Origin of the sequence: Streptomyces sp. NPDC050856 (genome assembly GCF_040653855.1) — a bacterium.
In the GTDB taxonomy this organism is placed as follows: Bacteria; Actinomycetota; Actinomycetes; order Streptomycetales; family Streptomycetaceae; genus Streptomyces.
Genome location: NZ_JBFAGV010000017.1, coordinates 1 through 113,180, shown reverse-complemented (window position 1 = coordinate 113,180; position 113,180 = coordinate 1). Strand labels below are relative to the sequence as shown.

General features: G+C 73.2%; 102 protein-coding genes, 3 pseudogenes and 2 riboswitches (1 of these 107 running past the window's edge). Of the genes and pseudogenes, 48 read left to right on the top strand and 57 right to left on the bottom strand.

The genetic code is table 11. From position 1 onward, the window contains the following. The 3 genes in view from AB0H53_RS17730 to AB0H53_RS17720 are tightly spaced (each overlapping or abutting the next) and all read left to right on the top strand, a layout consistent with a single transcriptional unit that may run on beyond the window. Window positions 1–210 carry the final stretch of a MoxR family ATPase gene (locus tag AB0H53_RS17730; protein WP_362113489.1) on the top strand. The gene continues 822 nt to the left of window position 1, outside the view, so 210 of the gene's 1,032 nt are visible here — the last part of the coding sequence; the start codon falls outside the window, past its left edge; its stop codon occupies window positions 208–210. Then, the gene (locus AB0H53_RS17725; RefSeq protein WP_362113486.1) at window positions 210–1,616 is read left to right on the top strand and encodes a DUF58 domain-containing protein; all 1,407 of its coding nucleotides are present in this window, start codon (window positions 210–212) and stop codon (window positions 1,614–1,616) included. The genes AB0H53_RS17730 and AB0H53_RS17725 overlap by 1 nt, the downstream gene beginning before the upstream one ends. Beyond that, the gene (locus tag AB0H53_RS17720; protein WP_362113483.1) at window positions 1,613–4,036 is read left to right on the top strand and encodes a DUF3488 and transglutaminase-like domain-containing protein; all 2,424 of its coding nucleotides are present in this window, start codon (window positions 1,613–1,615) and stop codon (window positions 4,034–4,036) included. Before AB0H53_RS17725 ends, AB0H53_RS17720 begins: the two co-directional genes overlap by 4 nt. 100 nt (window positions 4,037–4,136) lie before the next feature. On the opposite strand, the gene AB0H53_RS17715 is transcribed toward AB0H53_RS17720, so the two are convergent. The 3 genes from AB0H53_RS17715 to AB0H53_RS17705 all read right to left on the bottom strand — a co-directional run bounded on the left by AB0H53_RS17715 (window position 4,137) and on the right by AB0H53_RS17705 (window position 6,198). Beyond that, window positions 4,137–4,535, bottom strand: a complete 399-nt coding sequence (locus AB0H53_RS17715; protein ID WP_362113480.1) for a DUF3040 domain-containing protein — start codon at window positions 4,533–4,535, stop codon at window positions 4,137–4,139. A gap of 266 nt (window positions 4,536–4,801) precedes the next feature. Next, the gene (locus tag AB0H53_RS17710) at window positions 4,802–5,560 is read right to left on the bottom strand and encodes a methyltransferase (RefSeq protein ID WP_362113477.1); all 759 of its coding nucleotides are present in this window, start codon (window positions 5,558–5,560) and stop codon (window positions 4,802–4,804) included. A 65-nt stretch (window positions 5,561–5,625) separates the two neighbouring features. Further along, the gene (locus AB0H53_RS17705; RefSeq protein ID WP_362113474.1) at window positions 5,626–6,198 is read right to left on the bottom strand and encodes an SAV_6107 family HEPN domain-containing protein; all 573 of its coding nucleotides are present in this window, start codon (window positions 6,196–6,198) and stop codon (window positions 5,626–5,628) included. A 759-nt stretch (window positions 6,199–6,957) separates the two neighbouring features. On the opposite strand from AB0H53_RS17705, the gene AB0H53_RS17700 reads away from it, so the two are divergent. The 3 genes from AB0H53_RS17700 to AB0H53_RS17690 are packed head-to-tail and all read left to right on the top strand — an operon-like array spanning window position 6,958 to window position 10,335. Continuing rightward, window positions 6,958–7,647, top strand: a complete 690-nt coding sequence (locus AB0H53_RS17700; protein WP_362113549.1) for an ATP-binding cassette domain-containing protein — start codon at window positions 6,958–6,960, stop codon at window positions 7,645–7,647. Then, window positions 7,619–9,712: a YhgE/Pip domain-containing protein gene (locus tag AB0H53_RS17695; RefSeq protein ID WP_362113471.1), complete on the top strand. Its 2,094-nt coding sequence runs from the start codon at window positions 7,619–7,621 to the stop codon at window positions 9,710–9,712. Before AB0H53_RS17700 ends, AB0H53_RS17695 begins: the two co-directional genes overlap by 29 nt. An 11-nt stretch (window positions 9,713–9,723) precedes the next feature. After that, the gene (locus AB0H53_RS17690) at window positions 9,724–10,335 is read left to right on the top strand and encodes a TetR/AcrR family transcriptional regulator (RefSeq protein WP_362113468.1); all 612 of its coding nucleotides are present in this window, start codon (window positions 9,724–9,726) and stop codon (window positions 10,333–10,335) included. 271 nt (window positions 10,336–10,606) lie between these two features. Here the strand turns inward: AB0H53_RS17690 and AB0H53_RS17685 are convergent, their stop codons facing one another. Next, window positions 10,607–10,735 (bottom strand): hypothetical protein, encoded by a 129-nt coding sequence (locus AB0H53_RS17685; protein WP_362113465.1) that lies wholly within the window; start codon window positions 10,733–10,735, stop codon window positions 10,607–10,609. 13 nt (window positions 10,736–10,748) lie between these two features. Between AB0H53_RS17685 and AB0H53_RS17680 the strand changes: the two genes are divergently transcribed. After that, a complete protein-coding gene (locus AB0H53_RS17680; protein ID WP_362113546.1) occupies window positions 10,749–12,212 on the top strand; it encodes an NAD(P)/FAD-dependent oxidoreductase in 1,464 nt (487 codons plus the stop codon). Window positions 12,213–12,279: 67 nt separating this feature from the next. Here the strand turns inward: AB0H53_RS17680 and AB0H53_RS17675 are convergent, their stop codons facing one another. From AB0H53_RS17675 to AB0H53_RS17655, 5 genes are all read right to left on the bottom strand, one after another. After that, the gene (locus AB0H53_RS17675; protein WP_362113462.1) at window positions 12,280–13,167 is read right to left on the bottom strand and encodes a hypothetical protein; all 888 of its coding nucleotides are present in this window, start codon (window positions 13,165–13,167) and stop codon (window positions 12,280–12,282) included. A gap of 51 nt (window positions 13,168–13,218) precedes the next feature. After that, window positions 13,219–14,136 (bottom strand): methylenetetrahydrofolate reductase [NAD(P)H], encoded by a 918-nt coding sequence (metF, locus tag AB0H53_RS17670; RefSeq protein WP_362113459.1) that lies wholly within the window; start codon window positions 14,134–14,136, stop codon window positions 13,219–13,221. Window positions 14,137–14,255: 119 nt separating this feature from the next. After that, window positions 14,256–14,903 (bottom strand): thiamine phosphate synthase, encoded by a 648-nt coding sequence (thiE, locus tag AB0H53_RS17665; RefSeq protein WP_362113456.1) that lies wholly within the window; start codon window positions 14,901–14,903, stop codon window positions 14,256–14,258. A 178-nt stretch (window positions 14,904–15,081) separates the two neighbouring features. Further along, window positions 15,082–15,447 (bottom strand): Rv2175c family DNA-binding protein, encoded by a 366-nt coding sequence (locus AB0H53_RS17660; protein ID WP_362113453.1) that lies wholly within the window; start codon window positions 15,445–15,447, stop codon window positions 15,082–15,084. A gap of 41 nt (window positions 15,448–15,488) precedes the next feature. Next, window positions 15,489–16,709 (bottom strand): FAD-dependent oxidoreductase, encoded by a 1,221-nt coding sequence (locus AB0H53_RS17655; protein WP_362113450.1) that lies wholly within the window; start codon window positions 16,707–16,709, stop codon window positions 15,489–15,491. A 111-nt stretch (window positions 16,710–16,820) separates the two neighbouring features. Then, window positions 16,821–16,933, top strand: a riboswitch (TPP riboswitch). On the opposite strand from AB0H53_RS17655, the gene thiO reads away from it, so the two are divergent. From thiO to AB0H53_RS17630, 5 genes are all read left to right on the top strand, one after another. Further along, complete coding sequence (gene thiO / locus AB0H53_RS17650) at window positions 16,931–18,136, top strand: glycine oxidase ThiO (protein ID WP_362113447.1); 1,206 nt, start codon at window positions 16,931–16,933, stop codon at window positions 18,134–18,136. Its footprint overlaps the riboswitch before it by 3 nt. Then, window positions 18,133–18,333, top strand: a complete 201-nt coding sequence (gene thiS, locus AB0H53_RS17645) for a sulfur carrier protein ThiS (RefSeq protein ID WP_362113444.1) — start codon at window positions 18,133–18,135, stop codon at window positions 18,331–18,333. Before thiO ends, thiS begins: the two co-directional genes overlap by 4 nt. A gap of 3 nt (window positions 18,334–18,336) precedes the next feature. Continuing rightward, a complete protein-coding gene (locus tag AB0H53_RS17640) occupies window positions 18,337–19,131 on the top strand; it encodes a thiazole synthase (protein ID WP_362113441.1) in 795 nt (264 codons plus the stop codon). A gap of 134 nt (window positions 19,132–19,265) precedes the next feature. Then, the gene (gene pknB / locus AB0H53_RS17635; RefSeq protein WP_362113438.1) at window positions 19,266–21,212 is read left to right on the top strand and encodes a Stk1 family PASTA domain-containing Ser/Thr kinase; all 1,947 of its coding nucleotides are present in this window, start codon (window positions 19,266–19,268) and stop codon (window positions 21,210–21,212) included. A gap of 7 nt (window positions 21,213–21,219) precedes the next feature. Next, window positions 21,220–22,107: a deoxyribonuclease IV gene (locus AB0H53_RS17630; protein WP_362113435.1), complete on the top strand. Its 888-nt coding sequence runs from the start codon at window positions 21,220–21,222 to the stop codon at window positions 22,105–22,107. Here AB0H53_RS17630 and AB0H53_RS17625 read toward each other — a convergent pair. Further along, a complete protein-coding gene (locus AB0H53_RS17625; RefSeq protein WP_362113432.1) occupies window positions 22,074–22,706 on the bottom strand; it encodes a sulfite oxidase-like oxidoreductase in 633 nt (210 codons plus the stop codon). The genes AB0H53_RS17630 and AB0H53_RS17625 overlap by 34 nt on opposite strands. 157 nt (window positions 22,707–22,863) lie before the next feature. Between AB0H53_RS17625 and bfr the strand changes: the two genes are divergently transcribed. Beyond that, window positions 22,864–23,343: a bacterioferritin gene (bfr, locus tag AB0H53_RS17620; RefSeq protein ID WP_362113429.1), complete on the top strand. Its 480-nt coding sequence runs from the start codon at window positions 22,864–22,866 to the stop codon at window positions 23,341–23,343. A 54-nt stretch (window positions 23,344–23,397) separates the two neighbouring features. On the opposite strand, the gene AB0H53_RS17615 is transcribed toward bfr, so the two are convergent. Continuing rightward, window positions 23,398–23,646, bottom strand: a complete 249-nt coding sequence (locus tag AB0H53_RS17615) for a (2Fe-2S)-binding protein (protein ID WP_362113426.1) — start codon at window positions 23,644–23,646, stop codon at window positions 23,398–23,400. 179 nt (window positions 23,647–23,825) lie between these two features. Next, window positions 23,826–25,181 carry a class II 3-deoxy-7-phosphoheptulonate synthase gene (locus AB0H53_RS17610; RefSeq protein WP_362113423.1) on the bottom strand — a complete coding sequence of 452 codons (1,356 nt, stop codon included), beginning with the start codon at window positions 25,179–25,181 and terminating at the stop codon, window positions 23,826–23,828. 50 nt (window positions 25,182–25,231) lie between these two features. On the opposite strand from AB0H53_RS17610, the gene AB0H53_RS17605 reads away from it, so the two are divergent. Together AB0H53_RS17605 and AB0H53_RS17600 are read left to right on the top strand one after the other, a co-directional pair. Next, window positions 25,232–25,321, top strand: a complete 90-nt coding sequence (locus AB0H53_RS17605; RefSeq protein WP_362113420.1) for a trp operon leader peptide — start codon at window positions 25,232–25,234, stop codon at window positions 25,319–25,321. Between the two features lie 97 nt (window positions 25,322–25,418). Then, window positions 25,419–27,305: an anthranilate synthase family protein gene (locus AB0H53_RS17600; RefSeq protein WP_362113417.1), complete on the top strand. Its 1,887-nt coding sequence runs from the start codon at window positions 25,419–25,421 to the stop codon at window positions 27,303–27,305. A 55-nt stretch (window positions 27,306–27,360) separates the two neighbouring features. Here the strand turns inward: AB0H53_RS17600 and AB0H53_RS17595 are convergent. The 4 genes and pseudogenes from AB0H53_RS17595 to AB0H53_RS17580 all read right to left on the bottom strand — a co-directional run. Continuing rightward, window positions 27,361–27,827, bottom strand: a pseudogene (locus AB0H53_RS17595) (6-phosphofructokinase); the annotation flags it as partial. A 174-nt stretch (window positions 27,828–28,001) separates the two neighbouring features. Further along, window positions 28,002–28,676 (bottom strand): response regulator transcription factor, encoded by a 675-nt coding sequence (locus AB0H53_RS17590; RefSeq protein ID WP_362113414.1) that lies wholly within the window; start codon window positions 28,674–28,676, stop codon window positions 28,002–28,004. Next, entirely contained in the window at window positions 28,673–29,881 is a 1,209-nt protein-coding gene (locus tag AB0H53_RS17585) for a DUF5931 domain-containing protein (protein ID WP_362113411.1), read from the bottom strand. Before AB0H53_RS17585 ends, AB0H53_RS17590 begins: the two co-directional genes overlap by 4 nt. Window positions 29,882–29,925: 44 nt before the next feature. Then, window positions 29,926–30,678: a lysophospholipid acyltransferase family protein gene (locus AB0H53_RS17580; protein ID WP_362113544.1), complete on the bottom strand. Its 753-nt coding sequence runs from the start codon at window positions 30,676–30,678 to the stop codon at window positions 29,926–29,928. A gap of 348 nt (window positions 30,679–31,026) precedes the next feature. Between AB0H53_RS17580 and AB0H53_RS17575 the strand changes: the two genes are divergently transcribed. Together AB0H53_RS17575 and AB0H53_RS17570 are read left to right on the top strand one after the other, a co-directional pair. Continuing rightward, window positions 31,027–31,833: an alpha/beta fold hydrolase gene (locus AB0H53_RS17575; protein ID WP_362113408.1), complete on the top strand. Its 807-nt coding sequence runs from the start codon at window positions 31,027–31,029 to the stop codon at window positions 31,831–31,833. Further along, a complete protein-coding gene (locus tag AB0H53_RS17570; protein ID WP_362113405.1) occupies window positions 31,826–32,392 on the top strand; it encodes a hypothetical protein in 567 nt (188 codons plus the stop codon). Before AB0H53_RS17575 ends, AB0H53_RS17570 begins: the two co-directional genes overlap by 8 nt. Window positions 32,393–32,432: 40 nt before the next feature. Here the strand turns inward: AB0H53_RS17570 and AB0H53_RS17565 are convergent, their stop codons facing one another. From AB0H53_RS17565 to AB0H53_RS17540, 6 genes are all read right to left on the bottom strand, one after another. Further along, window positions 32,433–33,194 carry an endonuclease/exonuclease/phosphatase family protein gene (locus AB0H53_RS17565; protein ID WP_362113402.1) on the bottom strand — a complete coding sequence of 254 codons (762 nt, stop codon included), beginning with the start codon at window positions 33,192–33,194 and terminating at the stop codon, window positions 32,433–32,435. 177 nt (window positions 33,195–33,371) lie between these two features. Continuing rightward, window positions 33,372–34,313 carry an ROK family glucokinase gene (locus AB0H53_RS17560; protein WP_362113399.1) on the bottom strand — a complete coding sequence of 314 codons (942 nt, stop codon included), beginning with the start codon at window positions 34,311–34,313 and terminating at the stop codon, window positions 33,372–33,374. A gap of 65 nt (window positions 34,314–34,378) precedes the next feature. Further along, entirely contained in the window at window positions 34,379–34,810 is a 432-nt protein-coding gene (locus tag AB0H53_RS17555) for a DUF5304 domain-containing protein (protein ID WP_362113396.1), read from the bottom strand. 39 nt (window positions 34,811–34,849) lie between these two features. Next, window positions 34,850–36,019: an ArsA-related P-loop ATPase gene (locus AB0H53_RS17550; RefSeq protein ID WP_362113393.1), complete on the bottom strand. Its 1,170-nt coding sequence runs from the start codon at window positions 36,017–36,019 to the stop codon at window positions 34,850–34,852. Window positions 36,020–36,031: 12 nt separating this feature from the next. Beyond that, complete coding sequence (locus AB0H53_RS17545) at window positions 36,032–36,481, bottom strand: SRPBCC family protein (protein WP_362113390.1); 450 nt, start codon at window positions 36,479–36,481, stop codon at window positions 36,032–36,034. Between the two features lie 71 nt (window positions 36,482–36,552). Next, window positions 36,553–37,320, bottom strand: a complete 768-nt coding sequence (locus AB0H53_RS17540) for a metallophosphoesterase (protein ID WP_362113387.1) — start codon at window positions 37,318–37,320, stop codon at window positions 36,553–36,555. 256 nt (window positions 37,321–37,576) lie between these two features. Here AB0H53_RS17540 and AB0H53_RS17535 point away from each other — a divergent pair, with 256 nt between their 5' ends. Then, window positions 37,577–39,373: an AMP-binding protein gene (locus AB0H53_RS17535; RefSeq protein ID WP_362113384.1), complete on the top strand. Its 1,797-nt coding sequence runs from the start codon at window positions 37,577–37,579 to the stop codon at window positions 39,371–39,373. 43 nt (window positions 39,374–39,416) lie between these two features. Here AB0H53_RS17535 and AB0H53_RS17530 read toward each other — a convergent pair whose 3' ends face one another. Beyond that, a complete protein-coding gene (locus tag AB0H53_RS17530; protein WP_362113381.1) occupies window positions 39,417–40,559 on the bottom strand; it encodes a glycosyltransferase family 4 protein in 1,143 nt (380 codons plus the stop codon). 98 nt (window positions 40,560–40,657) lie between these two features. Here AB0H53_RS17530 and AB0H53_RS17525 point away from each other — a divergent pair, with 98 nt between their 5' ends. After that, window positions 40,658–41,899, top strand: coding sequence for a glycosyltransferase family 87 protein (locus AB0H53_RS17525; RefSeq protein ID WP_362113379.1), 1,242 nt, complete (start codon window positions 40,658–40,660; stop codon window positions 41,897–41,899). A gap of 38 nt (window positions 41,900–41,937) precedes the next feature. Here AB0H53_RS17525 and AB0H53_RS17520 read toward each other — a convergent pair whose 3' ends face one another. From AB0H53_RS17520 to AB0H53_RS17500, 5 genes are all read right to left on the bottom strand, one after another. After that, window positions 41,938–43,077: a hypothetical protein gene (locus AB0H53_RS17520; RefSeq protein ID WP_362113377.1), complete on the bottom strand. Its 1,140-nt coding sequence runs from the start codon at window positions 43,075–43,077 to the stop codon at window positions 41,938–41,940. A gap of 16 nt (window positions 43,078–43,093) precedes the next feature. Then, window positions 43,094–44,134: an NlpC/P60 family protein gene (locus tag AB0H53_RS17515; RefSeq protein WP_362113375.1), complete on the bottom strand. Its 1,041-nt coding sequence runs from the start codon at window positions 44,132–44,134 to the stop codon at window positions 43,094–43,096. A 186-nt stretch (window positions 44,135–44,320) separates the two neighbouring features. Continuing rightward, window positions 44,321–45,346: an NlpC/P60 family protein gene (locus AB0H53_RS17510; RefSeq protein WP_362113372.1), complete on the bottom strand. Its 1,026-nt coding sequence runs from the start codon at window positions 45,344–45,346 to the stop codon at window positions 44,321–44,323. Window positions 45,347–45,694: 348 nt separating this feature from the next. Further along, entirely contained in the window at window positions 45,695–47,059 is a 1,365-nt protein-coding gene (locus tag AB0H53_RS17505; RefSeq protein WP_362113369.1) for an NYN domain-containing protein, read from the bottom strand. A 53-nt stretch (window positions 47,060–47,112) separates the two neighbouring features. Next, complete coding sequence (locus AB0H53_RS17500; protein WP_362113367.1) at window positions 47,113–47,355, bottom strand: hypothetical protein; 243 nt, start codon at window positions 47,353–47,355, stop codon at window positions 47,113–47,115. Between the two features lie 125 nt (window positions 47,356–47,480). Here AB0H53_RS17500 and AB0H53_RS17495 point away from each other — a divergent pair, with 125 nt between their 5' ends. The 3 genes and pseudogenes from AB0H53_RS17495 to AB0H53_RS17485 form a co-directional block, all read left to right on the top strand. After that, the gene (locus AB0H53_RS17495) at window positions 47,481–48,179 is read left to right on the top strand and encodes a rhomboid family intramembrane serine protease (protein ID WP_362113364.1); all 699 of its coding nucleotides are present in this window, start codon (window positions 47,481–47,483) and stop codon (window positions 48,177–48,179) included. After that, window positions 48,176–48,457 (top strand): Lrp/AsnC ligand binding domain-containing protein, encoded by a 282-nt coding sequence (locus AB0H53_RS17490; protein ID WP_362113361.1) that lies wholly within the window; start codon window positions 48,176–48,178, stop codon window positions 48,455–48,457. Before AB0H53_RS17495 ends, AB0H53_RS17490 begins: the two co-directional genes overlap by 4 nt. 56 nt (window positions 48,458–48,513) lie before the next feature. Beyond that, window positions 48,514–48,795: pseudogene (locus AB0H53_RS17485) on the top strand (glycerate kinase); the annotation flags it as partial. Here AB0H53_RS17485 and AB0H53_RS17480 read toward each other — a convergent pair. From AB0H53_RS17480 to AB0H53_RS17455, 6 genes are all read right to left on the bottom strand, one after another. Continuing rightward, window positions 48,792–50,183 (bottom strand): aminotransferase class V-fold PLP-dependent enzyme, encoded by a 1,392-nt coding sequence (locus AB0H53_RS17480; RefSeq protein WP_362113358.1) that lies wholly within the window; start codon window positions 50,181–50,183, stop codon window positions 48,792–48,794. The pseudogene AB0H53_RS17485 and the gene AB0H53_RS17480 overlap by 4 nt on opposite strands. Window positions 50,184–50,354: 171 nt before the next feature. Then, a riboswitch (SAM riboswitch) is annotated at window positions 50,355–50,472 on the bottom strand. A 187-nt stretch (window positions 50,473–50,659) separates the two neighbouring features. Beyond that, the gene (trpD, locus tag AB0H53_RS17475; RefSeq protein ID WP_362113355.1) at window positions 50,660–51,724 is read right to left on the bottom strand and encodes an anthranilate phosphoribosyltransferase; all 1,065 of its coding nucleotides are present in this window, start codon (window positions 51,722–51,724) and stop codon (window positions 50,660–50,662) included. A 130-nt stretch (window positions 51,725–51,854) separates the two neighbouring features. Then, window positions 51,855–53,486 (bottom strand): cytochrome bc complex cytochrome b subunit, encoded by a 1,632-nt coding sequence (locus AB0H53_RS17470; RefSeq protein WP_362113352.1) that lies wholly within the window; start codon window positions 53,484–53,486, stop codon window positions 51,855–51,857. Next, window positions 53,483–54,532, bottom strand: coding sequence for a Rieske 2Fe-2S domain-containing protein (locus AB0H53_RS17465; RefSeq protein ID WP_362113349.1), 1,050 nt, complete (start codon window positions 54,530–54,532; stop codon window positions 53,483–53,485). Before AB0H53_RS17465 ends, AB0H53_RS17470 begins: the two co-directional genes overlap by 4 nt. Next, window positions 54,529–55,338: a c-type cytochrome gene (locus AB0H53_RS17460; protein ID WP_362113346.1), complete on the bottom strand. Its 810-nt coding sequence runs from the start codon at window positions 55,336–55,338 to the stop codon at window positions 54,529–54,531. Before AB0H53_RS17460 ends, AB0H53_RS17465 begins: the two co-directional genes overlap by 4 nt. Before the next feature lie 66 nt (window positions 55,339–55,404). Beyond that, window positions 55,405–56,025 carry a heme-copper oxidase subunit III gene (locus AB0H53_RS17455; protein WP_362113343.1) on the bottom strand — a complete coding sequence of 207 codons (621 nt, stop codon included), beginning with the start codon at window positions 56,023–56,025 and terminating at the stop codon, window positions 55,405–55,407. Between the two features lie 177 nt (window positions 56,026–56,202). Between AB0H53_RS17455 and AB0H53_RS17450 the strand changes: the two genes are divergently transcribed. Then, window positions 56,203–56,604: a hypothetical protein gene (locus tag AB0H53_RS17450; RefSeq protein ID WP_362113340.1), complete on the top strand. Its 402-nt coding sequence runs from the start codon at window positions 56,203–56,205 to the stop codon at window positions 56,602–56,604. Window positions 56,605–56,647: 43 nt separating this feature from the next. On the opposite strand, the gene AB0H53_RS17445 is transcribed toward AB0H53_RS17450, so the two are convergent. From AB0H53_RS17445 to AB0H53_RS17430, 4 genes are all read right to left on the bottom strand, one after another. Further along, window positions 56,648–57,901, bottom strand: a complete 1,254-nt coding sequence (locus AB0H53_RS17445) for an Ig-like domain-containing protein (protein ID WP_362113337.1) — start codon at window positions 57,899–57,901, stop codon at window positions 56,648–56,650. 110 nt (window positions 57,902–58,011) lie between these two features. After that, a complete protein-coding gene (locus AB0H53_RS17440; protein ID WP_362113334.1) occupies window positions 58,012–58,410 on the bottom strand; it encodes a cytochrome c oxidase subunit 4 in 399 nt (132 codons plus the stop codon). Further along, window positions 58,407–60,155 (bottom strand): cytochrome c oxidase subunit I, encoded by a 1,749-nt coding sequence (gene ctaD / locus AB0H53_RS17435; protein WP_362113331.1) that lies wholly within the window; start codon window positions 60,153–60,155, stop codon window positions 58,407–58,409. The genes AB0H53_RS17440 and ctaD overlap by 4 nt, the downstream gene beginning before the upstream one ends. Beyond that, window positions 60,152–61,126: a cytochrome c oxidase subunit II gene (locus AB0H53_RS17430; RefSeq protein ID WP_362113328.1), complete on the bottom strand. Its 975-nt coding sequence runs from the start codon at window positions 61,124–61,126 to the stop codon at window positions 60,152–60,154. Before AB0H53_RS17430 ends, ctaD begins: the two co-directional genes overlap by 4 nt. 399 nt (window positions 61,127–61,525) lie before the next feature. Between AB0H53_RS17430 and AB0H53_RS17425 the strand changes: the two genes are divergently transcribed. After that, window positions 61,526–62,914: an aminotransferase class V-fold PLP-dependent enzyme gene (locus AB0H53_RS17425; RefSeq protein WP_362113325.1), complete on the top strand. Its 1,389-nt coding sequence runs from the start codon at window positions 61,526–61,528 to the stop codon at window positions 62,912–62,914. A 57-nt stretch (window positions 62,915–62,971) separates the two neighbouring features. Here AB0H53_RS17425 and AB0H53_RS17420 read toward each other — a convergent pair whose 3' ends face one another. Then, window positions 62,972–63,946 carry a carbohydrate kinase family protein gene (locus tag AB0H53_RS17420; RefSeq protein WP_362113322.1) on the bottom strand — a complete coding sequence of 325 codons (975 nt, stop codon included), beginning with the start codon at window positions 63,944–63,946 and terminating at the stop codon, window positions 62,972–62,974. Between the two features lie 126 nt (window positions 63,947–64,072). Between AB0H53_RS17420 and AB0H53_RS17415 the strand changes: the two genes are divergently transcribed. Both AB0H53_RS17415 and AB0H53_RS17410 read left to right on the top strand, forming a co-directional pair. Next, window positions 64,073–64,279, top strand: coding sequence for a hypothetical protein (locus AB0H53_RS17415; protein ID WP_362113319.1), 207 nt, complete (start codon window positions 64,073–64,075; stop codon window positions 64,277–64,279). A gap of 88 nt (window positions 64,280–64,367) precedes the next feature. Then, window positions 64,368–65,756, top strand: coding sequence for a hypothetical protein (locus AB0H53_RS17410; RefSeq protein WP_362113316.1), 1,389 nt, complete (start codon window positions 64,368–64,370; stop codon window positions 65,754–65,756). Between the two features lie 109 nt (window positions 65,757–65,865). Here AB0H53_RS17410 and erpA read toward each other — a convergent pair whose 3' ends face one another. Beyond that, the gene (gene erpA, locus AB0H53_RS17405; protein WP_064071056.1) at window positions 65,866–66,222 is read right to left on the bottom strand and encodes an iron-sulfur cluster insertion protein ErpA; all 357 of its coding nucleotides are present in this window, start codon (window positions 66,220–66,222) and stop codon (window positions 65,866–65,868) included. Window positions 66,223–66,507: 285 nt separating this feature from the next. On the opposite strand from erpA, the gene nadA reads away from it, so the two are divergent. Continuing rightward, window positions 66,508–67,695 carry a quinolinate synthase NadA gene (gene nadA / locus AB0H53_RS17400; protein ID WP_362113313.1) on the top strand — a complete coding sequence of 396 codons (1,188 nt, stop codon included), beginning with the start codon at window positions 66,508–66,510 and terminating at the stop codon, window positions 67,693–67,695. Window positions 67,696–67,876: 181 nt separating this feature from the next. Here nadA and AB0H53_RS17395 read toward each other — a convergent pair whose 3' ends face one another. From AB0H53_RS17395 to AB0H53_RS17375, 5 genes are all read right to left on the bottom strand, one after another. Then, window positions 67,877–71,002, bottom strand: coding sequence for an efflux RND transporter permease subunit (locus AB0H53_RS17395; RefSeq protein WP_362113310.1), 3,126 nt, complete (start codon window positions 71,000–71,002; stop codon window positions 67,877–67,879). A 130-nt stretch (window positions 71,003–71,132) separates the two neighbouring features. Further along, a complete protein-coding gene (locus tag AB0H53_RS17390) occupies window positions 71,133–71,828 on the bottom strand; it encodes a response regulator transcription factor (RefSeq protein WP_362113307.1) in 696 nt (231 codons plus the stop codon). Next, entirely contained in the window at window positions 71,825–73,093 is a 1,269-nt protein-coding gene (locus tag AB0H53_RS17385) for a sensor histidine kinase (protein ID WP_362113304.1), read from the bottom strand. The genes AB0H53_RS17390 and AB0H53_RS17385 overlap by 4 nt, the downstream gene beginning before the upstream one ends. A 94-nt stretch (window positions 73,094–73,187) precedes the next feature. Beyond that, entirely contained in the window at window positions 73,188–73,466 is a 279-nt protein-coding gene (locus tag AB0H53_RS17380; protein ID WP_362113302.1) for a hypothetical protein, read from the bottom strand. 13 nt (window positions 73,467–73,479) lie between these two features. Next, window positions 73,480–74,274: a PspA/IM30 family protein gene (locus AB0H53_RS17375; protein ID WP_362113299.1), complete on the bottom strand. Its 795-nt coding sequence runs from the start codon at window positions 74,272–74,274 to the stop codon at window positions 73,480–73,482. A gap of 254 nt (window positions 74,275–74,528) precedes the next feature. Between AB0H53_RS17375 and AB0H53_RS17370 the strand changes: the two genes are divergently transcribed. From AB0H53_RS17370 to AB0H53_RS17360, 3 genes are all read left to right on the top strand, one after another. Beyond that, the gene (locus tag AB0H53_RS17370) at window positions 74,529–75,122 is read left to right on the top strand and encodes a DUF3043 domain-containing protein (RefSeq protein ID WP_362113296.1); all 594 of its coding nucleotides are present in this window, start codon (window positions 74,529–74,531) and stop codon (window positions 75,120–75,122) included. 41 nt (window positions 75,123–75,163) lie between these two features. After that, window positions 75,164–75,916 carry a methyltransferase domain-containing protein gene (locus AB0H53_RS17365; protein WP_362113542.1) on the top strand — a complete coding sequence of 251 codons (753 nt, stop codon included), beginning with the start codon at window positions 75,164–75,166 and terminating at the stop codon, window positions 75,914–75,916. Between the two features lie 71 nt (window positions 75,917–75,987). Continuing rightward, entirely contained in the window at window positions 75,988–77,079 is a 1,092-nt protein-coding gene (locus AB0H53_RS17360) for a trypsin-like peptidase domain-containing protein (RefSeq protein WP_362113293.1), read from the top strand. Window positions 77,080–77,897: 818 nt separating this feature from the next. On the opposite strand, the gene AB0H53_RS17355 is transcribed toward AB0H53_RS17360, so the two are convergent. Next, entirely contained in the window at window positions 77,898–78,104 is a 207-nt protein-coding gene (locus AB0H53_RS17355; protein ID WP_362113290.1) for a hypothetical protein, read from the bottom strand. Between the two features lie 98 nt (window positions 78,105–78,202). Between AB0H53_RS17355 and AB0H53_RS17350 the strand changes: the two genes are divergently transcribed. The 3 genes from AB0H53_RS17350 (at window position 78,203) to AB0H53_RS17340 (ending at window position 81,809) form a co-directional block, all read left to right on the top strand. Beyond that, complete coding sequence (locus AB0H53_RS17350; protein ID WP_362113287.1) at window positions 78,203–79,402, top strand: bifunctional adenosylcobinamide kinase/adenosylcobinamide-phosphate guanylyltransferase; 1,200 nt, start codon at window positions 78,203–78,205, stop codon at window positions 79,400–79,402. A gap of 235 nt (window positions 79,403–79,637) precedes the next feature. Beyond that, a complete protein-coding gene (cobT, locus tag AB0H53_RS17345; RefSeq protein WP_362113540.1) occupies window positions 79,638–80,750 on the top strand; it encodes a nicotinate-nucleotide--dimethylbenzimidazole phosphoribosyltransferase in 1,113 nt (370 codons plus the stop codon). A 267-nt stretch (window positions 80,751–81,017) separates the two neighbouring features. Then, window positions 81,018–81,809 (top strand): hypothetical protein, encoded by a 792-nt coding sequence (locus AB0H53_RS17340; protein ID WP_362113284.1) that lies wholly within the window; start codon window positions 81,018–81,020, stop codon window positions 81,807–81,809. Here AB0H53_RS17340 and AB0H53_RS17335 read toward each other — a convergent pair. Beyond that, window positions 81,746–82,504: pseudogene (locus AB0H53_RS17335) on the bottom strand (hypothetical protein); the annotation flags it as partial. The gene AB0H53_RS17340 and the pseudogene AB0H53_RS17335 overlap by 64 nt on opposite strands. A gap of 59 nt (window positions 82,505–82,563) precedes the next feature. On the opposite strand from AB0H53_RS17335, the gene AB0H53_RS17330 reads away from it, so the two are divergent. Further along, window positions 82,564–83,379, top strand: a complete 816-nt coding sequence (locus tag AB0H53_RS17330) for an adenosylcobinamide-GDP ribazoletransferase (protein ID WP_362113281.1) — start codon at window positions 82,564–82,566, stop codon at window positions 83,377–83,379. Here the strand turns inward: AB0H53_RS17330 and AB0H53_RS17325 are convergent. Genes AB0H53_RS17325 through AB0H53_RS17305 form a run of 5 tightly spaced genes read right to left on the bottom strand, consistent with a single transcriptional unit; the run spans window position 83,376 to window position 89,902 of the window. After that, window positions 83,376–84,173, bottom strand: a complete 798-nt coding sequence (locus AB0H53_RS17325; RefSeq protein ID WP_362113278.1) for an endo alpha-1,4 polygalactosaminidase — start codon at window positions 84,171–84,173, stop codon at window positions 83,376–83,378. The two genes, AB0H53_RS17330 and AB0H53_RS17325, sit on opposite strands and share 4 nt — an antisense overlap. Continuing rightward, window positions 84,173–84,835, bottom strand: a complete 663-nt coding sequence (locus AB0H53_RS17320; protein ID WP_362113275.1) for a spherulation-specific family 4 protein — start codon at window positions 84,833–84,835, stop codon at window positions 84,173–84,175. The genes AB0H53_RS17325 and AB0H53_RS17320 overlap by 1 nt, the downstream gene beginning before the upstream one ends. Continuing rightward, window positions 84,832–86,280: a hypothetical protein gene (locus AB0H53_RS17315; protein WP_362113272.1), complete on the bottom strand. Its 1,449-nt coding sequence runs from the start codon at window positions 86,278–86,280 to the stop codon at window positions 84,832–84,834. The genes AB0H53_RS17320 and AB0H53_RS17315 overlap by 4 nt, the downstream gene beginning before the upstream one ends. Further along, window positions 86,280–87,830: a GT4 family glycosyltransferase PelF gene (gene pelF / locus AB0H53_RS17310; protein WP_362113269.1), complete on the bottom strand. Its 1,551-nt coding sequence runs from the start codon at window positions 87,828–87,830 to the stop codon at window positions 86,280–86,282. The genes AB0H53_RS17315 and pelF overlap by 1 nt, the downstream gene beginning before the upstream one ends. 26 nt (window positions 87,831–87,856) lie before the next feature. Then, entirely contained in the window at window positions 87,857–89,902 is a 2,046-nt protein-coding gene (locus AB0H53_RS17305; RefSeq protein ID WP_362113266.1) for a hypothetical protein, read from the bottom strand. A gap of 311 nt (window positions 89,903–90,213) precedes the next feature. On the opposite strand from AB0H53_RS17305, the gene AB0H53_RS17300 reads away from it, so the two are divergent. The 6 genes from AB0H53_RS17300 (at window position 90,214) to AB0H53_RS17275 (ending at window position 100,325) form a co-directional block, all read left to right on the top strand. Continuing rightward, a complete protein-coding gene (locus AB0H53_RS17300; protein ID WP_362113263.1) occupies window positions 90,214–91,740 on the top strand; it encodes a leucyl aminopeptidase in 1,527 nt (508 codons plus the stop codon). Between the two features lie 238 nt (window positions 91,741–91,978). Beyond that, the gene (gene lpdA, locus AB0H53_RS17295; protein WP_362113260.1) at window positions 91,979–93,367 is read left to right on the top strand and encodes a dihydrolipoyl dehydrogenase; all 1,389 of its coding nucleotides are present in this window, start codon (window positions 91,979–91,981) and stop codon (window positions 93,365–93,367) included. Window positions 93,368–93,456: 89 nt separating this feature from the next. Next, the gene (sucB, locus tag AB0H53_RS17290) at window positions 93,457–95,367 is read left to right on the top strand and encodes a 2-oxoglutarate dehydrogenase, E2 component, dihydrolipoamide succinyltransferase (RefSeq protein WP_362113257.1); all 1,911 of its coding nucleotides are present in this window, start codon (window positions 93,457–93,459) and stop codon (window positions 95,365–95,367) included. A gap of 190 nt (window positions 95,368–95,557) precedes the next feature. After that, window positions 95,558–96,181: a GntR family transcriptional regulator gene (locus AB0H53_RS17285; RefSeq protein ID WP_362113254.1), complete on the top strand. Its 624-nt coding sequence runs from the start codon at window positions 95,558–95,560 to the stop codon at window positions 96,179–96,181. Window positions 96,182–96,591: 410 nt separating this feature from the next. Next, window positions 96,592–99,276, top strand: coding sequence for a pyruvate dehydrogenase (acetyl-transferring), homodimeric type (aceE, locus tag AB0H53_RS17280; protein WP_362113251.1), 2,685 nt, complete (start codon window positions 96,592–96,594; stop codon window positions 99,274–99,276). A 59-nt stretch (window positions 99,277–99,335) separates the two neighbouring features. Continuing rightward, a complete protein-coding gene (locus AB0H53_RS17275; protein ID WP_362113248.1) occupies window positions 99,336–100,325 on the top strand; it encodes a WYL domain-containing protein in 990 nt (329 codons plus the stop codon). Here the strand turns inward: AB0H53_RS17275 and AB0H53_RS17270 are convergent. Beyond that, complete coding sequence (locus AB0H53_RS17270) at window positions 100,316–101,248, bottom strand: SDR family oxidoreductase (protein WP_362113245.1); 933 nt, start codon at window positions 101,246–101,248, stop codon at window positions 100,316–100,318. The two genes, AB0H53_RS17275 and AB0H53_RS17270, sit on opposite strands and share 10 nt — an antisense overlap. Before the next feature lie 98 nt (window positions 101,249–101,346). On the opposite strand from AB0H53_RS17270, the gene AB0H53_RS17265 reads away from it, so the two are divergent. Next, window positions 101,347–101,862: a DUF4240 domain-containing protein gene (locus AB0H53_RS17265; protein WP_362113538.1), complete on the top strand. Its 516-nt coding sequence runs from the start codon at window positions 101,347–101,349 to the stop codon at window positions 101,860–101,862. Here AB0H53_RS17265 and AB0H53_RS17260 read toward each other — a convergent pair. Next, window positions 101,859–102,362: a GNAT family N-acetyltransferase gene (locus tag AB0H53_RS17260; protein ID WP_362113242.1), complete on the bottom strand. Its 504-nt coding sequence runs from the start codon at window positions 102,360–102,362 to the stop codon at window positions 101,859–101,861. The genes AB0H53_RS17265 and AB0H53_RS17260 overlap by 4 nt on opposite strands. Window positions 102,363–102,396: 34 nt before the next feature. Here AB0H53_RS17260 and AB0H53_RS17255 point away from each other — a divergent pair, with 34 nt between their 5' ends. Continuing rightward, a complete protein-coding gene (locus AB0H53_RS17255) occupies window positions 102,397–103,305 on the top strand; it encodes a TIGR01777 family oxidoreductase (protein ID WP_362113239.1) in 909 nt (302 codons plus the stop codon). 341 nt (window positions 103,306–103,646) lie between these two features. Then, a complete protein-coding gene (locus AB0H53_RS17250; protein WP_362113236.1) occupies window positions 103,647–104,987 on the top strand; it encodes an NAD(P)/FAD-dependent oxidoreductase in 1,341 nt (446 codons plus the stop codon). Window positions 104,988–105,203: 216 nt separating this feature from the next. Here AB0H53_RS17250 and AB0H53_RS17245 read toward each other — a convergent pair whose 3' ends face one another. Then, entirely contained in the window at window positions 105,204–106,703 is a 1,500-nt protein-coding gene (locus AB0H53_RS17245; RefSeq protein WP_362113233.1) for a regulator, read from the bottom strand. 212 nt (window positions 106,704–106,915) lie between these two features. Between AB0H53_RS17245 and lipB the strand changes: the two genes are divergently transcribed. The 4 genes from lipB to AB0H53_RS17225 all read left to right on the top strand — a co-directional run bounded on the left by lipB (window position 106,916) and on the right by AB0H53_RS17225 (window position 110,048). Continuing rightward, window positions 106,916–107,770 (top strand): lipoyl(octanoyl) transferase LipB, encoded by an 855-nt coding sequence (lipB, locus tag AB0H53_RS17240; protein ID WP_362113230.1) that lies wholly within the window; start codon window positions 106,916–106,918, stop codon window positions 107,768–107,770. 111 nt (window positions 107,771–107,881) lie between these two features. Continuing rightward, on the top strand, window positions 107,882–108,835 hold the full coding sequence (gene lipA / locus AB0H53_RS17235) for a lipoyl synthase (RefSeq protein ID WP_362113227.1): 954 nt from the start codon (window positions 107,882–107,884) through the stop codon (window positions 108,833–108,835). A 225-nt stretch (window positions 108,836–109,060) separates the two neighbouring features. Continuing rightward, on the top strand, window positions 109,061–109,330 hold the full coding sequence (locus AB0H53_RS17230) for a hypothetical protein (RefSeq protein ID WP_362113552.1): 270 nt from the start codon (window positions 109,061–109,063) through the stop codon (window positions 109,328–109,330). 10 nt (window positions 109,331–109,340) lie between these two features. Continuing rightward, on the top strand, window positions 109,341–110,048 hold the full coding sequence (locus AB0H53_RS17225) for a DUF4191 domain-containing protein (protein ID WP_362113224.1): 708 nt from the start codon (window positions 109,341–109,343) through the stop codon (window positions 110,046–110,048). 91 nt (window positions 110,049–110,139) lie between these two features. Here AB0H53_RS17225 and AB0H53_RS17220 read toward each other — a convergent pair whose 3' ends face one another. After that, complete coding sequence (locus tag AB0H53_RS17220; protein WP_362113222.1) at window positions 110,140–110,610, bottom strand: RDD family protein; 471 nt, start codon at window positions 110,608–110,610, stop codon at window positions 110,140–110,142. A gap of 241 nt (window positions 110,611–110,851) precedes the next feature. Here AB0H53_RS17220 and glnA point away from each other — a divergent pair, with 241 nt between their 5' ends. Next, a complete protein-coding gene (glnA, locus tag AB0H53_RS17215; protein WP_362113219.1) occupies window positions 110,852–112,261 on the top strand; it encodes a type I glutamate--ammonia ligase in 1,410 nt (469 codons plus the stop codon). A 92-nt stretch (window positions 112,262–112,353) separates the two neighbouring features. Here glnA and AB0H53_RS17210 read toward each other — a convergent pair whose 3' ends face one another. Further along, window positions 112,354–112,962 (bottom strand): XRE family transcriptional regulator, encoded by a 609-nt coding sequence (locus tag AB0H53_RS17210; protein WP_362113216.1) that lies wholly within the window; start codon window positions 112,960–112,962, stop codon window positions 112,354–112,356. Window positions 112,963–113,180: the final 218 nt, after the last annotated feature.

The following is a 113,180-nucleotide window of genomic DNA, read 5'->3' as shown; positions in this document are numbered from 1 at the left end:
GCGCTGCCCGACGACGTCCAGGCCCTGGCCGTCGCGGTGCTGGCGCACCGGCTGCTGCCGACCGCGCAGGCCCAGCTGAACCGGCGCACCTCGGAGCAGGTCGTACGGGAGATCCTGCAGCGCACGCCCGTGCCGACGGCCGCCCCGCCCGTCGGCCGGCCCCTTCCTCCGCTCTACGGCCAGCAGCAGGCCGGCATCCGGCGGCTGTGATGGCGGCCGGGGGCCCCGCCGCCCCGCCGATCGAGGGCCGGGGCGGGATACGGGCCGCCCTCGGGGGGCTGACCACCCGGGGCCGGTCCTTCCTCGCGGCCGGAGTCGCGGCGGCGGCCTGCGCCTACGTCCTGGGCCAGGGCGACCTGCTGCGGGTCGGACTGCTGCTGGCGGTGCTGCCGCTGGTGTGCGTGGTGGTGCTGTACCGCACCCGTCACCGGGTCGCGGGCAGCAGGCGGCTGACGCCTCGGCGGGTGACCGCCGGGGCCGAGGCGCGCGTCCACCTGCGGATCGAGAACGTCTCGCGGCTGTCCACCGGGCTGCTGATGCTCCAGGACCACGTGCCGTACGTCCTGGGGCCGCGCCCCCGGTTCGTGCTGGACCGGGTGGAGGCGGACGGCGTGCGCGAGGTGTCCTACCGGATCCGCTCGGACCTGCGCGGACGCTATCCGCTGGGCCCGCTCCAACTGCGGCTGACCGACCCGTTCGGCATGTGCGAGCTGACCCGCTCGTTCGGCGCCCGCGACACCCTCACGGTCGTCCCGCGCACCGAGCCGCTGCCGCCGGTGCGGTCGGCGGGCGAGTCCCCGGGGGACGGCGAGGGGCGGCAGCGTTCCCAGGCGCTGGCCGGCGAGGACGATGTCATCCCGCGCGGCTACCGGTACGGCGACGACCTGCGCCGGGTGCACTGGCGCTCCACGGCGCGCCACGGCGAGCTGATGGTGCGGCGCGAGGAGCAGCCGCAGCGCGCCAGGTGCACGGTGCTGCTCGACACCCGGTACTCGGCCTACCGGGGCGGTACGGGCCCCGGCTCGGCCTTCGAGTGGGCGGTGTCGGGCGCGGCCTCGGTACTGACGCACATGCTGGAGCGGGGTTACGCGGTGCGGTTGCTGACGGACACCGGGAGCGTGCTGCCCGGCGAGGGCACCGACGGCTTCACCGGTCCGGCGCAGGACTCAGCGGGCGCGGCGGGACTGATGATGGACGCGCTCGCGGTGGTCGACCATTCCGACGCGACGGGGCTCTCGGCCGCGTACGAGGCGCTGCGGGGTGGCAAGGAAGGGCTGCTGGTGGCCTTCTTCGGCGACCTGGACCGGGAGCAGGCCGCGGTGGCCGCCCGGATGCGGCAGCGCGCCGGCGCCGCCGTCGCCTTCGTGCTGGACGGTGTCCACTGGCCGGCCGACGACGACGTGCCGGCGGCCGGTGCGTACCGGGACGGGGTGCGGTCGCTGCGCGAGGCGGGGTGGACCGTTACGGCCGTGGCGCCGGGGGCCTCGCTCGGTGAGCTGTGGCGATCGGCGGGCCAGGCCGGTACCGGGCCGGGCGCGCCCGACGGCGACCGGCCGGGGTCGCCCGGCGGGGCGGCGGAGTCCGGGATGTCCAGGGTCTCAGGGGGTTGGTCATGAGTGGTCGCGGCAGGCTGGCGCTGTGCGCCTGGGCCGCCACGCTGATGGCGTCCGGCGCGCTGCTGCCGCTGGTCGACCCGGTCACCTGGATCGTGCAGGCGGCACTGCTGCTGGCGGTCCAGAGCGGGGTGGGCGAGCTGGTGCGGCGGGTGGCGCCGGCCAGGCCGCTGACCGTGCTGGCGCAGGCCGCGGTGACCCTGGTGGCCCTGACGGCGGTGTTCGCCGGCGAGCGAGCGGTGGCCGGGCTGCTGCCGGGTCCGGAGGTCTTCCAGCGGTTCGGCGCGCTGCTGACCGCGGGCGCCGAGGACGTGGGGCGGTACGCGATTCCCGCGCCGGCCACCGACGGCATCCGGCTGATGCTGGTCGGCGGCGTACTGCTGATCGGGCTGGTGGTGGACACGCTGGCGGTGACCTTCCGCAGCGCGGCGCCGGCCGGGCTGCCGCTGCTCGCGCTGTACTCGGTGGCCGCGGGGCTGTCCGGCGGAGGAGCGGGCTGGCTGTGGTTCCTGCTGGCCGCCTCGGGCTACCTGCTGCTCCTGCTGGCCGAGGGCCGCGACCGGCTCTCCCGGTGGGGGCGGGTCTTCGGTGGCGCGCCGCCGTCCCGGGGCGCCGGCGTGTCCGGGGCCCCGGGCGGCGCGGCGACGGCCCCGGTGCGGACCGGCCGCCGGATCGGCGCGGTGGCCCTGGGCATCGCCCTGGCGGTACCGGCGGTGCTGCCCTCACTCGGCGGCGGCCTGCTGAACGGCCAGGTCGGCGGCGGCCAGGGCGGCGGCACCATTTCCGCGGTGAACCCCCTGGTGTCGCTCCAGGACAACCTGAACCAGCCCGAGGACCGGGAGGTGCTGCGCTACCGCACGACCGCCCAGGACACCTCCGGCCAGTACCTGCGGCTGGTGGCGCTGGACCAGTTCGACGGCACGTCCTGGAAGTCCTCCGAACGCCGCGTGCAGGACGTGCCGGAGGAGCTGCCGCGTCCGGACGGGCTGCGCGAGGGCGTCAGCGCGAGCCCGGTGACGACGAGGATCTCGGCGGCCGGTTCGTACGAGCAGAAGTACCTCCCGATGCCGTTCCCGGCGACCAAGGTCGAGATCGAGGGCGGCTGGCGGTACGAACCGGCCGGGCGGACCCTCGTCGGGGACAGCGAGCAGACCACCCGGGGCAAGCGGTACACGGTGACCAGCCTCCAGGTGGAGCCGACCGCCGAGCGGCTGGCCGGCTCGCCGGCACCGCCCGGGCCGCTGCTGCGCGAGTACACCAGGGTGCCCGACACGCTGCCCGGCGATGTGCGGGCCACCGCCGTGAAGGTGACCAGGGGCGCCGGGAGCGACTACGAGCGGGCCGTCAAACTCCAGGACTGGTTCTCCGTGGACGGCGGTTTCACCTACGACACGGACGTCTCGTCGGGTACGGGCGCGGCCGCCATCTCGCGGTTCCTGAAGGAGAAGGAGGGCTTCTGCGTCCACTTCTCCTTCTCGATGGCGGCGATGGCCCGGACGCTGGGCATCCCGGCGCGGGTGGCGGTCGGCTTCATGCCCGGCTCGCCGCAGGCCGACGGGATCATGTCGGTCGGCATACGCGACGCCCACGCCTGGCCCGAGCTGTACTTCGAGGGCGTGGGGTGGACCCGGTTCGAGCCGACGCCCACCCGTGGCACGGTGCCGCAGTACGCCCGGGCGCAGGCCCCGTCGAGTGACGCGACCGCTCCGGCACAGCCCGAGGTGAGCGCCCAGCCGGTGCCGTCCGCGGAGCCGTCGGCCGACGACGGCTGCCCGGCGCGGGCCCGGCGGCTGGGCGACTGCGGCACTCCGGCGGCGCTGGACGTGCCGCCGCCCACCGAGCCGGGTACCCCGGCGGGAACGGTCCTGCTGGTCGCCCTGGCCGGGGCGGCCGCCCTGCTGGTGCCCCTGCTGCCGGTGCTGTGGCGCACCCGGGTACGGGCCCGACGGCTGGGTCCGGGCGGGCGTGCGGCCGGGGACGTGGCGGCCCGGACGCTGGCGGTCTGGCGGGAGGTAGTGGACACGGCCTGGGACCACGGTGTGGCGCCGGACGAGTCCCGCTCCCCGCGCGGAACGGCCGAGCGGATCGTCCGGCTGGGCGGGCTCCGGGGGGACTCGGCCGAGGCCGCGCACCGGGTGGCCGGTGCGGTGGAGCAGGTGCTGTACGCGCCGGTGCCGCGCCCGGCCGCCGGGCTGGCCGAGGACGCCGCCCGGGTGCGGGCCGGTCTGCGGGCGGCGTGCGGTCCGGCCGCCCGGGCGCGGGCGGTGCTGGTGCCGCGCTCGGCCGTCCGGGTGCTGTGGGCCGGCGCCGAACGCTGGGCTGCCGTCACGGGCCGGTGGGCGGCGGGCCGGCGCCGGATCGTGGAGCGGTGGGCCGGCGCGGTGCGCCGGCCGTCCCGGCAGCGCGGCCGGCGGGCGGTCTGACCGGACACGGGTGAGGGGTGACCGCTGGGAAGCGGTCACCCCTCACCCGTGTCGGAAGAGTGGGGCGGCCTCACGGCCGGCCGGCTCGTCGCGCCGGCGCTCAGTGGCCCTGTTCGTCGCGGCGGCGCTGCCACCGCTGTTCGATCCGGTCCATCATCGAGCGGCGCTGCCTGGGCCGGCGGCCTCCCGCAGCCGCGCCGGTGACGGCCTGCTGCTGCTCGCCGGGTTTGGGCGCCTTGCGCCATCCGGTGACCGCCAGTACCGCGCAGCCGAGCATGACGAGGAAGCCCACCACGCTGATCCAGATCTGCTGGGCGACCATTCCGGCCATGAGGAGCGCGATACCCACCAGGAAGCCGGCGACCGCCTGGTAGACCCGTCGCCGGGTGTACGTACGCAGCCCGCTTCCCTCAAGCGCTGTCGCGAACTTGGGATCTTCGGCGTACAGCGCTCGCTCCATCTGCTCGAGCATTCGCTGCTCGTGCTCCGAGAGCGGCACGGAGTCCTCCTAGTCGTCGGTCGCGGGGCGACCGGTATGCGGCCCTTTCAAGGATAGGCAGGGAATCGCCCCCGTGAAACCCGCCCCATGTGCCATTTCACCGATCGGGCCGCCATGCCGGTTCGGCCGGTGAGGCGTTGATTCCCCGTCCTCCGATCCGTCATGCCGGATGGTGTCCCTCGATCATACGGGGATCCGCGCGGGATCGGGGGGCCTGTGACGTACTCCGTCTGCCGCTGCGCCGCTGATCAGCCCGGTGGGCCGGGTCAGCCGCGCTTTTCGCCCAGCACGTGCAGCTGGGTGGCGACCGCGTGGAAGGCGGGCAGCTCGGCGGCGGCCGCCTCCAGCCTGAGCAGCGCGTCCAGGGCGCCGGGCTCGGTGTCGACCAGGACACCGGGGACCAGATCGGCGAAGACCCGGACGCCGTGCACCGCGCCGACCTCCACGCCGGCCGCCGCGACGACCTCGGTGAGCTGCTCGGCGGTGAAACGGCGCGGCACCGGGTCGCCCTCGCCCCAGCGGCCGGTGGGGTCGGTCAGCGCGTGACGGGCCTCGGTGAAGTGGCCGGCGAGCGCGCGGGCCAGCACGGCGCCGCCGAGCCCGGCGGCGAGCAGGCTGAGCGCGCCGCCCGGGCGCAGGGCGGCCACGGCGTTGCGCACGCCCTCGGCGGGGTCGTCCACGTACTCCAGCACGCCGTGGCACAGCACCACGTCGTAGCCGCCGCGCTCGACGACGTCGAAGAGACCGTGGACATCGCCCTGGACACCCTGGACCCGGTCGGCGACGCCGGCCTCGGCGGCCCTGCGCTCCAGCGCGAACAGGGCGTTGGGGCTGGGGTCCACCACGGTGACGCGGTGGCCGAGCCGGGCGACGGGTACGGCGAAGTTCCCGGTGCCGCCGCCGGTGTCCAGGACGTCCAGGCTGTCCTTGCCGGTTGCCTTGACCCGACGGTCGAGGGCGTCCTCCAGAACGTCCCACACCACGGCGGTACGGAGGGAGGCGCGGGGGCGCTGCGGGTCCGACACGGCAGTTGACTCCTCGGCGACGGTTGCGATCGCTCCCACCCTATGGCCTCGTGGCCGGTGCCCGGTCACCCGCTGTGCTCACTGCCCACGGGCCTCCCCGTCCGGGGCCGGGGCAGTACGGACCGGAGACCCAGCAGGCGCTCGACCAGGCGCAGGAACGCGGTCACGTCGCGGATGAGGTCGTCGGCGTCGCGGGCGCTGGCCGCGCCGCTTATGCCCGCCTCCGCCCGCGCCCTGCGGGCCGCGCCGGAGGCGAACAGCGCGCTCCACTCCGCCAGCTCGGGCGCCGTCTCGGGCAGGACGTCCCAGGCACTGCGGATCTGCTGGCGCTTACGGGGCGTGTTCTCGGGCCTGCCCCGGGCGGCCAGCACGGCGGCGGCGGTGCGCAGGGCGGCCAGGTGGGCGGTGGCGTACCGCTCGTTGGGAGTCTCCAGGTCGGCGGCCTCGTCCAGCCCGGCGCGGGCCTGGGCGAGCAGGTCGAGCGCGGCGGGCGGCGCGGAGGCGCGGCGCAGGACGGGGTGCACGTCGCTGCCCCGGCCGGCCGGGGCGGGCGCGGCGGCCCGGTCGGCGGCCCGGGGGTCACCCGGGTCGCCCTCGCCGTGACGGCGATGTGCGGCTGCTGTGCGGGAACCGGCCATGACGAACCTCCTGTCGTCGTGTGACGGCACGATGGCCGTCTGTGTCCATCGTGCGGGCCGCCACTGACAATCGGGCCTCACCTGCGCTTTTGCCCCGATCACAGGATCCGAGTAGTTTTTGCACTGACTGGTCAGTCTAAAGAATTGGGGGGTGGGTGGTCCGTGGACAGCCAGGACAGTCCCGACAGTCCGGCACACGCCGAACGGCCCGGGGACGCGGAGCGGGCCGGGGACGGCGAACGGCCCGGTGCCGCGGAGCGAACCCTGGGCGGGGCCCGCGCCGGGGAGGCGCGGAGGTCCGGGAGGACGCGCCGCGCCGGGGGCGCGCCGCGCGCCGAGGACGCCAAGGACGCCAAGGACGCCGAGAACGCCGAGAACGCCGAGCGGCCGGCGGAGGCCGGTCCGCGGGGCGCCGGGCGGCCCGGGGCAGCCGGGCCGGCCGGTGCCACCGAGCGGCCGGGCGACGCCACGCGTGGCGGGGAGACCGGGCCGGGCACCGGCACGACCGCCCCGGACCGGGTCGGGGGCGCGACGGACGGCGATCGGTCCGGAGCGGCCGGGCCTCGCACCGGCGACGGGGGGTCCGGCCCGGAGGCGGGGACCGCCGGGCCCGGCCGCCCACCGACCGCGCCGTCACCGGCCGCGCCGAGCGCGCCCTCACCGAGCGACCCGAGCTCTCCGTCACCGGCCGCGCCGAGCAAGCCGGGCGCGCCGACCGCAACCGTGGACGGGGTGGCGCTCGTCGCCGAGGGCTTCGGGATGAAGGGGCCCCGGGGCTGGACCTTCCGCGGCGTGTCCGTGGACGCCGCGCCGGGGTCGCTGGTCACCATCGAGGGACCCTCCGGCTCCGGCCGTACCTGCCTGCTCCTGGCCCTCTCCGGCCGGATGAAGGCGACCGAGGGGTACGCCGAGGTGGGCGGTCACCGGCTGCCGCGCGGCATGGCCGCCGTACGCCGGATCAGCGGGCTGGGCCCGGTACCCGGCGTCAACGAGCTGGACCCCGCGTTCACCGTCGCCGAGCACCTGCGGGAGCGGGCGCTGCTCCAGCGGCGCTTCGACGGTTCCCCGCTGGCCCTGCTGCGTCCGCGCGCCGAGCGCGCCGCCGCCTCACGGGCCCGGGTCGAGGCCGCGCTGGCCACCGTGGGCCTGGATCTCGCGACCCTGCCCAAGGGCGAGCGGACCTCCGTACGGGACCTGGAGCGGCTGGAGTCGCTGCGCCTGTCCGTCGCGCTGGCGCTGGTCGGCCGGCCCCGGCTGCTCGCCGTCGACGACATGGACATGAAGCTCTCCGACGCCGACCGCACCGCGGCCTGGGCACTGCTGCGGTCGATCGCCGCCGGCGGGACCACCGTGCTGGCCGTGTGCAGCGAGGGCCCGGGCAACACGACCGTCATCCGTACCAACGAGGAGGGGGCGGCCGATGCGCTCGCCGAAACTGGCCGCGCTTGAGCTGAGGCGGTTCGGCAGGGGAAAGCTGCCGCGCGCCGCGCTCGTCGCGATCCTGCTGCTGCCGCTGCTGTACGGCGCGCTCTACCTGTGGTCCTTCTGGGACCCGTACGGACGGCTGGAGAAGCTTCCGGTCGCGCTGGTCAACGAGGACCGGGGCGCCACGGCCGACGGCAGGAGGATCACCGCCGGCGACGACATCACGAAGAACCTGCGCGACAGCAAGATCTTCGAGTGGCACGAGGTGAGCGACGCCGAGGCCCGCCGGGGTGTCGAGGAGGGCACGTACTACCTCTCGCTGACCATGCCCGGGGACTTCAGCGAGCGCATAGCCTCCAGCTCCGGTGACACCCCGGAGACCGGCGCGCTGCGGGTGCGCACCAACGACGCCAACAACTACATCGTGGGGACGATCTCGCGGACGGTGTTCGCCGAGGTGCGGACCGCCGCCTCGACCAAGTCGTCCCGCTCCTTCCTGGACAAGATCTTCATCTCCTTCTCCGACATCCACGACGCCACGGAGAAGGCCGCCCAAGGGGCCGATGAGCTGAAGGACGGCGTGGGCCGGGCGAAGAAGGGCTCCAAGGACCTGGCGGACGGTCTCACCGACGCCAAGGAGGGCAGCGGCAAGCTGGCCGGCGGTCTGAGGAAGCTCGACAAGGGCGCCGCCGATCTGGAGACCGGCTCCCGGCAGGTCGCCAACGGCACCCAGCAGCTGGCCGACCGGGTCAACGGTGCGGTCGGCAAGGTACGCCCGTACCTCAGGGACAACGGCAAGAAGATCGGTGACGCCGCCCGGCTGGTCTCCGACAGCGCGCAGGGCGCGCGCAACAGCCTCAAGCTCATCGTGAAGCACGGGCCCGGCACCCGGGACAAGGCCCACAAGGCCGCCGACTTCCTGGCCGGCGAGTACCAGGAGCGCTGCGAGGACAACCCGCTGCCGGACCCCAAGCTCTGCCCCGGTCTGAAGCAGGCCAGTGTCACCTCCGCCGACGTGGCGCTCGTCGCCGACGACCTGCACAAACTGGCCGAGGACAGCAACGGTGACCTGAAGAAGCTGGACGAGCGGCTGGCCGACCTGAAGAAGCAGGCCGAGACCCTCGCCGAGCGGGCGCCCCGCCTGGACGAGGACGTGGACTACGCCGTCGCCAGGATCAACGAGCTCAACTCCGGCGCGCACAAGGTCGCCGACGGCGCGGACAGGCTGCACACCGGTCTGGGCACGGCCAGGGCCGGTTCCACGGACCTCGACACGGGCGTCGGCAAGCTCAAGAAGGGCGCCGGCGAGCTCGACGGCGGCCTGTTCAAGCTGGCCGACGGCTCCACGGAGCTGGCGTCGGGGCTCAACGAGGGGGTCGGCAGGATTCCCGACTACGACAAGCAGGACCGCGACCGCCGTACCGAGGTGATGGCCGATCCGGTCAAGCTCGCCTCCCAGTCACTGCACAAGGCACCCAACTACGGCACGGGTTTCGCCCCGTACTTCATCCCGCTCTCCCTCTGGGTGGGGGCCATGGTGGCGTACATGTTGATCCAGCCGCTCAACCGCCGGGCGCTCGCCGCCGGCGCGTCCGCCTGGCGGATCGCGCTGGCCGGCTGGCTGCCGGTGGCCGCCATCGGGCTCCTCCAGGTCGGCGCGCTGATGTCCGTCCTGCACTGGGCCCCGGGTCTGGGGCTGGAGATGGCGCGCCCGGCCGGAACGGTGGCCTTCCTCGCCCTGGTGACGTGCTGTTTCGCCGCGATCATCCAGTGGCTGAACGCCCGCTTCGGCGCGGCCGGCCGGATCCTGGTCCTGGCCCTGCTGATGCTCCAGCTGACCTCGGCCGGCGGCACGTACCCCGTCCAGACCAGCCCGGGCTTCTTCAACGCCATCCACCCCTTCCTGCCCATGAGCTACGTCGTGGAGGCGCTGCGCCGCCTCATCACCGGCGGCGGGCTGGGGCCGGTGTGGCAGGCCTGCGCGGTGCTGGCCGCCTTCACGGCGGGCGCGCTGGCGCTGACGGCCGTCTCCGCGCGCCGCAAGCAGGTGTGGACGCTGGATCGCCTGCACCCGGAGCTGAGCCTGTGAGAATCGACGCCATGGACACCCAGAGCAGCAGACGGCGGGCCACCCGCGCCAAGCTGTACGAGGCCGCCGTGACCCTCATCGCCGAGCAGGGCTTCTCGGCGACGACGGTGGACGAGATCGCCGAGCGCGCGGGGGTGGCCAAGGGCACCGTGTACTACAACTTCAAGAGCAAGACCGAGCTCTTCGAGGAGTTGCTGCGGCACGGGGTCGGACTGCTCACCGCCTCCCTGCGCGACGCCGCCGACGAGACCGAGCGGCGGGGCGGGACCAGGGTCGAGGCGCTGGACGCGATGATCAGGGCGGGTCTGCTCTTCATCGACCGCTACCCGGCCTTCACCCAGCTCTACGTGGCCGAGCTCTGGCGCACCAACCGGGCCTGGCAGTCCACTCTCCTGGTGGTGCGCCAGGAGGCGGTCGCCGTCGTGGAGACGGTGCTGCGGGAGGCCGTGGCGAGCGGGGAGCTGAGCGAGGAGATCGACATTCCGCTGTCCGCCGCCGCACTGGTCGGAATGGTGCTGGTGGCGGCGCTGGACTGGCAGGCGTTCCAGCGGGAGCGGTCCATCGACGACGTGCACGCGGCGCTGTCCCGGCTGCTGCACGGGCGGGTGGGCGGACGCTACTGACGGTTCCACCGCCGGGGGGAAGAACCCGGCACGGGCGGCCGGGCCGCCCGGAGCGCCACGAGAAATGCCGGTCCGGCGAGGCTCGATCCCCCCGAGCCTCGTCGGACCGGCGTGCTTCCCCCCGTCCCCGTTCGGCAAGTGCGCGGTGCCGTTCCGCCGCCCCGTGCCGGCGGTGCCGGCGCCGCGCCCTTTCCGTGGTCCCCACTCTTCCGTCCCGGCGGGTGGAAACCCATCCGCACACCTACTCATCCTGGCCACTGAGTACGCATACTCAGGCCTCCGCACCGGTGCCCACGCGCTCGTGCCGGCGGCCCGCCACCGGGCGGCGGCGGGCGGCGGCGGGCAGGGAGGAGGACCGCCCCGCCGAGCTGTCGGCGGAACTGGATAAGGTCGCTGACATGGCACGGATTGCGGTGATCGGCGCCGGGATGGGCGCCATGGCGGCGGCTGCCCGGCTGGCGGTGGCGGGCCACCGGGTGACGGTGTACGAGCGCGCGGCGACGTACGGCGGCGCGCTCGGCCGGTTCGAGCGCGACGGTTTCTCCTTCGACACCGGCCCGGGGCTGCTGCACCTGCCGGCGGTCTACCGGGACCTGTTCGTCAAGACCGGCAGGGAGCCGCTGGAGCGGTGCGTCGAGCTGAGCCAGGTGGACCCGGCCAGCCGGCACGTCTTCGCCGACGGGACGGCCGTGTCCCTGCCGAACGCCTCCCGGGCGGGTGTCGTCGCCGCGCTGGACGGGGCGATCGGCGCGGGCGCCGGTGAGCGGTGGGGCGACTTCCTGGGCCGCGCCCGCGACGCGTGGGACCGCTCGCGCCGGCCACTGCTGGAGGAGCCGCTGCGGCCGGACTGGCGGGTGCTCCGCCGCGATCCCTATCCGGCGGTCAAGCAGCGGCGGATGCTGCGCACCCGCCGGGCAGGCACGGTGTCCGAGATCGGCGCGTGGGAGCTGGGCGACCCCCGGCTGGCCGCCCTGCTGGAGTGGTACGCGCTGTCCTACGGCCTGGATCCGCGGCACGCCCCGGCCGCCGCCGCGCTGCTGCCGTACATGGAGCAGACCTTCGGCAGCTGGTACGTGGCGGGCGGGATGCGGGCCCTGGCCCGGGCCGTCCACGAACGGTGCGTGTCCCGGAGGGTGGAGTTCGTCTTCGGTGCCGAAGTGGTGCGGATCCTCGACGAGGGCGGGCGCGCGGCCGGGGTCGAGCTCGCCGACGGCACGGTGGCCGAGGCGGACCATGTGGTGGCGGGTGCCGCCCCGGAGGGCCTGACCGGGCACGCCCTGCGGGGTGAGGGGGACGTGGCAGCGCAGACGGGTGCGCGGTCGGGTCGCTTCACCGTGCTGCTGGCGCTGCGCGGGGCGCGCCCCGGGGACGCCGCCCACCGCACGGTGGTCCACGCCCCCGACGCCCGGGCCGAGGCGGCGGCCGTGTTCGCCGGCCGCGCCGCCGGGCGGCCCACGGTCACCGTGCTGCGGCCGGACGACCCGGCGACCCGTCCGGACCCCGGGCACGAGGCGGTGACCCTCACCGCGACGGTGGCTGCGACCGGCGACGGGACGACCGGCTGGACGGACGGGCGGCTGCGCGAGCGGTACGCGGACGTGCTGGTCGACGTGGCGCGCGCGGCCGTGCCGGACCTGGAGGAGCGGCTGCTGTGGCGGGAGGTGCGCACGCCCGCCGAGAGCGGCGCGGTGGCCGCCCCGTCACTGGCGGGGGCCGGCGGGCGGTACCTGCACCCGGCCAACACCACCCGGCTGCCGGGGCTGTACGCCGTGGGCGGCTGGGCGCATCCGGGAGGGGGACCGGCGCACGCCGGGATGTCCGGGGCCCTGGTCGCCGGGCTGATCGTGGAGGGCCCGGACTTCCGCGGCTCCCAGTAGCCCGCGCGCCGGGACGGCTCCACCGGCGGGACGGCCCTGCGGACGCGAGGGCTTCGCCGGCGGGGCGTCAGTGGCGGTACTGGTCGCCCGGCCCCGGGTCGTAGCCGTACGGCGCCGGGGGTTCCTGGGGCGGCGGGGGCACCTGCTGCTCGCTGTCGCGCTGCTGCGGCACCCACAGCCCGCCGGGGGGCGTGTCCGTGCCGTACTGGGGGGCGTAGGGGTCGGCGTACGGCTGCCGGCCCTCGTACCCGCCGTAGCCCTGCGGGCCGGGACTGGTCCCGATGTAAGGGTCGGAGTACGCGGCGTACTGCGGGGCCCCGGTGCCGTAGTCGTAGGGGGCGGAGTGGGCGTCCGGCACGTCCCCGCCGGCCGGGGCGTAGCCGCCGAACGTGGTGTCGTAGTTACCGCCGTCGTAGGGGCCGGCGGTGTCGTACGGGGCGCTGTGCCGCTCGGCCCCGCCGTCCCGCTCCGGGGCCGGGAAGCCGGCGGTGGCGGGGTTGTAAACGCCGTACTGCCCGGTCTCGTCGGGCAGCGGCTGCGGTTCGTAGACCGCCGTGACGTCGTCGGCCGGCCGCTCGGGCGAGGACGTGTCACGTCCGGGGCCGGTGTCGCCGTCCTCCATTCCGGAGACCTCCAGCACCGGACCGGGGCCGCCGGCCGGCGGCTTCGCCCCGGACCTGCGGCGGCGGCTGGCCCCTGGCCTGCCGCCGATCGCCCAGCCGGTCGAGAAGCCGCGCCGGAAGGAGAGGGTGACGTAGGTCTGGCCGACCGCGAAGGCCAGCGCGCCCACGATGATCACCAGCACGGAGGGCAGCAGCACGCCGACCACCACGCCCAGGAAGCCCGTGAAGGCCAGCACCCGCCACCGCAGCCGCGCCTTGTACTGCAGCAGCACCTCGCCCAGCAGCCACAGCGCGACGACACCGAACGCGATGTAGAGGACCGTCCAGCCCATGCCCGCCCCTCTCCTACGGCCGCCGCCCCGGGGTTGTGGCGGGTGGGCCGGTCAGGACTGCGCGTGCAGTCCGAGATTCTCGTAGATCTCGAGCGTCGCCGTGGAGTTGTTCAGCGTGATGAAGTGCAGGCCGGGGACACCCTCGGACAGCAGCCGCGCGCAGAACTCCGTCGCGTACTCGATGCCAATGGAGCGTACAGCGGCCGGATCGTCCTGGACCGCGAGGATCCGCTCTTTCAGCCCGGGCGGGAAGTGGGCGTTGCTGAGCTCGGCGAACCGTTCGATCTGCCGGACGCTGGTGACCGGCATGACCTCGGGAATGATCGGCGTCTCGCAGCCTTCGGCCGCCACCCGGTCCCGCAGCCGCAGGTAGTCCTCGGGGAAGAAGAACATCTGGGTGATCGCGTAGTCCGCGCCGGCGCGGCACTTGTCGACGAAGTGCCGGACGTCGGTGTCCCAGTCGGTGGAGCGCGGGTGCATCTCCGGGAAGGCGGCGACGCCGACGCAGAAGTCACCCGACTCCTTGATGAGCCGGACCAGGTCGGCGGCGTACCGGACGCCCTGAGGGTGCGGGACCCACTCGCCCATCGGGTCGCCGGGCGGGTCGCCGCGCACCGCGAGGATGTTCCTGATGTCGGCGTCGGCGTACTGGCCGATCATGTTGCGCAGTTCGGCGACGGTGTGGTTGACCGCGGTCAGGTGCGCCACCGGGGTGAGCGTGGTGTCGGCCGCGATCTGCTGGGTGGCCTTGACCGTGCCGGCGCGCGTGGAGCCGCCCGCTCCGTACGTGACGGACACGAAGCTGGGAGCCACCGCCTCGACCCGGCGCAGCGCGTTCCAGAGGTTGCGCTCGCCCTTCTCGGTCTTGGGCGCCCAGAACTCGAACGAGTACGACGTCCTGCCGGTCGCGAGCAGCTCGCGCACGGTGAGCGCGCGGTCCGTTCTGGTGGAAGCTGTGCCAAGGGCCATACCCGCAGGTTAGCCACGCCGGGGCGGTCACCCAACCGGAGCAGGGCGATTCGCTCGCTTTTGTCGGCTTGTTGTCCACCCCTCGGACAGTCGTGGACAGTACGGGCGCGCGCGGTCCCTCACGGACGCTCGCGGACGCGCCGGCTCAGCTCCGCCGTGGCGGCGGCCGGGTCGTCGGCCTCCGTGATCGCCCGGACGACGACGACCCGGCGGGCGCCGGCGTCCAGCACCTCGTCGAGGTTGCCGGCGTCGATACCGCCGATCGCGAACCAGGGCCGGTCCTGGGCCAGGGACGCGGCGTACCGGACCAGGCCGAGGCCGGGGGCGTACCGCCCCGGCTTGGTGGGCGTGGGCCAGCAGGGCCCGGTGCAGAAGTAGTCGACGCACGGCTCGGCGACCGCCGCGTCCACCTCCGCCTCGGCGTGCGTGGAGCGGCCCACCAGCACCTGGTCACCGAGGATCGCGCGGGCGGCCGGCACCGGCAGGTCCCCCTGGCCGAGGTGCAGCACGTCCGAGCCGATGGCGTGCGCCACGTCGGCCCGGTCGTTGACGGCGAGCAGCTTGCCGTGGCGGCGGCAGGCGTCCGCGAACACCGCGAGGTGCTCCAGCTCCTCGCCCGCCTCCATGCCCTTGTCGCGGAGCTGCACGATGTCCACGCCGGAAGCGAGAACGGCGTCGAGGAACCCGGGCAGGTCCCCCTGCCGCTTGCGGGCGTCCGTGCACAGGTAGAGCCGGGCGTCGGACAGGAGCGGATGTGCGGTGGACATGAGGTGTTCCCCCCGTGGTGCGGCGGCGCGCGGACCGGCCGGGCGGGCGCACCCGCCCCCGGCCCGCGCACCGCCTGGTGTCGGTGTTCCGCCGCACACCGCGGCGGTCGGCGTCCTGCCGCACACCGCGTGGTGGTCGGCGGTCTTCAGTGCGTCGGCGCGCCCGGGCGCCGGGGCCTCAGACGGCGAGCGCCTGGGCGCGGCGCTTCACCTCCGTGCCGCGGTTCTCGCTGAGCGCCTGCACGGGCGTGCCCGGCAGGGTCGGGTCGGGAGTGAAGAGCCACTCCAGCATCTCTTCGTCGGTGAAGCCGTCGTCCCTCAGGAGCGTCAGGGTCCCGGCCAGGCCCTTGACGACCTTGCCGTCCCCGATGAAGGCGGCGGGCACCTGGAGCGTCCTGTTCTCGCCGCGGCGCACGGCGATCAGCTGGCCCTCCTTGACCAGCTGCCGCACACGCGTCACCTCGATACCGAGCATCTCGGCGATGTCGGGGAGGTGCAGCCAGGCGGGGACGAGAGCATCGATCTTTGCGTCAATCTCGGTCACGGGACAAGCGTGCCATCCCGCGCTGACAGCCGGTAGCCGGGCTAGGCCGGCACGGCGCCTTTCAGCGGTACGGCGGGGTCGGCGACGCGCTCCGGGTCCAGCGGCGTGCCCGCCTCGATGAGCTTGCGCCCCTGCGCGAGGTCGCGCGGGCGGCCCACCGCGAGCAGCGCCACCAGGGCGCCCTCGCGCAGCCACGCCACCGACCAGGCGGCCCCGGCCGGGTCGCCGCGCCGGACCAGGGTGTCGGCCGCGGCGTGGTGCCCCGCGTACTGGACGAACCGGCCGAACTGCTCGGACCAGAAGTACGGCACCGGGTCATAGGGCCTCGGGGCCCCGCCCGCGATGCCTGCGGCGACCGTGCGCGGGCCCTGCAGGGCGTTGTCCCAGTGGTGCACCAGCAGCCGCTCGCCGTACCGGGCGGAGGGGAAGGAGGCGCAGTCGCCGACGGCGTACACATCGGGGACCGAGGTGCGCAGGTGCTCGTCGGCGGTGACCGCGCCGTCCGAGCCCAGCTCGATGCCGGACCCCGCCAGCCAGTCGGTGGCGGGCCTGGCTCCGATGCCGACGACCACCGCGTCGGCGGGCAGCAGCCGGCCGTCCTCCAGGGCGACCTCGCCCGGTTCGAGGTGGCCCACCCGCGCGCGGGTGAGGAGCTGGGCACCGCTCTCCTGGTACCACTCGGCCATCGGGGCGGCGACCTCGGCGGGCAGGGCACCGGCCAGCGGCAGGTCGGCGGCCTCCACCACGGTCACCGCGCACCCCGCCTCCCGGGCGGCGGTGGTGAACTCGGCGCCGATCCAGCCGGCGCCGACCACCACGATGTCGTGCCGCTCCGCCAGGACCGGCCGGAGCCGCTCGGCGTCGTCCAGGGTGCGCAGCAGGTGGACCCCGGGCACGCCGTCGGAGCCGGGCAGCGCGACGGGCCGGGCGCCGGTGGCGACGACCAGGACGTCGTAGGGGACGGGCCCGTCCCCGGTGTCCACCTCGTGCTCCTCGGCGCGTACGCCGGTGACCTCGACCCCGAGGCGCAGCTCGACGTCGAGCGACTCGAAGTCGATGTCGAAGGCCGAGCCCTCGGCCGTACCCAGCAGGACCGCCTTGGACAGCGGTGGCCGGTCGTAGGGCTGGTGCGGCTCCGCGCCGATCAGGAGCACCGGGCCGGTGAAGCCCTGTTCCCGGAGGGCCACGGCGGTCTGCACGCCCGCCATGCCCGCCCCGGCGATGACGACGCGCCGCTGCTGCTGGTTCCGCTCCTCGCTCACCCGGCCACCTTACGCAGGTGACGCGATGTCAGGAAGCCGATCGTCCGCCGCGCGCCCCACCCGTGAAGCCTCCCTTACCGCGTGGTGGGGGGTCGGTTAGTCTGGCCACCGCAGAGCACTCGCGGGAGCCCGGACGCACCGGGCTGAGAGGGAGGCTGGCCGGCCTCCGACCGTACGAACCTGATCCGGGTCATGCCGGCGAAGGGAGGGGCTGGACGCCCATGCATCCACGTACAGGATCGGATGTCCTCGTCATCGGGGGCGGGATCATCGGCCTGGTGACGGCCTGGCGGGCGGCGCAGCGCGGGCTGCGGGTCGCCGTCGCCGACCCCGAGCCGGGCGGCGGGGCCGCGCGGGTGGCGGCCGGCATGCTCGCCGCGGTCACCGAGCTCCACTACGGCGAGCAGACGCTGCTCGGGCTCAACCTGTCCTCCGCCCGCCGCTACCCGGACTTCGCCGCCGGGCTCCGGGAGGCCACCGGGCTGGACGTCGGCTACCGGGCGTGCGGCACGCTCGCCGTCGCCCTGGACGCCGACGACCGCGCCCACCTGCGGGAACTCCACGCCCTGCAACAGCGCTCAGGGCTGGACTCACAGTGGCTGACCGGCCGCGAGTGCCGGCGGCTGGAACCCATGCTGGCGCCCGGGGTGCGCGGCGGGCTGCGGGTGGACGGCGATCACCAGGTGGACCCCAGGCGGCTGGCGGCGGCCCTGGTCACGGCCTGTGAGCGGGCCGGTGTGGTCTTCCGGCGCGCCTGGGCGGACCGGCTGTCGGTGGTACGGGACCGGGCCGCGGGGGCGGTGCTCGCGGACGGCACGGCGCTCCACGCCGACCAGGTGGTGCTCGCCGCGGGCAGCCTGAGCGGTCGGCTCGGCGGCGTCCCGGACGGCGCGCTGCCGCCGGTGCGGCCCGTCAAGGGGCAGGTGCTGCGGCTGACGGTGCCGCGCCTCCGCGCGCCCTTCCTGAGCCGTACCGTCCGGGCCGTCGTCCGGGGCAGCCACGTCTACCTGGTGCCGCGTGAGAACGGCGAGCTGGTCGTGGGCGCCACCAGCGAGGAGCTGGGCTGGGACACCACGGTCACCGCCGGCGGGGTGTACGAGCTGCTGCGCGACGCCCATGAGCTGGTGCCCGGCATCACCGAGCTGCCGCTGACCGAGACCCGCGCGGGGCTGCGGCCCGGGTCGCCCGACAACGCGCCGCTGCTGGGGCCGTCCGCGCTGCCCGGGCTGCACCTGGCGACCGGCCATTACCGCAACGGGGTGCTCCTGACGCCCGTCACCGGTGACGTCATGGCCGAACTGCTGGTCACCGGCGAGCTGCCGGAGGAGGCCCGGGCGTTCAGCCCGGCCCGCTTCACCTCCGCCGCCGTCCCTTCCCCCGCCTCCTCCCCCGTTTCTCCCGCTTCCTCTCCCGCAGGAGTGTCATGAACGTCTCCGTGAACGGCGAGACGCGGCAGCTCGCCGCGCCCGTCACCCTGGACGCCCTGGTCGCCACCCTCACCGCCGCGCCGTCCGGTGTCGCCGCCGCCGTCAACGAGACGGTGGTCCCGCGCGGCCAGTGGGCCGGGACGCTGCTCGGTGACGGCGACCGGGTCGAGGTGCTCACCGCGGTCCAGGGGGGCTGAGCCGTGGCCGACGACCGTCTCACCATCGCCGGGACCACCTTCGACTCCCGGCTGATCATGGGTACGGGCGGAGCTCCCAGCCTCGACGTGCTGGAACGCTCGCTCGTCGCCAGCGGCACCGAGCTGACGACCGTGGCGATGCGCCGCCTCGACCCGACCGTCCAAGGCTCGGTGCTGTCCGTGCTGGACCGGCTGGGCGTCCGCGTGCTGCCGAACACGGCCGGCTGCTTCACCGCGGGCGAGGCGGTGCTGACCGCCCGCCTGGCGCGGGAGGCACTGGGTACGGACTGGATCAAGCTGGAGGTCGTCGCCGACGAGCGCACGCTCCTGCCGGACCCGGTCGAACTGCTCGACGCGGCCGAGACCCTGGTCGACGACGGCTTCACCGTGCTGCCGTACACCAACGACGACCCGGTCCTGGCACGGAAGCTGGAGGACGCCGGGTGCGCGGCGGTCATGCCGCTGGGCTCGCCGATCGGGTCCGGACTGGGCATCCGCAACCCGCACAACTTCCAGCTGATCGTGGAGCGGGCGAGCGTGCCGGTGATCCTGGACGCGGGCGCCGGGACGGCGTCCGACGCGGCGCTGGCCATGGAGCTGGGGTGCGCGGCGGTGATGCTGGCCTCGGCGGTCACCCGGGCGCAGGAGCCGGTGCTGATGGCTGAGGCGATGCGGCACGCGGTCGAGGCCGGCCGGCTGGCCCGCCGGGCGGGCCGCATCCCGCGCCGGCACTTCGCCGAGGCGTCGTCCCCGGTGGAGGGACGGGCGGTGCTGGACCCGGAGCGGCCGGCGTTCTGACCGGCGCCCCGGGCCGGGCCGCCGACCGGCCCAGGCCCGGCCCCGGGACCGGGTGTCACAGGTGTGCTGCGGTCCGGAGCCGTGTCAGGTACGCGGCGACAGGGGTGCCGGTGGGGGCTCGTAGACTCGGCCGGGTGGATACGACCCTGCACGACCCGCTGGTCGGCCAGTCGCTCGACGGCCGCTACCGGGTCGACGCGCGCATCGCCGTCGGTGGCATGGCCACGGTCTACCGGGCCCTCGACACCCGGCTGGACCGGGAACTCGCGCTGAAGGTGATGCACCCGGCCCTGGCGGCCGACGCGACGTTCGTGGAGCGGTTCATCCGCGAGGCCAAGTCCGTCGCGCGGCTCTCGCACCCCAACGTGGTCGGCGTCTTCGACCAGGGCACGGACGGGCCGTACGTGTACCTCGCCATGGAGTACGTGGCGGGCTGCACGCTCCGTGACGTGCTGCGCGAGCGCGGCGCGCTCCAGCCGCGCGCCGCGCTGGACATCCTGGAGCCGGTGCTCGCCGCCCTGGGGGCCGCTCACCGGGCCGGGTTCGTGCACCGGGACATGAAGCCGGAGAACGTCCTGATAGGCGACGACGGCTGGGTCAAGGTCGCCGACTTCGGGCTGGTCCGGGCCGTGGGCACGGCCACCAACACGACCGGCTCGGTGCTGGGCACGGTGTCCTACCTGGCGCCCGAGCAGATCGAGCACGGCACCGCCGACACCCGCGCGGACGTGTACGCCTGCGGCGTCGTGCTGTACGAGATGCTCACCGGCGCCAAGCCGCACGCCGGCGACACGCCCGCCCAGGTCCTCTACCAGCACCTCAACGCGGACGTGCCCGCCCCGTCCGCCGCCGCCCCCGGCCTGGCGCCCGAGCTGGACGACCTGGTGGCGAGCGCCACCGCCCGCGACCCCGAGCTGCGCCCGCACGACGCGGTGACCCTCCTCGCGCAGGCCCGTGAGACCCGTGCGGTCCTGGGCGACGAACAGCTGGACCAGGTCCCGCCGCGGGCGCGCGCCGAGCGGCCCGGTGCCGGCCCCGAGGACGTCACCAGTGTCCTCGCGCGGCCCGTGGCCGCGGAGCGCGAGCCGGTCCAGCACACCAGCAGGCTCCCGCTGCCGCCGCCGGGGCCGAGGCCGGATGCCGGTCCGGGGCCGGCCGCTGCCCCCGTCCCGGCGGACCGCCTCCCGCGCCCCGCCCGCCGGCGCGGCCCGCTCGCCGTCCTGGTGGCGGCGCTGCTCGTCCTCGGGCTCGGCGGAGGCGTCTGGTACATCAACTCGGGCCAGTTCACCCGCGTCCCGGCCGTCCTCGGCCAGAGCCAGGAGCAGGCCGAGAAGCGGCTCACCGACGCCGGGCTGGACGTCAGGGGCACCGAGCACGAGTACAGCGGCGCCTACCGGCGCGGCACCGTCATGGCCACCGACCCCGAGCCCGGCGAGCGGATCCGGGGCAACGGCTCGGTGACCCTCACCATCTCCCGGGGCCCGAGGACCGTGAAGGTCCCGGACCTCAAGGGCACCCCGCTCGCCGAGGCCAGGCGCGAACTGACCGGGGCCGGTCTGGCACCCGGCATGATCACCCGGGCGTTCAGCCAGGACGTCGAGCGGGGCGCGGTGATCAGCACGGACCCCGGGCCCGGCACCGAGCGCAGCCCGGAGTCCGCGGTCGCCCTGGTCGTCAGCAAGGGCGCCCCGGTGGACGTCCCGGACGTCACCGGCGCCCGGGTCGGGGACGCCACCCGTACCCTGGAGGGCGCCGGGCTCGCCGTGCGGGTGGCCGCCGAGCGGGTCCACTCCCCCAAGGACGCGGGAACGGTCGTGCTCCAGTCCCCCGCCGGCGGACAGGTCGCGAAGGGCGACACGATCACCCTGACCGTCTCCAAGGGCCCCCGTACGGCCGTCGTCCCCGACGTCACCGGCAAGAAGGCCGACGAGGCCGAGCGCGCCCTGAGGGCGGCGGGCTTCGAGGTGAGGACCCAGAAGACCTTCCCCTTCCTCGGTGACACCGTCGCCGGCCAGTCGGTGGCGGGCGGCGAACGGGCCCCCGAGGGCAGCACCATCACCATCAAGATCAAGGGACTGTAGACACCTCATGCGCAACCCTGTCGGCGGCCATGTCCCCGTGGCCGGCGGCCTCGCCACGACCGGTCTCACCTACGCCCGTGAGATAGGCGCCGAGACCGTCCAGGTCTTCGTCGCCAACCCGCGCGGCTGGGCCACGCCCACCGGGAATCCCGCCCAGGACGAGCGGTTCCGGGCCGAGTGCGCCACCGAGGGCATCGCCGCGTACGTCCACGCCCCGTACCTGATCAACTTCGGCTCCCACACCGAGGCGACCGCCGAGAGGTCCGTGGACTCGCTGCGCCACTCACTGCGCCGGGCCCGGGCCATCGGCGCGCTGGGCGTGGTGGTGCACACCGGATCGGCGACCGGCGGCCGGCCCCGCGCGGAGGCCCTGGCGCAGGTACGGGCGCGGCTGCTGCCGCTGCTGGACGAGCTGACGCACGACGACGACCCGTTCCTGCTGCTGGAGTCGACGGCCGGCCAGGGCTCCTCGCTCTGCTCCCGGACCTGGGACTTCGGCCCGTACTTCGAGGCCCTCGACGCCCACCCCAGGCTCGGCGTGTGCCTGGACACCTGCCATGTCTTCGCGGCCGGGCACGACCTGACCGGGGAGCACGGCATGCGCCGGACGCTGGACTCGCTCGTGGAAACGGTCGGCGAGGGGCGGCTGAAGCTGATCCACGCCAACGACTCCAAGGACGTGGCGGGCGCGCACAAGGACCGGCACGCCAACATCGGCGCCGGTCACATCGGCGAGGAACCGTTCCGGGAGCTGATGCGCCACCCGGCGACCGAGGGCGTGCCCCTGGTCATCGAGACGCCGGGCGGCAAGGAGGGTCACGCGGGGGACGTGGAGCGGCTGAAGAAGCTGCGCGAGCCAGGTCAGAGCTCCGGGCCGTCGCCCGGCTCCTCCTGATAGGAATAGCGCTGCTCGCGCCAGGGGTCACCGAGGTTGTGGTAGCCCCGCTCCTCCCAGAACCCGCGGCGGTCGGCGGTCATGTACTCCACGCCCCGCACCCATTTGGGCCCCTTCCAGGCGTACAGGTGGGGTACGACCAGCCGCACCGGGAAGCCGTGCTCGGCGGTGAGCAGTTCCCCGTCCTTGTGCGTGGCGAAGATCGTCCGGTCCGAGGCGAAGTCGGAGAGCCGCAGGTTGGCGCTGAAGCCGTACTCGGCCCACACCATCACATGGCTGACACCGGCCGCCGGGGGCGCCAGTTCCAGGATCGTCCGGGCCGGGACACCGCCCCATTCGGCGCCCACCATGCTGAACTTCGTGACGCAGTGCAGATCGGCCACCACCGTGGCGAACGGCAGCGCCGAGAACTGCTCGTGGTTCCAGGACGGCTTGCCGCCGTCCGCCGTGGCGCCGAAGACGCGGAACTCCCAGCGGTCCGCCTTGAACTTCGGAACGGGCCCGTAGTGGGTGACCGGCCAGCCGCGCTGGAGTCGCTGTCCCGGCGGAAGCTCGGTCTCCCCCGCCGCCCGGTGTTCCTCGCTCTCCGGCTGACCCATGACTCAATGGTGACAGACCGGGAAGGGTGATGATGACGGGGGGCATTGCCAATCCGGGGCAATTCCTACTAAGCATGCACTTACTGGACGACTCTCCCCCCTGGTGCGAGGATGCGCGCATTCCTCCCTTCTCACACGCGCGGAAGGAGCCTCTGCGATGCAGGGCGACCCCGAGGTCATCGAGTTCCTCAACGAGCAGCTGACCGCCGAATTGACCGCGATCAACCAGTACTTCCTGCACGCGAAGATGCAGGAGAACTTCGGGTGGACGAAGCTGGCGAAGTACACCCGTGCGGAGTCCTTCGACGAGATGAAGCACGCCGAGGTGCTGACCGACCGGATCCTCTTCCTGGACGGCCTGCCGAACTACCAGCGGCTCTTCCACGTCCGGATCGGCCAGACGGTCACCGAGATGTTCCAGGCGGACCGGCAGGTGGAGGTCGAGGCGATCGACCGGCTCAAGCGCGGCATCGACGTGATGCGCAGCAAGGGCGACATCACGTCCGCGAACATCTTCGAGTCGATCCTGGCGGACGAGGAGCACCACATCGACTACCTCGACACCCAGCTGGAGCTGGTCGAGAAGCTCGGCGAGGCGCTCTACATCGCCCAGGTGATCGAGCAGCCGGAGGGCTGAACGAACCGGGCGCGGCGAGCCGTCCGCCCCTCCCCGGGCGGGCCGGCCGGGCCGTCAGGCCGCTTCGCTCAGTTCCGGGCGGACCTCCGCCATCAGGGCGGGTTCGCCCTGGTTCACCAGCTCGCGCCGCGGGCAGTCGCCCCGGCCGAGAATCGCCTGGATACGACGCACGCAGGAGCCGCAGTCCGTGCCGGCCTTGCAGGCCGACGCGATCTGGCGAGGCGTGCAGGCACCGGCGCCCGCGTGTTCCTTGATCTGCTTCTCGGTGACGCCGAAGCATGAGCAGACGTACACGCGGCTCACCTCCCTGCGGGATCGTTCGGCATCGTCGGCGACCCCTCCGGCTTGATCGGTGAGGCTAACCTAACCTTACCCGCGGCTCCCCGTGCGCGAAAGCCCGGTCGGGCCCCGGGAACGGCGATGGGGCGCGGATCACATGGATCCGCGCCCCATCGCCGCGTCAAGGCGGTTCTACGCCGAGATCACTGGGCTCGGTACATCTCCGCGACCAGGAAGGCCAGGTCGAGAGCCTGGCTGCGGTTCAGGCGCGGGTCGCAGGCCGTCTCGTACCGCTGGTGCAGGTCGTCCACGAAGATCTCGTCGCCGCCGCCCACACACTCGGTGACGTCGTCACCGGTCAGCTCCATGTGCAGGCCGCCCGGGTGCGTACCCAGCTCCTTGTGCACCTCGAAGAAGCCCTTGACCTCGTCCAGCACGTCGTCGAAGCGCCGCGTCTTGTGGCCGGAGGCCGCCTCGAAGGTGTTGCCGTGCATGGGGTCGGTCACCCACGCCACCGTCGCACCGGACGCGGTGACCTTCTCGACCAGCTCGGGAAGCTTGTCGCGGACCTTGTCGGCGCCCATGCGGACGATGAAGGTCAGCCGGCCCGGCTCCCGGTCGGGGTCGAGGCGGTCGACGTAGGTCAGCGCCTCGTCCACCGTGGTCGTCGGGCCGAGCTTGATGCCGATCGGGTTGCGGATCTTGGACGCGAACTCGATGTGGGCCCCGTCGAGCTGGCGGGTGCGCTCACCGATCCACACCATGTGGCCCGAGGTGTCGTACAGCTCCCCGGTCCGGGAGTCGATCCTGGTCAGCGCCGACTCGTAGTCGAGCAGCAGCGCCTCGTGCGAGGCGTAGAACTCGACCGTGCGGAACTCGGCCGGGTCGGTGCCGCACGCCTTCATGAAGTTCAGCGCGTCGTCGATCTCGCGGGCCAGCTGCTCGTAGCGCTGGCCGGACGGCGAGGACTTCACGAAGTCCTGGTTCCAGGCGTGCACCTGGCGCAGGTCGGCGTAGCCGCCGGTGGTGAAGGCGCGCACCAGGTTCAGCGTCGAGGCGGACGCCTGGTACATCCGCTTCAGCCGCTGCGGGTCCGGGATGCGGGCCTTCTCGGTGAAGTCGAACCCGTTGACGGAGTCGCCCCGGTAGGTCGGCAGCGTCACCCCGTCCCGGGTCTCGGTCGACTTGGAGCGCGGCTTGGAGTACTGGCCGGCGATCCGCCCCACCTTCACGACGGGGACGGAGGCCGCGTACGTCAGCACGGCGCCCATCTGGAGCAGCGTCTTGAGCTTCGCGCGGATGTGCTCGGCCGACACCGCGTCGAACGACTCGGCGCAGTCGCCGCCCTGGAGCAGGAACGCCTCGCCCCTCGCGACGGCTCCCATCCGGGCGCGCAGCTGATCGCACTCGCCCGCGAAGACGAGCGGCGGATACGACTCGAGGTCCGCGATCACATCGCGCAGAGCCTCGGCATCCGGGTACTCGGGCTGCTGCGCCGCGGGCAGGTCTCGCCAGGTCGCCTTGGCGGCGACGGCTTGGGAATCAGCGTTCACGGTCACGTGCACAACCTTACGGCTTCTTCCCCAGCGCCCATCCGCCCGCTCAGCAGATGAGACGAGCCTCATGCGATAGGGTTCGCCGCATGTTCGCGCAGAGGACCCAGCAGTGGTGGTGGACCGCTCATCCGGCGGCCCACTGATCCAGCGCGCGTACACAGGACCACGCGAAGGCCGCCCGAGGGGCGGCCTTCCTCCGTTTCCGGGGCCGTTCCCTCCCATCCGGAAGGAACGCATCGCATGAACCCCGGCTTCGACCCGACCCGGCTGCTCGACGACTCCGCCCCGCCCTTCGCCCTGCTGCGCAGACGCGCCCCCGGCCGTGACCACGACACCGTCGAGGTCCTGGTCGGTCCCGTCCACGAGGTGGAACGGCTGTCCGACCTGCCCGTCGGGCCGCGGCCCGCGCTGGCCCTGGTGCCGTTCCGGCAGCTGCGCGAGCGGGGCTTCGACGTGCGCGACGACGGCACCCCGCTGTCCGTGCTGGTCGCCGCGGAGGCGTACGAGATGCCGCTCGCCGAGGCCCTGGAACGGCTCCCCGCGCACGGCGTGGCGGTCGAGGGCGGCGCCTTCGACGTGTCCGACGAGGAGTACGCCCGCACCGTTCGCCGGGTGGTCGAGGAGGAGATCGGGCGTGGCGAGGGCGCGAACTTCGTCGTCCGCCGTACGTACCGGGGGCGGATCCCCGGCTTCGGGCGGCCCGAAGCGCTGGCGCTGTTCCGCCGGCTGCTGGCCGGTGAGCGCGGCGCGTACTGGACCTTCGTGGTGCACACCGGGGAACGCACCCTGGTCGGCGCCAGCCCCGAGGCGCACGTGCGGATGTCGGGCGGCACGGTCGTGATGAACCCGATCAGCGGCACCTACCGCTACCCGGCCGGCGGACCGACGGCCGAGGGGCTGCTGGCGTTCCTCGCCGACCGCAAGGAGACCGACGAGCTCTCCATGGTGGTGGACGAGGAGCTGAAGATGATGTGCGCGGTCGGCGACCGGGGCGGGGTGGTGGTCGGGCCGCGGCTGAGGGAGATGGCGCACCTGGCCCACACCGAGTACGAGCTGCGGGGCCGGTCATCGCTGGACGTGCGGGAGGTGCTGCGCGAGACGATGTTCGCGGCGACCGTCACCGGCTCGCCCGTGCGCAACGCCTGCCGGGTCATCGAGCGGCACGAGCCGGACGGGCGCGGCTACTACGCGGGGGCGCTGGCCCTGCTCGGCACCGATCCGAACGGCGCGCAGACGCTGGACTCGCCCATCCTCATCCGCACCGCCGACATCTCCGCCTCCGGTGAGCTGCGCGTCCCGGTCGGGGCGACGCTGGTGCGCCACTCCGATCCGGCGGGCGAGGTGGCGGAGACCCACGCCAAGGCGGCCGGGGTGCTGGCGGCACTGGGTGCGCGCCCGGCCCGGCCGGACGAGGAGGGGCCGCGGCCCCGGCTGGCGGACGACCCCCGGGTGCGGGCGGCCCTGGACGCCCGGCGCGCGGACCTCGCGCCGTTCTGGCTGCGGATGCGGGAGCGGTCCCGCGGGCCGGCCGCCGGGCACGCCCTGGTGGTCGACGGGGAGGACACGTTCACCGCGATGCTCGCGCACCTGCTGCGGTCCTCGGGGCTGGAGGTCACGGTGCGCCCCTTCGACGAGCCGGGCCTGCCCGAGGCGGCGCTGGCGCACCGGGGGCCGGTGGTCCTCGGGCCGGGGCCGGGCGATCCGTCCGACCCGGCCGACCCGAAGATGCGGGCCCTGCGGGCGCTCACCGCCGAGCTGGTCCGCGAGCACCGCCATGGGCTGCTCGGCGTGTGCCTGGGCCATGAGCTGATCGCGGCGGAGCTGGGCCTGGACATCGTCCGCAAGCGGGTCCCCCTCCAGGGCGCACAGGAGCGGATCGATCTGTTCGGCGCACCGGAGACGGTCGGCTTCTACAACAGCTTCACGGCCCGGTGCGACGACACGGCGGCCGCCGCGCTGGCGGCCCGGGGCGTGGAGGTCGGCCGGGACGCGCGGACGGGTGAGGTGCACGCGCTGCGCGGGCCGGGCTTCGCCGGTGTCCAGTTCCACCCGGAATCGGTGCTGACGCTGCGCGGGGTGACGCTGGTCCGGGAGCTGGTGGACGGGCTCGCCGTGAGCCGGAGGTGACACCGGGCGGCGCGGGGCCGGGGCCCCGGGCCCGGCGGGGTCGGCCGAAGAAGACGGTGTGGAGGCGGTCGATGGCCTCGGTGGCGGTGTTCACGGCGGTGTCGAAACCGGGGGTGTGGTCGGTGGCGGACAGGTCGTCGTCGATGGTCTTGGGCACGCCGACGCACGGCACGCCGTACCCGTCGCTCAGGCGGGCGGCGACGCCGAGGGTGTCCTCGCCGCCGATCACGATGGGCGCCGTGACCCCGTGCCCGGCGAGGTTGTCCTTGATCCGGCGGGCGCCGCCGGGCACGGTGAACGGATTGGTGCGCGAGGAGCCGAGGACGGTACCGCCGCGCGGGAGGACGCCGCGTACGGCCGGGATGTCCAGCCGCGCCGTGTCGCCTTCCAGCGGCCCGCGCCAGCCGTCCCGGAAGCCGGTGAACTCGCAGCCGCACTCCCGCACGCCTTGCGGACGATGCCGCGGATGACCGCGCTGAGGCCGGGGCAGTCGCCGCCCGCCGTCAGGACTCCGACCCGCATGGCGGCTCCCCTTCGCCGTCATGGATACCTACCCGGGCCACGCCCGTGGTGACCCGGGTCACTCCGGGACGGTACGGAAGGTGGATCGCGGGCGGGGGACGGCCGGTCGGGGGCCGGGGACGGAGACGGGTCCGCGGGCCCGGCGCCGGCCGCCGGGGATCCGGCGCACGCCGTCTACACGTCGTCCAGACCGCGTTCGATGGCGTACCGGACCAGCTCGACCCGGTTGTGGAGCTGGAGCTTGCCCAGGGTGTTCTGCACGTGGTTCTGCACCGTGCGGTGCGAGATGACCAGGCGCTCGGCGATCTGCTTGTAGCTCAGCCCCTTGGCGACCAGGCGCAGCACCTCGGTCTCGCGCTCGGTCAGCCGGGGCGCGTCGGACTTGTCCGCCCCGGTGGCCGGCGCCGGTTCGCCGGCCAGGCGGCGGTACTCGCCGAGCACCAGGCCCGCCAGGCCCGGGGTGAAGACCGGGTCCCCGACGGCCGTACGGCGCACGGCGTCGATCAGTTCGCCGGTACTGGCCGACTTGAGCAGGTAGCCGGTGGCCCCGGACTTCACCGCCTCCAGGACGTCGGCGTGCTCCCCGCTCGCGGACAGCACCAGCACCCGCAGCCGGGGGTCGGCGCCGACGAGCTCCTTGCACACCTGGACACCCGGCTTGGCGGGCAGGTTCAGGTCCAGGACCAGGACGTCGGGGGAGGCCGCCTGCGCGCGGCGCACGGCCTGCTCACCGTCGCCGGCGGTGGCGACCACGTCGAACCCCGCCTCGGCCAGGTCGCGGGCGACCGCGTCCCGCCACATCGGGTGGTCGTCGACCACCATCACCTTGATCTGTCCGTGCTCACTCATCGCTGTGCCTTCCCCCGTGGAACCGTCAACTCGACCTCTGTGCCCTGGCCCGGCACCGAGACCAGCTCGGCGCTGCCGCCCAGGTCCCGGAGCCTGCCACGGATGGACAGGGCGACACCCATCCGCCCCTCCCCCTCCGCCTGCGCGAGCCGCCCCTCCGGGATGCCCGGCCCGTCGTCCCGTACCGTCACGACCACCTCGTCCGGCCAGTCCTCGACCAGGATCCAGGCCCGGGCGTCCTCTCCGGCGTGTCTGCGGACATTGTCCAGGGCGGCACCGACGGCGGCCGCCAGCTCCCCGGCCACGGCGGGCGGCAGCAGCACCGGGGCGCCCGGTTCGGACAAGGTCACCCGCGACCCGGCGTACGGGGCGAGCAGGGCCCGCACATCGCTGGGGCCGTCGCCGGCCGGTTCGTCGGGCTCCTCCACGATCCGAACGACGGCGCCCTGCGACTCGTCCTCGGAGACGTGCGAGGGGCGGGCCAGGCCGCCCGCGACCAGGGCACGCAGCGCGACCTCCTGCTCGCCGGCCATCCGGCCCAGCTCCGCGGCCTCGCCGCCCAGCGCGGTGCCCTTGCGCTGGACCATGGCCAGCACCTGGAGGACCGAGTCGTGGATGTCGCGGGCCAGCCGCTCGCGCTCTCGCGTGGCCGCCTCGATCTCCAGGGCGCGCGCGAGGGTGCGCTCGGAGGCGCGGGCGACCTCCACGACGTAACCGATCGCTATGGAGGCGACCCACACCAGCAGCACGTTGTGGACGGTGTCCCGGCTGGGGTGGCCGCGCTCGATGATGTTGGCGACGGCGACCAGGGACGAGGCGAACCCGGCCCAGCGCCAGCCGCCCTTGATGGCGTACGCGAGGACCGAGCCGGCCGTCCAGATGGTCGGCAGCGTGGGCCCCTCGATGCTCTGGGCCTGGGCGTCGGCGAGGGGGGTCAGCAGGATGCCGGTGAGGGCGAGGGCCAGGTCGGCGACGAGGAAGCGCCTGGTGCAACTGGCGGCGCCCGCCACCTTGGGGAGCGTGGCGAGCGTCCAGACGCACAGCACGGCGAGGAAGCCGACAGCGACCCAGGGACGCTCGAACTTCTCCCGGGTGAAGACGAACAGCAGCACCGCGTACCCCATGGTGAGGACGCGGTAGCCGGTGAGCGCGCGCCACAGCGGCTGCTCGACGGACATGCGCACGACACGCTCGCGCTCGGTCATGCTCCCCCACCCCCGAACCGGACCCCGCTGCCGGACGACGCCGGCTAGACGCCCGGCTGTTCCCGTCCGGCCTGTCCCCGTCCGGCCTGGTCCGCGGTGGCCTTGGCGGCCTTCTCCACGGCGGCCCGCTGCTCCGCGATCCGGCGCTTCGCGGCGGTCGCGTAGATGTCCACGTACTCCTGGCCGGACAGCTTCATGATCTCGTACATCACCTCGTCGGTGACCGAGCGCAGGATGAACCGGTCGCCGTCCATGCCGTGGTAGCGGCTGAAGTCCAGCGGCTTGCCGATCCGGATCCCCGGGCGCATCAGCTTGGGGACGACCTTGCCGGGCGGCTGGATCTTCTCCGTGTCGATCATCGCGACCGGGATGACCGGCGCCCCGGTGGCCAGCGCCACCCGCGCCAGCCCGCCCGGCTTGCCCCGGTACAGCCGGCCGTCCGGCGAGCGGGTGCCCTCCGGGTAGATGCCGAACAGCTCACCGCGCTCCAGCACCTCGATACCGCTCTTGATCGCCGCCTCGCCCGCGCCCCGGGCACCCGAACGGTCCACCGGCAGCTGTCCGACGCCCTTGAAGAACGCCGCGGTGAGCCTGCCCTTCAGACCCGGCGAGGTGAAGTACTCGGCCTTGGCGATGAAGGTCACCTTGCGGTCCAGGACCGCCGGCAGGAAGAAGGAGTCGGAGAAGGACAGGTGGTTGCTCGCGAGGATCGCCGGCCCCTCGGCGGGAATGTTCTCCAGGCCCTCCACCCAGGGCCTGAAGGCGAGCTTCAGGGACCCGCCGATGGAGAACTTCATTGCGCCGTAGATCAACTCGAATGCCTCCTGTGTTCCGTCCACCTGACCTTAACCCGTGCGGCGGTCGCGTCCGCTCGCGCGGCTCGCGGTGGCGGTCGGGGTGCCGCGCGCGGGCCCTTCCTCCCGCCTTCCCCCGTTCCCCGGCGACTCCCCCGCCGTTTTCCGACAGCTCCCCGGAGGCTCGCCCGGTATTCACCGGGTGCTTCCGGGCCGCTCCCCGGAGGGTGCCGGGGCGCCTGCCGGGCCCCGCCGGCGGGCGGTGACGGCCCTGGTCGGTGTCGGTCCCGTCGCGTACGGTGAACTACACCTTCATCCCGAGCCCCATCGACCCCCGAACAGGAGACCCCGGTGCCGGTCCTCCCTGGAGCCGAGCCGTACCGCCACGAGGGCGGAGAGGTCGGCGTACTGCTCTGTCACGGCTTCACCGGTTCGCCGCAGTCCTTGCGCCCGTGGGCCCGGTACCTGGCCGGGCGCGGCCTGACGGTGTCGCTGCCGCTGCTGCCCGGACACGGCACACGCTGGCAGGACATGCAGGTCACGAGCTGGCAGGACTGGTACGCGGAGGTGGACCGGGAGCTGCGGGGCCTGCGCGAGCGGTGCTCCCGGGTCTTCGTCTTCGGGCTCTCCATGGGCGGGGCGCTCGCCCTGCGCCTGGCCGCCAGGCACGGGGACGCCGTGACGGGCGTCGCCCTGGTGAACCCGGCGAACAAGGTGCACGGGCTCGCGGCCCACGCGCTGCCGGTGCTGCGCCACCTGGTCCCGGCCACCAGGGGCCTGGCGGACGACATCGCCAGGGGCGGGGTGACGGAGCTCGGCTACGACCGGGTGCCGCTGCACGCGGCGTATTCGCTGCGGCAGTTCTTCCGGGTGGTGGACGGTGAGCTGCCTCAGGTCACCCAGCCGTTGCTGCTGATGCGCAGCCCGCAGGACCATGTCGTGCCGCCCGCCGACTCGGCCCGCGTCCTCAGCCGCGTCTCGTCCACGGACGTGCGTGAGGTCCTGCTGGAACAGAGCTACCACGTGGCGACGTTGGACCATGACGCGGAGCGGATCTTCGAGGAGAGTCACGCCTTCATCACCCGGCTCGCTCCGCGCGTCGGCACGATGGGGTCCCCCATGCCGGAGGCCAGGGGAGGGAGCACGACCGGTGGCTGAGCAGCACGACTCCGACAAGCGGGACGAGCAGCCGTTCGACGAGGAGGCGGCCTGGGCGGCGATCGTGGCCGCGTACGGCGAGGAACCGGCCGATCCGCCGGGTGCCAAGCCGTTCAAGTCGGTGGAGGACCTCGCCCTGCTGGAGGACGACGTCAACGACCTGCCGGGCAAGAAGGCCCGCGAACCCGAGCCGGAACCGGACAAGCCGCTGGGTGGCTCGGTGATCTTCGCCCCGGGGCTGGCCCCGCCCGGCCCGCGCGACTACGCGTCGGCCGAGGCCGGGGACGACGACCTCGACGACGGCGACGAGGGGCACTTCGTGCCCCCGGAGCCGCCGCCGCTGCCGGAGGCCGACACCACGGCCAAGTTCGCCTGGCTCGGTGTGGTCGGCGGCCCGGTGCTGATGCTGCTCGCCGTGCTGTTCCAGTGGGACAAGACCTGGTGGCTGACCACCCTGTGCGTCGGCGGGTTCGTCGGCGGCTTCCTGACGCTGGTCGCCCGGATGCGGCACGGCGACGACGAGGAGAACGACGACCCGGGGCGCGGCGCGGTGGTGTGAGCCTCCGGTCGCCCCGCCGGGGTGCCGTGGCGCGGGGGTGTCACCGAGGGGGCACCCGGAGAGCGGCCAGGACCGGCAGGTGGTCCGTGGCCGCCCTCAGGTCCGCGTCCGTGACTCCCGGCAGGCCGTGCGGCACGCCGCAGCCCAGCACCTCGACGCCCTTCGTCGCGAAGACGGCGTCGATGCGGCGGTCGGGGTCGCCCGGGGTGAAGGTGTGCTCGCCGCCCCAGGGCCGTACCGCCCAGCAGTCCTGGAGTTCGCCCGCCAGCCGGCCGAAGGCGGGCCCGCCGGGCCGCTCGTTGATGTCGCCCGCCGCGACGGTGTGCGGCGCACCCAGCGCGGCCAGGGCGGCCACCCGCTCCAGGAGCAGCCCGGCCTGGGCCCGGCGTTCCTCGGCCCGCAGGCCCAGGTGGCAACTGATCAGCCCGAGCCGGACGCTCCCGATGCGTACCACCGCGGTCGCGAGGCCGCGCCGGTGCAGCCCCGGTGTGAGCGGCAGCAGGACGTCCTCGGTGTGCTCGGCCGTCACCCGCAGGGAGCACAGCAGCAGCGGCCCCGACGCGGTGGCACCGCCGGTCAGCACCACCAGGCCGCTCTTCGCGGCGAGCCGGGCGGCGTGCTTGCGCCAGCGGAAGAAGCGGGGCGCCTCCTGCACGAAGACCAGGTCGGGCGCGCAGGCCCGGATGACCCGTGCCAGCGCGTCCTCGTCGTCGCGCATCGACCGGATGTTGTAGCTGAGCACCCGGATCACGGCCGAACCGTCCGGTTCGGTGCGGGAGTTGGGGAGTGCGGTGATCGACATGCGCAGCAAGATACGGGACCGTACCGCCGGGGCCGGGGCCGACACCTGCCCGGCCGGGCCACCGCGGGGGCGACGGCCCGGGTGGGCGCGGCCGGCGCGACAGCGCGGCGGGAACGGCGGTGCCCGCCGCGTCCTGCGGGGGACACGGCGGGCACCGTCGCTGGTACCGGGTGGTGGTCAGCCCTGGCGGGCCAGGTCCGCCGCGCCGACCAGCCCGGCCTCGCCACCGAGCTGGGCGGCGAGCACCTGGGCGTGCGGACGGTACTGACCGCCCACCAGCCAGCGGCGGAACGACTTGCGGATCGGGTCGAGGACCAGTTCGCCCTCGTCGGAGACGCCGCCGCCGACGATGAACGCGGAGGGGTCGAACAGCGAGGCCAGGTCGGCCAGGCCCGCGCCGGCCCAGCGGGCCAGCTCGCGGAAGGAGTCGACGGCCACCGGGCAGCCCTGGCGGGCGGCGTCGCTGATGTGCTTGCCCTCGATGCCGTCCGGGGTGCCGTCGCCGAGGCCCAGCAGGATCGTGGCGTTCTCGGGGGTGGCGTTGGCGCGCTGCTTGGCGTACCGCACCAGGGCGCGGCCGGAGGCGTACTGCTCCCAGCAGCCCTGGCTTCCGCAGCCGCAGAGCAGGCCGTCCGGCACGACCCGGATGTGGCCGAACTCGGCCGCCACGCCGAAGCGGCCCCGGCGCAGCTTGTTGCCGATGATGATGCCGCCGCCGAGACCGGTGCCCAGGGTGATGCAGATGACGTCGTCGTGGCCCTGGCCTGCGCCGAAGCGGTACTCGCCCCAGGCCGCCGCGTTGGCGTCGTTCTCCACGACCACGGGGAGCCCGACGCGCTGCTCGACCTTGTCCTTCAGCGGCTCGTGCCGCCAGTCGATGTTCGGCGCGAACAGGACGGTGGCGCGCTTGTCGTCGACGTAGCCGGCGGCGCCGATGCCGACCGCCTCGATGTCATGACCCTTGCCGGCTTCGGAGACGGCCGCGCAGATCGCGTCGACGATGCCTTCGGCGGTCGACGGGGTGGGCACCTTGTGGGTGTCGAGAATGGTGCCCTCTTCGTCGACCACGCCGGCCGCGATCTTCGTGCCGCCGATGTCGACGCCGATGGTGAGTCCCATGTGTCCCTCAGTTTTCGGTCGAGCCCCGCTACGGCCAACCGTACCCGAGGGCGGGCACGGCCCGGTCAGTCCAGGTCGATGTGCTCGGTCGGCCCCGGCCCCTCGTCGTTCTTCCTCGGCCCGCCGGCCCCGCCGGCCCCGCCCTGGGTCCAGCGGCGCTCGTGGCCCTCGACGGCCGAGCGGTAGGCGGCGAGCAGTTCACTGCCGGCGGCCGCGAGGTGGTCGAAGACCTGCGGGTTGCGTTCGATGACCGGCTCGACGGCGGCCCTGGCCTGGTCGACGAGGCGCTGCACGGTGTCCTGGGCGCCCAGGCCGAGCAGCGGGGCGCGCAGTGAGGCGACCTTGTCGGCCACCGCGTCGACGAGCTTGCGCAGCTCGTCGGCGGCGGCGCCGGGCGGCGGGGCGCCCTGGCCGCGGCGCGCCTTCTCGGCCTCCAGGTCCTCGGCACAGGCCCGCGCCCAGGCGTCGGGGTCGGGACGCTCGGTTGCCTCGCTCATGGCGTACTCCTGCGGAAGGACGGCTCTGTGTTCCCGACGTTACCCGAACGGTGGTAGGCCGTTCAGTGCGCGCGGCCACAGCTCCGGGTCCGGGGTGAAGCGGACGCTCAGCACCCCGTCGGCCAGGGCCGCGCCCGAGACCGTGCAGCGGCGCAGGGCGGACGGCAGGGAGACCACCCGGCGGAAGGGCCGGACGGTGAGCACCAGTTCGTCGCCGCGCCGGACCAGGCCGAGGTCGCCCCTGGCGGCCCCGGGCAGGGGGATGCGCCAGACGAGGACCCCGTCCGGGTCGCGCCGGTCCTCCACGGTCCACGCCGGCGCCGGCCGGGCGGGCGCCGGGGGCACGTCGAGCGGGGCGAGGTCGTCGGCGGTGCGGGGGTCGAGGCCCAGGTGAGGCAGCTCGCGCACGGTGTCGGGGGCGCGCTCCGCCTCGTAGGCGCGGTGCAGCTCCTTGAGGTGGGTCTGCTGCTGGGCGGCCAGGGCGGCCAGCCAGGGGTCGCGGGAGGTGGTGGGCAGCAGCCGGTTGGCCACGGTCAGCTCGGGGGCGCGTCCGTGCAGGGCGAGCCCGGCGCGAGCGGTGCGCAGGGCGTCGGCGGCGGCCGGGCCGGGCTCGGCGACCAGCCGGACGGTGGTCGTCGGCGCGTCGAGGAGGGCCTGAACGGCGGCCAGTTCGCCGTCCCAGCGGGCGGCGGTGGCGTACAGCCACTCGGCGGGCATCGGTACGCCGGCGAGCTGGGCGAGCATGGGACGCAGTGCGCGGGCGGCCTGCCGCTCGGGCGGCAGCAGCCGGCGCAGGTAGCGGCGCAGCTGCTCGGGCAGGGCGAGCAGGGCGATGGCGTCCCGGACCGGCGGCAGGTCGGCCACCACCAGGTCCCAGTCGCCGGCGGCGGCGTCGCGCAGTGCCCGCAGCAGGGCGAACCGGTCACTGCCCGGCAGCTCGGTCAGCTCCTCGTCGGCGAGCGGCTCGGCACCCAGCATGCCCAGGGCGGTGGCGGCGCGCTGCTGGAAGGCGAGGACCTCGGCGCGGAAGTGGGCGCCGGGGTCGACGCGGCGTACGTCGGGGCCGCCCGGGCCGGGGGCGAACCAGTCGACCGGGTCGCCGGTGAGGAACAGCACCCGCTGTCCCCGCCGGGCGGCGCCGAGGGCGGTGGCGGCTGCGGCGGTGGTCCGCCCGGCGCCGCCGGGTCCGGTGACGAGGAGGGTGCGCACGGGGGCCGTTCCTCAGGCCCGGGCACCCGACTCGACGCGCTTCTTCAGGCCGGCCAGCGCGCGGTCGATGATGACCTTCTCCGCCTTGCGCTTGATCATGCCCAGCATCGGGATCTTGACGTCCACGGTGAGCTGGTACGTCACCTCGGTGCGCTCGCCGCCGCCCAGCGGGGCGAGGCGGTAGGAGCCGTCCAGGGCGCGCAGCATCTGCGACTTCACCAGGGTCCAGCTGACCTCGTCGTCACCGGTCCAGGTGTAGGCCAGCGTGTGGTCGTCCTTGATCGCACCGGCGTCCAGCAGCAGGCGGACCTTCCCGGCGCGGCCGGCGCCGTCCTTCTCCAGGACCTCGGCCTCCTTCACCTCGCCGGTCCACTCCGGGTATCGCGCGAAGTCGGCGATCACTCCCATGACGTCGGCCGGTGCCGCCTCGATCACGATGCTCGAGCTGGTGTGTTCCGCCATCGCTGTGGCTCCTCCAGTGCGGTCCCGACGGGGGTGTGCGAACGAGAGGAAGGCTATCGCGTGGGCGGCTGTCACCACTCCAGGACCCATGGCCGCCCGGTCGCCGCGAAGTGCCCCACGTTGACGCACTCGGTGGCCCCCACGCGCATGCGCCGGACCAGCGGCTGGTGGACATGGCCGAACAGGGCGTACCGGGGCCTGGTGCGCCTGATCGCGGCGAGCAGCGCGCGGCTGCCGCGCTCGAAGCGGCGGGCGACCGTGTCGTAGGTGAGCTCCGGCACCTCCGGCGGGATGTGGGAGCAGAGCACGTCGACCTCGCCGAGCGCCTCGACCTTGGCCGCGTACTCCTCGTCGGAGATCTCGTACGGGGTGCGCATCGGGGTGCGCAGGCCGCCGCCCACGAAGCCGAAGACCCGGCCGCCGAGTTCGATCCGCTCGCCGTCCAGCACGGTGGTGCCCGGCCCGGCGTACTCGGGCCACAGGGCGGGCATGTCGACGTTCCCGTACGTGGCGTACGTCGGGGTGGGGAAGGCCGCGAACATCTGCGCGTACTGGCGGCGGACGCCCGACTCGACGGCGGTCCGGCGATCCACCGGCAGGCCGGCCCACAGCTCCCCGGCGAGGGCGCGGGCCTCCTCGAAGCGGCGGGCCGTGCGCAGCTCCACCAGCCGGCCGGCGTTCTCGGCGCCGAACAGGTCGGGGAAGATGCCGCGGCTGTGATCGGCGTAGTCGAGGAACAGCACCAGATCGCCCAGGCATATCAGGGCGTCCGCCCCGTCCCCGGCCCGGGCCAGGCCCTCGGCGTTGCCGTGTACGTCACTGACCACATGGACTCGCATGAGCACCCACCATAGGCGGTGGACCTGCGGTTACTTCCGGGTCCTCGCGGGTGTGGACTACTGTGCGTCAAGCACCGTCAATCACGTGTGACGCAGGGAACATCTGGCCAGGGCCCCTATCGGGAACCGAGTACTGGTGGGTAACGTCCGGGCAGTCCAGTCGTGCTCACCCCCACCGAGCACCTGCCCGACCTTGGACCGCAACCGGTGCATCACACAGAGCCGTGGCGCCGGCGCCCGATGAGGAGCAGCAGTTTTGCGCGAGTTCAGCCTTCCGGCCCTGTACGAGGTCCCCACGGACGGCAACCTGACGGATCTCATCCGCCGCAATGCCGCTCAGCACCCAGATGTGGCGGTCATGGGCCGCAAGGTGGCCGGCGCCTGGACCGATGTCACCGCCTCGCAGTTCCTCACCGAGGTCCGCTCCGCCGCCAAGGGTCTGATCGCCCTCGGCGTACGGCCCGGGGACCGGGTGGGGCTGATGTCGCGCACCCGCTACGAGTGGGTGCAGATGGACTTCGCCATCTGGAGCGCGGGCGCGGTGACCGTGCCGGTGTACGAGACCAGCTCCGCCGAGCAGGTGCAGTGGATACTCGGCGACTCCGGCGCGGTCGCGGTGGTCGTGGAGGGCGACACGCACGCCGCCGCGGTCGAGTCGGTCCGCGACGCCCTGCCGCTGCTGCGGCACGTCTGGCAGATCGACAAGGGCGGGGTCGGCGAGCTGGCCGAGGCGGGCCGGGACGTCTCCGAGGAGACCGTCGACGAGCGCAGCGCCACCGCCAAGGCCGACGACATCGCCACCATCGTCTACACCTCGGGCACCACGGGCCGCCCCAAGGGCTGTGTGCTGACCCACCGCAACTTCTTCGCGGAGTGCGGCAACGTGGTGGAGCGCCTCAAACCGCTGTTCCGCACCGGCGAGTGCTCCGTGCTGCTCTTCCTGCCCACCGCGCACGTCTTCGGCCGGCTGGTCGAGGTGGCGTCGGTGCTGGCGCCGATCCGGCTCGGCTGCGTGCCGGACATCAAGAACCTCACCGACGAGCTGGCCTCCTTCCGGCCGACGCTGATCCTGGGGGTGCCGCGCGTCTTCGAGAAGGTCTACAACTCGGCGCGCGCCAAGGCCCAGGCGGACGGCAAGGGCAAGATCTTCGACAGGGCCGCGCACACGGCGATCGCCTACAGCCGCGCCCTGGGCACCCCCGAGGGCGCCTCGCTCGGGCTGCGGTTGAAGCACTTCGTCTTCGACAAGCTGGTCTACGGCAAGCTGCGGGCGGTGCTGGGCGGGCGCGGCGAGTTCGCGATCTCGGGCGGCGCGCCGCTGGGCGAGCGGCTGGGCCACTTCTTCCGCGGCATCGGCTTCACCGTGCTGGAGGGCTACGGCCTGACCGAGTCGTGCGCCGCGACCGCGTTCAACCCGTGGGACCGGCAGAAGATCGGCACGGTCGGCCAGCCGCTGCCCGGCTCGGTGGTGCGGATCGCCGACGACGGCGAGGTGCTGCTGCACGGCGAGCACGTCTTCACCGGCTACTGGAACAACGAGACGGCGACAGCCGAGGCGCTGGCCGACGGCTGGTTCCACACCGGTGACATCGGCACCCTTGACGAGGACGGCTACCTGGCCATCACCGGCCGCAAGAAGGAGATCCTGGTCACCGCGGGTGGCAAGAACGTCGCCCCGGCGGTGATCGAGGACCGGATCCGCGGGCACGCCCTGGTCGCCGAGTGCATGGTGGTCGGCGACGGCCGTCCCTTCGTGGGCGCGCTGGTCACCATCGACGAGGAGTTCCTGGGCCGCTGGGCGGCCGAGCACGGCAAGCCGGCCGGGGCGACGGCGGCGGCGCTGCGCGACGACCCGGACCTGCTGGCGGAGGTGCAGCGGGCCGTCGACGACGGCAACGCCGCGGTCTCCAAGGCCGAGTCGGTGCGCAAGTTCCGGATCCTCGCCTCCCAGTTCACCGAGGAGGCCGGGCACATCACGCCGTCGCTGAAGCTGAAGCGGAACGTGGTGGCCAAGGACTTCGCCGACGAGATCGAGGCGATCTACCGCGGGTAGGGAGCGACCGGGGCGGAACGTGACGTTCCGCCCCTCCTCGCCTTCACAGCAGCGCCTGCAAGCGGTCCGCGAGCAGGTCCCAGCGCCACTTCTCCTCCACCCACGCCCGGCCCCGCTCGCCCATCCGCTGCCGCAGCCCCGGGTCCCGCAGCAGCGTGACGATCCGCTCGGCGGACTCGGCCGGCGCGTCCCCGCGGACCACCCAGCCCGTCTCGCCGTCCAGCACGGCGTCCGGGGCACCCCCGGAGTCGCCCGCCACCACCGGCAGACCGGTCGCCGACGCCTCCAGGTACACGATGCCGAGGCCCTCGACGTCCAGACCGCCCCGCCGGGTGCGGCACGGCATCGCGAAGACATCACCCGCGCCGTAGTGGGCCGGCAGCTCGGCCCAGGGCACCGCCCCGGTGAACCGTACGGATCCGGCCACCCCGGTCGCGTCCGCGAGCCGGCGCAGGTCCGTCTCGTACGGACCGCCCCCGACGATCAGCAGTACCGCGTCCGGCACCCGGGCCAGGATCGCGGGCATCGCCCTGATCAGGGTGTCCTGTCCCTTGCGCGGCACCAGGCGGGAGACGCACACCACCACCGGCCGGTCCGCGAGCCCCAGCCGCCGGCGGACCCCGTCGCCGCCCGAGCCGGGGTGGAAGGTCTTCTCGTCCACCCCCGGCGGGAGCTGCACCATGCGCGCCGCGGCACCGGGCGTCAGCGCGCCGGCGATCCGCGAGCGCGTGTACTCGCCCAGGTACGTGATGGTGTCGGTGTCCTCGCCGATCCGGCGCAGCAGCGCGCGGGCGCCCGGCAGCTGCGCCCAGCCCGCCTCGTGCCCGTGCGTCGTCGCGACCAGCCGCCGGGCCCCGGCCCTGCGCAGCGCCGGGGCCATCAGCCCCAGCGGGGCGGCCGCGCCGAACCACACCGACGCACAGCCGTGCTCGCGCAGCAGTCCGGCCGCGCGGGCGGTCACTCGGGGCGTGGGGAGCAGCATTGTCGTCCGGTCGCGGACAACCCGGAAGGGCTGTTCCGCGTCAAACAGTGCGGTCGCCTCGGCGCCCTCACGGCCGCGCTTCCAGGTGGAGGCGTAGACCACCACCTGTTCCGGATCGAGTCTGAGCGCAATGTTGTGCAGAAACGCCTGAATACCGCCGGGTCTGGGCGGAAAGTCGTTGGTTACGATCAAGGTCTTGTGCATCGTCACCGACAGTACCGAACGGCCCTGCACCACCGCTCACGCACGGTCCCGCCCGGCACCACCGCCCCCGATCACCCACACACCCGGACGAGGTAGGCATGAAGGGCCCCAGCGGCACCCGGCTCCCGATCGCCATATGGATCCTGACCAGGACCGCACTGCTGCTCTGCGTCTTCAAGGTGTTCCGCCTGCCCGGGCCGGACGTCACCACCGACATCTCGGTGATCTACCAGGGCTGGTACGACGTGCTGAGAACCGGCACCTACCCGCTGGACGACGTCACCTGGCAGTACCCGCCGGCCGCCGCGCTCGCCATCCTCTCCCCCCTCCTGCTGCCGTTCCTCGACTACGCCTCCGCGTTCTACCTGCTGGCCTTCGTCTGTGACGCGCTCGTCTTCGGCCTGCTGCTGTACGCCGGACGGCGCCCCGGCAAGACGCTCTCCGGCTCCTGGGTGTGGATCGCGGGCGTCCCCCTCCTCGGCCCGACCGCGTACGCCCGCTACGACCTGATGGTCACCGCCGTCGCCGTCGCCGCGCTGCTGGCCGGGGTGCGCCACCCCCGGCTGCTCGGGGCGCTGGCCGGCTTCGGGGCGATGCTGAAGGTGTGGCCGGTCCTGCTGCTCGCCGGCACCCGGCGCGGACGCGCCACCCTCCGCTCGTGGACCACCGCGGCGGGCTCGGGCGCGGCGGTGCTCCTGCTCTGCGCGGCCGCCGCACCCGGCGCCCTGGCCTTCCTCACCTTCCAGCGCGACCGCGGCACCGAGGTCGAGTCGCTGGGCTCCCTCGTCTTCCACGTCGCCCGCCACTTCGGCTGGGACGGACAGGTGCTCCTCAACTACGGATCCGTCGAGTTCCTCGGCCCGTACGTCCCGATGGTCAGCGCCGCCGCCCTCACCCTCACCGTCGCCGCCTTCGGCTGGCTCCTGCTGTGGCGGATACGGGCCCGCGAGTTCCGGACCACCACCCTGTGCGACGCGGCCTTCGTCGCCGTACTGCTGTTCACCACCACCAGCCGGGTCATCAGCCCCCAGTACATGCTGTGGCTGGTCGGCCTGGCCGCCGTCTGCCTGGTGTTCCGGGACAGCCCGATGCGGCGGCCGGCCTGGCTGGTCGTCGCCGCGACCGGCGTGACCCTGCTGGAGTTCCCCATCTGGTTCTCGCACGTGGTGGACAGCGACCCCCTGGGCCTGCTGCTGCTGACCGTACGCAACGGCCTGCTCGTCGCGGCCACGATCACCGCCGGCCGCCGGCTGTGGCACCGGACGGTCACCGAACCACGCCTGCGCGAACACGCCAGGGTCCCGGCCCAGGGCGGCCACGACCGCGAACTGGTTTCCTGAATCGCGCTCCGTGGACCCTCGGTCCGCCGGGCCCCGGTTCAGCCGAGCCGCTCGCGGAGGTGGGCCCGCCAGGCCAGGGTGAAGCTCTCCGGCGTGGTGTCCAGCACGTCGCGCAGGGCCTTCTCCACCGAGCCGGGGCCTCTGCCCCGCTCCCCCACCGCCCGGTAGAACGCGGTCAGTTCCGCCTCGCCCCACCGCTCGGCGATCAGCGCGCAGGCCAGCCAGGCTTCCTCGTAGGCCCGGGACAGGGTGGCCTGGTCACCGGTGAGGGCGAAGTCCTGGTCGCCGGGCAGCTCGGCGGGCAGGTCGCCGGCGCGGACCGCGTCGCGCAGCCGGGGGGCCAGTCGCGCCGGGTCGCCGCCCGTACCGCGGTGGGCCACCCAGTCGGCGAAGCCCTCGGAGAGCCACAGGGGCGTGGCCCCGGAGGTGTGCGCCCGGGTCGCCACGTGGGCCGTCTCGTGGGTGAGCACGAACGCCCGGCCCGCCTCACCCAGCTCCTGGTAGGCCTCCGGGTTGACGATCACCCGGTCCGCCGGGGCGTCCGCACCGCCCCCGGCCCGGCCGGTCGTCACCGCGGCGACCCCCCGGTAACCGGCCGCCGGCGCCCCCAGCAGCGCGCCCATGGCGTCCAGCGACGCCGGGACCAGCACCACCAGGCGTCCGGCCCACGGCTCGGGCCAGGCCTCCGACACGGCGGGCACCGACCGGTCCGCGACCGCCGCGACGGACCGCAGCCGGTCCCGGTCGTGGCCCACGCCCAGGACCAGGCTCCGCCGGCCGCGCACCACGTCGAGGCGGCCCTGCTCCCAGAGCTGCGGCGCGGCGCCCTCGGCGGGGCGGTCGGCGGTCACGTGCCAGCGACCGTCCCGTTCCTCCGCCTCCATGGCCCGCTCGGCGGTCACCGCGCCGTCGTCGTGACCGGCGAAGCGGTAGCGGAGCTCGGCGCGCACCCGGGCCCGGTCGCCGTCCCGTCGCACCCGGACGATCCGGTAGGACCAGGAGCTCAGCGGCAGGCCGTCGGGGCCGTCGGCCAGGACCGCGGCGGCCCTGCGGTCCAGTGCCGCCTGGATCGCGCGCGTGGCGGTGGCGTCCGGGGGTGCCTGCGGAACCGTACAGCCGGAGAGGGAGGACAGGGCGAGGCAGAGCGCCACCACCGCATGTCTCCGACCCGCCGCCATCCTCCAGATCGTACGGTCAGACCCGGGTGACGGCCGTGACCGGCATCATGCCGACCGGGTCGTAGCGGACCGGGGCGCCGGGGTAGGGCGCGTGGACGACCTGCCCGTCACCCATGTACATGCCCACGTGACTGGCGTCGGAGCGGTAGGTGACCAGGTCGCCGGGGCGGGCCTCGGAGAGCGGGACGTGCCGTCCGGCGTCGCGCTGGGCCTGCGAGGTGCGCGGCAGACCGACACCCGCCTGTGCGTACGACCACTGCATCAGGCCCGAGCAGTCGAAGGAGTCCGGGCCGTTGGCACCCCACACATAGGGGCGGCCGACCGCCGAGCGCGCGGCCCGTACCGCCACGGCCGCCCGCCCGGACGCCGCCTCACCCGCCAGGGACGGCAGCGACGGCTCGTCGCGGCCCGAGCGGGAGGCCCGCTCGTGGGCGGTGCGCTCCTGGGCCGGCAGGGCGTTCAGCAGCGCCCGGGCCTCGGCGAGCTTGCGCTCGACCATGCGCTTGTGCCGGGCCACCACGGCCCAGCTGCGCTCCAGTTCGGCGAGGGTACGGGTGGCCTCGGTGCGCTCCTGGGACAGCCGGCGCTGGGCCTGCCGCAGTTCCCGCAGGGCACTGGCCTGGCGCTCGCTGATCCGGTCGAGCGCCGCCGCCTTGTCCAGGTAGGTGTCGGGGTCCTCCGAGAGCAGCAGCGCCAGTGCCGGGTCCATGCCGCCCGAGCGGTACTGGGCCCCGGCCACCGAGCCGAGCGCGCCGCGCATCCGGTTGATGCGCTCCTGCCCCCGGGCCACGCTGTCCTGCGCCCGCTCCACCCGCCGGCGCAGCAGGTCGGTGCGCTCGTCCGCCTCGTTGAAGCCCTCGGTGGCCTTCTCGGCCTCCGCGTACAGCCGGTCGACCTGGGCCCGGGTGGCCTCCACCGGGCCCGCGGGGTCGGCGGCGGCCGGGGCGGCGCCGAGTGCCGCGGCGGCGGTGGCCGCCGCCGCGGAGAGGACAGTGACGGTCGTGCCCCGGGTGAGCCCCGGGAACGAGGATGACGAGGACCGGCGGTGGGACGCCACGAACCGCGCTCCCTTCAGCTGTACGCGGGTGTTGCGCGGCAGACAGTAGCCGGATGACTACGCTCCGGACAAAGGCCGCGCGGGCCTCGAACAGCGGCGCCCCGCCGGGGACCACAGGTCACCGACGGGGCGGGGCGTCAACTCAGGTGGGAAAACTTCGTCCGTTCGGGGACGCTTACGGGCGCGTCAGACGCGCACGCCGAACTGGAAGTCGCCCAGGTACCCGATCGCCTCGTAGCGCACGAAGGCACCCGGGTAGGGAGCGTGCAGCACCTGGCCGTTGCCCGCGTACAGGCCCACGTGCGACAGGTTGCTGAAGAAGACCAGGTCGCCCGGCTTGAGCTCGCCGCGGCCGATCCGCACGCCGTCGTGCTGCTGGGTGTAGGTGGTGCGCGTGATGCTCACCCCGGCCTGGCGGTAGGCCCACTGGGTCAGCCCCGAGCAGTCGTACGAGTTGGGGCCCTCGGCACCCGAGACGTAGGGCTTGCCGACCTGGGTGTCGGCGGCCGCCAGGGCGGCGGCGCCACGCTGGGAGGCCGGGACCTCCTTGGTGAGCTCGACCCGCTCGCTGGCGGCCCGGCTGGCGCGCTGCTCCTCCTGCTGGATCTTGGCGCGCTCCTCGGCGGTCAGCGTGTTGAGCAGCTTCTGCGCCTCGGCGAGCTTGCCCTGGAACGCCTTCTTCCGCTCGCCGAGCGTCTTGCGGACGTCCTCGAGGTCGGCCAGCTTCGCGGTGGCCTCGGCGCGCTGCTGGGCGAGCGTGCGCTGCTTGCCCTGGATGGCCTCCAGCGCCTCGGTCTGCTTGGCGCTCAACTGGTCGACGGCGGAGGCCTTGTCGAGGTAGGTGTCGGGGTCGGAGGAGAGGAAGAGCTGCAGGGAGGGGTCCATGCCGCCGGAGCGGTACTGGGCGCTGGCGACCGAACCGATGCTGTCGCGCAGGGTGTTGAGCTCCTCCTGCCCACGGGCGACCTTGTCCTGGAGGGCCTCGGCCTCCTTCTGGAGCTTGGTCTGCTGCTCCTTGGCGCCGTTGTACTCCTCCGTGGCCTTCTCGGCCTCGTGGTACAGCTTGTCGACCTTGGCCTTGACCTCGCTCTTGCTCGGCTTCGGGTCGGCCTGAGCGGTCTGGGAGGTGAGCGCGACGGCCGCGGCGGCGGTCGCGGTGAGCACGGTCACGCGAGCGCGGCTCGGCTGCTTGGGACGACGGTGGGACGCCACGAAGGCGAGCTCCTTCTTCCTCAGCCGCCTACCGGGCTGTGGGGACCGGTGGCCCCGGCTCCGCGCGTCACATCCGGCCCCCGTGTGGGGGCACCTCCCGCGCGACGCCACGGGCAAGGGTCCGAACTGCACGGAATAGGCGGTTCCTTCGCTGCCGCCCCGGATGGGCGATCAACTGCGCGAAGGGTCGAGGCCTAAACCTAGTGACCATCTTGAGATCAGTTCAAATCCTCATGCGAAAAATCTCGCGCGGACGTCATTTTCCTCGTCGGCGTTCCACGCTGGGTCATGGGCACTTGACGTTGGGTTCCCCGAGCCGGTGCCGAATCCGGGCATCACGCCCGAGAGTTACGAGACGCGCGAAAGGCGCTTCAGCAGCAATGCGGACGCGACGGGCCTGGCGCCCGACTTCGCGACCCCGTCGGCGACCTCACGGTCGGTGGAGACCACCACCACCGGCCGGCCCGGCGGCTCCGCCCGCACCAACTGGCGGATCAGCTCGTCGGCGGTCACGCCGGGCTTGGAGAACAGCACCCGCACCCCGCGCGGCGGCGCCAGCAGCACGGGCGCCGCCAGCTCCGCGCCGTCGAAGACACAGGTGACCTCGGCGCCCGTCCGGGCCGCCAGCGACGACAGGCCGCCCAGCAGCCGGAGCCGCTGCTTCTCCAGCGGCATCGTCGGATAGCCGGTCTTGGTGACGTTGTAGCCGTCCACCAGCAGATGCACCTGGGGCAGCGCGAGCAGCTGGTCGAGGAGCGCCGGGTCGGTCTCGGACAGCGCCCGGGCCGCGATGTCCTTGGGCGACATCCGGCCCGGCTCGACCGCCTCGACGGTGTCCGCCGGGTGCAGGGACGCGGGCGGCAGCGCCAGCTCGCGGCGCAGGCCCTGGGCCGACTCCAGCACGGTGTCCAGCAGCAGCCGCAGCCGCATGTCCTCCACCGAGCGGCCCTCCCTGGCCGCCCGGCGGCTCGCCTCCAGGGCGGCCTCCGTCTCGCCGAGGCGGGCCTTGAGGCGGCGCGACTCGCTCTCGGCCGCGGAGACCCGGGCGGCGGCCTCGGCCCTGATCGTGTCGATGTCGGCCTGCGTACGGCGCAGCGCCGCGTCGCCGCGCTTGACGTCGCTCTGGGCGCTGCGCAGCTTGCGCTGAAGCGATTCCGCGTCCTTGCGGGCCGCCTCCAACTCGGCGCGCAGCCGCTCGGTCTCGGTACGCGTCTGCGCGCGGGCCTCGGCGAGCTCGGCCCGCAGCCGCTCCACCTCGCGCCGGCCGGCCTCGTCGGCGCGCTCGGCGTCCACGCGCTGGGCCTCCTCGCCGGCCGCGGCGACCAGCTTGACCCAGCCCGGCGGGCGCAGGACGTAGGCGGCCGCGGCGACGTCGAGCGGGTCGGCGGCGGCGGGCGGCGAGCCGGCCTCCAGGGCGGCGGCCAGCTCGGGCTGGGCCTCCTTGAACCGTTCGCCGATCCGCTGCCGGAAAACCGGGTCGCCCTCCAGCGCGGCGGCCATCGCGTTGCCCGCGAACTTGGCCCGGCGGGTCGGGGTGAACCGGGCGTACTGCCGCAACTGGGCGGGCAGTTCCCCGACGGTCAGCCCACCGAAGGCGTCCGAGACGAGGGCGACGACCCTGCGCCGTACCCCCTCGGGCAGCGGGCGGTCGAGCGCCTCGCCGGCGTCACCGGCCGCACCGGCCGGCTCAGCGCCGCTCGCGGGCTGCTCCACGTCCGTCACCCCACTACCCGTCTACCGTCCGTCGTCCCGGCGGGCCGCTCCCTTCAGGAAGCGGCGTCCGGCCTGTCCACCAGCTCGATCTGGTCCACCGCGTTGCACCAGCGGCAGCGCACCGACTCGATGGTCTCACTGACCACCTCGCGCTCCTCGACCTTGGGCTCACCGGCCAGGTCGAGGTGGACGTACTCGACGACCTTGGAGGAACGGGTCACGTCGAACCGCGTCAGGTTCCCGCAGAGCGTGCAGCGCCAGCGGGTCCGGGCGGTCGGCAGGGGAACCGTCGTCATCGTGCCGTCCTCTTTCCTCCACGGGTCGTGCGCCTCGTGTGCCCGTAACCCTACGGCCTCGCGGGTACCCCGTGTCGCGGCGAGGCACCCTGTCCGGCTCGGTGCCCGTACGTCATGATCTGTCCATGGTCGACTGGCGGGGACCGGCGGTGACGTACGGCGTGATCGGCGCGTGCTGTGTGATCTTCCTGATCAGCCCGGTGTCGGGGCTGAACCCGCGGTACGGCACCGGCGACGCGCTGCTCGCCGCCCAGAGCGGGTACTTCCGGCACTGGGGCGTCATCCCCGCCGAACTGCTCAGCGGCTCCCCAAACGCGCTGCTCACCCCGCTCACCGCCCTCTTCGTGAGCGGCAGTTGGCTGCATCTGCTCGGCAACATGCTCTTCCTCTACGTCTTCGGGGCGATGGCCGAGGAGCGGATGGGGCACACCGAGTTCGCCCTCTTCTACGTCGGCTGCGGCTGCCTCGCCCTGATCGCGTACGCGGCGGCGCACGCGACGTCCGAACAGACCCTGGTCGGGGCGTCGGGGGCGATCTCCGGGGTGCTCGGCGCGTTCCTCTTCCTCTTCCCCAAGGCCCGGGTCACCAGCCTGTTCCCGTTCCTGTTCTTCCTGCCGCTGCGGTTCCCCGCCTGGATCGTGCTGGTCTTCTGGTTCGTCCTGCAGTGGCTCGCCGCCCGGAACGCCGGCACCGGGCCGGGCGTCGCGTACCTGGCCCACGTGGTGGGCTTCGCCCTGGGCTTCCTCTACGCCTGGGGACGGTTCCGGCGGGGGACTAGAGTGAAGGTCCAGCCAGCGGCCACCGAGGGAGAAGGACAGCCGTGATCAGCGCGATCGTGCTCATCAAGACCAGCGTGGACCGCATCCCGGAGATCGCGGAGTCGATCGCCGCCCTGGACAGCGTCAGCGAGGTCTTCTCCGTCACCGGTACGTACGACCTGATCGCCATGGTGCGGGTGGCCCGGCACGACGACCTGGCGGACGTCATCCCCGGCCGGATCAGCAAGATCCCGGGCGTCCTGGGGACGGACACGCACGTGGCGTTCCGCACGTACTCCCAGCACGACCTGGACGCGGCGTTCGCGATCGGCCTCGACGCGTAACGCCGGCCCCGGCCCGCGACCGGCCCTCCGGACGGACCCGGCCGGCACGCGCCGACCCGGTGATCACCGGGTGGGGTGCCCCGGACGGCCGGACGCCGCGCGGCGAGGTCCCCGGTACGGTCGCGCGCCGCGCCCGGCAGGCGGGCGTCCCGGTCCTCCCCCTCGCGGGGACCCCGGGCGGCGGCGCGGACCTGGCGGGTCCGGACGCCTACGAGTCGATCACGCCCGGCCCGCTGCCACTGCCTGAGCGCCCGGAGCGTGCACCCGGTCCAGGGCCCGGCTCCCGGACCCGGGTCCGCCCCGGGCGGAAAGGGCCCGGCTCCCTGGGGGCCTCCTAGCCGCGGTCGGGCACGCAGCGCCCGTCCTCCGTACGGTAGTTCCAGCGAGCCCCGTCCCGGACCAGTTCCCGCACGGCCCGGACGAACCGCTCGACGTGCTCGTCCGGCGTCCCCGCCCCGAAGCTGACCCGGATGGCGTTGAGCGCGGCGGGCCCCCCGTCCGGGGCGCCGCACTCACCCACACCCCCGGGGTCGCCGCCGAGCAGGGTGCGCACCAGCGGGTGGGCGCAGAACAGCCCGTCCCGCACCCCGATCCCGTACTCGGCGGACAGCGCCGCCGCGAAGTGCGAGCTGTTCCAGCCCTCGACGACGAAGGAGATGACCCCGACGCGCGGGGCGTCGTCGCCGAACAGCGACAGCACCCGCACTTCGGGCACCCCGGCCAGGCCCGCGCGGACCGTGGCGATCAGCTCCCGCTCGCGGGCCACCAGCCGGTCGAACCCGGCCTCGGTCAGCGCCTTGCAGGCGGAGGCGATCGCGTACACGCCGATGACGTTGGGCGAACCGGCCTCGTGGCGGGCCGCGGTGGTGTGCCACTCCACGTCCACCCCGCCGTCGGCGCGCCGTGCGACCTGCCGGGAGGCACCGCCGCCGGCCAGGTACGGCTCGGCGTCCTGGAGCCAGTCGGCCCGTCCGGCGAGGACGCCGGAGCCGAACGGCGCGTAGAGCTTGTGCCCGGAGAAGGCGACCCAGTCGACGTCCAGGTCGCGCACCGAGACGGGGTGGTGCGGGGCGAGCTGCGCGGCGTCCAGCACGATCCGCGCGCCGTGCGCGTGGGCGGTGGCGGCGAGTTCGCGCACCGGCCACAGCTCGCCGGTCACGTTGGAGGCGCCGGTGACGCAGACCAGGGCGGGGCCGTGGCCGTCGCGGCCGGCCAGTGCCCGCTCCAGGGTGTCGACGGCCTGTGCCGGTGTGCGGGGCGCGTCCAGGTAGGTCACGCGCGCGTCCCTCCCCCCGCGCCCGGTGGCGCCGGGGGACGACACCCAGGGCAGCAGCGCGGCGTGGTGCTCGGTCTCGAAGACGAAGACCTGGCAGCCGGCCGGCAGGGTGGCGGCCAGCAGGTTCAGCGAGTCGGTGGTGGACCGGGTGAACACCACCTGGTCGTCCGGGCGGCAGTCGAGGAACTCCGCCACGGCCGCGCGGCTGTTCTCGAACAGGTCGGTGGAGAGCTGCGAGAGGTACCCGGCGCCGCGGTGCACGCTGCCGTAGTACGGCGCGTAGGCGGCCACGTCGTCCCACACCCGCTGGAGCGCGGGCGCGCTCGCCGCGTAGTCGAGCGCGGCGTAGGTGACCTCTCCCCCGGTCACCAGCGGCACGGTGACGTCTCGCCCCAGAACGGGCAGAGGGGCACATACGGACTGGTCGGCGGCAACACTGGAAACGGACACGGCGAACTCCCGTACAAGGCAGGCGAAACCGTCGCGTCAACGCGTCACGGCATGGCGGACGCGGCGTCGACGGAAGGAAAAGGGGGCGCGAAAAAGGGGCTTGTCAGCCCTATCGCATTCGCTTGCTCACGAGACTGCTCCCTTGAGGACCAGGACCCCAGGGTCTGCAGGGGTCCGCGCTTGCCGCGGACCTCGCTGCCCACGGCCTGGTCTTCACCCGGGGCACCCCGCCACGGACGGAGGGTTGCCGGACAGCGGGCCGGGGCCGTAGTCGCTGTCACTCATGACCTGCCGAGAAGTTATGCCAATGATCGATCCCGCGCAACCCGTGTCCGGATGACGGGACACGGCGGGGGGCCCGGCCGGAGCCGGACCCCCGCGGTCCTCGCCGGTGCGCCGGCACCACCGGAGGCCCGTGTACGCGAAGGCCCTTGAGCCGGTGCGCCCGGGCGGCCCGCGCCGGGCGGGCCGGCGGCTCAGGCGTTGCTGGCCGCGACCCAGCGCTCCAGCACGGCCAGGGCCGCCCCCGAGTCGATCGACTCGGCCGCCCTGGCCATACCCGCCCGCAACTGCTCGGCCAGCGGCGCGTCCGCGGGCTCCAGGGCCACCAGCGCCGCCGCCGAGTTGAGCAGCACGGCGTCCCGCACCGGACCGGTCTCGCCACCCAGCAGCCTGCGGGCCACATCGGCGTTGTACGACGCGTCCGCGCCCCTCAGCGCCTCCACCGGCACCGGCTCGATGCCCACGTCGCGCGGGTCGAAGGCCTCCTCGCGCACCGCCCCGTCCCGTACCACCCACACCCGGGAGGTGGCCGTGGTGGTCAGCTCGTCCAGGCCGTCGTCGCCCCGGAAGACCAGCGCCGACGAGCCGCGCTCGGCCAGCACCCCGGCGAGGATGGGCGCCATCCGCGCGTCCGCGACACCGGTCGCCTGGGCGCGCACCCGGGCGGGGTTGGTGAGCGGGCCGAGGAAGTTGAAGGTGGTGCGGATGCCCAGCTCCTTGCGGGCCGCCGCCACATGGCGCAGCGCCGGGTGGAACTTCACCGCGAAGCAGAAGGTGATGCCCGCCTCCCGGGCGACCTCCGCGACCCGCTCGGGCGTCAGCTCCAGGTTGACGCCGAGCTTCTCCAGCACGTCGGAGGCGCCGGAGGCGGACGAGGCGGCGCGGTTGCCGTGCTTGACGACCCTGGCGCCCGCACCGGCGACGACGATCGACGACATGGTGGAGATGTTGACGGTCCTGGCGCCGTCGCCACCCGTGCCGACGATGTCCACGGTCGGCCCGGGCACGTCGATCACCCTGGCGTGCGCGTACATGGTCCGGACCAGGCCGGCGATCTCCTCCACGGTCTCGCCCTTGGCCCGCAGCGCCACGGCGAACCCGGCGATCTGCGCGTTGGTGGCCTCGCCCCGCAGTATCCGCTCCATCGCCCACGCCGTGTCGTCGGCGCTCTGGTCGCGCCCCTCCAGCAGGCCGTTCAGCACCGCGGGCCAGGAGCGGCCCGCCGTGTCAGGTCCTCCAGCGGGTTGCACAGCGCTCATGGTCGCTCCTGGTGTCCATCCGTACAGGGATGAGCCCACCCTATCGACCCGCGAGGACGGCGAAGAGCCCCGTCCAGCCGATGGACGGGGCTCCCGCTGTGGCGATTCCCAGGTGTCGCGCTGCCGGCGATCAGTGGTGGCCGTGGCCGCTGCTGATCTCCTTGTACTCCTCGGCGGTGGCCTTGGGGATCTGGTTCCCGTCGCCGAAGTAGCCCTTGCTGAGCTTCGCGCGGAGCTTCTGCGAGCGCGAGAGCTTGCGCTCGACGCCGTTCTCGTCGACCGACGGGCCGATCTCGGCGGGCGTGTACTGCTCGTGCGCGGTGAGCGCGAACCGCTGGGCCTGGCTGAGCGGCTCGTGGATCTCGACGAACTCACCGTGCGGCAGCCGCTTGATGATGCCCGTCTCACGTCCGTGCAGGACCTTGTCGCGGTCCCGCCGCTGCAGGCCCAGGCAGATCCGCTTGGTGACGACGAACGCGATGACCGGTCCGACGAAGAAGGAGATCCGGACGAACCAGGTGATGGCGTTGATCGACATGTGGAAGTGGGTGGCGAAGATGTCATTGCCACCACCGACCAGCATGATCATGTAGCCGGTCACCCAGGCCACGCCCAGGGCGGTCCGGGTCGGCGCGTTGCGCGGCCGGTCCAGCAGGTGGTGCTCCCGCTTGTCGCCGGTGATCCACGACTCGATGAACGGGTAGACCGCGATCGCGGCGAGCATCAGGCCGAAGACCACCAGCGGGATGAACACGCCCAGGACCAGCGTGTGGCCCCACAGGTTGATCTCCCAGCCGGGCATCACCCGGATGAGACCCTCGGCGAAGCCCATGTACCAGTCGGGCTGGGCGCCGGTGGACACCTGGTCCGGGCGGTAGGGGCCCATGGTCCAGATCGGGTTGATGGTGAAGGCGCCGGCGATGACCGCGATGACACCGAAGACCAGGAAGAAGAAGCCTCCGGCCTTGGCCATGTAGACCGGCAGCAGCGGCATGCCGACGACGTTCTTGTTCGTCCGGCCGGGGCCGGGGAACTGCGTGTGCTTGTGGTAGAAGACCAGGATCAGGTGCGCCACCACGAGGCCGAGCATGATGCCCGGCAGCAGCAGGATGTGGATCGAGTAGAACCGGGCCACCATGTCGTGGCCGGGGAACTCCCCGCCGAACAGGAACATCGAGATGTACGTGCCGACGACCGGCATGGACAGGATCGCGCCCTGCGTGAAGCGGACACCGGTGCCGGAGAGCAGGTCGTCCGGGAGCGAGTAGCCGGTGAAGCCGGTGAACATGCCCAGGACGAGCAGCAGGAAGCCGAACAGCCAGTTGACCTCGCGCGGCTTGCGGAAGGCGCCGGTGAAGAAGACGCGCATCATGTGCACGAACATGCCGGCGAGGAAGACGACGGCCGCCCAGTGGTGGATCTGCCGGATCAGCAGACCGCCGCGGACGTCGAAGCTGATGTCCAGGGTCGAGGCGTAGGCCTCGGTCATCCGGATGCCCTGCATCGGCACGTACGAGCCGTGGTACTCGATCTCGTTCATGCTCGGGTGGAAGAACAGCGTCAGGTACACACCCGTGAGGATGATGATGATGAAGCTGTAGAGGCAGATCTCACCCAGCATGAAGGACCAGTGGTCCGGGAAGATCTTCCGCATGTTGGCCTTGGCCAGCGAGTAGATCCCCAGCCGGCCGTCGGCCCAGTCGGCGACCCGCTCGCCGGCGGGGGCCTTCCGATTACTGTCTGTTGCGGTCGTGGTGCTCATCCGCGCTCCCAGAATGCAGGGCCGACGGGCTCGGGGAAGTCGCCGAGCGCCTCGAGGAAGCCCTTGTCATTCACGCCGATCCGCAGCTGCGGAAGGGCGTGGCCGGCCGGGCCGAAGATGACGCGGGCACCGTCGGAGAGGTCGAAGGTGGACTGGTGGCACGGGCAGAGGACGTGGTGGGTCTGCTGCTCGTACAGGGAGATCGGGCAGCCCACGTGGGTGCAGATCTTGGAGAAGGCCACGATGCCGTCGTGCGACCACTCGAGCTCGCGCTTGTCCTTGATGTCCTCCGGCTGGATCCGGACGATCATCAGGGCATCCTTGGCGATCTTGTTGTTGAAGTCGTGGTCGCTCTCCTCCAGGCCCTCGGGCATGGCGAAGGTGAGCGAGCCCACGGCGACGTCCTCGGGACGCAGCGGCTCATTGGTGTTCATGTTGATGAGCTGCTTGCCCTTGGCCCACGACGTGTGGAAGAGCTTCTTCTCCGGCAGCGGGCCCAGCTCGCGCAGGAGCACCACGCCGGAGAGCGGCACCATGGCCAGCGCGCCGAACATGGTGTTGCGGATGAGCTTGCGCCGGCCGAGCGCGGACTCCTTGGCGCCCTCCGCGAAGTCGGCCATGACCTTGGCCTTGACGTCCGGCGCCGCCTCGATGGCGTGCCGGTCGTCGGCGACCTCCACGTCGGACATCAGGGTGCGGGCCCAGTGGACCGCGCCCGCGCCGATGCAGAAGAGCGCGATGCCCAGCGTCAGACCCAGCGAGAGGTTGGTCGCGCTGACGTGGCCGAGCGGCCAGACGTAGACGATCTTCTCCACCGGGAAGATCACGAACGAGGCGATGAAGGCCACCGTGGCCAGCATCGACGTCGTGAACAGCAGGGCGACCGTGCGCTCGGACCGCTTGGCGGCCCGCTCGTCGATGTCCTGGATGCGGGGCTTGTGGGGCGGCAGCCCCGGGTCGGCGAACGGGTGCTCGGCTACCGCCGTGCCGTGCGCGGTGTCCTGCTCGCTCGGCAGGCTCTCCTTGGAAAACTCTTGGCTACTCATGACTTCTTGGCCTTAGCGGTGTGGGCCGCGACCCAGACGGCGACGGCGATCAGCGAACCCAGACCGAAGATCCACCCGAACAGACCCTCGCTGACCGGGCCGAGACCACCCAGCGCGAAGCCGCCCGGGGTCGCAGTCCTGTCGTCGTTCACGGTCCGGATGTACGCGATGATGTCCTTCTTCTCCTTCTCCGGCATCGTGGTGTCGGGGAAGGACGGCATGTTCTGCGGGCCGGTCTGCATGGCCTCGTAGATGTGCTTCGGGGTCACGTCGTCGAGGCTCGGCGCCCACTTGCCGTTGGTCAGGGCACCGCCGGCGCCCGTGAAGTTGTGGCACTGGGCGCAGTTGGTGCGGAACAGGTCACCGCCGCGCGCGATGTCCGCGCCGTCGGGGCTGTACTGCTTCTCGGTCGGCGTGACCGGACCGGCGCCCAGCGAGGCGATGTACGCCGCGAGCTGGTCGATCTCGGCCTGCGTGTAGATGTTCTTCTTCTCCGGCACCTGGGCGCCCGGCTGCTGGGCCGGCATACGGCCTGTGCCGACCTGGAAGTCCACGGATGCGGAGCCGACGCCGACCAGGCTCGGGCCGTCAGTGGTGCCCTGACCGCCGGTTCCGTGGCAGCTGGCGCAGCCGACGGTGTAGAGCTTCTTGCCCTCCTCGATGGCGAGGGACTGGGCGGTCTCGTCGGCCTGTGCCTTGCCCGCGGGTGCGAACGCGGCGTACAGCCCCCCAGTGGCCGCCAGCGCGAGAAGTAGGACGACGACCGCCGCCAGCGGATGGCGTCGTCGTGCGGAGAGCTTTTTCACGGATTACCCCGGTGTCAGGATCTTCTGCGTCGATGCTTGCTGGATGTAGTCGGGTGTCGGACCCGATTACTTGATCATGTAGATCGTGGCGAAGAGGCCGATCCAGACGACATCGACGAAGTGCCAGTAGTAGGACACGACGATGGCGGCGGTTGCCTGCTCGTGGGTGAATCTCTTCGCCGCGTACGTCCGGCCGAGGACCAGCAGGAAGGCGATGAGACCGCCCGTCACGTGCAGGCCGTGGAAACCGGTCGTCAGGTAGAACACGGAGCCGTACGGGTCGGACGAGAGCGAGAGCCCCGCGTCCTTCACCAGCTCCGTGTACTCGAGGACCTGGCCTCCGATGAAGATCGCACCCATCACGAACGTGATCACGAACCAGGTGCGGAGCTTCTTCACGTCACCGCGCTCGGCGGCGAAGACGCCGAGCTGGCAGGTGAGCGAGGAAAGCACCAGGATCGTGGTGTTGGTCGCCGAGAACGGGAAGTTCAGGTGATCCGCCTGCGTCTTCCAGAACTCGGCACCCGTCACCGAACGCAGGGTGAAGTACATCGCGAAGAGGGCCGCGAAGAACATCAGCTCGGAACTCAACCAGATGATGGTCCCGACGCTGGTGAGGTTCGGCCGATTGACCGACGGGTGCGCGTGCCCGGTTTCTACTGTCGTTGCTGTCGCCACGACCGACATTATGTCGGTCGCTTATCCCGCCCTCACTCCGGGGGGTGCCGTTCGGTGTGTTGGCGGGGTGTGGCCAAGCCGAACGGCCCATCGGAGCGGGCCCGCGAACCGGTGCTGACACGACGCCGGACGGAGTAGCATCCGGCGCATCGGTTCTGCCCATGCCGCCGACGTCTCGGAGGAACCATGCAGTCGAGCGCCACCGTCCTGGTCTACAGCGACAACGCCCACACCCGCGAACAGGTGCGGCTGGCGGCCGGGCGCAGGCCCGCGGCGGACGTTCCCCCGGTCGAGTACGTCGAGTGCGCGACCCTGCCCGCGGTGCTGGAGCGGCTGGCGGGTGGCGGCGTCGACGTGTGCGTGCTGGACGGCGAGGCGGCCCCGGCGGGCGGGATGGGCGTGTGCCGGCAGATCAAGGACGAGGTCTTCGACTGCCCGCCCGTGCTGCTGCTCATCGGCCGCCCGCAGGACGCCTGGCTGGCCACCTGGAGCCGCGCGGACAGCGCGGTGACCCTTCCGGTGGACCCGGTGGAGTTCCCGGACGCCCTGGCCGCCCTGCTGCGCTCCCACCTCTCCGTGGAGGCCTGACCCCCGCCCCCGGCCCCGGCGGGCGGGGCCCGGAGGCGGGGCCTCAGAAGTGGGGCCTGAGGCGGGCGAGGTCGGCGGGGCCGCCGCCCTCCCTGGTCCCGGCCAGGACGGCGCTGCCCTGCCGCCACTTGTCCCAGGGCACGTTCCAGTCGCCGAAGCCGTTGCCGAAGTGGTCCATCTCCTTGCCGGTGCTGTTGACGACGGTGACCAGGTCGCCGGGGCGGACGGTCTCGTAGAACCAGGCCGCGTTGCCGGTGGACATGCCGGTGCAGCCGTGGCTGACGTTGGCGCTGCCCTGCGAGCCCACCGACCATGGCGCGGCGTGGACGTACTCACCGCTCCAGGTGACCCTGGTGGCGTAGTACACCGGCAGGTCGTAGGAGTCGCTGCTGCCCGCGGGGATGCCGACGGTGGTGCCGCGCATCCGGACGTAGTACTCCTTGCCGAGCACCACCTTGATCCCGTTACGGGTGGAGAAGCCCGGTTTCCCGGTGGTCACCGGAATGGTGTTGATCACTTGTCCGTTGCGCTTGACGGTCATGGAGTGGGCCGACGCGTCGGTGATGGCCTCGACCCGGTCGCCGATCGTCAGCTTCAGGGGCTCGGCGGGGGCGCCGTAGAAGTCACCGGTGACCTTGACGCCCGCGAGCGTGCTGGTGGCGGTGACGGTCGCGCCGACCGGCCAGTACTCCTTGGGGCGGAAGTGCAGCTTCTTGTCGTCCACCCAGTGCCAGGCGCCCTCCACCGACGGGGTGGAGCGGACCTTCAGGGACCGCTCGACCACGGCCCGCTCGGCCCGGGACCTCACCGGCGCGCCCAGCTCCGCCGTGAGGGGCTGCCCGACGCCGTACGTGCCCGGCTCGGGGCCGAGATCCACCGTCAGGAGCTTCTTGGCCGGGGCGGTCTCGAAGGTCAGCGTACGGGCCCCAGGAGCGCCCTTGCGGTCCTCGGTGGCCACCTTGACGGTGTAGCGGGTTCCGGCGGCCAGCGGGGCCGTGGAGCGCCACCTGCCGCCGTCCGCGGAGAGCTCGCCGGCCAGGTAGCGGCCGGACGCGTCGACGGCGGTGACGTCCGTGATGCGGCTCCCCCTGCCCTTGGCGGTGACTTCGAGGGGCTTGTCGAGGGCCGCCTTGGCCCTGCCGGGCGGGGCGTTGAAGGCGACCTGGCGGGCCGCGTCGTACGGCTCGACGGAGAGCGGGTGGCCGTCGGGGCCACCGCACGCCGTCGCGCTCGCGCCGGCGGCGACGACCAGCAGGAGGCAGCTGAGGACGGTGCGGTTGCGCGGCGTGTGGCTCATAAGCACACGGTAGGAAGAGCTGTCGACCCCGGCACGCCGAATGACTGCAAACGAGGGGCCCGGCGGCCTCCGTACGGAGGTCACCGGGCCCCTCGGGGAGCGCGGTCGAGCTACTGGTTCTGGTTCTCGCCCCGGTAGTACTCGAACACCCAGCCGAACAGGCCGATGAGGATCAGCGGCAGCGAGAAGAACAGCAGCCACCAGCCCAGAGCGACACCGAGGAAGGCGAACGCGCCACCGACCGCCAGCGACAGCGGCTGCCAGCTGTGCGGGGAGAAGAAGCCCAGCTCACCGGCCTCGTCCGCGACGTCGGCCTCCTTGTCGTCCTGCGCCATGGCGTCCACCCGCCGGGCCGTGAAGGCCAGGTAGTAGCCGATCATGATCGCCAGGCCGAAGGCCAGGAACAGCGCCGTCGTACCGGCCGGCTCCTTCGACCACAGGCCGTACAGCACGGCCATGGCGAGGATGAAGAAGCTCAGCCAGATGAACATCTTGCCCTGGATCTTCACTTGCCGACCTCCTTGCCACCGAACAGCGCGGTGTCCTTCTGCCCGTCGTTCTCGAGCTGGCCGAGGGCGGCGATCTCAGGGTGGTGCAGGTCGAACGCCGGGGATTCGGACCGGATCCGCGGCAGCGTGAGGAAGTTGTGCCGCGGCGGCGGGCAGGAGGTCGCCCACTCCAGCGAACGGCCGTAACCCCATGGGTCGTCCACCTCGACCCGCTTGCCGTACTTGGCGGTCTTCCAGACGTTGTAGAAGAACGGCAGGATCGACAGGCCCAGCAGGAACGACGCGATGGTCGAGATCGTGTTCAGCAGGGTGAAGCCGTCGGCCGCGAGGTAGTCCGCGTAACGCCGCGGCATGCCCTCCGCGCCCAGCCAGTGCTGCACCAGGAACGTGCCGTGGAAGCCGATGAACAGCGTCCAGAACGTGATCTTGCCCAGCCGCTCGTCCAGCATCTTGCCGGTGAACTTCGGCCACCAGAAGTGGAACCCGGCGAACATCGCGAAGACCACGGTGCCGAAGACGACGTAGTGGAAGTGCGCGACGACGAAGTACGAGTCGGAGACGTGGAAGTCCATCGGGGGCGAGGCCAGGATGACACCGGTCAGGCCACCGAAGGTGAAGGTGACCAGGAAGCCGATCGTCCAGAGCATCGGGGTCTCGAAGGACAGCGAGCCCTTCCACATGGTGCCGATCCAGTTGAAGAACTTCACACCGGTCGGTACCGCGATCAGGAAGGTCATGAAGGAGAAGAACGGCAGCAGCACGCCACCTGTGACGTACATGTGGTGGGCCCACACCGTCACCGACAGACCGGCGATCGCGATCGTCGCGGCCACCAGGCCGATGTAACCGAACATCGGCTTACGGCTGAAGACCGGGATGATCTCCGAGACGATGCCGAAGAACGGCAGGGCGATGATGTACACCTCGGGGTGTCCGAAGAACCAGAAGAGGTGCTGCCACAGCAGCGCGCCGCCATTGGTCGGGTCGAAGATGTGCGCGCCGAACTTGCGGTCGGCCTCCAGCGCGAAGAGCGCCGCGGCCAGGACCGGGAAGGCCAGCAGGACCAGCACACCGGTCAGCAGCACGTTCCAGGTGAAGATCGGCATCCGGAACATCGTCATGCCGGGCGCGCGCATGCAGATGATCGTGGTGATGAAGTTGACCGAGCCGAGGATCGTGCCGAAGCCGGAGAAGGCCAGACCCATGATCCACATGTCGGCGCCGACACCCGGCGAGCGGACGGCGTCCGAGAGCGGCGCGTAGGCGAACCAGCCGAAGTCGGCCGCGCCCTGCGGGGTCAGGAAGCCGGCCACCGCGATGAGTGAGCCGAAGAGGTACAGCCAGTAGGCGAACATGTTCAGCCGCGGGAACGCCACGTCGGGCGCGCCGATCTGCAGCGGCATGATCCAGTTCGCGAATCCGGCGAACAGCGGCGTCGCGAACATCAGCAGCATGATCGTGCCGTGCATCGTGAACGCCTGGTTGAACTGCTCGTTCGACATGATCTGCGTACCCGGACGGGCCAGCTCGGCGCGCATGAAGAGCGCCATCAGGCCGCCGACACAGAAGAAGGCGAACGACGTGACCAGGTAAAGCGTGCCGATCGTCTTGTGGTCGGTGGTGGTCAGCCACTTCACGACCACGTTGCCGGGCTGCTTGCGCCGAACGGGCAGCTCGTTCTCGTACGGCTCACGGGAGCCGTCGGCTGCTGCGGCGGCACCCTGAGGTTCGTTGAGGATGCTCACAGTTGGTTGCTCTCCGCGTTCCTGGCCGGATCGGTCATCTGAATGCCCGCCGGGATGTAGCCGGTCTGCCCCTTCTCGGCCAGCTCCTTCAGGTGCTGCCGGTAGCGCTCCGGGGAGACCACCTTGACGTTGAAGAGCATCCGGGCGTGGTCGACGCCGCAGAGCTCGGCGCACTTGCCCCGGAAGGTGCCCTCCTTGGTGGCAGTCACCTCGAAGGCGTTGACGTTGTGCCCCGGGAAGACATCCTGCTTCATGAGGAAGGGCAGAACCCAGAAGGAGTGGATGACATCACGGGAGGTCAGGACGAACCGGACCTTCTCGCCCTTCGGCAGCCACAGCGTCGGGCCGGGGTTGCCGTTCTGCGGGTTCCGGTCACCGGGGATGCCGGCGTCGTGGACGCCCTCGGCGCCCTTGGGGAACTCCTTGGTGTACCGGTCCGGCAGAACCGCCAGGTTCTGGTCGGACGCGGCGTTGCCGGTGTCGGCCTTGCCGTCGACGTCCTCGACGTAGTTGAAGCCCCAGCTCCACTGGTAGCCGACCACACTGATGGTGTGGGCCGGCTTCTCGGAGAGGGCGAGGAGCTTCGACTCGTCCCGCGCGGTGAAGTAGAACAGCACCGAGACGATGATGAGCGGGGTCACCGTGTACAGCGCCTCGATGGGCATGTTGTACCGGGTCTGCGGAGGAACCTCCACCTTGGTGCGGCTGCGCCGGTGGAAGATGACGCTCCACAGGATCAGACCCCAGACCAGCACGCCCGTGGCGAGCGCTGCCGCCCACGAGCCCTGCCAGAGGGAGAGGATCCGAGGTGCCTCTTCCGTCACCGGGGTGGGCATACCAAGGCGGGGGAAATCCTCCCAGTTGTATGAGCAACCGGAGGCGGTAGCCAGGATCAGGCCCGCAGTCAGCACCTGCGGCAGCTTCCGCCGCATCGGGCGCCGCGACGAGCGGTCGGAGCCGTTGGGACTCACGTAGCGCCTTCCCGAGAGTCTCGCCCGCGCGGTCGGCTGCGGCCGTCTCGCTGGTCGGTCGCCGGCCCTGACGCGGGCAGGGGTTTGGATGTTTATGCGGACCAAACCCTACTGGACGCAATTTGGGGTCGCGCGGGGAGGGTGCCCAACGCGCCGGGGGGCACCTCTTTTGAGGGTTCGGTGCGGTTTTCCAGGGCTCGGCCCCGCCCGCCTCCCCTTTCGCACGGCTCGCTCCGCCTCCGGGCGCCATGAGCGTGCGCCGACGGTCCATCGTGCTCGGGTCGCTCGTTCCTCACGACCCCGCGCGCGTTCTCCCTCTCGGCACCCGCGCGCCCCTTCGGCTCACTCGCCGGGCCCCGGGGCATCCGGGGGTGGGGGCGGCGGAGTTAGCGTGGGGGCGTGCCCTACTTCGACGCCGCTTCCTCCGCCCCGCTCCACCCGGTCGCCCGGCAGGCCCTGCAGGCCTCGCTCGACGAGGGGTGGGCCGACCCCGCCCGGCTGTACCGCGAGGGGCGGCGCGCCCGGATGCTGCTGGACGCCGCGCGGGAGGCGGCCGCCGAGGTGGTGGGGTGCCGTCCCGACGAGCTGGTGTTCACTCCTTCGGGGACGCGCGCCGTGCACTCGGGGGTCGCCGGGGCGCTGGCCGGGCGACGGCGGGCCGGGCGGCATCTGGTCGTGTCCGCGGTGGAGCACTCGTCGGTGCTGCACGCGGCCGCCGCCCACGAGGCGGAGGGCGGGACGGTGACCGAGGTGGCGGTGGACCGGGCCGGGCGCGTGGACCCGGGCGGGTACGCCGCCGCGCTGCGGGAGGACACCGCCCTCGCCTGCCTCCAGTCCGCCAACCACGAGGTGGGCACCGAGCAGCCGGTGGGCGAGGTGGCCGGGGCGTGCCGGGCGGCCGGGGTGCCGCTGCTGGTGGACGCGGCGCAGTCGCTGGCGTGGGGGCGGGTCGAGGACGGCTGGTCGCTGCTGGCGGCCAGCGCGCACAAGTGGGGCGGCCCCGCGGGCGTGGGCCTGCTCGTGGTGCGCAAGGGAGTCCGGTTCGCGCCCCAGGGTCCGGCGGACGAGCGGGAGTCGGGGCGGGCGGCCGGGTTCGAGAACGTTCCGGGCATTGTGGCCGCCGCGGCCTCGCTGCGGGCGGTACGGGCGGAGGCCGACGCGGAGGCGGCGCGGCTGACGGAGCTGGTGGAGCGGATCCGGGCGCGGGTGCCGCGGCTGGTGCCGGACGTGGAAGTGGTCGGCGACGCGGTGCGGCGACTGCCGCACCTGGTGACCTTCTCGTGTCTCTATGTCGACGGGGAGGCGCTCCTGCACGAACTGGATCGCTCGGGTTTTTCCGTTTCGTCCGGCTCGTCCTGCACGAGTTCCACGCTGACGCCCAGCCATGTGCTGCGGGCCATGGGCGTGCTGTCGGAGGGCAACGTCCGGGTGTCGCTGCCGCCGGGGACGGACGGGGCGGAGGTGGACCGGTTCCTGGAGGTGCTGCCGGACGCGGTGGCGCGGGTGCGGGAGCGGCTGGGCGCGCCGGTCTCCGCGCGGCCGGCCGCCGGGGAGGGGGAAGGCGGGTCCCTGGTGGTGGACGCGCTGGGCAGGCGGTGCCCGATCCCGGTGATCGAGCTGGCGAAGGTGTTCGGGGACGTCCCGGTGGGCGGGACCGTGACGGTGCTCAGCGACGACGAGGCGGCCCGGCTGGACATTCCGGCCTGGTGCGAGATGCGTGGCCAGGAGTACGCGGGTGAGCGGCCGGCGGACCGGGGAGCGGCGTATGTGGTCCGCCGGGTGTCGTGACCGGGCGGTGTCCGGTGGACCGGGCCGGACGGGCCGGGCCCGGTCCACCGGCGGCCGCTAGGGCAGGTAGGGCTGCACCTCGGCGGCGGCCTCGTGGCCGTACGCCTTGGTGAAACGGTCCAGGAAGGGGGCGCGGCCGAGGGTGTACTCCTGGGTGCCGAGCGTCTCGATCACCAGGGTGGCGAGCATGCAGCCGACCTGGGCGGCGCGCTCCAGGCCGACGCCCCAGGACAGGCCGGAGAGGAAGCCGGCGCGGAAGGCGTCGCCGACACCCGTCGGGTCGACCTTCGCGTGCTCCTCCGGGCAGCCGACCTCGACGACCGGCTCGCCGACCCGCTCGATGCGCACCCCGCGCGCGCCGAGGGTGGTGACGCGGTGGCCGACCTTGGCCAGGATCTCCGCGTCGGTCCAGCCGGTCTTGGACTCGATGAGCCCCTTCTCGTACTCGTTGGAGAAGAGGTACGTAGCGCCCTCCAGGAGCGTGCGCACCTCGTCGCCGTCCATGCGGGCGATCTGCTGCGAGAAGTCCGCGGCGAACGGGATGGAGCGGGTGCGGCACTCCTCGGTGTGCCGGAGCATCGCCTCCGGGTCGTCCGCGCCGATGACGACCAGGTCCAGGCCGCCGACCCGGTCGGCGACGGCCTTCAGCTCGATCAGCCGGGCCTCGCTCATGGCGCCGGTGTAGAAGGAGCCGATCTGGTTGTGGTCGGCGTCGGTGGTGCAGACGAAGCGCGCGGTGTGCAGTACCTCGGAGATCCGTACCGAACCGGTGTCCACGCCGTGGCGGTCGAGCCAGGCGCGGTACTCGTCGAAGTCCGAACCCGCCGCGCCCACGAGGACGGGGGCGGCGCCCAGCTGCCCCATCCCGAAGCAGATGTTGGCGGCCACCCCGCCCCTGCGGACGTCGAGGTTGTCGACGAGGAAGGAGAGGGAGACCGTGTGCAGCTGGTCGGCGACGAGCTGGTCGGCGAAACGGCCGGGGAAGGTCATGAGGTGGTCGGTGGCGATGGAGCCGGTGACTGCGATACGCACGGCTGGGCGCTCCTGGGGAAGGCGGCGTTGACAGTTCACGCTACCGGGTCGGCGGAGGCCCCAAGAGCGGAAACTACCCAATAGTAGGTCTTTTTCGGTCGGTCTCCGGGTGCGTACGGTGCGGGTATGCCGAACCACAGCGCCCCGCCCGTACCGGGCGACACCGAGATGAGCCTGGCCCAGCTGCGCGGTGACAGCGCGCGGATGGCACCGCACTGGGTGGTGCCGGCGACGGCCGCCCCGGTTCCGGTGCCGCCGTCCCTGATCCACGGTGTGGTCGTCCCGCCCGACTCGGCGCGGCTGCTGGACGCCGCTTCGGAGTACGGCGTCTGACGACACAAGGGGAACCGCGCGCTCCTTCGTTCCGTCCCAGGGGTGTCTCCCGTACAAGGGGGATACACAAGAAGTGAGGAGCGATGCGGTGAGCAGTACGGAGCCCACACAGGACAGCGCCCGCCGGCGGCGTTCGCCGCTCGCCGTCGCCTCGGTGGCGGCGGCGGTACTGGTCGCCGGTGGCGGCGGTGCCTACTTCGCCACGGCCGCCTCGGACGACAAGCCGCGCGGCACCCCGGCCGCCGGCCGCACTCCCCCGCCGCTGGTCCTGGACGGACACGGCACCGGCCCGGGGATCGCGCCCGGTGAGCCGGACCCGCACGGGGTGGAGTACCGGGCCGCGGGCGAGCTGCCCGACGGCCCGGACGCGGCACCCGTGTACCGGCCGGAGGGCACGGTCGGCGCGGCGGAGGTGGCCCGGCTGGCGAAGGCCCTCGGGGTGAGCGGCACGCCGCGGCTGGACGGGGCGGTCTGGAAGACCGGCCGGGAGAAGGACGGCTCGGGCGCCGAGCTCCAGGTCAACCGGCAGGCGCCGGCCACCTGGACGCTGGGCACCGCACCGGCCGGCGACAACTGCCTGAAGGGCGAGGAGTGCCCCGGCGGCGGGTCGCACCACGGGACCGGGCGGCCGGTGAGCGAGGAGGCGGCGAAGAGGGCCGCGGCTCCCGTGCTGGCGGCGGTGGGCCAGCGGGACGCCGACCTGGACGCCACCCAGCGGATGGGCGCGGTACGGGTGGTCAACGCCGACCCGGTCGTCGGCGGTCTGCCGACGTACGGCTGGTCGACCGGTGTCCAGATCGGGCCGGACGGCCGGGTGGTGGGGGGCAGCGGGCGGCTGAAGGCACCGGTCGCGGGTGATGTGTACCCGGTGATCGGCGCGGCCGAGGCGCTGAAGCGGCTGAACGCGCCGTCGGGCGACGGCCGGGCCGGGATCGGCGGGTGCGCGACGCCCGCGCCGCTGACCGAGGGGGCCGGGCCCGCGACGGAGTGCGGGCGGAGCGGCGGGGCGCCCAAGGAGACGGTGACCGTCACCAAGGCGGTGTTCGGGCTGGCCGCGCAGTTCACCGGGGGCCGGGAGGCACTCGTGCCGTCGTGGCTGTTCGAGGTGGAACCGAAGGCCGGCGCCCCGTCGTCCACCGTGACCTACCCGGCGGTGGCGCCGCGGCATCTGGCGCCGTCGCCCGGGGAGTCGGCCAGCGGGGGGAGCACCGACAAGCCGAGCCGGGTGGAGTCCTACCGCGTGGAGGGGAAGAAGCTGACCGCGCGCTTCTGGGGCGGGGTGTGCAGCACGTACACCGTCCGCGCCGAGGAGAGCGCCGAGCGGGTGCGGCTGACGGTGGCCGAGAAGCCGATCGAACCGGGCCGGGCCTGCATCATGATCGCCAAGGAGCTGACCGCGTCGGTGACGCTGGACCGGCCGCTGGGCGGCCGGGAGGTCGTGGACGCGGCGAGCGACCGGGCGGTGCCGCTGAAGTAGCGCGTCCGGCGGGTGCCGGTCCGCGGGTGCGGCGGGACGGGTGTGAGGAAGGCGGCGGCCCCCGGGTGTCCGGGGGCCGCCGCCTTCGTCGTCGCCGTGCGCGCGGGTCCTAGCTGAAGGAGTCGCCGCAGGCGCAGGAGCCGGTGGCGTTGGGGTTGTCGATGGTGAAGCCCTGCTTCTCGATCGTGTCGACGAAGTCGATGGAGGCGCCGCCCAGGTAGGGGGCGCTCATGCGGTCGGTGACGACCTTGACGCCGTTGAAGTCCTTGACGACGTCACCGTCGAGCGAGCGCTCGTCGAAGAAGAGCTGGTACCGCAGGCCCGAGCAGCCACCGGGCTGAACGGCGACGCGCAGCGCGAGGTCGTCGCGGCCTTCCTGGTCGAGCAGGGCCTTGACCTTGGCCGCGGCGGCGTCCGACAGGAGGATGCCGTCGCTGACAGTGGTCTTCTCGTCCGATACGGACATCTGCTTCTCTCCCGGGTTGTACGGAGACTGCTTGCCGACGGTTGCAACCGGCGGGGCCGCGGATTCATTCCGGGCCGAGTGCGTGTCTTTCCCTTTCATGCTCGCACACCGCCTCACCGGCGGGCACCGGCCGGTTGAGGGGGGATGTGTCACATCGACGCTATGGACATCGTCAAAGTGACGTGAACCGGTTATGATAGATAGCGTCATTTAGACGAAAAGGCTCCCCGGTGCACGCCCCGCTGCACTGGAGCGGCTTCGCCGCGCTTATCGAGAGAAGAAAGGGTGCGTGACGTGACCACCGCCCAGCCCCTGGATGTCCAGCCGACGCCGCTCGCCCTGCTGCTGCTCGGGCGCGAGGCCGACCCCAAGAGCGAGCGGGGAGTCGAGTGCCCCGGCGACCTGCCGTCGCCGTCCGACCCCGACCTGGTGGAGCGCGCCCGCGCGGCCAAGGAGAAGCTCGGCGACAAGGTCTTCGTGCTGGGCCACCACTACCAGCGTGACGAGGTCATCCAGTTCGCGGACGTCACCGGCGACTCCTTCAAGCTCGCCCGGGAGGCGGCGGCACGGCCGGATGCCGAGTACATCGTCTTCTGCGGCGTGCACTTCATGGCCGAGTCGGCCGACATTCTGACCTCCGACGACCAGAAGGTCGTCCTGCCGGACCTGGCGGCGGGCTGCTCCATGGCCGACATGGCGACCGCCGAGCAGGTCGCGGAGTGCTGGGACGTGCTGACCGAGGCGGGCGTCGCCGACCAGGTCGTCCCGGTCTCCTACATGAACTCCTCCGCCGACATCAAGGCCTTCACCGGCAAGCACGGCGGCACCATCTGCACGTCCTCCAACGCCAAGCGCGCCCTCGACTGGGCCTTCGAGCAGGGCGAGAAGGTGCTGTTCCTGCCCGACCAGCACCTGGGGCGCAACACCGCGGTGCGGGACATGGGGATGTCGCTGGACGACTGCGTCCTGTACAACCCGCACAAGCCCAACGGCGGCCTGACGGCCCAGGAGCTGCGCGACGCCAGGATGATCCTGTGGCGCGGCCACTGCTCGGTGCACGGCCGCTTCTCGGTGGACTCCGTGAACGACGTGCGCGAACGCGTGCCGGGCGTGAACGTCCTGGTGCACCCGGAGTGCCGGCACGAGGTCGTGGCCGCCGCGGACTACGTGGGCTCCACGGAGTACATCATCAAGACGCTGGAGGCGGCCCCGGCCGGCTCGAAGTGGGCGATCGGCACCGAGCTGAACCTGGTACAGCGCCTGGCGAACCGTTTCGCCAGTGAGGACAAGGAGATCGTCTTCCTCGACCGGACGGTCTGCTTCTGCTCCACCATGAACCGCATCGACCTGCCCCACCTGGTGTGGGCGCTGGAGTCGCTGGCCGAGGGCAACCTGGTCAACCGGATCCAGGTCGACCGCGAGACCGAGAGCTTCGCCAAGCTGGCGCTCGAGCGGATGCTGGCGCTGCCGTAGTCCCGCCCGCCACGCGTGACGAGGGGCGCCCCGCCACTGGCGGGGCGCCCCTCGCGCGTGCCCCGCCGTCCCGCCCCCGGGCGGCGGCCGGGCTCCGGCCCGGCCGGCCCGGAACGCCGACCGCCCCGGCGGTCCGCCCCGGGTGCGGGGGGACGGACCGCCGGGGCGGAAGGGACCCGGGTCAGACGCCGGCCGGGGTCCGGGTCCCCCCGGAGGCGGGGGTCGACGCCGAGTCCGCCGACCTGGCCGCCCGTTTGGCGCGGCGGCGCTCCTTGCGGAGCTCCACCATCGCGTACAGCGTCGGGACCAGCAGCAGGGTCAGCAGTGTGGAGGTGACCAGGCCGCCGATCACCACCACCGCGAGCGGCTTGGCGATGAACCCGCCCTCGCCCGTGATGCCCAGGGCCATCGGCAGCAGCGCGAAGATGGTCGCCAGGGCCGTCATCAGGATCGGGCGCAGCCGGTGCCGGCCGCCCTCGATCACCGCTTCGACCACACCCAGGCCCTGTGCCCGGTACTGGTTGATCAGGTCGATCAGCACGATCGCGTTGGTCACCACGATGCCGATCAGCATCAGCATCCCGATCATCGCCGGGACGCCCATCGCCGTGCCGGTCGCGACCAGCAGCCCGATCGCGCCCGTCGCCGCGAACGGGATGGAGACGAGCAGGATCAGCGGCTGGACCAGGGAGCGGAACGTGGCGACCAGCAGCATGAAGACGATCGCGATCGCCGCCAGCATCGCCAGACCGAGGTTGGCGAACGCCTCCTCCTGGTCCTCCGAGACCCCGCCGATCGACGCGGTCGCGCCTTCCGGCAGGTCCAACGCGCCGATCTTCGACTGGAGCGCGGCACTGACCGCGCCGGTGTTGTCACCGGTCGGCTTCGCCGTGATCGTCGCGGCCCGCGAGCCGTCGATCCGGGTCATCGAGACCGGGCCGGGGACCAGCCTCACCTCCGCGACGTCGCCGAGCCGGACCGGGCCGAGCGGCAGCGTCCGCAGCTCCGCCATCGTCCTGGCCGGGGCCGCCGAGGTGATGAGGACGTCGCGCTCCGTGTCGTCCAGGATCGCCTTGCCGGCCGGCATTCCGCGTACCGCCTGGGCGACGGCCATGCCCAGCGAGGCGTCGGTGAAGCCGGCGTCGGCCGCCCTGGCGCCGGCCTTGACCGCGACGCGCGGCACGGACTGCGCCAGGTCGCTCTGGACGTCCGTGACGTCGTCGAGCTTCGCCACCTCGGCCCGCACCGCCTCGGCGGCCTTCTTCAGGGTGGCCGCGTCGGACGCCTTGACCACCACGCTCAGGTCCTGGCTGCCGAAGCCGTCACCGGCCGCGATCGTCGTGTCGCCGATGCCGTCGAGCCTGCCCAGCTCGGTGTCGATGCGGTCGCGGGTCCTCTCGTACGACGCCGAGTCCTTCAGGGTCACCTGGTAGGACGCCTGGTTGGCGCCGGTGCCGCCGCCGAAGGCCGCCATGAAGCCGGAGGAACCGACGGTGACCTGGTAGGCCTCGACCTCGTCGACCGAGCCGAGGACCTTCTCGACCTTCCTGGCGGCGGCGTCGGCCGCGTCCAGGGCGGTGCCCGGGGCGAGTTCCTGCTTGATGGACAGGACGTCCTGCTCGCCCTGGTCGAAGAAGTTCGTCTTGAGCAGCGGCGCCATGCCGAAGGTGCCGATGAGGACGACGACCGCGATGGCCACACTGGTCAGCCGGCGACGGGTCGCGAACCTCAGCACCGGCACGTACATCCGCTGCAGGACGCTGCGGTCCTCCTTCCGCTCCGCCTCCCGGCGCGCCTCCTCCGGGTCCTCGGACGTGCCCTTGGGGGCGCGCAGGAACCAGTACGACAGGACCGGGACGACGGTCAGCGAGACGAGCAGGGAGGCGAGCAGCGCGGCGGTGACGGTGAGCGAGAACGAGCCGAACAGTTCGCCCACCATGCCGCCGACCAGACCGATCGGCAGGAACACCGCGACGGTGGTCAGGGTGGAGGAGGTGACGGCGCCCGCGACCTCGCGGACCGCCGTGAGGATCGCCGCCTGGCGCTCCTCGCCGTAGCCGAGGTGCCGCTTGATGTTCTCCAGGACCACGATCGAGTCGTCCACCACACGGCCGATGGCGATGGTCAGCGCGCCCAGGGTCAGCATGTTCAGCGACAGGTCGCGGGTCCACAGCACGATCAGCGCGAGGACCACCGACAGCGGGATGGAGACCGCGGTGACCAGGGTGGAGCGCACCGAGGCCAGGAAGACCAGGATGACGACGACCGCGAAGAGCAGGCCGAGCGCGCCCTCGGTGGTCAGCCCGGATATCGACTTGGAGACGGCCGGGCCCTGGTCGGACACCACGGTCAGCTCCGCGCCGGCGCCCAGGTCCTCGCGCAGCTCGGGCAGCTTGTCCTTGACCGCCTCGGAGATGGCGACGGCGCTGCCGTCCTTGTCCATGGTGACCATGACGGCGAGGCTGGGCCTGCCGTTGGTCCGGGTGATGGAGACCCGCTGCGCCTCGGTCTGCTCGACGGTGGCGATGTCACCGAGGCGTACCGCCTTGCCCTCACCGGGCTTCGCCGGCGCGATCCGCAGGTCCTCGATCTGCTCCAGCGAGGTGAAGCCGCCGCCCACCTGTACGGTGCGGCTCTTGCCGCCCTCCGAGAAGGAACCGGCCGGGACGGTCGCGCCGCCCGACTTCAGCGCCTCGGACAGCGCCATCGCGTCGAGGCCCGCGGCGGCGAGCTTCTTGCCGTCGGGGGTGACGGAGACCTGGAGGTCCTGGACGCCGTCGACCGAGACCTGGCCGACCCCCTCGATGTCCCGCAGCGCCGGGACGACGGTCCGCTCCAGCTGGTCGGCCAGGGCCTGCTGGTCCTTGCCGGAGGAGACGGACAGCACGACGGCCGGTATGTCGTCGGTGGAACCGGCCACGACCTGGGGGTCGACGCCGTCCGGCAGCTGGGCGCGGGCCCGGTTGACGGCCTGCTGGACGTCGGCGACGAGCTGCTTGGTGCCCTCGTCCCCGTAGTCGAAGGTCGCCATGATGAGCGCGTTGCCCTCGCTGGCGGTGGAGGTGACCCCCTCGACGCCGTCGACGGCCTTGATGGTGTTCTCGAGCGGTTCGACGACCTGCTTCTCGACCACTTCGGGGGACGCGCCCTGGTACGGCGCCAGCACCGACACCATGGGCAGTTCGATGGAGGGCAGCAGCTGCTGCTTCAGCTGCGGGACGGCGATCGCTCCGAAGACGATCGCCACGATCGACATCAGCCCTATCAGGGCCCTTTGCGCGAGGCTGAATCTGGACAGCCAGGACATAGGGGTCTCTCTTCTGTGGCAGATCGGCAGGTACTCATACGATCAGCCATGCCGGAGGGTGAATCCCTCGCCCCCAGGTCCCGTTCGCCCGCCCCCTCCTACACCCAACGGAGTACGCGCCGCCGCACGCTCACTCCACCCTGGGGCGGACCAGCCCCGACTGGTACGCGACGACGACCAGTTGGGCGCGGTCGCGGGCGCCGAGCTTGGCCATGGCTCGGTTGACGTGGGTCTTCACCGTGAGCGGGCTGACCGCCAGGCGCTCGGCGATCGCGTCGTTGGAGAGGCCGCCCGCGACCAGGACCAGCACCTCGCGTTCGCGCACGGTCAGGGCGGCGAGCCGCTCGGCGTACCCGGGGGCCCGGCCGGCGCCGTCCGGGCCCCCGGCGCCGCCGTCCTGCGCCAGGAAGGTGGCGATCAGGCCCTTGGTCGCGGCGGGCGACAGCAGCGCCTCGCCGGCGGCCGCGACACGGATGGCGTTGAGCAGTTCGTCCGGCTCCGCGCCCTTGCCCAGGAAGCCCGAGGCGCCGGCGCGCAGCGACTGCACGACGTACTCGTCCACCTCGAAGGTGGTGAGCATGACCACGCGCACCCCGGCCAGGTCCGGGTCCGCGCTGATCATCCGGGTGGCGGCCAGGCCGTCCGTACCGGGCATGCGGATGTCCATCAGCACCACGTCGGCCCGCCGCGAGCGGGCGAGCGCGACGGCCTCGGCGCCGTCCGCCGCCTCCCCCACGACCTCCATGTCCGGCTCGGAGTCCACCAGCACGCGGAACGCGCTGCGCAGCAGTGCCTGGTCGTCGGCGAGCAGCACCCTGATGGTCACCCGGCCTCCCCTGTCGGTGCGGTGAGGGGCAGTATCGCCTGCACGCGGAAACCGCCGCCGTAGCGGGGGCCCGCGGTGAGCGTCCCGCCGAGCGCGGCGACCCGTTCGCGCATGCCGAGAAGGCCGTGCCCGCCGCCGTCGGGCACCGGGGCGCCCGGGGGTGCGCCGCCGTCGTCGAGCACCGTCACCTCGATGGTCCGGCCGACCCGTACCACGCTCACCTCGGCCCGGGCGTCCGGGCCCGCGTGCTTGCGCACATTGGTCAGTGCCTCCTGGACGATCCGGTACGCGGCGAGGTCGGCGGCCGCGGGCAGGCGCGGTGCGGTGGGGGCCCCCGGCCCGGTGCCCGGGGGGAGGGGCCCGTCATCGGCGCGGACCAGCTCCACCGGGAGGCCGGCGTTGCGGAACGTCGCCAGCAGCTCGTCCAGGACGGCGAGGCCGGGCGCCGGTTCGGTGGGGGCCTCCGGGTCGCCGGACTGGCGGAGCAGGCCGACCGTGGCGCGCAGCTCGTCCAGGGCCGAGCGGCTGGCCTCCCGGACGTGCGCGAGGGCCTCCTTGGCCTGGTCGGGCCGCTTGTCCATGACATGGGCGGCCACTCCGGCCTGCACGTTGGCCAGGGCGATGTGGTGGGCGACGACGTCATGGAGGTCGCGGGCGATGCGCAGCCGCTCCTCGGCGACCCGGCGGCGGGCCTCCTCGTCGCGGGTGCGTTCGGCCCGCTCGGCGCGCTCCCGGATGGCGTCCACGAAGGCGCGGCGGCTGCGCACCGCGTCGCCCGCGGCGGCGGCCATACCGGTCCACGCGAAGACGGCCACGTTCTCCTGGCTGTACCAGGGGGCGGAGCCCAACAGCATCGCGGCCCCGGTGAGCACCGTCATCGTCAGCAGGCCGACCCGCCAGGTGGTGGGGCGGTCGGTGCGCGAGGCGACGGTGTAGAGGGCGATCACCGCGCTCATCACCACCGGCGCGGCGGGGTCGCCCGCCGCCAGCTCGGCGACGCTGACCGCACCGGTCACGCCGAGCACCGCGTAAGGTGCCCGCCGCCGCAGGACGAGCGCGCCGCCCCCGAGCAGCATCAGCAGCGCGCTGCGCGCACCGGGGGCGCGGGTGCCGAAGGTCGGTCCGTTGGGGCTGCCGTGCGGATCGGCGAACGATCCGGCGACCATGCACAGCAGCACGGCGAGGGCGAGGGCGGCGTCGAAGGCGAGAGGATGCGCCCGCAGCCAGCACCGGCCGCGCACGACCCCGTTTCCGAGGGAGGTCACGCCACCGAACGGTACGGCGTGGTCCCGGGGCGGGAGACACGGTGCCCCGCCCCGGGGGACCGGAGCGGGGCACGGCGTGTGTCGGAGGTGGAGCTCAGCCGGGGATCAGCCCGTCGTCGGTCAGCATGTCGCGGACCTCTTCGAGCGTGGCGTCGGGTGCCGGGAGGATCAGGGCGGAGGGCTCCAGGGAGTCGTCCGGGAGCGGTTCGCCGAGCTGGCGGACCGTTTCCAGCAGCGCGTGGAGCGTACGGCGGAAGCCCTCCCCGTCACCGCGCTCCATCTCCGCGAGCAGCTCGTCGTCGAGCTTGTTCAGCTCGGCGAAGTGGCTGTCGGCCAGCTCGACCTGGCCCTCCCCCATGATCCTCACGATCATGACGATCCGTCCTTCACTGCTTGTCGAACCTCGGGTGGGACTGCTGCTGGGCCTGGTCCTGGGGAGCTGCGGCGCCGCCCTCGATGGACTGCTGCCCGCCGGTGCCGCCGGCCAGCTCCGCCTTCATCCGCTGGAGCTCCAGCTCCACGTCCGTACCACCCGACAGGCGGTCCAGTTCGGCCTGGATGTCGTCCTTCGCCAGCCCCGAGCGGTCGTCCAGCGCGCCGGAGGCGAGCAGCTCGTCGATCGCCCCGGCCCGCGCCTGGAGCTGCGCGGTCTTGTCCTCGGCCCGCTGGATGGCGACGCCGACGTCGCTCATCTCCTCCGAGATGCCGGAGAACGACTCGGCGATCCGGGTCTGCGCCTGGGCGGCGGTGTAGGTGGCCTTGATGGTCTCCTTCTTCGTACGGAAGGCGTCGACCTTGGCCTGCAGGCGCTGGGCGGCGAGGGTGAGCTTCTCCTCCTCGCCCTGGAGGGTCTGGTGCTGCGTCTCCAGGTCCGTCACCTGCTGCTGGAGCGCGGCCCGGCGGGACAGCGCCTCGCGCGCCAGGTCCTCGCGGCCCAGCGCCAGCGCCTTGCGGCCCTGGTCCTCCAGCTTGGCGGACTGGCCCTGCAGCTGGTTGAGCTGGAGCTCCAGGCGCTTGCGCGAGGTCGCCACGTCGGCGACGCCACGGCGTACCTTCTGGAGCAGCTCGAGCTGCTTCTGGTACGAGTAATCGAGGGTCTCGCGCGGATCCTCGGCCCGGTCAAGGGCCTTGTTTGCCTTCGCGCGGAAGAGCATCCCCATACGCTTCATCACACCGCTCATGGGCTTCGCGCGCCCCCTTCTGACGGACTCGGCTTCCAGCACTCCAACAGAACCCACAGTACGGGCCCTGCTTCCATTACCGCACTGTTCGAGCGCTGATGCGCTCCTCCCCAAGGACGACTGCCCACGGCCCGTGATCCGGCGCGAGGAGTAGGCGGCGGCCCGGGGAGTGTGTACAGGGGGACGCGGTCTGTTGCCGGATCGTTCCCCGGCGGGGTGGGGTCCATGCGACATACCCCGTACCCTTGGGCTTTGTGTTCCGTAGCCGTTCGAACGAGAAGGCCCCCACCGAGAAGGTGACGGCGGACCTCTCCAAGCAGCCCCGCGATCCCCAGGCCCCCAAGGGCCGCCCTACCCCGAAGCGGAGTGAGGCCCAGACCCAGCGCCGCCGCGCGGCCACCGTGCCGACCGACCGCAAGGAGGCCGTGCGCCGCCAGCGCGAGGCCCGGCGGGCCGACCTGGCCAAGCAGCGCGAGGCTCTCGCCAGCGGCGACGAGCGTTACCTCCCGGCCCGCGACAAGGGCCCGGTCCGTCGCTTCGTGCGCGACTTCGTCGACTCCCGCTTCTGTGTCGCGGAGTTCTTCCTGCCGCTCGCGGTGGTGATCCTGGTCCTGTCGATGATCCGGGTGCCGCAGCTCCAGAACATCGCGCTGCTGCTCTGGCTCGGTGTGATCGCGATGATCGTCGTGGACTCGATCGGCATCGCCTTCCGCCTGAAGAAGCAGCTCAACGAGCGCTTCCCGAACGAACCGAAGCGGGGCGCCGTGGCGTACGCCCTGATGCGTACGCTCCAGATGCGCCGGCTGCGGCTGCCCAAGCCGCAGGTCAAGCGCGGAGAGCGGCCCTGAGCACACAGGTCGGCGGATTCGCGGGCGCGTCGGCCCGCTGGCTGAACGGGCTCGGCGGACTGCGCAACGTCGTCCGCCAGGAGCTCGTGGCCCGTCAGCTCGACGAGCAGATAACCGCCCGCTACCCGGTGGGGCAGCGGCTGCGGGTGCTCGATGTCGGCATGGGGCAGGGCACCCAGGCGCTGCGACTGGCCCGGGCCGGGCACACCATCACCGGTCTGGAGCCGGACCCGGGGATGCTCAGAGCCGCCCGTGAGGCGCTGGCCCCCGAGCCCGCCGGCATCCGCGAGCGGGTCAGGCTCATCGAGGGGGACGGCCGGGAGACCGGGGCGCACTTCCGGCCCGGCAGCTTCGACGTGGTGCTCTGCCACGGGGTGCTGATGTATGTCGAGGAGCCCGACGCGATGCTGGCGGGACTGGCCCGGATGCTGGCGCCCGGCGGTCTGCTCTCGCTCCTGGTGCGGAACGCCGACGCGCTGGCCATGCGGCCGGGGCTGGCCGGGGACTGGCCGGGGGCGCTGGGCGCCTTCGGCTCGGACACCTATGTCAACCGGCTGGGGCTCGCGGTGCGCGCCGACCGGCTGGAGGCGCTGACAGCGACGCTCGCCGGGATCGCCGCGCCGCTGCACGCCTGGTACGGCGTACGGGTCTTCACCGACAACGAACCCGACGAACAGGGCCTGCCCGCCGCCGACGAGCTGGAACGGCTGCTCGCCGCGGAGGACCGGGCGGGGCGCACGGAGCCGTACCGCAGGGTGGCGGCACTGCTGCACCTGTGCGGGGTACGCGGCTGAGGGGCGCCGCCACCCCCTGATCGGGTGCGTACGGCAAGCCGTACCACCGCCGGGCGGGGACACTCCGTTCCATGGCTGCCCTTCGTTTCCGCTTCTCGCCGACCTCCGTGGCCCGCTCGGTCTGCGTCGTCTGGGTGGCCGCCCTGGTGGGCGGCTGCTCGGCGGGTGTGCCCGCCCCGTCGCCGCCCGCGCCTCCCGTGCCGAGCGCGGCGCGCCCGGCGGCGCCCGCCCACCGGGCGGCGAACGACCTGGAGGACGCCTACCGCAGGGTCATCGGCGACGTGCTGCCGTCCGTCGTGCAGATCGACGCCGGGGAGGGACTGGGCTCCGGTGTCGTCTACGACGACAAGGGCCACATCGTCACCAACGCCCATGTCGTCGACTCCGGGCGGAGCTTCGAGGTCACGGTGGCGACGGGCGGTGAGGCGCTGCGCGCCGAGCTGGTCTCCAGCTACCCGGAGCAGGACCTGGCCGTGATCAGGCTGGACCGGCCGCCCGCCGGGTTGCGCCCGGCGAGGTTCGGCGACTCCTCCAAGGTGGAGGTCGGGCAGATCGTCCTCGCCATGGGTTCGCCGCTCGGCCTGTCCAGCAGCGTCACCCAGGGCATCGTCTCGGCCACCGGCCGCACGGTCAGCGAGGGGCGGGCGGGCGGCGGGACGGGCGCGACCCTCGGCAACATGATCCAGACGTCGGCGGCGATCAACCCGGGCAACAGCGGGGGCGCCCTGGTCAACCTGGACGGCGAGGTCATCGGCATCCCGACGCTGGCGGCGGCCGACCCGCGGATGGGCGGCGGGGCGGCACCGGGCATCGGGTTCGCGATCCCCGTCTCCATGGTCAGGACGGTGGCCGACCAGATCGTCCGCACCGGACGGGTCACCGATTCGGGCCGGGCGGCGCTGAACATCGTCGGCCGGACCGTCCTGGACCGGGGCTACCGGCCGGTGGGCGTGGCGATCGTGGAAGCGCCGCGGGACGGGGCGGCGGCGAGGGCGGGGCTGCGCCCGGAGGACGTCATCACCCGGCTGGGCGACACGGAGATCACCACCATCACCTCGCTCCTGGAGGCGCTGGCGTCGGCGAAGCCGGGTCAGCGGATGCCGGTGACGTACGTGCGGGACGGCAGGCGGGCGACGGTGACGGTGACGCTGGGCGAGGTGTGACGGTCCCGGGCGGGGGCCGGGCGGCCCGCACCCGGAGCCGGTCAGGACAGGCTCGCCGCGTGGGTGAGCAGCTCCTCGTACACCTCGGGGCGGTCCTCGTCGACGACGGGGTGGCCCATTGAGCAGCACGCCGGTGTGGAGGTTGTGGACGTCCTCATGGAGGTCGTCGGACGCCGTGATCATGGCGCATTCGGCGTCCTGCACGGGCCAGGTCTTACCGGTGTCCTCGATGGCCAGGTGGGAGACACCCGACCTCTCCAGCGGCTCGTAGACGTCGAACCGGTCGACCCCGGACCCGAAGAGCGTGAAGGAGGCTAAACAGAGGTCGATGACGAGGAGCTTTCCGTGGTCCTTGCAGGACCTGACGACTTCCTCGAACCCTTCGCGCCCGTACTGGAGCAGGGTGAACCCGGTGGTGTTGTGGGGATTCACGAGGAACAGCGCGTCGGTCGTCAGCCGCCTCGTGGACGAGCTGGTGCGCGGCGGGCTGGTACGCAAGCAGCCCGATCCGCTGGACAAGCGGGTGTCCTGGGCCGTGGTCACCGAGGAGGGCGCCGGAGCGCTGCGGGAGACGGCACCCGTCCATCCGCGCGGCATCCGCCGGCACGTCTCGGCGCACCTGACGGACGAGGAGGCCTCCGCCGTCGCCGAGGCCCCGCACAAGGTCGCGCGCGACGGCGACGTGCGGTGGGGCCAGCCGGCGTCCTTCCGCGCGGCCGGGCCGGCGGGACGCGCACGACCGGCCCCGGAACGCGCGGGAGGAGCCCCGGAGCCCGCGGTATGGAGAAGGGGGCGCCGGGCGGGGGCGCCCCCGGAGGTCACACCTCTTCGGCGTGCAGGCTCATGCCGTAGATCTCCGTACCGTCCTCGAAGAGGACGACCCGGTCCGCGCCACCCTCCTGGAGGGCCTTGAAGTGTTCACCGATCCACGTCTCGGCGTCGCCCTGAGTGGTGAACTCCTCCGGCTCGACCGCCGGCTCGGTCTCCGCGCCGTCGGACTTCTCGAACCGCCACGTCCATGCCATGTACGCCTCCCGGGTCCAGCTGATCGGTTGCCGATCTGTTCCTGCCCGCAGCGTAGCCGGGCGCGCACCACCCGCGGGGACACGGGAGGATCGGGACCGTGGAACTGACTCTGCTCGGCACCGGTGCCCCCGACGGGCTCCCCCGCCCCGACTGCCCCTGCGCCGCCTGCGCGACCGCCCGTGGTGCCCGCGCCCGCGCGGCCACCGCGCTGCTGGTGGACGACGCGCTGCTGCTCGATCTGACGCCCGGCGCCGCGCTGGCCGCCGCCCGGGCGGGGCACTCGCTCACCGGCGTACGGCAGGTGCTGCTCACCCACCCGCACGACGGGCCGGCCGTGGAGGTGCCGGCCGGGCTGCCGACGGCCGGCCGGGTCCCCGACGGGCGGGAGCTGACCCTGATCAGCGGCCACCGGGTACGGGCGGTGCCGATGGACTCCCCCGGCACCGGGTACGAGGTGACCTCACCGGAGGGCGCGCGGCTGCTGTACCTCCCGCCGGGCGGCGCACCGGCGGGCGTGGCGGACACACGGCACCCGTACGACATGGTCCTCGCCGATGTGACCGGGCGGCCCGACGCGCTGGCCCGGCTGCGCGCGGCGGGCGGTGTGGGGGCGACGACCGACGTGGTCGCCGTGCACCTGGACCACGGCGTGCCGCCCGGCCCCGAGCTGGACCGGCGGCTGGCCGCGGCCGGGGCTCGGGCGGTGCCGGACGGCACGACGCTGATCGTCGGCGAGTACCACGAGGTGCCGGACGTCCCCCGGCGCACCCTGGTGACGGGCGGCGCCCGCTCGGGCAAGTCACTGGAGGCCGAGCGGCGCCTGGAGACGTTCCCCGAGGTGGTGTACGTGGCGACGGGCGGCACCCGGGCCGGCGACGCGGAGTGGGCGGCCCGGGTGAGCCTCCACCGCGAGCGGCGCCCCGGCTCGTGGCGCACCGAGGAGACCTGTGACCTGGTGCCGCTCCTCGGCCGGGCCGGCCCGCCGCTGCTGATCGACTGCCTGTCCCTGTGGCTGACCGACGCGATGGACCGGGTGGGCGCCTGGGACGACGACACCTGGGCCCGGCGCGGTGAACGGGAGCTGCGCGAGCGGGTCGCGGAGCTGGTCGCGGCGGTGCGCGCCACCCGCCGTACGGTGGTCGCCGTCACCAACGAGGTGGGCGCCGGCATCGTCCCCGCCGACGCGGGCAGCCGCCGCTTCCGCGACGAGCTGGGCCGCCTGAACGCGGCGTTCGCCGACGAGTGCGAGCACGTCCTGTACGTGGTCGCCGGCCAGCCCCTGGTCCTCCGCGGCTGACCCCGGGCGGGGCCCCGCCGCCCGGGCCCACGGCACCCACGACGGGCGGCGACGGGCGGCGACCCCGGCCACCACCCACCACACAGCAACCACCAACGCCCCCGGCCCACGGCGCCCACGACGGGCGGCGACGGGCGGCGACCCCAACCACCACCCACCACACAGCAACCACCAACGCCCCCGGCCCACGGCGCCCACGACGGGCGGCGACTGTACTGTTCGGCGAATGAGCAGGCTGAATCTCGACGACTTCTCCGATCTGATCGAGCGCCCCGACAGCGGCACCCGGCGTGCCGCCGAGGAGCGCCGGGAGCGCCTCGCCGTCCCGCCCGGTGCGCTGGGGCGTCTCGACGAGCTGGGCGAGTGGCTGTCGGCCGCGCAGGGGGCCGCTCCGGTCCGGCCGGTGGAGCAGCCACGGGTGGTGCTGTTCGCCGGTGACCACGGGGTGGCCGGGCTGGGTGTGTCGGGCCGGGCGGCGGGCAGCGCGCACGAGCTGGTGCGTGCCGTCCTGGACGGTGCGAGCCCGGTCGCGGTGCTGGCACGGCGGATGCGGGTGCCGGTGCGCGTGATCGACGCGGGGCTGGACTGCGACCCGGGGCTGCTGCCCGAGGACGTGGTGCGCCACCGGGTGCGCCGGGGCAGCGGCCGTATCGACATCGAGGACGCCCTGACGCCCGACGAGGCCGAGCGCGCGGTACGGCTGGGCATGGCGGTCGCCGACGAGGAGGCCGACTCGGGCACCGATCTCGTGGTGCTGGGCGACCTGAGCGTCGGGGGCACCACGCCGGCCGCCACGCTGATCGCCGCGCTGTGCGGCACGGACGCGTCGGTGGTGACCGGCCGGGGCGGCGCAGGCATCGACGACCTGGCGTGGATGCGCAAGTGCGCGGCGGTCCGTGACGCGCTGCGCCGGGCCCGGCCGGTGCTCGGCGACCAGTTGGAGCTGCTGGCCGCGGTCGGCGGGGCGGACCTCGCGGCGATGACCGGGTTCCTGCTGCAGAGCGCGGTACGGCGGATGCCGGTTGTCCTGGACGGGGTGGTCGCGGCGGCGTGCGCGCTGGTGGGCCAGCGGGCGGCCTTCCGGGCCCCTGACTGGTGGCTGGCGGGGCAGGTCAGCGGGGAGCCGGCGCAGGCCAAGGCGCTGGACCGGCTGGCCCTCAACCCGCTGCTGGACCACGGCGTCACGGTCGGGGAGGGCACCGGGGCGATGCTCGCGCTGCCGCTCGTCCAGGCCGCCGCGGCGCTCGCCGCGGAGCTGCCCGAGCGTCCGGAGGACACCGGAGCCGTCCCGGCCCCGGGGGCCGGGACGGACGAGGGCCCGGAGGCGCGGGCGGGCGACGCGACCTGACGGCCCGCGGCCCCCGGTGCGGCCGTCGTCCGGTCGGGCGGCGGCCGCACCGCCGTGTCCGGGCGGTGCCGAAGAGATCCGGATCACTCGCACCGCACTGAACTTCGCGTCTCCCTGGCAGGTCTTCGAACGTGGCTCGAGGCTCGGGGCGGGAACCGCCGCGCGCCCCGTCGCCCCGTACCGACCGACCTGGGGGACACCATTCATGCGCTGCGAGAAGACACCGGCACGCCCGCGCCCACCGCGCCGACCGCAGGGGGGCGCGCGTTGAGACGGTTCGCGCGCCGGGAGTGGGGGGCTCTGTACGGGACGCTGCGGACCGCGCTGGTCACGCGGAAGTGGCGGGCGGTGGCCATGACACTCGGCGCGGTCTGTCTGACGGCGCTCTTCCAGGCGGTACAGAACCAGCCCTGGGGGTACCAGCCCGTTCAGGACGTCGGGTCGGTCCGGGCCGGCGAGCCGCTGTGGCTGGCCCTGCTGCGTACGCCGTTGTCGCTGTTCGTACCGGCTCTCGACCTGCCGGTGTGGGGGGCGCTCGCGCAGGTGCTGCTGGTCTTCGGGATCGCCGAGATCTGCCTGGGCCGCCCCCTGACCCTGCTGATCGCCTACGCCGCCACGCTCGCCGGGACCATGTACGCGCGGATCGGCATCGCGCTCGGTCCCGACCACCCCCTCGGGCTGCCCGGGTCCGACGCCCGGGTGGTCGACACCGGGCCGTCGGCGGCGGTCGTGGGGCTCGCGGTCTTCGTCTGCTGGCGTTACCGCGCCCGGCTGACGGGGGCGCTGGTCGTCGTGGCGATGGTGGTCGAAGTGATGATCAAGAACAATCTCGCGGGCAAGGAGCACTTGGCGGCCATCGCGGCGGTCCTGGTGGTGTGCGCGGTGCTGTCCTGGCGTCAGCGGCGCTCGGGCGGGCCGGGTGGATCAGGCGGATCGGGCGGGCCGGAGGGCGGCGTGCGCCCGGCCGGGTCCGGGCGCGGCGCGCGCTCGGACGGCGGGGTGCTCCCGGGCAGTGGCACGCGGTCGGGGGCGCCGCCGATCAGGTCGTGGAAGCGCTGACCGAGCCGGGCCCAGTGGCGGTCGTGGCGGGAGGCGCGCAGCCCGGCCCGGGCGCGGGCGCGGGGCCGGCGGCGGTAGAAGCGGCGGGCCCAGGGCGAACCGGGGCGGGCCAGGCGCAGGGCGCCGAAGAGGGCGACGAAGGGCACCAGCGCCCCGATGACGGCCGTCCGGAACTTGCCCTTGACCAGCGCGACCAGTACGAAGCCGAAGTGCAGCCCGAGGCTGACCAGGAGGCCGCCGCGACTCTGCCGCTCCTGCGGGGTCAGCGCGTCCACGCCGAACGGGGAGAAGCCGCCGAGCACCAGCAGGACGAGGGCGGCGGTGAGGACGACGGCCTCGACGCTCTTGCGGCCCTGCTCGGTCCAGTACACGTCGTCCAGGTGGAGGATCAGGGCGAACTCGTCCAGCACGAGGCCGGCGCCGACCCCGAAGAGGACGGCGCAGACGAGGGGCGCGACGCCGTGCCGGCCGGCCGCGACCGCGCCGAAGCCGCCGGTCAGGGTGAGGACGACACCGGGGACGACATGGTGGATGTGCACCCCTCCCGGCGAGATGTCGCGGAAGGGGCCGCGGCCCGCCCGGATGAGGCGGGTGACCGTCCGGGTGATCAGGAAGGTCAGGACGAAGGAGGCCAGCGCGAGCAGCAGCGGGAGCTTCCCCGGTTCGACGATGTTGCGGTAAAACCAGTGACCCATGCCACCCGCTCCCGGATTGCGCCTTATAGGCAATTTACCGGTCGGCGGCAGCGACTACTGTGCGCGCGGTGACCACTTCCGACATCCGCCCGGGTCTCGACGGCATACGGTTCGCCTTCGGCACCCTGACCGTGCTGCCCGTCCGCGTCACCCGCTGGGACCGCGCGTCGGCCCGCGCCGGAATGCTCTGGGCCCCGCTGGCCGGCCTGGTGGTGGGCCTGTGCGCGGCCGCCGCCGGCGGGCTGCTCCTGCTGCTGGGCGCCGGTCCGCTGCTGGCCGCCGTGGCCTCGGCGGCGGTACCCGCCGTGCTGACCCGCGGCCTGCACCTGGACGGGCTTGCCGACACCGCCGACGGGCTCGGCAGCGGGAAACCGGCCGAGGACGCGCTGCGGATCATGAAGCAGTCGGACATCGGGCCGTTCGGGGTCATCACTCTGCTGTTCGCCCTGCTGGCCCAGGTCGCCGCGCTGTACCAGTTGTACGGCGAGGCGGGTTGGGCCCGGGGCATGGCCGCGGCCGTCCTGGCGGGCACGCTGGCGCGCCTCGCGCTCACCCTGGCCTCGCGCACCGGTGTGCCGGCGGCCCGCCCCGAGGGCCTGGGCGCGGTGGTGGCGGGCACCGTGCCGGCCCGCTGGGCGCTGGCGGCGGGCGCCTCGGTGGTGGCGGCGTGCGCCGGGGCGGGCGCGCTGTTCGGCCCGTGGCCGGGGCTGTGCGGGGCGGGCCACCACGCGCTGGCCGCCGTGGTGGCCCTGGGCGTGTCGCACCTCCTGCTGCGCCGCTGTGTGCGCCGCTTCGGCGGGGTGACGGGGGACGTCTTCGGAGCCGTGGCGGAGACGGCGGCGACGGCGGCCCTGGTGGCGCTGACGCTCGGCTAGCACGGCTTGCGCCAGACGCCGAGCTCGTACTCCTTCCGTATCGAGCTCATGCGCAGCCGCTCGGCCTGGGGGCAGAACTCCCCGGTCTCCAGCTCGTACTCGACGTGGAACACCGCCTTGCCGGCCCGGATGAACGGGGCGAGGTCCCCGCACTCGTCGTACTGCGCGCACTGCTCGTTGACCGCGAAGTCGAAGTCGCCGAGCAGCTCGGGGATCTGGTCGAGGTCGTTCTTCAGGCCGACGGACAGCCCGCGTTCGTGGGCGAGGCGGGCGATCAGGCGGTTGTAGCGGAGCTGGTCGGCCGCGGTGAGGGGGAAGCCGGTGCGGTTGCGGTAGCCGTCCATGTTGTCGGGCTCCACCGCGTCGAAGCCCTTCTCGCGGCACATGTCGATACGGGCGGCCATGAGGGGTTCCAGGACGTCGGTGCGGCGGATGTCGAGCCACCACTCGCCCTCCCAGCCGTTGCCGCGGCCGATGACGGCCTTGGGGAACTTCGCGGCGTCCGGGCGCCAGTCCTCCCAGGCGCCGGTGGACAGGTAGCAGATCACCTTGCGGCCCCGCCGGTGCAGGTCGGCGACGGCGGCGGCCGGCTGGTCGAAGCCGTCGATGTCGTACACCGGGACGTCCACGGTCGGGTCGAGGCGGCCGCTGAGCTGCCACTGCCAGGCCAGGCCGGGGGCGGGCCGCCAGCGGCCCTTGCCGTCGGGCGGCGGTTCGGGCGGGGGCGCGCCGGTGCATCCGGCCAGCAGGAGGGCCAGGGCCAGCAGGACGAGGAGGGGGCGGGGGCGGCGCATCAGGACGGCTGCCCCGGCTTCCCCACGTGCCCCGCCCGTTCCAGCACGTGCGGCAGGGTGCCCCACGGGTGGGCTCCCGTGCCGGGTACGGAGCAGCGCACCCGGGCGGTGACCGGGGCGTCGGGCGGCGCGGCGTAGACCAGGTGGCAGTAGTGGTCGGCGACCGGCAGGTCCAGGGCGCGGTAGGTGTCCCAGGGGCCCTCGAAGGTGACCAGCAGCTCGGCCAGTTCGGCGTAGCCGGGGTGGGGGTGGGCCCCGTGGTTGAGGACGACCGTGGCGGCTCCCGCCGCCCGCGCGGCCACCCCCAGCCGCCGGTAGTGGTCCAGGCGTTCGGGGCCGGTCGGGACCTGGTCCAGGAACGCGCCGTCGGCGCCGTACCAGTCGCGGTGGCGCACCAGGTCGGTGAGGACGTCGGCGTGCGCCCGGCGCCCGTAGTCGGTGTCGGTGTAGCCGAGGACGCACACCCCGGCGGCTCTCAGCCGGTCGGCGACGGCCACGAACGCCGGATCCGGACTGTGCCCGGCGCCGTTGGCGGGGTTGAGCACCACCCCGTACAGGCGCGGTGCGGCGGCGACGATCGCGTCCCATTCGGCGGGCCGGTCGGCGGGGTGCTCGTAGTAGGGCACCAGAAGGTCCACGTACTTCTTCCTCTGTTCGTTCACGTGCGGTGAGCGGTCGCCCGTCCGAGCAGTACCCAGCCCAGACCCGCCAGCACCACGGCCGCGGCCCCCGCGACGACCAGGCCCACCGACCGGGGGTCGCCCGCACCCGTCGCCAGGGCCACCGTCTGCGCGCCGGCGGCCGCGCCGCACACCGCCGCCGCGGCCGTCACCGCCCCGTACGACTGGAGCAGCAGGGCCGCCCACAGCACCGTGCCGATCAGCAGCAGCGAGCCGAGCCGGGCGCCGTCGAGGCCGGGCGCGTCCGGCCACAGCCAGGTGCCGGCGAGCGCCAGGACGGTGAGCACGGCCAGGTACCCGGCCAGGCACAGCACGAGCGTGACGGCCGTGGTGCGGCGGAAGGCCCGGGCGCTGCCGGTGGCCCGCAGCCCGGCCTGGCTCTCGCCGCGGAACCGGTGCAGCAGCCACTCGGCCGGGCCCATGGAGAGGGTGAGCGCCACGGCGGACGGCGCGGCGACGGCCGCGGCCGGGCCGTCGGCGAGGACGTCGCCGATCGCGGCGTACAGCACGAGCCCGCCGGTGCCGAGCCCGAACAGCCCGTAGGGGATTGACGCGGAGAGCCGGGGCGCGGCCCGCCCGGGCGCCACCCGGGCCAGCCCCGGCGCCACGGATCTGGCCGCGACGGCGACCGCGGCCGTCAGGGAGGCGAGCAGCAGTGCCACCCGTACGGCGGGCGGGAGGCCGAGCCAGGCGGCCACCGGCGCACCCGCGACGAGCGGCAGCAGCGCGGCGAGCAGGGCCCGGTCGCGGCCCAGGACGAGCAGTACGGTCGCGGCGCCCAGGTACAGGGCCTGCCCGGCGGCGAAGGCGGCGGCGCCCCACTCCCCCGGCCCGGCCACCGCCACCGCGACGGCCGCGCCGAGCAGGGCCCCGGCCGGCGCGCCCAGCAGCAGCGCGCGGGCGGCGGCCCGCCGGTCGCCCAGGCCCAGCCAGGAGTACGCGCGGTGGGACAGTGCCTGGTTCCACACCCAGCCGGTGATCGCGCCGCCGAGCAGCGGGACCGTACCGGCGGGCAGGCCCCGCGGGCCGGGCGGGCCCGCCAGCAGCGGCGCGCCCAGCACGTAGGCGAGGCCGGGCAGGGCGAAGATCAGGCCGCGCAGCAGGCATCCGCCGAGCTCGCTGTACCAGGGGCGGGCCGGCGGGCTCTCCGGTTCGGGGAAGCGGCGCTCCACCCGCGCGTAGAGGTCCTCGGCGAGCGCGAAGGAGTTCTCCCGGCCGTAGGTGAGCCGGATGTGCTCGTCGGTCATGCCGTCGGACTCGAGGATGGCCGCGATCTCGTCGGGGTGGACGGCGGCGGCTATCAACTCCTCCATCCGGGACGCCAGTTCGTCGACGGGGTCGGCCGCGGCCCAGCTGGGCCGCTGGCGCGGCACGAAGGGCAGGGTGTCACCGGAGGTGCCCGGCTTGAGCCAGAGGGAACCGCTCATCACGCGGCCTCCTCTGCGGTGGCCAGCACCCGTTCGCGGGCGCCGGCGGTGGCGAAGGCGGAGGTGTCGATGACACGCAGTTGCAGGGTCCAGTCGTCCAGGTCCGCCGGGGCGGGCGCCGGCTGCGGCACGCCGGCGAGTTCCAGGTAGATGCGGCGGAAGCCGTCCACGGAGCGGTGCAGCGTGAACTGGTCAATCACCCGCCGGCGGGCCAGCCGTCCCAGCTCGGCGCGCCGCTCGTCGTCGCCCAGCAGGCTCAGCACCGCCTCGGCCATCAGGGCGGGTTCGCGGGGCGGCACCACCAGGCCGGTGTCGCCGACGGCCTCCCGTACCCCGCCCACATCGGTGGAGACGGTGGCCCGGCCGCAGGACATGGCTTCGATCAGGGAGAAGGGGAAGCCCTCGCTGATGGAGGAGAGCATCACCAGGCTGCCCGCCCCGTAGGCGCGGGCCACGTCGTCCACCCGGCCCTCGTAGCTGATGCCGTCGGCGACGCCGAGTTCGGCGGCGAGCTTCTCCAGCCGGGTCTTGTAGTGCTCGCCGCCGGCCGGGACGCCGCCGAACAGCCGCAGTCGCAGCCGGGGCACTTCGGCGCGGGCGATGGCGTACGCCCGGATGAGCGTCTCCAGGTCCTTGATGGGGTCGATCCGGCCGGCCCAGCTCAGGGTGGGCACGTCGGGCTCGGGCCCGGCGAGCGGGAAGGCGGTCGGGTCGACACCGTTGTAGACGGTCCTGATCCGGTCGGAGGGGGCGCCGCCGCGCTCCTCCCAGCGCCGGTTGTACTGGTTGCAGGGGGTGATCAGGTCGGCCTTGCGGTAGCCGAGCGAGTTGAGTTCGCGGTAGAAGCCGAGCAGCAGGGCCTTGACGGGCCAGCGCTGGGCCTCGGTGCGGTAGCCCAGGTAGCGCTCGCGCAGGTATATGCCGTGCTCGGTCAGGAGGAAGGGCACGCCGTCGAAGTGCTGGGCGGCGAGTGCCGGGAGGGTGGCGAGCCCGCTGGAGACGGCGTGCGCGACGCTGTCGCCGGGTATTCGGGCGGCGAGCGGGCGCAGCGCGTGTTCCAGCAGGTCGGTGGCGGTCAGCGCGTCGTGGACGGTGGGGCGGGCCGCCGCGGTCTCCAGGTGCGGCATGGTCCATATCCACATCAGTGAGCGCAGCGCCGTCTCCGAGCGCAGGGCGGCCGAGAGCCGTCCGCGGCGCGCGAGTCCGGCCAGGGCGTAGAGGCCCTCGCCGAAGTCGCAGTGCGCGGACGGGTCGAGTATCGACAGCAGGAAGCGCTCGTAGACGTCGGTGAAGCGGCGCCGCTCGCCGCCGATCAGTGGCCGCCCGCGGCCCCGCACCGGTCCCCACAGCGGGAACGCGGTGTGCCGGCGGACGTTGGGCGGCAGTTCCCAGGTGACCGGTTCCCGGCCGCTGCCGGTGAGGGCGAGTATCTGGAAGTCGACCTCGGGCATGCCCCGTACGAGCTGGTCGCACCAGGTGCTCACGCCTCCGTGGACGTGCGGATAGGTGCCTTCGGTGAGCATGGTGACATGACGGCCACTGCTCGGCATCGGTGTTACCCCCGGGATGGAAATGGTCAGGCGGACGGAAGCGTAAGCGTGACAGCCGACTGGAACGCCTCCGGCGCGGTCCACGCGGAGCGCGCGCCCGCGTACGGCGTGCCGAACACCGTCGTACCGAACAGCACCTGCTTACGGGTGCCCTCGGGCGCGGTGACCGGCGCGGTCACACCGGCCGGCGCCTTGACGGTGACGGTGTTGCCGATGCGGTACGCGGTGACCCTGCCCTCCGCGAGGGCGTTGTCCCAGGCGGCGCGCCGGGCCAGTTCCGTACCGACGTCGCGCTGGCGGGGGTTGACCAGCGGGGCGTTGTCGGCGAAGAGGCCGCGGTAGTCGGCCAGGACCTTGTCCAGGACCGGGTAGAGCAGGCGCTCCTCGGCCAGGTTGGACTGGTGGACGTAGTGCGGGCGCGGGTCGCCGGCGACGATGTGGCCCAGCGCGGTGCGGGCCTCCTGCGGGACGATGTGACCGGTGTAGCCGGTGGCCGTGTCGAGCGGCTCGTCCAGGCAGGTGGACGCGGGGTTGGTGGCGCAGACGCCGCTGCCGCCGTCCGCCTTGTCGGTGTAGATCCAGTTGTACTCGTCGGTCATCTCGGCGGCCGTACCGACGTTGTAGTACACGTTCATCGGGTGCCGGGGCACCGTGCGGGCGGCGCCGACCGGGCGCTGCCGGGGCTCGCGGGAGTTGTCGCTGGCGATCCAGGTGACGCCGTTGTCGGCGAGCGCGCCCGCCAGGTTGGGGTTGTCGACGGGCTGCTGCGGCAGGGTCTTGAGGCCGGAGTGCTCGCCGGTGACCAGTTCGGCGCGGTCCACGGCCAGGCCCTTGTCGACGGCCCAGGCGTGGTTGTCGCGGATCTGGGCGGCGATTTCGGCGCGGCTCATCCACAGCGTGTCGCCGTTGGCGTCCTGCGCGCACTTCCACGGCACGGCGGAGGTGTCCTGCACGCAGCCGAGGAAGGGGTGCGTGTAGGTGTGGTTGACCCAGCGGTACTGGGCGCGGTCGGCCACCAGCCGGTCGGTGAGCGGATCGGTTCCGCCGTTCTGGGTCTTCCACTCCTCGCCGGAGCCGGCGTTGTAGACCATGTCGAGGGTGAAGCCCTGGGAGCGCTGCCACTGGGCGGCGTACTGCGCGTCCGCGGCCGTCATCCGGATCGGTGCCGTGCCCTCGCCGTCGCCGCCGACGCAGTCGAAGTCGCCGGGGGTGCAGTTGCGTTCGGTGTCCCAGCGGGCGTCGGGGGCGAAGACGTCGTCGACGTGGACGGAGAAGTAGTTGCGGCTCTGTCCCACGTGCACGCCCTGGGTCAGCCACTCCACGATGCCCCGGGCCAGCACCCGGAACTGCCGCTGGTGCTCGTTGTAGGCGAAGGTGACGACGAGTTCGCGCCGTCCGTCGCGGGCGTACTCGCCGAGCAGGCTGGCGCGCCCGCCGCCGTCCGCCGGGACGTCCAGGAAGCTGGTGAAGCCTTCCCGCGGGCGGCCCGCGTAGCCGTAGCTCTCCGAGATGCCCGGGTCGTTGTCCTCGAAGGTGACCGGTCCGTCGAGGTACCGGAAGGGGCCGGTGCGCCCGGCGGTGGTGAGGTCGGTGCGGACCCCGTCCAGGATCCCGGAGCGACCGCCCTCGCTGGTGTAGTCGAGGCCGACCCCGGGGTGGGCCCAGGTGTAGGCGTCGACCTGCGGGACGGCGTAGGTCCGCTCGTACGAGACGAGGGCGGCCCGCTCCGCCTCGGCCATGCCCCGGGGCGCCTCGTCGGGCAGCACCACGCCCTGGTACTTGGCGCGGGGACGGCCGTCGACCGTGTCGGCCAGGAACGCGGCGTCGATCACCGGCCGGGCCAGGTCGTCCAGCCGTACGGTCCGGTGCGGCACACCGGAATTCCTCAGTTCGGATGTGATCGCCCCGACCGCTCCCCCGCCGTCGTCGACGACCAGCACCGTGAGGTCGACCCGCGGCGCGAGCTCCGCCGCCGCGGCCGTGGCCGAACCGGCCGGCACCGCCGTGGCCAGCAGCGTCGCGGCCAGCAGCGCGCCCGCCGTCCGCCGCGCCCGGAAAACCTGAGCGTCCAAGTGCTCTTCCCCCCTCGTGGGCCATCCCCCCGCACGAGCGCGAGGAGGATGTGTGGAGATCATGCAAACAGGTACGGAGCCCACTTGCGTAATCCTCGGGAGTGTGACGCAGGTCTCAACGGTCGTTCCGCCGAACATGGGCAACACTCCACGTACGAGTGAACCGCACGCGCTGTGAGCGCACCCCCTGCGCGCGCGTAGGCTCATTCCCGGTGCTCTTCGGGCCGAACTACCATGCGGCGGGCACGGTCAGCCACCCCCTGACCGCTCAGGCCGCCCCTAGAACTCAACGGAAGCGAGAAATCACCACCGTGACTGCTCTCACTCTCAGCACCGCCGGCGCGGCGTCACTGCGCGCCGACGCACTCGTCGTCGGCGTCGCCAAGAGCCCGAAGGGCGGCAAGGGGCTCGTGGTCGCGCCGGGCGCCGAGGCCGTCGACAAGGCATTCGGCGGAAAGCTCGCCTCCGTCCTGGAGACCCTCGGCGCCTCCGGCGCCGAGGGCGAGGTGACGAAGGTGTTCTCGGCGTCCGGCCTGAAGACCCCGGTCGTCCTCGCCGTCGGGCTCGGCACGGCACCGCAGAAGGACGAGTCGTACGACTCCGAGACACTGCGCCGCGCCGCCGGCTGCGCCGCCCGCGCGCTGTCCGGCGCCAAGAAGGCCGGGTTCGCCCTGCCGGTCGAGGCCGTGGAGGACGCCGAGGCGATCGCCGAGGGCGCGCTGCTGGGCGCGTACGCCTTCACCGCCTACCGGTCCGGCCAGGACGCCAAGGACGCCAAGGGCCCGCTGGCCGAGGTGGTGCTGCTCGGCACCAAGCCCCGCGACAAGGCGTTCAAGGCGGCGGCCGAGCGGGCGGTCGTCCTCGCCGAGGAGATCAACCGCGCCCGCGACCTGGTCAACACCCCGCCCAACGACCTCACCCCCGAGGCCTTCGCCGCCGTCGCCACCGCCGCGGGCAAGGAGCACGGCGTCAAGGTGCAGGTGCTCGACGAGAAGGCGCTCGTCAAGGGCGGCTACGGCGGCATCCTGGGCGTCGGCGCCGGTTCGCAGAACCCGCCCCGGCTGGTGAAGCTGAGCTACACCCACTCCAAGGCGGCCAAGACCCTCGCGCTGGTCGGCAAGGGCATCACCTACGACTCGGGCGGCATCTCCCTGAAGCCGGCCGGCCACAACGAGACGATGAAGTGCGACATGAGCGGCGCCGCCGCGGTGTTCGCCGCGGTCGTCACGGCGGCCCGCCTCGGCCTGGAGGTGAACGTCACCGGCTGGCTGGCGCTCGCCGAGAACATGCCGTCGGGCTCCGCCACCCGCCCCGGTGACGTGCTGCGGATGTACAGCGGCAAGACCGTCGAGGTGCTGAACACCGACGCCGAGGGCCGTCTGGTGCTCGCCGACGCCCTGACCCGGGCCTCGGAGGAGAACCCGGACGCCATCGTCGACGTGGCCACGCTGACCGGCGCCATGGTGCTGGCGCTCGGCAACCGCACCTTCGGCGTCATGGCCAACGACGACGCCTTCCGCACCGCGATCCACGAGATCGCGGGGGAGGTCGGCGAGGCGTCCTGGCCGATGCCGCTCCCGGCGGACCTGCGCAAGGGCATGGACTCCCCGACCGCCGACATCGCCAACATGGGCGAGCGGATGGGCGGCGGGCTGGTGGCCGGGCTGTTCCTGAAGGAGTTCGTCGGCGAGGGCATCGCCTGGGCCCACCTGGACATCGCCGGCCCCGCCTTCCACGAGGGCGCCCCCTACGGCTACACCCCCAAGGGCGGCACCGGCTCCTCGGTCCGCACCCTGGTGAGGCTGGCCGAGCGCACCGCCTCGGGCGACCTGGGCTGATTTTCCGCGCGCCCGGCCCCGGACGTCCCCCGTCCGGGGCCGGGCGCGCCCCCGGGGGCCGCGCCGACCGGGCCCCCGGAAGAACGGCCCGGCGTCCCGCCTCGCGGCGACAAGTGCGAAGATGGGTTCTCGGCAGGACAGGGCCCCCACCACAGGGCCGACCAATCAGCGGCCGAACACCAGCCGCCGCCCGGTCACTGAGGACCGGCGACCGGCGCACATGCATGGAGGACGTGACGTGGCGAACGACGCCAGCACCGTTTTCGACCTAGTGATCCTCGGCGGTGGCAGTGGCGGTTACGCCGCGGCCCTGCGGGGTGCGCAGCTGGGCCTGGACGTCGCCCTGATCGAGAAGAACAAGCTCGGCGGCACCTGCCTGCACAACGGATGCATCCCCACCAAGGCGCTGCTCCACGCCGGTGAGATCGCCGACCAGGCGCGCGAGGCCGACCAGTTCGGTGTCAAGGCCACCTTCGAGGGCATCGACATCAAGGCCGTCCACAAGTACAAGGACGACGTGATCTCGGGCCTGTACAAGGGCCTGCAGGGCCTGGTCGCCTCCCGCAAGGTGACCTACATCGAGGGCGAGGGCCGGCTGTCCTCCCCCACGTCGGTCGACGTGAACGGCCAGCGGGTCGAGGGCCGCCACATCCTCCTCGCCACCGGCTCCGTGCCGAAGTCGCTGCCCGGCCTGGAGATCGACGGCAACCGGATCATCTCCTCGGACCACGCGCTGACCCTGGACCGCGTCCCGGAGTCCGCGATCATCCTGGGCGGCGGCGTCATCGGCGTCGAGTTCGCCTCCGCCTGGAAGTCCTTCGGCACCGACGTCACCATCGTCGAGGGCCTGAAGCACCTGGTGCCGGCCGAGGACGAGAACAGCTCGAAGCTGCTGGAGCGCGCCTTCCGCAAGCGGGGCATCAAGTTCAACCTCGGTACGTTCTTCCAGAGCGCCGAGTACACCGACAACGGCGTCAAGGTCACCCTCGCGGACGGCAAGACCTTCGAGGCCGAGGTGCTGCTCGTCGCCATCGGCCGCGGGCCCGTCTCGCAGGGCCTCGGGTACGAGGAGCAGGGCGTCGCGACGGACCGCGGGTACGTCCTGGTGGACGAGTACATGCGGACCAACGTCGAGACGATCTCGGCCGTCGGCGACCTCGTCCCGACCCTCCAGCTCGCGCACGTCGGCTTCGCCGAGGGCATCCTGGTGGCAGAGCGGCTGGCCGGTCTGAAGCCCGTCCCGATCGACTACGACGGTGTGCCCCGGGTGACGTACTGCCACCCCGAGGTCGCGTCCGTCGGCATCACCGAGGCGAAGGCGAAGGAGATCTACGGGGCGGACAAGGTCGTCGCCCTGAAGTACAACCTGGCGGGCAACGGCAGGAGCAAGATCCTGAAGACCGCGGGCGAGATCAAGCTCGTCCAGGTCAAGGACGGTGCCGTGGTCGGCGTCCACATGGTCGGTGACCGCATGGGCGAGCAGGTCGGCGAAGCCCAGCTGATCTACAACTGGGAGGCGCTGCCGGCCGAGGTCGCGCAGCTGATCCACGCCCACCCGACGCAGAACGAGGCGCTCGGCGAGGCGCACCTGGCGCTGGCCGGCAAGCCTCTCCACTCCCACGACTGAGCCCTTCCGGGGTCCGGGGGCACCCCCCGGAAGGCCCAGTACCGGGCGCGACGACCACTTACCGCAATTCGTTAGGAGCAACTGAAACCATGCCGGTTTCCGTAACCCTGCCGGCGCTCGGCGAGAGCGTCACCGAGGGCACCGTCACTCGCTGGCTCAAGGCCGAGGGCGAGCGCGTCGAGGCCGACGAGCCGCTGCTGGAGGTGTCCACCGACAAGGTGGACACCGAGATCCCGGCCCCCGCCTCCGGCGTCCTGGCCTCCATCAAGGTCGCCGAGGACGAGACCGTGGAGGTCGGCGCCGAGCTGGCCGTCATCGACGACGGCACGGGCGCCCCGGCCGAGGCCCCGGCCCCGGCCGCCGCCGAAGCCGCCGCTCCGGCCCCCGCCGCCGAGGCCCCGGCGCAGGAGGCCCCGGCCCCGGCGCAGGAAGCCCCGGCGCCGGAGGCCCCGCAGGCCACCCCGTCGACCGAGACCGAGACGCCCGCCCCGGCCCCGACCGCGGAGGCCGCCGCCGGTTCCGGTTCCGCCGAGGGCACCGACGTCGTCCTGCCCGCACTGGGCGAGTCGGTCACCGAGGGCACCGTCACCCGCTGGCTGAAGGAGGTCGGCGAGTCCGTCGAGGCCGACGAGCCGCTGCTGGAGGTCTCCACCGACAAGGTCGACACCGAGATCCCGGCCCCCACCTCCGGCGTCCTGCTGGAGATCGTGGTGGGCGAGGACGAGACCGCCGAGGTCGGCGCCAAGCTGGCCGTCATCGGCGCCCCGGGCGCGGCTCCCGCCGCCGCCCAGGCCCCCGCCCAGCCGGCCCCGGCCGCCGAGGCTCCCGCGGCCCCGGCCGCCGCCCCGGCGCAGGAGGCCCCGGCCCAGGAAGCCCAGGCGCCGGCCGCCCCGGCCGCCCCGGCACCGGCCGAGGCTCCGGCTCCGGCCGCCCCGGCGCAGGAAGCCCCGGCCCAGGAAGCCCAGGCGCCGGCCGCTCCGGCTGCGGCTCCGGCCGCCCAGGCCGCCCCGGCCCCGGCCGCTCCGGCTGCGGCTCCCGCCGCCCAGGCGCCGGCCGCCGCCCAGCCCGCGGACGAGGGCGCCTACGTCACCCCGCTGGTCCGCAAGCTCGCCGCCGAGAACGGTGTCGACCTGTCGGCCGTCAAGGGCACCGGCGTCGGCGGCCGTATCCGCAAGCAGGACGTCATCGCCGCCGCCGAGGCCGCGAAGGCCGCCCCGGCCCCGGCCGCCGCTCCGGCCGCCGCCGCCGCGAAGGCTCCGGCCCCGGAGGCGTCCCCGCTGCGCGGCCAGACGGTCAAGATGACCCGGATGCGCAAGCTCATCGGCGACAACATGATGAAGGCCCTGCACACGCAGGCCCAGCTCACCTCGGTCGTCGAGGTGGACATCACCAAGCTGATGAAGCTGCGCGGCCGCGCCAAGGACGCGTTCGCCGCCCGCGAGGGCGTCAAGCTGTCCCCGATGCCGTTCTTCGTCAAGGCGGCGGCCCAGGCGCTGAAGGCCCACCCGGTCATCAACGCCCGGATCAACGAGGACGAGGGCACGGTCACGTACTTCGACTCGGAGAACGTCGGCATCGCCGTGGACGCCGAGAAGGGCCTGATGACCCCGGTCATCAAGGGCGCGGGCGACCTGAACATCGCCGGCATCGCCAAGAAGACCGCGGAGCTGGCGGGCAAGGCCCGTGGCGGCGGCCTCACCCCGGACGACATGTCCGGCGCCACCTTCACGATCAGCAACACCGGTTCGCGCGGCGCGCTGTTCGACACCGTCATCGTGCCGCCGAACCAGGTCGCCATCCTGGGCATCGGCGCCACCGTCAAGCGCCCGGTGGTCATCAACCACCCGGACCTGGGCGAGACCATCGCGGTGCGTGACATGACGTACCTGTCGCTCTCCTACGACCACCGCCTGGTGGACGGTGCCGACGCGGCCCGCTACCTGACGGCCGTCAAGGCGATCCTGGAGGCCGGCGAGTTCGAGGTCGACCTCGGGCTGTAGGGCTTCCACGGCTGTGCCCCGTCCGGTCCGCCGGGCGGGGCACAGCCATGTCCGCGGCTTCCGGTACCGGCCGGGGTGGCCGCGGAGCCGGGCCGGAGTACCGCGTACATCACAGGCCTGACAGCCCGTCGGGCCGCCGCCGGTGGCGATAATGACAAGGTCCGCGCCGCCCTCGGCCCAGGAGACCCCCATGACCCCGCCCGTCGTCCACTCGCTGCGCGAGCAGATCCGCGAGCACATCGTGGAGGGGATCGTCAGCGGCCGGTGGAAGCCCGGTGAGCGGATCGTCGAGCGGCGGATCGCCACCGAGCTGGAGGTCAGCCAGACGCCCGTACGGGAGGCCCTGCGCGAGCTGGAGAGCCTGCGGCTGATCGAGTCGGCGCCCAACAAGGGCGTGCGGGTGCGCAACCTCACCGCCGCGGACCTGGAGGAGAGCTACCCCGTACGGGCCGGTCTGGAGCAGATCGCCGCCGAGCTGGCCGCCGAGCGGCTGGCGGCCGACTGCTCGGCCCTGGAGCCCCATGTGGCGGCGCTGTACGAGGCGGACGCCAGGGCGGACGGTACGGCGCAGGTGCGGCACACGGTGGGCTTCCACCGGGAACTGGTGCGGGCGGCCCGCAACGGGGTGCTGCTGCACACCTGGGAGGGGCTGGGCATCGAGGTGTTCACGGCGCTGTCGATCCGCTGGCTGGGGACCGTGCAGAAGTCGTACGCCGAGGAGCACGAGGAGCTGGTCGAGGCCTTCCGCCGCCGCGACCCCCGCATCGGGGTGCTGGTGAAGGAGCACGTGCTGGGGTGCGCCCCCAGGGCCTAGCTAGGGGTGTCTCTCGCCGATCCTGCCGGGCTCGCGTCACCTGGCGCCTCGCCTCGCCGCGTTGTCGTCGGTCGCCACTGCTCCGCAGTGGCCCTCTCCTCCGCCTTGCCAGCCGCGGCACCGGGCGCCGCTCCCTGATCCGGCTCGACCGACGAGACTCCCCTTGGCGCTCATCGGACGGCCCCGGCGCTCAGACGCGGCCCCGCACCTGCGAAAACAAGGCACCGCGTGCCCGTTTTCATGGCACCCAATGCCTACTTTGCCCGTGGACGTAAGATTTTGCCGTTCCCCCTTTGATCGATCATCGATCACGGTCGTACAGTCGGCGGCGGACTTCAACAGAGGTTCTTCGCCCTGTCCTGCCAAAGACAAAGGGCTCCACACCCCTTCGACTCCGGAAGGCGGCGACTATGACCGACCCCACCCGCATCCAGCCGAGCGAGCTCGACCAGCTGCCGGACCGCGACCCCGAGGAGACCGCCGAGTGGCAGGCCTCCCTCGACGCCGTCGCCGAGGCGGCCGGGCCGCACCGCGCCGCGTACCTGATGCGACGCACCCTGGAGCGCGCCGAGGGAGCCGGTCTCGCGCTGCCGAAGCTGCTCGAAACCGACTACGTCAACACCATCCCCACCGCCGCGCAGCCCGCGTTCGACGGCGACGAGGAGATGGAAGCGAAGATCACCGCCTGGAACCGCTGGAACGCCGCCGCCATGGTCTCCCGCGGCTCCAAGTACGGCGTCGGCGGCCACATCGCCACCTTCGCCTCCGCCGCCTGGCTCTACGAGACGGGCTTCAACCACTTCTTCCACGGCAAGGAGCGGGACGGCTCCGGCGACCAGCTCTTCATCCAGGGCCACGCCTCCCCCGGCATCTACGCCCGCGCCTTCCTCGACGGCCGCCTGACCGAGCAGCACCTGGACAACTTCCGCCAGGAGGCCGGCGGCAACGGCCTGCCGTCCTACCCGCACCCCCGGCGCCTGCCGTGGCTGTGGGAGTTCCCGACCGTGTCCATGGGCCTGGGCCCGCTGTCCGCGATCTACCAGGCGCGGTTCAACCGCTACCTGACCAACCGCAGCATCAAGGACGTCTCCGGCTCCCACGTCTGGGCGTTCCTCGGCGACGGCGAGATGGACGAGCCCGAGTCGACGGCCGCCCTCGCCCTGGCCGCCCGCGAGGGTCTGGACAACCTCACCTTCGTCATCAACTGCAACCTCCAGCGCCTCGACGGCCCCGTCCGCGCCAACTTCAAGATCGTGCAGGAGCTGGAGGCCCAGTTCCGCGGCGCCGGCTGGAACGTCGTGAAGTCGCTCTGGGGCACCGCCTGGGACGAGCTGTTCCAGCTCGACACCACCGGCGCGCTGGTACGGCGGCTGCGCGAGGTGCCGGACGCCCAGATCCAGACGTACCAGACCCGCGACGCCGCCTACATCCGCGAGGACTTCTTCGGCAAGGAGCCGGCGCTCGCCGAGCTGGCGAAGCTGCTGTCGGACGACAAGATCCTGGAGTGCTTCCACTACTCCCGCGGCGGCCACGAGCCCCGCAAGGTGTACGCGGCCTACCGGGCGGCCCTCGCCCATCGGGGTGCGCCGACCGTGATCCTGGCCCAGACGGTGAAGGGCTACACGCTCGGCAAGGGCTTCGAGTCCAAGAACGCCAACCACCAGATGAAGAAGCTGTCGGTGGAGGAGTTCAAGGGCATGCGCGACCTGCTGGGCCTGCCCATCCCGGACAGCGCCTTCGCCGACGGCCAGGTCCCCTACGGCCACCCCGGCGCCGACTCCCCCGAGGTGCGCTACCTCCAGGAGCGCCGCGCGGCCCTGGGTGGCCCCGCCCCGGCCCGCCGGGTCCAGCCGGTGGCCCCGCTGCCGGCCCCGGCCGACAAGGCGTTCGCCGCCTTCGACAAGGGCTCCGGCAGCCAGTCGGTGGCGACCACCATGGCCTTCGTACGGCTGATGAAGGACCTGATCCGCGACAAGCAGACCGGCAAGCGCTGGGTGCCCATCGTCCCGGACGAGGCCCGCACCTTCGGTATGGAGTCGCTGTTCCCGTCGCTCGGCATCTACTCGCCGAAGGGCCAGACGTACGAGCCGGTCGACCGCGACCAGCTCATGTACTACCGCGAGGCCACCGACGGCCAGATCCTCAACGAGGGCATCACCGAGGCCGGCTCGATGGCCGACTTCATCGCCGCGTCGACCGCGTACTCCACGCACGGCGAGCCGATGATCCCGTTCTACATCTTCTACTCGATGTTCGGCTGGCAGCGCACGGCCGACCAGATGTGGCAGCTCGGCGACCAGCTCGGCCGCGGCTTCCTCATCGGCGCCACCGCCGGCCGGACCACCCTGACCGGTGAGGGCCTCCAGCACGCCGACGGCCACTCCCCCGTCATCGCGGCGACCAACCCGGCGGCGCTGACGTACGACCCGGCGTTCGCCTACGAGGTCGCGGCGATCGTCAAGGACGGTCTGCGCCGGATGTACGGCGAGGCCGCCCCGGGTGAGGACCCGAACGTCTTCTACTACCTGACCGTCTACAACGAGCCGATGCCCCAGCCGGCCAAGCCCGAGGGCGTCGACGAGGGCATCCTCAAGGGCCTGTACCGCTTCAAGGAGGGCACGCCGGTCACGGCGGACACCCCGCGCCTCCAGCTCCTGTCCTCCGGCACGGCGATCCACTGGGCGCTCAAGGCCCAGGAAACGCTGTCCGCCGAGTGGGGCGTGACCGCCGACGTGTGGTCCGCGACGTCCTGGACCGAGCTGCGGCGCGACGCGCTGGAGGCCGACGAGGCCCTGCTGCGCGGCGAGGAGCGGGTGCCCTACGTCCGCCAGGCGCTGGCCGACGCGCCGGGCCCGGTGCTCGCGGTCAGCGACTACATGCGCCAGGTCCCCGACCAGATCGCCCAGTGGGTCGAGCAGGACTACAGCTCGCTCGGCGCGGACGGCTTCGGCCTCTCGGACACCCGGGAGGCGGCGCGCCGGCACTTCGGCGTGGACGCCGAGTCCATCGTGGTCGCCGCGCTGGCGCAGCTCGCCAGGCGCGGTGAGGTCCCGGCCTCCGCCGTGAAGGAGGCGCGCGAGCGCTACGGCCTCTGATCCGCCCGGGTGCCCCCGGCCCGCTCCGGCGGGCCGGGGGCTCCTGCATGATGAGGTCCATGCGCGCTGCCCGGCTCATCAAGATGGTGCTCCTGCTCCAGTCGCGGCCGTCGATGACCGCCGCCGAGCTGGCCCGGGAGCTGGAGGTCTCCGAGCGGACCGTCACCCGGGACGCGCTGGCCCTGTCCGAGGCGGGCATCCCGGTGTACGCGGACCGGGGCCGCTCGGGCGGCTACCGGCTGATCGGCGGCTACCGCACCCGGCTGACCGGGCTGGCGCGCGGCGAGGCCGAGGCGCTGTTCCTGTCCGGGGTGCCGGGCGCGCTGCGCCAGATGGGACTGGAGGACGCCGCGTCGGCGGCCCGCCTGAAGGTGTCCGCGGCCCTGACTCCGGCGCTGCGGGACGCGCCCGCCTCGGCGGCGCAGCGCTTCCACCTGGACGCGCCGGGCTGGTACCAGGAGCCGGAGACGCCCGAGCCGCTGCCCACCCTCGCGGAGGCGGTGTGGGACGACCGGCTGGTCTCGGCCCGCTACCGCCGCGGTGACACCGAGGTGGAGCGGGAGCTGGCGCCGTACGGGCTCGTGCTCAAGGCGGGCGTCTGGTACCTGTGCGCCCGCGCCGGTGAGTCGTTCCGCGTGTACCGGGTCGACCGGTTCTCCGCCGTGGCGCTCGGCGACGAGCGTTTCGTCCGGGACCGGGACTTCGACCTGCCGGTGTTCTGGGAGGAGCGGGCGGCGCAGTTCGCCCGCTCGATCCTCCGTACCGAGGTGGTGGTGCGGCTGACCGGGGCGGGTGCCCGCACGCTGCCGTACGTGACGGACCCGGCCGCCGCCCGTGAGGCGCTCGGGGCGGCGGGCCCGCCCGACGCGGCGGGCCGGGTCACGGTCACCCTGCCGGTGGAGTCCGAGGACGTGGCGTACACCCAGCTCCTGGGCCTGGGGCCGGAGGCCGAGGTGCTGGAGCCGCCGCCGCTGCGGGAGCGGTTGGCCGGCGCGGCGGCCCGGACGGCCGCGCTGTACGCCACGGACCCCGCGGCCGGTCAGCGGTAGTCGTCCGCCGACGCCCGCTTGCCCCCGTGGACGACCTCGACGAAGTACCGCCAGCCGTCCGGCCGGGAGCCGTCGGCGTCGGTGAAGCCGTACTCCTCGGCGAGCTGTCCGCTGGACAGCGACCGGCCGTTCCAGCGGTGGCGGTCGGGGTCGGCGGCGAGCGCGGCCACCGCCCGGCCGACGTACACCGGGGACTCGGCGACGGCGAAGTGCGGCTCGCGCGCGCAGGCGTCGCGCCAGTTCTCCTCGGTCACGCCGAAGTGGTCGAGCATCTCCTCGGAGCGCAGGAAGCCCGGGGTCAGCGCCACCGCCGTGCCGCCCACCTCCTTCAGGTCCTCGCCGAGGGCGAAGGCCATCCGCAGCGGGGCGTTCTTGGCCAGGTCGAAGTAGAAGTTCTCCCGGAAGCGCCGGTTGTACTCGGCCGTCCCGTCGGTCATCTCCACGACCAGTCCGCCCGGCCGCCGTACGAGCAGCGGCAGGGCGAAGCTGCTGGTGATCACGTGGCTGCGCACGCCGAGCTCCAGCATCCGCAGCCCCTGGTCCAGGTCGGTCTCCCACATCTTCCTGCCCCAGGGGATCAGGTGGTCGCCGCCCCACAGGCTGTTGACCAGGATGTCCAGTCGGCTGCGCTCCCGGTCGACGCGGTCGACCAGCTCCCGCACCCGGTCGGGTACGAGGTGGTCGGTGGGTACCGCGACGCCCTCGCCGCCGGCCGCCGTGATGAGCTCCGCGGTCCCCTCGATGGTCTCGGTCGGCCGGCCGACCTCACTGACGTGGTCACGGGTGGTGCGTCCGGTGGCGTAGACGGTGGCGCCCGCGGCCCCGAGCTGTACGGCGATGGCGCGGCCGGCGCCCCGCGTGGCGCCCGCGACGAGGGCGATCCGGCCCGCGAGCGGCTTGTCGGTGGTGTGGTTCGTCGTCATACCGCCACCGTGGCAGCGAATCCCGACACCTCCTGTCAGGTTTCATTTCGGCTGCTCCGCGTGCGTCGTTCCCCCGCAACCCCGATGCTTGTCCCGTGATGGGCGAAACGGAGTTCTGGGAGATCATCGACAGCGCGCGCGAGGCCGCCGACGGTGACCCCGAGGAGCATGCCGAACTGCTGGTCGAACGGTTGCTCCAACTCGACCCGGATTCCGTGCTGGACTTCGCCCGGCACTTCGAGGCCCGCTACAACCGCGCCTACACCTGGGAGCTGTGGGGCGCGGCGGCCGTCCTGCTGGGCGGCGCGTCCGACGACGCGTTCGACTACTTCCGCTGCTGGCTGATCGGCCAGGGGCGGGAGGTGTACGAGGGCGCGGTGCACGACCCGGACGCGCTGGCGGAGCTGCTGGAGGAGTTCGACGAGGAGCTGGACGGGGACGGCGAGGAGCTGGGGTACGCGGCCGACGAGGCCTACGAGCAGCTCACCGGCACCGTTCCGCCCGAGCTGGGCATCCCGGCGCAGCCGGCCGAGCCGGCGGGCACCCCGTTCGACTTCGACGACGAGGCGCTGGCCGATCGGTTCCCCCGGCTGTGGGAACGCTTCGGGGCCTAGGGGGTTCCGGTCAGGGCACGGCCCATGAGGACGTCGTCGACGTACCTGCCGTGCAGGAAGAACTCCCCCGGCAGGACGCCCTCCACCACGAACCCCTCCGACTCGTACAGGGTGCGGGCGGGCGTGTTGTGCCCCAGGACGCGCAGGGTGACGCGGGTGGCCCCCTGGCGGCGCGCCGCGTCGAACCCCGCGCGCAGCAGGGCCCGCGCGATCCCGCGGCCGCGGGCCCACTCGGCGACGGCCAGCCCCTGGATCTGCCGCACGTGCGCGTTGCAGGCGAGGCGGGTGGCGGGCACGAGCCGCAGGTATCCGGCCGGCCGTCCGTCCGGCACCACCGCGACCAGGAAGTCCTCGGGGCGGTGACCGGCGTCGAAGAACGGGCCGTAGGGCGGCTGGGGTTCCGGCTGCACGGCGTGCAGCGTCGACCACGTCCGGCGGTCGAGCTCGGCGAGGGCCGGATCGTCGGACTCACGGGCGATGCGGATGTGCGGGGCGCTCATGCGCGCACTGTGCCATGCGGGCAGGATGAACCTCATGCGATTTCCCCGTACCCCGTCCCGTATCGCGGTCACCGGCTCCGGCGGGCTCATCGGCTCGGCCCTCGTCCGCTCCCTGCGGGCCGACGGCCACGAGGTGGTGCGGCTGGTGCGGCACCCGGCCCGGACCGGTGACGAGGTCGAGTGGGATCCCCGGCGGGGGCATGTGGACGTGGCCGGCCTCACCGGCTGCGACGCGGTCGTCCACCTCGCCGGGGCGGGCGTCGGCGACCGGCGCTGGAGCGAGGCGTACAAGCGGGAGATCCGGGACAGCCGGGTGCTCGGCACGGCCGCGCTGGCCCGGGCCCTGGCCTCGCTGGACACCCCGCCGGAGGTGCTGGTGTGCGGGACGGCGATCGGCTACTACGGCGACACCGGGACGCGGGCCGTGGACGAGACGGCACCCGCCGGTGCGGGGTTCCTGCCGTCGGTGTGCGTCGACTGGGAGGCGGCCGCCGCGCCCGCCCGGGCGGCGGGCATCCGGGTCGCGTACGCCCGCACCGGGCTGGTCGTCGCCCGCCGGGGCGGTGCCTGGGGCCGGCTCTTCCCGCTGTTCCGGGCCGGCCTCGGCGGTCGCCTCGGCTCCGGCCGCCAGTACTGGAGCTACATCGCGCTGCACGACGAGGTGGCGGCCCTCAGGCACATCGTGGACACCGGGTCGCTGGCCGGGCCGGTGAACCTGACGGCGCCGGACCCGGTCACCAACCGCGAGGTCACCGCCGCGATGGCCCGCGTCCTGCGCCGCCCGGCCCTCCTCCACGTACCGGCCCCCGCCCTGCGGCTCGCCCTGGGCGACTTCGCCGAGGACGTCCTGGGCAGCCAGCGGGTCCTGCCGTCCCGCCTCCTGGAGTCGGGTTTCCGGTTCGCTTTCCCCACGATCGACACGGCGATCGCGGCGGCGGCGTAGGACCGCCCCGGCGGACGGGGCGGCGTCCGCCGTTGGACGGGCCGCCCACCGGCACGGCCCGGGCGGGCCCCGCGCTCCGGTACCCGGGCGTCCCGCGGGGCCCGGCCCGTCTCCCCGGCCGGGACGGCCGCGGGCCCGCCGAGGGGCCCGGTCCCCGCGGAGCGACGCCGTCCGCGGCGGGGAACACCCGCGCGTGCCCCCCGTGCTCCGGTGAACCCCGCACGCGCGACTGCGCCCGTTCCACCGGGGCCCTACGCTCGGGGCGGAAGCGGGGCATTCCGTCGCCCGATCGAGGGCATGAGCCACCCACGCACCGAACCGCCGTCCTCGGGGAGGGACACGTGCTCAGCACCGCACATCACGCGGACGTCGTCATCGTCGGAGCCGGGCTCGCGGGCCTGTCCGCGGCCCACCGGCTGATCAGTGCCGGACTCACGGTCAGCGTCCTGGACGCCGCCTCCCGGGTCGGCGGCCGGACGGCCACCGAGGACGTCGACGGCTTCCGCCTCGACCGCATCGGACAGCTGCTCAACACCTCCTATCCGGAGCTGCGCCGCACCCCGGGCCTCAGCGGCGCCGAGCTGCGGATGTTCCAGCCGGGGGTGCTGGTGCACAGCGAGGGCCGGCTGCACCGGACCGCCGAGCCGCGGACCGGCGACGCCGGGCACGGCCGGTGGGGCTCCGCACCCGCCTCCCGGGGCGTGGGGGGAGCACTGACCCGGGCACGCGCCCTCGCGAGCGCCCCCCGCCCGCTGGACCAGGCGCGGCTGGGCGCCGCGCTGGGGCGGCTGGCGGACACCTCGACCACGCGCCTGCTGGCCCGGCCCGAGCGGGCGGCGCTGGAGGCGCTGGCGAACCGGGGCCTGCCGGCCCGTACCGTCAACCGGTTCCTGCGCCCGCTGCTGTCGGCGCTCCTCCTGGACCCGGACCTGTCGACGTCCAGCAGGGCCGCCGACCTGGCGCTGCGGGGCTTCGCGCGCGGCCGGACGTGCGTACCGGCGGGCGGCGCCGCCACGCTGGCCGAGCGGCTGGCCGAGGCGCTGCCGCCCGGCACGGTGCGCACCGGGGTACGGGTGCGGGACGCCTCCATCAGCCGGGTGGTCACCGACGAGCTGGGTGAGCTGTCCTGCCGCGCCCTGGTCGTGGCCACCGGCGCCCGGGCCGCCGCCGAGCTGCTGCCGGGACTGCGGGTGCCGCCCTTCCACCAGGTGACCGTGCTGCACCACACCGCTCCCGCGCCGCCCCCGCAGGCCGGCCGGGCCCTGGTGCTGGACGCCGACCGCACGGGCCCGGTCTCGCACTCCGCCGTGATGAGCGAGGTGGACCCGTCACGGGCGCCGCACGGCCGGGTCCTGATCAGCTCCACGGTGCTCGGCGACCCGCCGGACGACCTGGACCGGCGGGCGCGCGGACAGCTCGCGGCGCTGTACGGGACGGCGACCGACGACTGGGAGCTGCTGGCCGTGCACCACGACCCGGAGGCCGTGCCCGCCATGCCGCCGCCGCACGACCTGCGCCGCCCGGTGCGGCTGCTGGCCGGGCTGTACGTGTGCGGCGACCACCGCGACACGAGCACCGCCCAGGGCGCCCTGTACTCGGGCCGCCGCGCCGCCCACGCGATCCTGCGGGACCTGGGCATGCAGCCCGGGTACGGCACCGTGGCCCTGAAGGCGGCGGCCTAGGGGGTGTCCGGTCGATCGGGCCGGATCGGGGAGCGGTGTCCGGTGCCGTGGATCGCGGGGCGGAGGAGGGAGCCACTGTGGAGCACGGCGGCCGACGACCACGCGGCGAGGCGCGGCACCGGGTGACGCGAGCCCGGCGAGATCGGCGGGCCCCCGGGGCCCGGCCCGGCGCGAGGTGCCCGGTCGTGCGGGCACCTCGCGCGCGGGCGGCCGGCGCTAGGCGGTCAGGGCGGCCACCCGGTCCCGGTAGGCGCGTACCGCTGCGGCGTCCCGGTAGGGCTCCAGGCGGCGCTCGAAGTCCCGTACGTACTCCACCGCCCGTGCCGAGCGCATCTCGGACGCCTGGTGGGCGGCCTCCGCCCCCAGCGCGCACGCCTGGTCCAGCTCCCCCAGGCCCAGGCGGGCTGAGGCCAGCACCACGCGGCAGAAGAGGCGGCTGCGGGCGAAGGCGGGGGCGCGCAAATGGAGCGAGCGCTCCGCGTGCTGTGCCGCCGCGCGGTACTGCTGGAGGTCCCGGTGGCAGTGCCCGAACTCGTCGGCGAGCTGCGCCTCGTCGAAGAACCGGGCCCAGTACGGCACGTCGTCGCCGGGCCGGGCCCCGTCCAGGGCACGCTCGGCCCGCACCAGCGAGGCGGTGCACGCCCGTACCTCGCCCAGGACGGCGTGGCCGCGCGCCTCGACGGCGTGCAGCATGGCCTGGACGACCGGCGGCGCTGAGGAGCCGACGCCCTGCTGGGCGACGCGGGCGAGCTGCACCGCCTCACGCCCGTGCCCGAGGTGGACGGCCTGGCGGCTCATGGTGACCAGGACGTAGCTGCCGTACGCGCGGTCCGCGGCGGCCTGGGCCAGCCGCAGCGCCTGGACGAAGTACCGCTGGGCCAGGCCGTGCGCGGCGATGTCGAACGACGTCCAGCCGGCCAGCCGGGTCAGGTCGGCGGCGGCCCCGAACAGCCGCCGTCCGGTCGCCTCCCCGTAGCTGCCGCGCAGCATGGGCTCCGCCTCGTGCTCCAGGTAGCGGACGAGGGCCTGGCGCGCGTGCCCGCCGCCGTAGGCGTGGTCCAGGGTGCGGAAGAGCTCGCCGACCGAGCGCAGGGCGGCGATGTCCCCGCCGGTGACGCGCTGGCCCGGTACCCGGTCGGTGGAGCGCTCGGGGCACCGCTGGCGGGGCACCGACGGCCGTCCCTGGGGCGGGACGCGGGCCGGGGGCCGGGGGCCCGGTGCGGTCTGCTGCGGGACGTCGCCCCGGCCCGTCCGGTCGTCGCCGCGCCCCACCCGGTCGTCGGGCCGGCCGATCAGCCAGTCGCGGCTGGGCACCACCAGACCGGCCGGGGTGAAGGCGATCTTGCGCAGCTCGGCGTGGCTGCCGGAGTCCTTGCGCCACAGCCCGCTGACGATGTCGACCGCCTCGTCGGGCGTGGCCGCGAACTCCAGACCCGCGTACACCGGGGCGCAGGCGTCCAGCCCGAGGTCCTGGGCGGACAGGCGTCTGCCCAGGCGGCGGGTGAAGACCTCGGCGATGAGCGCCGGTGTGGTGCCGCGCGGTTGCTGCCCGCGCAGCCACCGGGTCACCGAGGTCTTGTCGTACCTCAGGTCGAGGCCGTGTTCGAGTCCGAGTTGGTCCACCCGCCTGGCGAGGCCCGCGTTGGAGAACCCGGCTTCGGCGATCAGGGCGGCGAGCTGGCGGTTGGGCGTGCGCTGCGGGGGTCGATCCGTCATCAGCTGTACGGTCTCCTGCCTTCCGGGCCGGGGTGCCAGCCCCTTGGAACGGCGCGAATTTAACCGCCCGGGACGTCCGTACCGCCACCTTCGCCCCACATTCATCCGATCGTGTGAGGATTGGGGCGGCGCTGACGCCGTCGACCTGCCCGACCGCCGCCGCCGTGACGGCCGTACAGTGGCGAGGGCGCACACAAGAGGAGGCGTTTGCCGTGAGTGAGCTGCACTTCGTCCGGCTGGGGTTCGGCGAGGAGGCCGTCGAGTACCGGAGGGCGTGGGACCAGCAGCGTGAGGTCCACGCCGCCCGCTTCGCGGACGAGATCCCGGACACCTGCCTGTTGCTGGAGCACCCGCCCGTGTACACGGCCGGCCGGCGCACCGAGCCGGGTGAGCGCCCGCTGGACGGCACCCCCGTCGTGGACGTGGACCGCGGCGGCAAGATCACCTGGCACGGCCCCGGTCAGCTCGTCGGCTACCCGATCATGAAGCTGCCCCGCCCGGTGGACGTCGTGGCCCACGTGCGCCGCCTGGAGGAGGCCCTGATCCGCACGGCGGCCGAATTCGGCCTGGAGACCAGCCGGGTCGAGGGCCGCAGCGGTGTGTGGGTGCTGGGGGACCCGGTGTCGGCGCGGCCGTCGCCGGGCGGCCTGTCCCTGGACTTCGACCCGCGGCTGCACGACGAGGAGTTCGACCCGAGGCTGAACGGCCCCGAGTACGCCCCGTCCAACGCCGGCCAGCGCCGTGAGGACCGCAAGCTGGCGGCGATCGGCATCCGCGTGGCCAAGGGCGTCACCATGCACGGGTTCGCTCTGAACGTGAACCCGGACAACACCTGGTTCGACCGGATCGTGCCGTGCGGCATCCGGGACGCGGGCGTGACGTCCCTCGCCCAGGAGCTGGGCCGCGAGGTGACCGTCGCCGAGGTGCTGCCGGTGGCCGAGCGCCACCTGCGGGACGTACTGGAGAACGCCGAGCTCCAGCCGCGCGAGACCGGGCGGGCGGAGCCGGCGGCACCGGCGCCCGCGCCGGCACCGGCCGTGTCGGCCGGCGCCACCGCGGCCACCTAGGCCGCGCCTGGGAATGGGTCTCGCCGGCCTGAGGTTGGCCGGACGCAAGGCCACACTTTTATCGGGCGTACCCTGGTGTTCGCCGAGGAATCGAAGCCGTAGGAGCCAGCCGTGTCCGCAGTCGCACCCGACGGACGCAAGATGCTGCGCCTGGAGGTCCGCAACAGCCAGACCCCCATCGAGCGCAAGCCCGAGTGGATCAAGACTCGGGCGAAGATGGGCCCCGAGTACAACCAGCTGCAGAAGCTCGTCAAGAGCGAGGGTCTGCACACCGTCTGCCAGGAGGCGGGCTGTCCCAACATCTTCGAGTGCTGGGAGGATCGCGAGGCGACCTTCCTCATCGGCGGTGACCAGTGCACCCGGCGCTGTGACTTCTGCCAGATCGACACGGGCAAGCCGGAGGCGCTGGACCGGGACGAGCCGCGCCGCGTGGGCGAGTCGGTCGTCGCCATGGACCTGAACTACGCCACCATCACCGGCGTCGCGCGCGACGACCTGGAGGACGGCGGCGCCTGGCTGTACGCGGAGACGGTGCGGCAGATCCACGCGATGACCGCCGGCCGCGAGGGCGGCCACACCAAGGTCGAGCTGCTGATCCCGGACTTCAACGCGGTACCGGAACAGCTCGCCGAGGTCTTCTCCGCCCGCCCCGAGGTGCTGGCGCACAACGTGGAGACGGTGCCGCGGATCTTCAAGCGGATCCGTCCGGGTTTCCGCTACGAGCGCTCCCTGAAGGTGATCACGGAGGCCCGCGCGGCCGGTCTGGTCACCAAGTCGAACCTGATCCTCGGCATGGGCGAGACCCGCGAGGAGGTCAGTGAGGCGCTCCAGCACCTGTACGACGCGGGTTGCGAGCTGATCACGATCACTCAGTACCTGCGCCCCTCGGTGCGACACCACCCGGTGGAGCGCTGGGTCAAGCCGCAGGAGTTCGTGGAGCTCCAGGAGGAGGCCGAGGAGATCGGCTACTCGGGCGTGATGTCGGGTCCGCTGGTCCGGTCCTCCTACCGCGCCGGACGCCTCTTCCAGCAGGCGATGGACCGCCGCGGCCAAGCGGCCGCGTGAATTGGCGCACAAGTCATTACCGGCCAGTAGTGGCCCGTTCGGCGCGGCCCGCACGTTCTCCGCAGGTGGCGGAGGTGTGCGGGCCGCGTCAGGATTCGGGGAGCGCCCACCGGCGTTTCATCGGTGTTTGACCGGTCGGTCACGCCCTGGTAACACCAATCAGTGACGCTGGCTCCACGCACCGCAGCCGTTCCCGCCGAACCCGCTCCGAGGGGGACCTCCGACATGCAGGCCGCGACCCGTCCCGTACGCACTGTCCGCACCGTCCGCGAGGCATCCGACGTACGTGAGGTACGCGAGGTACACGTCAACGCCCTCCCGTCCGTCGCCGACGCCCTGCGCGCGGTCGAGGCCCTGCTGCTGGGCGGCGGACAGCGCACCGCCCGCCGCAACGCCTGGACCTCCGTGCTGGAGGACCGGCGCCGGGCCAGGGACCGGGTGGAGGCGCAGCACGTACTGGAGGCCGTGGCTGGCCACGCCTCGCGGGCCACGTAAACTTCAGAGCATGGCGAGGAAGGCAAACTCAGACAGCGGTGACGCTGCTGCGAACCCCGGGCGACTGAAGCAGATCGCCCTGACGTACAAGATGACCCGGAAGGCCGACCCCAGGGTCGGTCTGGTCCTCGCGGGCGTGGGGATCGTCGTCTTCGGCGTCCTCCTCGCGATCGGCTTCCTGATCGGTCATCCCATCTACCTGGGCATCCTGGGCTTCCTGCTGGCCTTCCTCGCGATGGCGATCGTCTTCGGGCGCCGCGCCGAGCGGGCGGCCTTCGGGCAGATGGAGGGCCAGCCCGGCGCGGCCGCCGCCGTCCTGGAGAACGTGGGCCGCGGCTGGACGACCACCCCGGCGGTGGCGATGAACCGCAACCAGGACGTCGTGCACCGCGCCGTCGGCAAGGCGGGCATCGTCCTGGTGGGCGAGGGCAACCCCAACCGGCTCAGGACGCTGCTGGCGGCCGAGAAGAGGCGGATGGCCCGCATCGTGGTGGACGTCCCGGTGCACGACATCATGGTGGGCACCGGCGAGGGCCAGGTCCCGCTGAAGAAGCTGCGTACGACGATGCTGAAGCTGCCCCGGGTGCTCAGCGGCCCCCAGGTGACGACGGCCAACGACCGGCTGCGGGCGATGGGCGACCTGATGAGCAACATGCCGCTGCCCAAGGGACCGATGCCGAAGGGCACGCGGATGCCGCGCGGCGGCAAGATGCGCTGACGTCGCGCACGGACGGACGAGAGGGGCTCCCCGGCCCGTCGCCGGGGAGCCCCTCTCGTCCGTCCGTGCGTACCCGCTCGCGCGGGCCCGTCTACCGGCTCCGCACCTGCACGGCGTGCGAGAGGCGGTCGTGCAGGCCGCGGCCGTCGCGGTCCCAGACCAGGGCGGGAAGCGCCAGACAGAGCAGCGCGCTGCGTACGATCACCCGGCCGGCGCCGAGGCGCTCGCCGTCCACGGAGATGACCCGCAGCCCGAACAGCCACTTGCCGGGAGTGCTGCCGAGCGTACCGACGGTGAGCACGCTCAGGACGAAGAGAACGATCACGGCCCAGTTGCCGGCGCTGTTCCCGTCACCCCGTGCGATCAGCCCGTATGCGATCACCATGCAGAGCGTCCAGTCGAGGAAGAGCGCGCCGAAGCGCCGCCCGAGCGGGGCGATGGCGCCCGGCCCCTGCTCCGGCAGACCGAGGCGCTCGCCCCGGTAGCCGAAGTCGGCACCCATCTCCTCGGCTGCCGCGCGCGGCCCGGAGAGCCACGATCCGATTGCTTGCCTGTTGTCCACCCGTCAACGGTACTGCGCCCGTTTCGATCACTTCCGCCCGGGTACGCGGGCGGTCCCGGGCGCGGACCCGGGCGCGGTGTCGCGCGACACCCGGGCGCGCGCCGGTTAACTTGGGCGAAACAAATGGGTCATGCCTGAGAAATCCCGCGTGCCTAGGGTCGGAGACAGCGTGGGCCACCGCACTGGCCGCACGACCGAGCTGCAACCCCGCCCCTCCCCGGGTGGGAGTAGGAGGAGTTGGATGTTCCAGAACGCCGACGACGTCAAGAAGTACATCGCCGACAACGACGTGAAGATGGTCGACGTCAGGTTCTGCGACCTTCCCGGTGTCATGCAGCACTTCACGATCCCGGCCACGGCGTTCGACCCGTCCGAGGAGCTCGCCTTCGACGGCTCCTCCATCCGCGGCTTCCAGGCGATCCACGAGTCCGACATGGCGCTGCGCGCGGACCTGTCGACGGCGCGCCTGGACCCGTTCCGCCGCGACAAGACGCTGAACATCAACTTCTTCATCCACGACCCGATCACGGGCGAGCAGTACAGCCGTGACCCGCGCAACATCGCGAAGAAGGCCGAGGCCTACCTCGCCTCCACCGGCATCGCGGACACCGCGTACTTCGGCCCCGAGGCCGAGTTCTACGTCTTCGACTCGGTGCGCTTCAACACCGCCGCGAACGAGGGCTTCTACCACATCGACTCCGAGGCCGGCGCCTGGAACACCGGTGCGGTCGAGGACAACCGCGGCTACAAGGTGCGCTACAAGGGCGGCTACTTCCCCGCCCCGCCGGTGGACCACTTCGCCGACCTGCGCGCCGAGATCTCCCTGGAGCTGGAGGCCGCCGGCCTCCAGGTCGAGCGCCAGCACCACGAGGTCGGCACCGCCGGCCAGGCGGAGATCAACTACAAGTTCAACACGCTGCTCGCCGCGGCCGACGACCTGATGCTCTTCAAGTACATCGTGAAGAACGTCGCCTGGCGCAACGGCAAGACCGCGACCTTCATGCCGAAGCCGATCTTCGGCGACAACGGCTCCGGCATGCACGTCCACCAGTCCCTCTGGCAGGGCGGCGACCCGCTGTTCTACGACGAGCAGGGTTACGCGGGCCTCTCGGACACCGCCCGCTACTACATCGGCGGCATCCTCAAGCACGCGCCGTCGCTGCTGGCCTTCACCAACCCCACGGTGAACTCCTACCACCGCCTGGTCCCCGGCTTCGAGGCCCCGGTGAACCTGGTCTACTCGCAGCGCAACCGCTCCGCGGCGATGCGTATCCCGATCACCGGCTCGAACCCCAAGGCCAAGCGCGTCGAGTTCCGCGCCCCGGACCCGTCGTCCAACCCGTACCTGGCCTTCTCGGCCCTGCTGCTGGCCGGCCTCGACGGCATCAAGAACAAGATCGAGCCGGCCGAGCCGATCGACAAGGACCTCTACGAGCTGGCCCCCGAGGAGCACGCGGGCGTCCCGCAGGTCCCGACCTCCCTCCCGGCGGTCCTCGAAGCCCTGGAACAGGACAACGAGTACCTGCAGGCGGGTGGCGTCTTCACGTCCGACCTGATCGAGACGTGGATCGACTACAAGCGCACCAGCGAGATCGCCCCGATCCAGCTGCGCCCGCACCCGCACGAGTTCGAGCTGTACTTCGACCTCTAGGACGGCCGCGCGTCGCGCGCCCTTTCCGGGGCCCCGCCCACTCCGCACCGGAGTCGGCGGGGCCCCGGCGCGTTCCGGCGGCGGGGGCGCGTTCAAGGCTCGGGGGTGTGCCGGGGGCGGGGTTTGGCGCGGACGTGCATCCGTTCGCCCTGGCGGCCGAAGAGGCTGAGGACCTCCACCGGGGCGTCGCCCGTGCTGCCGAACCAGTGGGGCAGACGGGTGTCGAACTCGGCGACCTCGCCGGGGCCGAGGATCAGGTCGTGGTCGGCCAGGATCAGGCGCAGGCGGCCGGACAGCACGTACAGCCACTCGTAGCCCTCGTGGGTGCAGAGCTCCGGTGCGCTGCCGGCGGCCGGGATGACCATCTTGTACGTCTGGAGGGGGCCGGGCTGGAGGGTCAGGGGCAGGATCGTGTTGCCGTCCACCCGCTTGGGCGTGAGGCGGATGCGGGGGTCGCCCACCTCGGGGGCGCCCACGAGTTCGTCCAGCGGGACCTTGTGGGCCTGCGAGATGGGCAGCAGGAGTTCCAGGCTGGGGCGGCGCTGGCCCGACTCCAGGCGGGAGAGGGTGCTCTTGGAGATTCCGGTGGCCTCGGAGAGCGCCGCCAGGGTCACTCCCCGCTGGGTGCGCAGCCGCTTGAGACGGGGACCGACCTCGGACAGGGCTTGGGCGATGTCGACTGAGTGCTCCACGCCGCCCATTGCACCGCGCTCGTCCCGGAACTGGCAACAAAGATTGCCGCTTTCGGGTTACGGGCGCACTCTGTGCGCGGAGGTGATCGCCCATGAGCGATTCGCAGCACCCGAACAACGTACCGACCGACACCCTCTACGACGCCGTCGTCATCGGCGCCGGCGCCGCCGGACTGAACACCGCCCTGCTCCTCGGCCGCTCCCGCCGCAAGGTCGCCGTCGTGGAC

Excerpts from the sequence above, each read along its gene's own strand:
- AB0H53_RS17225 (WP_362113224.1), top strand. The coding sequence starts at position 109,341 with ATGGCGAGGAAGGCAAACTCAGACAGCGGTGACGCTGCTGCGAACCCC.
- AB0H53_RS17720 (WP_362113483.1), top strand. The coding sequence starts at position 1,613 with ATGAGTGGTCGCGGCAGGCTGGCGCTGTGCGCCTGGGCCGCCACGCTG.
- AB0H53_RS17210 (WP_362113216.1), bottom strand. The coding sequence starts at position 112,962 with ATGGGCGGCGTGGAGCACTCAGTCGACATCGCCCAAGCCCTGTCCGAG.
- AB0H53_RS17540 (WP_362113387.1), bottom strand. The coding sequence starts at position 37,320 with ATGCGAGTCCATGTGGTCAGTGACGTACACGGCAACGCCGAGGGCCTG.
- AB0H53_RS17500 (WP_362113367.1), bottom strand. The coding sequence starts at position 47,355 with ATGACGACGGTTCCCCTGCCGACCGCCCGGACCCGCTGGCGCTGCACG.
- AB0H53_RS17580 (WP_362113544.1), bottom strand. The coding sequence starts at position 30,678 with ATGAAGTTCTCCATCGGCGGGTCCCTGAAGCTCGCCTTCAGGCCCTGG.
- AB0H53_RS17455 (WP_362113343.1), bottom strand. The coding sequence starts at position 56,025 with ATGTCGGTCGTGGCGACAGCAACGACAGTAGAAACCGGGCACGCGCAC.
- AB0H53_RS17545 (WP_362113390.1), bottom strand. The coding sequence starts at position 36,481 with ATGGCGGAACACACCAGCTCGAGCATCGTGATCGAGGCGGCACCGGCC.
- AB0H53_RS17565 (WP_362113402.1), bottom strand. The coding sequence starts at position 33,194 with ATGTCGATCACCGCACTCCCCAACTCCCGCACCGAACCGGACGGTTCG.
- metF (WP_362113459.1), bottom strand. The coding sequence starts at position 14,136 with ATGGCCCTTGGCACAGCTTCCACCAGAACGGACCGCGCGCTCACCGTG.
- AB0H53_RS17590 (WP_362113414.1), bottom strand. The coding sequence starts at position 28,676 with ATGAGTGAGCACGGACAGATCAAGGTGATGGTGGTCGACGACCACCCG.
- AB0H53_RS17315 (WP_362113272.1), bottom strand. The coding sequence starts at position 86,280 with ATGAGCGGTTCCCTCTGGCTCAAGCCGGGCACCTCCGGTGACACCCTG.
- AB0H53_RS17605 (WP_362113420.1), top strand. The coding sequence starts at position 25,232 with ATGAGACGAGCCTCATGCGATAGGGTTCGCCGCATGTTCGCGCAGAGG.
- sucB (WP_362113257.1), top strand. The coding sequence starts at position 93,457 with ATGCCGGTTTCCGTAACCCTGCCGGCGCTCGGCGAGAGCGTCACCGAG.
- AB0H53_RS17375 (WP_362113299.1), bottom strand. The coding sequence starts at position 74,274 with ATGAGCGGTGTGATGAAGCGTATGGGGATGCTCTTCCGCGCGAAGGCA.
- AB0H53_RS17255 (WP_362113239.1), top strand. The coding sequence starts at position 102,397 with ATGCGATTTCCCCGTACCCCGTCCCGTATCGCGGTCACCGGCTCCGGC.
- AB0H53_RS17325 (WP_362113278.1), bottom strand. The coding sequence starts at position 84,173 with ATGCGCCGCCCCCGCCCCCTCCTCGTCCTGCTGGCCCTGGCCCTCCTG.
- AB0H53_RS17465 (WP_362113349.1), bottom strand. The coding sequence starts at position 54,532 with ATGAGTAGCCAAGAGTTTTCCAAGGAGAGCCTGCCGAGCGAGCAGGAC.
- AB0H53_RS17415 (WP_362113319.1), top strand. The coding sequence starts at position 64,073 with ATGCCGAACCACAGCGCCCCGCCCGTACCGGGCGACACCGAGATGAGC.
- thiO (WP_362113447.1), top strand. The coding sequence starts at position 16,931 with ATGCATCCACGTACAGGATCGGATGTCCTCGTCATCGGGGGCGGGATC.
- AB0H53_RS17675 (WP_362113462.1), bottom strand. The coding sequence starts at position 13,167 with ATGGGCTGGACGGTCCTCTACATCGCGTTCGGTGTCGTCGCGCTGTGG.
- AB0H53_RS17260 (WP_362113242.1), bottom strand. The coding sequence starts at position 102,362 with ATGAGCGCCCCGCACATCCGCATCGCCCGTGAGTCCGACGATCCGGCC.
- AB0H53_RS17245 (WP_362113233.1), bottom strand. The coding sequence starts at position 106,703 with ATGACGGATCGACCCCCGCAGCGCACGCCCAACCGCCAGCTCGCCGCC.
- AB0H53_RS17265 (WP_362113538.1), top strand. The coding sequence starts at position 101,347 with ATGGGCGAAACGGAGTTCTGGGAGATCATCGACAGCGCGCGCGAGGCC.
- AB0H53_RS17395 (WP_362113310.1), bottom strand. The coding sequence starts at position 71,002 with ATGTCCTGGCTGTCCAGATTCAGCCTCGCGCAAAGGGCCCTGATAGGG.
- bfr (WP_362113429.1), top strand. The coding sequence starts at position 22,864 with ATGCAGGGCGACCCCGAGGTCATCGAGTTCCTCAACGAGCAGCTGACC.
- AB0H53_RS17380 (WP_362113302.1), bottom strand. The coding sequence starts at position 73,466 with ATGATCGTGAGGATCATGGGGGAGGGCCAGGTCGAGCTGGCCGACAGC.
- AB0H53_RS17585 (WP_362113411.1), bottom strand. The coding sequence starts at position 29,881 with ATGACCGAGCGCGAGCGTGTCGTGCGCATGTCCGTCGAGCAGCCGCTG.
- thiS (WP_362113444.1), top strand. The coding sequence starts at position 18,133 with ATGAACGTCTCCGTGAACGGCGAGACGCGGCAGCTCGCCGCGCCCGTC.
- AB0H53_RS17600 (WP_362113417.1), top strand. The coding sequence starts at position 25,419 with ATGAACCCCGGCTTCGACCCGACCCGGCTGCTCGACGACTCCGCCCCG.
- AB0H53_RS17495 (WP_362113364.1), top strand. The coding sequence starts at position 47,481 with ATGGTCGACTGGCGGGGACCGGCGGTGACGTACGGCGTGATCGGCGCG.
- AB0H53_RS17470 (WP_362113352.1), bottom strand. The coding sequence starts at position 53,486 with ATGAGCACCACGACCGCAACAGACAGTAATCGGAAGGCCCCCGCCGGC.
- trpD (WP_362113355.1), bottom strand. The coding sequence starts at position 51,724 with ATGAGCGCTGTGCAACCCGCTGGAGGACCTGACACGGCGGGCCGCTCC.
- AB0H53_RS17700 (WP_362113549.1), top strand. The coding sequence starts at position 6,958 with ATGAAGGGGCCCCGGGGCTGGACCTTCCGCGGCGTGTCCGTGGACGCC.
- AB0H53_RS17530 (WP_362113381.1), bottom strand. The coding sequence starts at position 40,559 with ATGCACAAGACCTTGATCGTAACCAACGACTTTCCGCCCAGACCCGGC.
- AB0H53_RS17725 (WP_362113486.1), top strand. The coding sequence starts at position 210 with ATGGCGGCCGGGGGCCCCGCCGCCCCGCCGATCGAGGGCCGGGGCGGG.
- AB0H53_RS17270 (WP_362113245.1), bottom strand. The coding sequence starts at position 101,248 with ATGACGACGAACCACACCACCGACAAGCCGCTCGCGGGCCGGATCGCC.
- AB0H53_RS17525 (WP_362113379.1), top strand. The coding sequence starts at position 40,658 with ATGAAGGGCCCCAGCGGCACCCGGCTCCCGATCGCCATATGGATCCTG.
- AB0H53_RS17555 (WP_362113396.1), bottom strand. The coding sequence starts at position 34,810 with ATGAGCGAGGCAACCGAGCGTCCCGACCCCGACGCCTGGGCGCGGGCC.
- AB0H53_RS17355 (WP_362113290.1), bottom strand. The coding sequence starts at position 78,104 with ATGGCATGGACGTGGCGGTTCGAGAAGTCCGACGGCGCGGAGACCGAG.
- AB0H53_RS17275 (WP_362113248.1), top strand. The coding sequence starts at position 99,336 with ATGCGCGCTGCCCGGCTCATCAAGATGGTGCTCCTGCTCCAGTCGCGG.
- AB0H53_RS17695 (WP_362113471.1), top strand. The coding sequence starts at position 7,619 with ATGCGCTCGCCGAAACTGGCCGCGCTTGAGCTGAGGCGGTTCGGCAGG.
- thiE (WP_362113456.1), bottom strand. The coding sequence starts at position 14,903 with ATGTCCACCGCACATCCGCTCCTGTCCGACGCCCGGCTCTACCTGTGC.
- AB0H53_RS17690 (WP_362113468.1), top strand. The coding sequence starts at position 9,724 with ATGGACACCCAGAGCAGCAGACGGCGGGCCACCCGCGCCAAGCTGTAC.
- AB0H53_RS17560 (WP_362113399.1), bottom strand. The coding sequence starts at position 34,313 with ATGGGACTCACCATCGGCGTCGACATCGGCGGCACGAAGATCGCGGCC.
- aceE (WP_362113251.1), top strand. The coding sequence starts at position 96,592 with ATGACCGACCCCACCCGCATCCAGCCGAGCGAGCTCGACCAGCTGCCG.
- AB0H53_RS17450 (WP_362113340.1), top strand. The coding sequence starts at position 56,203 with ATGCAGTCGAGCGCCACCGTCCTGGTCTACAGCGACAACGCCCACACC.
- AB0H53_RS17520 (WP_362113377.1), bottom strand. The coding sequence starts at position 43,077 with ATGGCGGCGGGTCGGAGACATGCGGTGGTGGCGCTCTGCCTCGCCCTG.
- AB0H53_RS17705 (WP_362113474.1), bottom strand. The coding sequence starts at position 6,198 with ATGGCCGGTTCCCGCACAGCAGCCGCACATCGCCGTCACGGCGAGGGC.
- glnA (WP_362113219.1), top strand. The coding sequence starts at position 110,852 with ATGTTCCAGAACGCCGACGACGTCAAGAAGTACATCGCCGACAACGAC.
- erpA (WP_064071056.1), bottom strand. The coding sequence starts at position 66,222 with ATGTCCGTATCGGACGAGAAGACCACTGTCAGCGACGGCATCCTCCTG.
- pelF (WP_362113269.1), bottom strand. The coding sequence starts at position 87,830 with ATGCCGAGCAGTGGCCGTCATGTCACCATGCTCACCGAAGGCACCTAT.
- AB0H53_RS17285 (WP_362113254.1), top strand. The coding sequence starts at position 95,558 with ATGACCCCGCCCGTCGTCCACTCGCTGCGCGAGCAGATCCGCGAGCAC.
- AB0H53_RS17230 (WP_362113552.1), top strand. The coding sequence starts at position 109,061 with ATGCAGGCCGCGACCCGTCCCGTACGCACTGTCCGCACCGTCCGCGAG.
- AB0H53_RS17360 (WP_362113293.1), top strand. The coding sequence starts at position 75,988 with ATGGCTGCCCTTCGTTTCCGCTTCTCGCCGACCTCCGTGGCCCGCTCG.
- AB0H53_RS17445 (WP_362113337.1), bottom strand. The coding sequence starts at position 57,901 with ATGAGCCACACGCCGCGCAACCGCACCGTCCTCAGCTGCCTCCTGCTG.
- AB0H53_RS17625 (WP_362113432.1), bottom strand. The coding sequence starts at position 22,706 with ATGGGTCAGCCGGAGAGCGAGGAACACCGGGCGGCGGGGGAGACCGAG.
- AB0H53_RS17630 (WP_362113435.1), top strand. The coding sequence starts at position 21,220 with ATGCGCAACCCTGTCGGCGGCCATGTCCCCGTGGCCGGCGGCCTCGCC.
- AB0H53_RS17685 (WP_362113465.1), bottom strand. The coding sequence starts at position 10,735 with ATGTCAGCGACCTTATCCAGTTCCGCCGACAGCTCGGCGGGGCGGTCC.